Source organism: Sporosarcina ureae, from assembly GCF_029267015.1.
Lineage (GTDB): Bacteria > Bacillota > Bacilli > Bacillales_A > Planococcaceae > Sporosarcina > Sporosarcina ureae_D.
On the sequence record NZ_JARIEA010000045.1, the window covers coordinates 1 to 107,769 of the forward strand.

A 107,769-nucleotide genomic window follows, 5' to 3' on the forward strand; every position below is an offset into this window, starting at 1 on the left:
TGCTTTACCAGCTGGAATTTGCAATTTCACTACTTTAGTAACTTTTTTAGCCACGAGACACACCTCCTTAAGTCCGTGATGTGGTAATTGGGTTGCCCCTCCCACTCAAATATGTGCCTGCCGACGATGTCGGTAGAATTGGTTAATCCGTACAGACTAAGTCTGACCTTTGAAATGATATCACCATTACACAGATTTTGCAAGAGGGAAAACCACATTTCCCATCACTCCATTTTTTCTACTTGTTCGAATGAAAGTTCCATCTTCGTTTCACGACCGAACATGTCGACAGTTACGATGACTTTACCTTTATCCATTTCGATCTCTTCTACCTTACCTTCAAAGTGAGCAAACGGTCCTTCAAGTACCGTTACACTTTCACCCACACCGAAATCAATATCTACACGTTGTTCTTTAACACCCATCTGCTTGAGGATGAATTCTACTTCTTCCGGCAACAACGGAGTAGGTTTCGCTCCGCCACCTGAAGAACCGATAAATCCAGTGACACCTGGTGTATTACGAACAACATACCAAGAATCATCCGTCATGATCAATTCAACCAAGACATATCCAGGGAACGTTTTACGCATAACTGTTTTCTTTTTACCGTCTTTAATATCTGTTTCTTCTTCTTCCGGAATAACGACACGGAATATCTTATCCGACATACCCATCGTCTCGACACGTTTTTCAAGATTGGCCTTTACTTTGTTCTCATATCCTGAGTACGTATGCACAACATACCAATTTTTATCCATTTCCATGACATTGAGGACTGCGCGTCCGTCCCTCCCTTAAATTAAAGCTGAAAAAACCCGTTCAATCATCAAAACGGGATATTTTCACGCTATTCATACTTTATTTATTACAGATTAGTATACCATTTCATAACTCCAGAGATACCTATATCCACTACGAAGAAATAAACGGCCATAAAAATGACTGTAGAAATAACGACTACAGTATACTTCGTTAATTCTTTACGTTTCGGCCAGCTGACTTTCCGCATTTCCGAAACGACTTTTTTCAAAAAATCGGTAATCTTGCCCATTCTTCTCCAACCCTTCCGAATGACATAGCGCCCTTACTTGAACTCTATGTAACTGGTCAAATGGTTTGCTTATGCAATGTATGCGCATTGCAATGACTGCAAAACTTTTTTATACTCATTCTTGCCTCTTGGCTGTTGTTGCCAGCGGGTAAGGAATAGTTTCGCGAACCACATATCTCACAGCTTAAAGTTATTTTTTTTGCCATTTTGCTTCACCTAATTCAAGACAATAGTCTTGATAAAGAGTACCATCTAACCCATCACATGTCAATTTACTTTCGATATATTTAACGCACCAGATCCATCGCCATCGAGTGTTCTAGCTTACGTTTGATGCGTTGTAAGGCATTATCTATCGACTTCACTTGTCGATTCAACACCTCAGAAATCTCACGATAGGACTGGCCTTCTAAGTACAGTGTGAGCACCTCTTTTTCCAATCCACTCAGCACTTTATTCATTTCTTCTTCCATAAACGAGAAGTTCTCTTTGTGAATCATCAAGTCTTCAGGGTCGTCTAATGTAGAGCCTGATATGATATCCAATAGCGTTCGCTCCTGGTCCTCGTCATACATAGGCTTGTCCAGTGAAACGGACGTATTGAGCGGAATATGCTTTTGGCGTGTAGCAGTTTTGATTGCCGTAATAATTTGCCGCGTTATACACAGCTCAGCAAAAACTTTAAAAGAACTTAATCTATCGGGACGGAAATCACGAATCGCTTTATAGAGACCAATCATTCCCTCTTGCACGATATCTTCACGATCTCCACCAATAATGAAATATGTTCTAGCTTTCATACGGACTATCGGTTGAAACTTGGTAATCAAAAAATCCAATACATCTGAATTCCCTAGATGTATCAACTCCACCATTTCTTCATCAGAAAGCTTAGTAAATTCATTTTTACTTTTCATATTTTCCATGTTCCGCACCAACCTCTCCACCCCAGAGTACTAATTGGTTTTATAAGTCAGTATAGACGCGGTAATTTTTCACGTCAACCACTCATTTTCCGCCACGTCTCATTTTCTCGAACTCTGCTGCTACTTCATCCGTTAATGGAATCTTTGAGATAGGCCGTCGTTCTAATGAATCCTTTAATCTTAACGCAATCACGCGATCTACTTCTTTCATGGCAATTTCCAGCTCTCGTGCGGAGATGCGAAGCGCACCCTGAGCAAAGACTACCCATTGCTCCACAAGATCGGAAGTGGCTACATGGATTTGTGTTAATCGATCGGTTAATTCGGACACCAGTTTTTCAATGCGTTCATCAGCCGTTTCGTTCTCTCTCGTAAAGACCACTTCGACTCGATATTGTTTTTTACGTTTCTCGATACCCGGTACTAGGTGAGCATCAAATACTACAATAACGCGCCATCCTTTATTCGCCTGGAATTCCGCCATCCGCTCAATGAGCCGATCACGCGCTTGCGCAAAATCTTCTTGCTTCAATTGCTGTAGTTCGGGCCACGCACCGATGATGTTGTAACCATCAACGAGTAGCACGTCTTTCTTCATGACGTAGCCTGGGCGGATTGACGCTTTCGTAAAACTTCATACATCAACAATGCCGCCGCTACTGAAGCATTTAAAGACGTAACTTTACCTACCATAGGTAAACTATAGAGAAAATCACATCTTTCGCGCAATATGCGAGACATTCCTTTTCCTTCGCTACCTATAATGACTGCTAAAGGTAATGTAGCGTCCATATGGCGATAATCTGTAGAGTTGGATGCATCTGTTCCTGCAATCCATACGCCTTGTTTCTTTAGCTCGTCCACAGTTTGAGACAAGTTATTCACTCGAACAACCGGTATGTGCTCAATCGCACCTGTTGATGCTTTGGCCACTACACCTGTCAAACCAACCGCGCGTCTTTTTGGAATAATGATACCATGAACTCCAGAGGCGTCCGCTGTTCGTAAAATAGAACCTAAGTTATGTGGATCTTCTAATTCATCCAAGATGATGAAGAACGGATCCTCTTGTCTCTCTTTAGCCACGGCAAATAAATCTTCTAACTCCGCATAATCATAAGCGGCAACCGATGCAAGAATTCCTTGATGACTCAAATCCGTCATTCCATCAAGCTTCTGCTTCGGTGCCGTCTGTACAACTACCCCTGCATCTTTAGCAAGCTTCATAATTTCACCGATACTTTTCTTGTTAACGCCTTCTGCCACCCAAATTTTATTCAGTTGTCTGCCGGAACGCAGTGCTTCCACTACAGGATTTCTTCCACCAATTAGTTCAACTTCTAGCTCTGTCATACTTTTTCCTCCTCAGGATGCTCCACTAATCGAATCGCCGTCTCTAGTAGTTCAGCCAGACGCTCTTGCCGACCGAGTAAGTGGATATACCCGAGAACCGCTTCGAATGCCGAGCTATAATTATACGTAGTAACATCAGTGTTTTTAGGGACTGATCCCGCTTTGGCATTGCGACCGCGGCGCATTACTGCCAACTCTTCCTCTGTCAGAATTTGTTGGTCTCTCATCGTCAAGATAATGCGTGCTTGCGCTTTCGCAGAGACAAAGCGTGTAGCCTCCTTATGCAAAATCTGTGGTTTCACACGCCCCATACGCAGTAAATGCTCTCTGACCGCTGTTTCGTATACCGCGTCGCCCATATAAGCAAGCGCGAGTGCATTGAGTTGTTTGACGTCTATATCACGTAAATTCCCCACGCCTTTACCCTCTTTTCCAGCGAGTACCTTGCGCTGTATCTTCCAATAAAATACCTTGTTCTTTTAGTTGATCTCTAATTTCATCCGAACGTGCAAAATCACGATTTTTTCGCGCATCCAGGCGCTCCTGAATCAACGCATCCACTTCGTCATCCACTAATTCCCCCGCGTTTTCAAACGGTAAACCAAGTACATCCATTAATTTATCCAATGTATCAATAAATTGTTGAAGGACGCGACGATCTGTATTTTTCTCTAGCAAGTAGACGTTAGCTTGCTTGGATAGTTCAAAAATTGAGGCTATCGCATTGGCTGTATTGAAATCATCATCCATTGCCGTTTCAAATGCTTTGATTTGTTCATTGATTTTATTTAACCAAGGCTCAGAGTCTTCAGCCAGATCTGCCGAGATCGATAGTCGGTGTTGTAAGTTGCTATACGCTGTGCGGATACGTTCCAATCCATTCGCTGCACTCTCCACAAGTTCCTGCGCAAAGTTCACTGGATGACGATAATGCACGGACAGCATGAAGAAACGAAGTACTTTCGGATCGACTTGCTTACGGATATCATGCACCAAAATAAAGTTACCTAGTGATTTCGACATCTTTTCGTTATCGATATTAATATAACCATTGTGCATCCAATAGTTGGCGAAGGTTTTTCCTGTAGCCGCTTCGGACTGCGCAATTTCATTTTCATGATGGGGGAACGCTAAGTCTTGCCCTCCTGCATGAATATCAATCGTCTCACCAAGAAGTTGCTTGGCCATAACCGAACATTCGATATGCCAACCCGGACGACCTTTCCCCCACGGACTATCCCATGAAATCTCGCCATCTTTAGCTGATTTCCAAAGTGCAAAGTCAAGCGGATCTGTTTTGATCGTATTTTCTTCCACCCGTGCACCAACTTTTAATTCATCGATAGACTGGTGAGAAAGCTTTCCGTACCCTTCGAATTTTCGTGTATGGAAGTAGACATCGCCACGAGATTCATAAGCGAATTCTTTATCGATTAGGACTTGAATAAATTCCACAATATCATCAATATGCTCCGTTACACGTGGATGCGCTGTCGCTTCCTCACAGCCAAGAGCACTTACATCTTCATGATACGCTGCGATAAAGCGCTCGGTTAAGTCTCCAACTTCTTCATTTAATTCATTGGCTGCTTTAATGATCTTATCGTCTACATCCGTGAAGTTTGAAACGTAATTTACTTCATAGCCACGATATTCTAGGTAGCGCCGAACCGTATCAAATGCAATCACCGGACGCGCGTTTCCAATATGAATATAGTTATAGACGGTCGGTCCACAGACATACATTTTGACCTTTCCCTCTTCTATCGGAACAAATTTTTCTTTTTTCCTTGTTAATGTATTATAAAGTTGAATGCTCATGTAAATCTCCCTTTTCTTCATTCACAGTTTCCAACTGCTCAGTACGCAGTTTCAACTCCTGAATTTGCTTTTCTAATCGTTTGATTTCATCCTCAATTGGGTCTTGTGTAGAATGATCCAGCTTGTTTTTCACACGTACACCATTTGAAATAACGATTTTCCCAGGTATCCCAACTACCGTGGAATTGGGCGGTACTTCTTTCAAGATAACTGAACCCGCTCCTACTTTACTGTTCTCACCAACCGTTATGGAGCCCAGAACTTTAGCGCCCGACGCGACTAGTACGTTATCATGAAGTGTTGGATGTCGCTTTCCGCCTTCTTTTCCCGTTCCACCCAATGTAACCCCTTGATACAGCGTCACGTCATCACCAATCTCACATGTTTCCCCTATGACTACACCCATCCCATGGTCAATGAATAAACGTCTACCGATCACTGCTCCTGGATGGATCTCGATACCCGTGAAAAATCTACTGACTTGTGAAACTACACGAGCCAAAAACCGAAGATTACGCTTGTAAAATGCGTGCGCAATACGGTGCATCCAAATAGCATGCAACCCCGAATATGTTAAAACTACTTCAATTGTACTGCGGGCCGCTGGGTCTTGATCGAAAATACAGCGAATATCCTCTTTCATACGTTTGAACACTGAACTTCCCCCTTTTCTTCTTATACCTGCTCGCGCTTCCTAGTTCACAGCAATTTCTTGAGATGAAAAAAAGCGCCCCCGTCACTCATGATGACAGAGACGCATTAATTGCGTGGTTCCACTCCGCTTGAGAACACATTCGTTCCCCGCTTAATGTCTTTAACGCAGACTATACGTATGGCCTACTAACAGTTTCGGCTCATCGCTCAAAGGTGCATTTCGATAGTGAACGACTCAGGTCATTTCCAGCCTAGATGACCTTCTCTAGAGAGTATTCATTATCTACTTTCCTTCTCGACGCTTTTCATATGACGATTTCATATTAGATTCATTTTACAGAATATCACCGAAATGTCAATATTGATTATTTTGCGAACTTTCCAACACGCTGAATGATTTTTTCTTTTCCAATCAACGCAATTGCATCTGGTAATTCAGGCCCTGACGTCTCACCCGTCGCTACTACACGCACAGGCATGAACAAATTTTTGCCTTTATGTCCTGTTTCCTTTTGGACAGCCTTAATCGCTGCTTTAATCGACGGTGCATCGAAAGATTCTAGTTCTTCAAGTTGTTTCTTAAGTGACGTCATCACTTCCGGCACTTGTTCACCTGCCAAAATTTCTGATGCTGTTTCATCATATTCCAATGTGTCATGGAAGAACTGGGCAGATAGCTCAACGATTTCAGCACCGAAACTCAATTGACCTTGGTATAGCGCGATTAAATCGTGTACCCAAGCTTGTTCTTCAGTTGACATATTTTCTGAAACCAATCCTGCTGCTTGTAGATGAGGCAATGTTAATTCAATTACTTCTTCTAAAGACAGTTTTTTAATATATTGATTGTTCATCCATGTTAGCTTATCCGTATCGAACATCGATGGTGATTTGGACAAACGCGACTCATCAAATTGCTTAACTAGTTCATCATGTGAGAAGATCTCCTCTTCTCCGACAGGTGACCAACCAAGCAAAGCGAAGAAATTAAACATCGCTTCCGGCAAATAACCTAAATCTTTATATTGTGTAATGAATTGAATGATGGATTCATCACGTTTTGAAAGCTTCTTACGTTCTTCGTTGACAATTAGCGTCATATGACCGAATCGTGGGTGGTCCCAACCGAATACGTCAAATACCATTAGTTGCTTCGGTGTATTCGTCAAGTGCTCTTCTCCACGGAATACATGTGAGATTTTCATCAAATGATCGTCTACTACTACCGCAAAGTTATACGTAGGAATACCATTCGTCTTCACCATCACCCAGTCACCGATGTCTTTTGATTCAAACGTGACTTCACCACGCACAAGGTCATCAATTGTATACGTAACGTCTGCAGGAACACGCATACGGATGTTGTAAGACTTTCCTGCCTCTTCATTTTCTGCAACTTGTTCCGCTGTCAAATGACGGCAAGTTCCATCATACATAGGCGCTGCGATTCCCGCTTCTTTCTGTGCGTCACGCTTTGCTTCTAGCTCTTCAGGAGTACAGAAACATTTATAAGCATGGCCGTTTTCAAGCATTTCATCTGCATACTTCTTATATAAATCCAGACGTTCCATTTGACGATACGGTCCGTATTCTCCGCCAATATCAATTGATTCGTCATGATGGATGCCGAGCCACGTTAGGTTTTCAAGTTGTGATAGTTCACCACTTTCAATATTTCGTGCCGTATCCGTATCTTCAATACGAACAATGAATTTCCCGTCATAGTGACGAGCGAATAAATAGTTGAATAACGCGGTCCGCGCTCCACCTATATGTAGTTGGCCTGTTGGACTCGGTGCATAACGCACACGTACTTCTTGTGTCATAATATTTACCTCTCCGTTTCGAATTGATTACGTTCTTATATAATTTCCTATCTATTTTAACACTCTAGAAGATGTTTTGAAAGTTACTGGTTTTTCATCAGTAAAATCGTTGCCATCGCTGCGATTCCTTCTTCACGTCCAGGGAAGCCTAGACGTTCCGTAGTTGTAGCTTTCACATTCACTTGCGATAGATCTGCTTCAAGCAGTTCTGCTACGCGCTCACGAATGTCTCCAATATAAGGTGCCATTTTCGGACGTTGCGCAATAATCGTACAATCAATATTACCTAAACGATAACCTTCTTCTTTTACCATCGCCCATACTTTCTCTAATAAAATAGCAGAGTCAGCGTCTTTGAACGCATCATCCGTATCCGGGAAATGTGTGCCAATATCCACTTTACCAATTGCACCAAGTGCAGCGTCTGTTACTGTGTGTAATAACACATCCGCATCAGAGTGGCCGATTAATCCTTTTGTGTGCGGAATGGTGATACCTCCGATAATGAGTGGTCTACCTTCTTCAAATGCATGTACATCAAAACCTTGTCCAATTCGAAACATGGGGTTATTCCTCCTACTTTCTTCTTGCCAGTAAGATTTCGCCTATCGCGAGATCTTCCTGGGTTGTCATCTTTACATTATCATATGAACTCTCTACCACTTGCACCTCGTGACCCATCCGTTCCACTAGCATGGATTCATCAGTACCAAGAAAGCCATCTCGAATAGCCGAGTCAGATGCTTCCTTCAACAATTGATATCGGAATGCCTGTGGTGTTTGTACAAGCCATAATTTTTCACGATCTAATGTTTCTTTCACTGCTCCGTTTTCCGCGTACTTAATCGTGTCTTTTGCTTTGACTGCTGCGATCGCAGCACCTTTTTCATTCGCAGTGTTCACGAGTTCCGTAATGACGGATGATTTAAGGAAAGGTCTTGCCGCGTCATGGACGAGAACAACACCATTCCCTTGATACGCTGCAATACAAGCCGCAACACTGTTTTGTCGCTCACCGCCACCTTCTACAAATGTGATAGACTTCGCATGCGCGTGCTGTCCAAGTATCTTTTGAATAGCGGCTTGTTCTTCCGGTTTCACGGCCATAATGACCTCTTCACAATTAGGGTCTTCTTGAAACACACTCACTGTGTGATACAAAATTGGATGCTCGCCTATTTTGAGAAAAAGCTTATTTTGTCCGGCACCCATTCGTTTGCCGCTTCCCGCAGCAGGGATCATCACTGTATATTTCACGTTTGTCACTCTGCTTTCTATGCTAGTTATCAGCCCTTGGGTTTAGCAAAAATCATTCGACCCGCCGATGTTTGCAATACACTTGTTACTACTACATCGATAGCATCTCCTATATGGGAACGACCATCCTCAATTACAATCATCGTGCCGTCATCCAAGTACGCGACACCTTGATTATGTTCTTTACCATCTTTTATAACGACCACATGCATTTCTTCTCCCGGAATTACTACAGGCTTCACTGCATTGGCAAGATCATTGATATTCAAAACTGCAACACCATGCAAATCAGATACTTTGTTTAAGTTGAAATCATTCGTTACAACCAGTCCATCCATCTTCTTCGCCAGTTTCACCAGCTTTAAGTCTACTTCCGCCACATTCGGAATATCTTCATCCGTAATCAGCACTTGAGGTCCATCATCATTTTGTAATCGCTTTAGAATATCTAGGCCACGTCTACCTTTTGTTCGTTTCAATGTATCAGATGAATCCGCTATATGTTGTAATTCTGTCAACACAAACTGAGGCACGACTAAAATCCCCTGTAAAAATCCTGTTGCTACGATATCTGCAATACGTCCATCAATAATGACACTAGTATCCAATAATTTATATACATCTTTTTGTGGTGGAGTGACAACTGGTTCTGCTGATTCTTTCTTTTTTGCTGTTGTCATGCGTAAATTAGAAAATGCATTAATGAACTCTTCCCACTTTTTAAAACCTACTTGGAAACCTAAATAACCTAGAAGAATAGATAATAAAACAGGCACAACTGAAGACACTACCGGAAAACCAATTGCACTTAGTCCGAAACTGAATAAAAATGCAACGATTAGTCCTACGACTAATCCGATTGTACCGAATAATAAATCCATGATCGGTGCTTTCAAGAGTCTTTCTTCAATCCATTTGATGAAATTCACAATCGGCTCGGTTAAAAATAAGCTTAATAAAAATAGAATGATAGCTCCTATGATTGCCTCCACATAAGGGTTTTCAATGATGGGGCGTGATGTAAACTCAAACATAGCGAATAAGTACGGTAAAAATAAAACACCGAGAGTTCCTCCGATTAATAAGAATGAAACTTGGACTACTCTTTTCAACATATTCTTCCACCTCCTTTTCCTTCCTAATAGTATACAACGAATTGTAGTTAGCCGCTTAGGTTAAGTGAGGAATTTCTGAAAATTCCTCACCCCTCCTACTAGGACTATCTAAACAACGGGAATGTTCCTTACATTTTTACGCGTGTCGCTATGTATACGACTCTTATCTGAATGCAATTCCTAATGCTTCCATTACCGTCTCCACACCGACCACTTCAATTCCTGACGGGACATCCCAGCCACCTAGATTAGAGGATGGAATGATAATACGATCAAAACCAAGTTTTGCCGCTTCCGTCACACGTTGTTCTATTCTAGATACCCTTCTAACCTCACCTGTTAACCCTACTTCGCCAACAAAACAATCTCGCGCACCGACAGCAGTGTCTTTAAAGCTCGACACGATACTTAATAAAACCGCCAAATCAATGGCTGGTTCATCTAGTTTAACGCCGCCTGCAACCTTAATATACGCATCTTGTGTCTGCAATAGCATTCCCGCACGTTTTTCCAATACTGCCATCAATAGCTGCACGCGGTTTTGATCCAATCCGGTTGCCATGCGCTTCGGATAATTAAAACTGGATGCCGTCAACAATGCCTGGATTTCAACAAGTATAGGTCGTGTGCCCTCCATAGACGCAACAATGGTAGAGCCCGCTCCACCTTGCGATCGCTCGCGCAAAAACATTTCCGAAGGATTTAAGACTTCCTTTAACCCCGCTTGCAACATTTCAAAAATAGCAATTTCATTAGTGGAACCGAAACGATTTTTGACACTTCGTAAAATACGGTATGTGTGGTGACGTTCTCCTTCAAAATACAGCACCGTATCTACCATATGCTCAAGCAGTCGCGGACCTGCAATTTGTCCTTCTTTTGTCACGTGACCTACGAGGAATATGGCAATGTTTTGCGTCTTTGCTATACGCATTAATTCCGCAGTACATTCACGTACTTGCGATACGCTTCCTGGTGCTGATGATACTTCAGGATGATGTACAGTCTGAATCGAATCCACAATTACAAATCTCGGCTTCACTTCATCTACAGTTTCATTGATCATCGCTAAATCTGTTTCGGCATAAATATATAACTCATCTGACCTCACACCTAAACGTTCTGCACGTAACTTAGTTTGCTTAATCGATTCCTCTCCTGATATATACAGTACGCGCTGTTGTTGATTTGCAAGCAATGACGAGACTTGAAGCAATAGAGTAGATTTCCCAATACCCGGATCACCACCGATTAATATGAGCGAGCCTGGAACAATCCCACCTCCAAGTACGCGGTTTAATTCTTCTAATTCCGTTTTGACACGCGGCTCTTCAGCCATTTCCACCTGACTGATTGGCAAAGCTTTCTGCTTCACTCTTTCACCATGCTGAAATGCAGCACGCGGGCCTTTTTGTACAATCTCTACTTCTTCGTCCATCGTATTCCATTCTCCACAACCAGGACAGCGCCCCATCCATTTAGCGGACTCATATCCGCAAGAACGGCACATGAACTTCGATTTACGCTTAGCCATACACTCTCTCCTTATTTAAAAATACGAAAAGGACAGCTCGCTGCGCTTTTTAAAAACTAAGCGAGCGAGCTATCCGGAATATCATATTATTATTTTTCTGCTGCTACTACTGTTTGTTTCTCCGTGCGTACGATGAACTTGTCATCTTCTACGTCAACGATCACTTTTTCACCCATCAGAACTTTACCTTCAAGTAACTCTTCAGATAAACGATCTTCTACATGTTTTTGCAATGCGCGACGTAATGGACGAGCTCCGTACTCCGGATCATATCCTTCTTCCGTGATTTTATCTTTAGCGGACTCAGTCAACACCAATTCGATGTCTTGTTCAGTCAAACGCTTAGAAAGTTCATCACTCATCAAGCTGACAATTTCACGCAAATGCTCTTTCTCCAATGAATGGAAGACAATCATGTCATCCACACGGTTCAAGAACTCCGGTCGGAATGTTTTCTTCAATTCTGCAAGCATTTTTTCTTTCATGTCATCGTAGTCGGATTCTCCGTCTTGAATATTAAAGCCGACGTAGCGGTTTTTCTTCAATTCAGTTGCTCCAACGTTCGAAGTCATGATGATTACTGTGTTGCGAAAATCAACTGTACGGCCTTTAGAATCTGTTAAGCGTCCGTCTTCCAATACTTGTAATAATATATTGAAGACATCTGGGTGCGCCTTTTCAATTTCATCTAGCAATACAACTGAGTACGGCTTACGGCGAACCTTCTCCGTTAATTGACCGCCTTCATCATACCCTACATATCCTGGAGGTGATCCGACCAAACGAGATGTAGAATGCTTCTCCATGTATTCGGACATATCGATACGAATCATTGCATCTTCATCGCCGAACATCACTTCTGCCAACGCACGGCCCAGTTCAGTTTTACCTACGCCAGTTGGTCCTAGGAAAATGAATGAACCAATCGGACGCTTCGGATCTTTCAATCCTGCACGTGCTCGACGGATAGCTTTCGAAATAGATAACACGGCTTCTTTTTGGCCAATGACACGCTGATGCAAAATCTCTTCCATGTTCAGTAATTTAGCTGACTCTGTCTCTGCAATCTTGTCAACAGGAATTCCTGTCCACATCGCCACAACAGACGCGATATCATTTACTGTCACTTCGGATTCAGTCTGTCCTTGTTTTTCCTTCCAAGCAGCTTTCGTTGTTTCTAATTCCTCTTTCATCTTCTGCTCTTTATCACGGTAAGAAGCGGCTTTTTCAAATTCTTGGCTTTGAACAGCTGCATTCTTCTCGGAACGAATTGCTTCAAGTTTTACTTCAAGCTCCTTCAAGTTAGGAGGAGTAGTATACGAGCGCAAGCGCACTTTTGATCCAGCTTCGTCAATCAAGTCGATCGCTTTGTCTGGTAAGAAACGGTCTGAAATGTAGCGGTCGGACATTTTTGCTGCCGCTTCGACTGCTTCATCTGTAATCTTCACACGGTGATGCGCTTCATAACGATCGCGCAAGCCTTTGATAATTTGGATCGTTTCATCTACTGAAGGCTCATCAACTTGGATCGGTTGGAAACGACGCTCAAGTGCTGCATCCTTTTCAATGTATTTACGATATTCATCAAGTGTTGTAGCACCGATACATTGTAGTTCGCCGCGTGCAAGAGATGGTTTCAAGATGTTGGATGCATCAATAGCACCTTCTGCTCCACCTGCACCGATCAACGTGTGTAATTCATCGATGAATAAGATAATATTGCCCGCTTGACGGATCTCTTCCATTACCTTCTTCATTCTATCTTCAAATTCACCGCGGTATTTCGTACCCGCAACGACTGTCCCCATATCAAGCGTCATAACGCGCTTATCACGTAAGATTTCCGGCACTTCGTTACTTACTACTTGCTGTGCCAAGCCTTCCGCAATTGCTGTTTTACCAACGCCTGGTTCCCCAATTAATACGGGGTTGTTTTTCGTGCGGCGCGCTAAGACTTCAATAACGCGTGTAATTTCTTTGCTACGACCAATTACCGGATCTAATGTACCTTCACGTGCAATTTCAGTTAAATCACGTGCTAAGCTATCCAGTGTCGGTGTTGCTGCTGATGCAGAATTTGCTGGATTATTAACTGAACTCTCATCATTACCAAGTAACTGCAGTACTTGTTGGCGTGCTTTATTTAAACTAACACCCGCATTATTTAGAACGCGTGCAGCAACGCCTTCTCCTTCTCGAATCAAAGCCAATAAAATATGCTCAGTACCGATATAGGAATGTCCCAGTTTGCGTGACTCATCTACAGATAACTCAATAACTCGTTTTGCACGAGGAGTATAATGAACGATCGGACCTACGTCTTTAGAGCCCACACCTACCAAAACTTCTACTTCACGTTCAATAGTATCTGCATTCACATTAATTGCTTCAAGAGCTTTCGCTGCGATGCCGCCACCTTCTCGAATCAAACCAAGTAAAATATGCTCAGTACCAATAGATTCATGTTTTAAACGTATTGCCTCTTCTTGGGCCAGTTGTAAAACCTTTTGTGCGCGTTGTGTAAATCGATTAAACATCATATTCATTCCCCTCTTTCCTTCATTCAGTGGACTATACTCTATGTTATGCAAAATAACGCATCGTTGCTTTGTTTCCTATCACTTATATATATTCAAGTCAGTTCGCGATACAACCAAATCCGCATATTGACTTTGACTATCTTTGATTAATTATAAATCTTCTTTATCCTACTTGCAAAAACTTTGCTCAAGATGGATCAGTATCTTGCTCTGGTACAGAAGATTTCCCTACACCCAGCCGATTACGGAATAATTGTGCACGAAGGATATCACGCTCATCTGATGTTAATTCCGTACCCGCATATTGCTGAAGGAAACCCGGCTGCATGAAAATCATTAATTCATTCAAAATAGACATATCGATATTTTCGAATATACCTAAATCAATACCCAATCGGACGTCAGACAAACATTTTGCCGCTTCTGCCGACGGTAAAATCCGTGAATGCGTCAGCGTCCCAAGCGCTCTGAATAATCTATTCTCCAAGTGGACTTCCGATTTGGCCAATAATAGTTCGCGTGATTTCTTTTCATGCGCTATCAGACGTTTCGCAATACTTTCCAAGTCTTTCAGGATTTCTTCTTCTGATTTGCCCAGTGTAATTTGATTGGAAATCTGATAAATATTTCCGAGCGCTTCGCTGCCTTCTCCATAGCTTCCTCTTACGACCATTCCAAGCCTTGATATCGCTGGAATAATGCGTTCGATTTGTTTAGTAATCGTCAGTGCAGGTAAATGCATCATGACAGATGCGCGCATTCCTGTACCTGTGTTGGATGGACAACTAGTCAAATAGCCAAACGTCTCATCAAATGCGTAATCCAAATTCTTTTCTAACTCGCTGTCTACTTGATCAGCATGTTCATACGCCTGATCAATTTGAAAACCTGGATAAATGCATTGAATGCGAATATGATCTTCTTCATTCACCATAATACTAATTGTTTCATCTTCCGACAGTAGAACAGATCCGTACTTTTTAGGGTCAATCAACTGCGGACTGACTAAGTGCTTCTCGACTAAAATTTGTCTTTCAAGTGGTGTCAAATCCTTCATAGTAGTTCCAGTAAAGTGATGATTCTCCATCGTCTCGACCGCATGATTCAATGCTTCACTGACATCATTTGCATCTTCTTGCGACGCGCTTATTGGAAATAGGTGTTTTTGGAGGTTGCGGGCCAGTCTAATTCTTGTGGATAGGACGATGTCGGCGTGTTCACCTTCTGCTACCATCCAACCCGTCAGTTCCTGTTTGATGAATTTTTCAAATGACATGTTGATCGTCACCTCCATCTTCCAGTTGCTGTTTCAGCTGATTCGCCTCATCTCGCAAAGATGCGGCTTCTTCAAACCGTTCATCTTCTACGGCCTCTCGCATTTTCGTACGGATATCTTCAAGTTTTTTCTTTAAAGCAAAACGTTCATTAAGTGAAACGGGTATTTTCCCTCGGTGTTGCGCGTGACCGTTGTGTAACTTTGCAAACACCCTTGGCAACTGTCCACGAAATGCATCGTAACATGTAGCACAGCCAAACTTTCCACTGTCGAGAAAACGATGGAAGGTTAAACCGCAGTTCGGACATTTTGGACCATCCGGCAGCGTTTCACCGGTTTTCTGTTCTGGAAATATTTCAGAACCTCCTAACCAGTGTGCCAAGAATTGTTGAATCGACAAAGGTTCTTGATCAGGACTGAAAGAAAATGTTTGCGAATAAAACGCACATTTATCACATAAATGGCGCTCTGTTATACCATTTGGTGTCTCTTGTTTAAACACGACAGTAGCGGGTCGTTCTTTACAGTTTTCACAAAGCATCGGGACTCACCTCATTCTATCTCTTCATATATTAATGTAACTAACATGGCGCGAAGGATACGCGATCGCAGTGCATCACGCTCAGGCAACATATAACGCAGTGTTGTACGTCCCACTGCCGCGAGCATCAGCTTCGCTTCACGCTCTGTAATGACTTGTTCTTCAATTAAACGAATAATTACATCTTCCGCCATAGTGGAGGACGCTTCACTTTCTAAAACTCCCAGTGCTTGTTCAAGTAGGTCTTTTCGGGAGTTAGTACGCACGCGATAAATCCGGATGTAGCCCCCACCTCCGCGTTTAGACTCTACAGCGTAGCCACGCTCAACTGTAAATCGCGTTTTGATCACGTAGTTAATCTGTGATGGAACGCATTGAAATTTCTCAGCAATCTCATTTCGTTTTATTTCAATAGAAGCACTATCTTCCTCTTCGATAATCGACTTCAAATATCCTTCTATAATGTCAGAAATATTACGCATCTCGTCACCTCGTTTCGCTCAACGTTCTAGTTGACTTTGACTATCTTTGACTTGATTGTATCGCAAAAATCGGACATGATGCAATTCATTTGTTTATATGTATACCTGTTTGGATTGAAAGGAAACCTGTTGCTAGGTTGTCACATTAGGCTATTTATTATTCAATTAGTTACCAGACAAAAACATAGTGAGTTAGTAAATACCGCTGACTACGCTCCAAACAGATGCATTCCACTTACGATTACTTATAATCATCTTCCTAAAAGAATACCTATTGAAAAATAAAAGACTGAAGAACAGATCCTCATAACGGATTGTCTTCAGTCATATACTGTACATTTTTTTACTTTTTTCTCTTTATATAGTGATGGGTTCTTTACGCATTGGTTCTAGGTCGACTTCGAAGCCCATATCTTCAAGCATCTTTAGATCTTGGTCATTTTCTTGACCGGCTGTTGTGAGGTAATCGCCGATGAAGATAGAGTTTGCTACGTAAAGACCTAGAGGTTGTAGACTTCTTAGATTGACTTCACGTCCACCCGAAATACGGATTTCTTTGCTAGGGTTAATGTAGCGGAACAAACACAAGACTTTTAAACAGTAGCGCGGGTCCAGTTCTGACGTTCCTTCCAACGGTGTTCCATCAACTGCATGCAGGAAGTTTACAGGTATGGAGTCTGCGTCCAGTTCGCGCAGGCTACGTGCCATTGAGATAATGTCTTGCTTTGTTTCGCGCATGCCGACGATGACGCCTGAACACGGAGAAATGCCTGCTTCTTTGGCCAACCCTACAGTGTTTACACGATCTTCGTATGTGTGCGACGTCGTTATACTTTCGTGATGCTCTGCGGATGTGTTCAAGTTGTGGTTGTAGCGATCTACTCCTGCCTCTTTTAAACGAGTCGCTTGTCCTGGCTTCAAAATTCCTAGGCAAGCACACACCGTCATTCCTTTATGCTTTTCTTTAATTTGCTTAACGGAGTCAATGACTATGTCTAGTTCACTGTCACGTGGTCCCCGTCCACTGGCAACGATGCAATAAGTGCCTGCTTTATTGGCTGCCGCACGCTCCGCACCTTCAAGTATCTCTTCTGATTTCATCATTGCATACTTTTCGACAGGTGCTTTTGAAACGATGGACTGGGCGCAATAACCACAGTTCTCCGGACATAATCCTGATTTCGTATTGATGATCATATTCAACTTTACTTTATTTCCGAAATAATGTGATCGAATCGAGTACGTTGCGTGCAGCAATAATAGTAAATCTTCATCTGGACTATTTAATATCGCAAGCGATTCTTCGTCGGTTAACACATGTCCTCCAAGTACTCTAGTAGCGAGTTGTTGGTAATTCATTATAATGTACGCCTCACTTTCAAGTGTTTTGATATTCTGAACGCAAACATGCCTGACAACACAGCTAGAATTAGATCTTTTGGCAGTGGAGGCATCATCCATAGCCATGCGATCTTATAAGAAAACACGTCGGGCGCAGCAGCCCATATCTTATACGCAAAATACATCCAACTTGTACCTAATATGTAGTTGATTGCGGTAGCGACTAGCGCTGCGGTAATAAAAGCAGGCAAGGTCTGATTTCGCTCGACAATCTTTCCCGCTACATAAGCAATTAGAATGAAAGTGACAATAAAACCAAACGTCGGACTTAATATCTGACCGAAGCCGCCTGAAAATCTTGCAAAAACCGGTGCACCCGCTAGCCCTATTAACATATACACGGTCATAGATAATGCACCTAGACGGCTACCGAGTAATAGTCCCGATAAGATTGCGAAAAACGTTTGCAATGTAATAGGCACTCCACCAACTACTAAAAACGGCACGAAGGATGTGATATTTGCTCCGATCATCATTAACGATGCGAACATCCCACTGTATACAATGGTTAGTGCATTGAATCTACTAACCGGTCGCCTCTCTGTTGCAGTTGCCATCATGTCACCTCTTTTTATATTAGTTACCATAAAAATAATAGTGGTTAACTCAATTTATGTCAACATTATTTAGTTTTAAGTTAACGATAAAAATTAAATAAAAAAAGACTGCAGCATCATGCTGACAGCCTACTTCTTCTTATCAATCTGCTCTTCCTTTTCTTTACGGAACAGAACGCTTGAAATTAAACCACTGAATATTGCAGCTGCAATCGTAATGTACACGCGCATATCGTAAGTAACTTCTTCGTAACTGTTACCTATCATGATCCAAGCAAGAGTACCTACAAGAACAGCGATTGGAAATGAGTATTTAAAAAACCGCATAATTCCTCACCTTTTCAATTTACTCCTTTAACTTTATCATAAATATTGCAATTTCTCTATGTTACCAATCCAGACTATGAACTTCACTGAATGTTCACTTGACGAAGAACAACAAAGCCGCTATGATGTGGTTAGAATAATCAAAATAATTGAATAAGAATCGTATCTTATCAAGAGAAGCTGAGGGACTGGCCCGTCGACGCTTCAGCAACCAGCCGTTTAGGCAAGGTGCTACTTCCAGCAGTCTGTCAAGTTGACACACTGAAAAGATGAGAGGGAACTAGTCATTGAGATTACAAAGCCTTCTAATATACTTGAAGGCTTTTTTTGATTAGAAAAGCAAAGGGGAGATGGGAACATGTCATTGCTAGAGAAGCTACAAACAAATGTCCTAACAGCAGATGGGGCAATGGGGACGATTTTATATTCTTACGGAATTGATTATTGTTATGAAGAACTAAACATAGAAAAGCCTGAAATTATAGAGCAAATTCACCAAGACTACATCGCAGCAGGTGCAGATATCATTCAAACGAACACATACAGCGCTAACGCGATTAAACTGGCTCGCTATGGTTTGGAAAGTCATGTGACGGAATTCAATAAAGCAGCCATCCAAATCGCTAAGCGCGCGGCAGCTCCAGGCGGACAATTCGTTCTCGGCACAATCGGTGGTCTACGTGGCATTCGTAAAAGTGATGCTACATTGGATGAAATAGAAAAAGTCGTATTAGAACAAGCAAACGCATTATTAACAGGTGATCCCGACGGCCTTTTGTTGGAGACCTATTATGACTTTGAAGAATTAGCATCTGTTGTTAGCACATTAAAGAAAGTTACGGACGTGCCATTAATTGCACAAGTTTCTATGCATGACCCCGGTGTACTTCAAAACGGACTTTCATTAAACGATGCTCTTCACCAACTCGAGTCTCTCGGTGCAGACGTTGTAGGCGTCAACTGTCGCTTAGGGCCTTACCATACGATTCAAGCATTCGATAATGTTACGTTACCGAAAAAAGCATTTTTATCAGCTTATCCAAACGCCAGCCTATTAGACGTAGAAGATGGACGAATAGTCTATGAATCAGAGGCAGAGTATTTCGGTCGCGCTGCCGTACTACTTCGCGATCAAGGGGTTCGGTTAATCGGTGGATGTTGCGGTACAACACCTAAACATATTAAAGCAGCCAAAACGCAGTTAGCTAGACTTTCGCCTATTACAGAAAAAGTCGTACAGCCATCAAAACCTATCGTTATTCAAGAAGCGAGTCCTGTACAACACCAGCCTCTTCACATAAAAGCTAAAACGGAGCGTACGGTGATTGTTGAGTTGGATACACCGCGCCATTTAGAGACAGAAGATTATGTCAAAGGTGCGAACGCATTATACGATGCAGGTGTTGACGCGATTACAATGGCGGACAACTCACTTGCCTCCCCTCGTATTAGCAATATGGCGATGGGCTCAATCATTAAAATGCAACACAATATCCGTCCGCTCGTTCATTTGACCTGTCGCGATCACAATCTTATTGGCTTGCAGTCACATTTGATGGGTCTGGATGCACTAGGTATCACAGATGTGTTGGCAGTAACAGGTGACCCGACGAAAGTGGGAGATTTCCCTGGGGCTACGAGCGTTTATGACGTGAACAGTATGGAGTTAATACAATTAATCAAAAAGTTGAATGAAGGTATTTCCTTCTCCGGAAAGCCATTGCGCAAAAAAGCCAACTTCTCTATTTCAGCGGCATTCAATCCGAACGTACGCGTAGTGGAGCGTGCCGTACAACGGCTAGATAAGAAAATCGAAGCGGGCGCAGACTACTTTATCACTCAACCTGTTTATACAAAAGAAAAAATCATAGAAGTCTATGAAGCAACGAAACATTTGGATACACCGATTTTCATTGGGATTATGCCGTTGACGAATATTCGAAACGCAGAGTTCTTGCATCACGAAGTACCCGGCATTAAGCTTTCCGATGAGGTATTGGAAAGAATGCGCCAGTGCAGTGATGATCGAGATCAATCGACAGAAGTTGGCCTTGAAATTGCAAAAGAACTTCTCGATACAGCAGCGAAATACTTTAAAGGTATCTATCTAATTACACCATTCCTTCGTTACGATATGACGTTAGAGTTGTATGAGTATATTAAGGAATTAGACGAGCAGAAGGAGAGGGAATTACTACATGCAGAGACATCCTATTGAAGAACAACTAGATAAACGAATCCTGATCATTGACGGTGCGATGGGGACGATGCTACAAGCGGAAGACTTCTCGACAGAGGACTTCGGCGGAGAAGAATACGATGGATGTAACGAATACATGAGTGTGTTACGCCCCGATGTTTTAGAAAGGATTCACGATGAGTACCTAGAAGCCGGCGCTGATATCATTTGCACGAATACGTTTGGTGGTACGCCACTTGTGTTGAATGAATTTTCACTAGGTCACCGCGCAAATGAAATTAATGCAAAATCAGTTGAAATTGCAAAAAAGAGTGCGGCGAAGTTCTCCACTCCGGACTGGCCACGTTTTGTCGCAGGTGCAATCGGACCAACGACGAAGACACTTTCCGTTACAGGTGGAATTACGTTTGATGAACTATCTCATGATTTCTACATTCAAGCAAAGGCACTTGTCGAAGCAGGCAGTGACTTGATTCTGATGGAAACGAGTCAGGATATGCTGAATGTAAAGGCTGGGACGATTGGTATTAAAAAGGCATTTGAAGAACTCGGACGCGAAATACCCATTATGATTTCAGGTACAATCGAGCCTATGGGTACAACTCTCGCAGGCCAAAGTATCGAATCTTTCTATATTTCCATTGAACACGTTCACCCCCTCTCGGTCGGGTTGAACTGCGCAACCGGTCCTGAATTCATGACTGATCACTTGCGTTCATTATCAGAGTTAGCGACAAGCTATGTTACATGCTATCCAAATGCCGGATTGCCCGACGCAGAAGGACATTACCATGAATCACCTGAGTCCCTATCAAAAAAGCTTGTAGGCTTTGCTGAAAAAGGTTGGCTAAATATGGTTGGCGGTTGCTGCGGTACGACGCCTGACCACATTCGTGCAATTAGAGAAGCAGTAAAAGACTTAAAGCCTCGTCAAATAGCAGAACCTCATGGCCACGCAGTTTCAGGTATTGAACCATTACTATATGACGATACTATGCGTCCTCTATTGATTGGTGAACGTACAAACGTGATCGGTTCACGTAAATTTAAGCAACTTATCGTAGAAGAGAAATTTGAAGAGGCTTCTGAAATCGCACGCGCACAAGTAAAACGTGGAGCGCACGTATTAGATATTTGTCTTGCCAATCCCGACCGTGATGAGTTGCATGATATGACTCGCTTCATGCAAGAAGTAGTGAAGAAAGTTAAAGTCCCTCTAGTCATTGACTCGACAGATGAAAACGTCATTGCAGAAGCGCTAAAATTCTCTCAAGGTAAAGCGATCATCAACTCCATTAACCTAGAAGATGGTGAAGAACGCTTTGACGCAGTACTTCCTTTAGTTAAAAAGTATGGAGCAGCTGTTGTAGTTGGAACGATTGATGAAATCGGAATGGCTGTAACGAGAGAGCGCAAACTTGAAGTTGCGTTACGTTCATATGATTTACTCGTCAATAAATGGCAGATCCCGCCTGAAGATATTATTTTCGATCCTCTCGTCTTCCCCGTCGGCACAGGCGATGAGCAATATATTGGCTCTGCTGTTGAAACGATTGAAGGAATTCGATTAATCAAAGAAAAACTTCCACGTACTCTAACCACTTTAGGTGTCAGTAACGTATCATTCGGACTACCGTCTGTTGGTCGTGAAGTTCTAAATGCCGTTTACTTGTATCACTGTACACAAGCAGGTCTTGATTATGCGATTATAAACACAGAAAAACTTGAACGTTATGCTTCGATTCCAAAAGCCGAAGTAAAGCTGGCAGATGATCTACTGTTTTCCACAACGGATGACACACTGGCAGCATTCGCAGACTTTTATCGTGGTAAGAAAAAAGAGAAAACAGAAGATGATCTACCGAAAACTGTGGCTGAACGTCTTGCATACTATATAGTTGAAGGAACAAAAGAAGGTTTAATTCCTGACTTGGATTCCGCTTTAAAAACATATGATGAACCACTTGATATCATCAATGGTCCGCTTATGACAGGGATGGCTGAAGTTGGCCGTCTATTCAATGATAATCAGCTGATCGTAGCAGAAGTTCTACAAAGTGCTGGAGTCATGAAAGCTTCGGTTTCCTATCTTGAGCAGTTCATGGAGAAAAAAGAAGACGATTCGGGGAAAGGTAAAATTATATTAGCTACAGTTAAAGGCGACGTACATGATATCGGGAAAAACTTAGTAGAAATCATATTAAGTAATAATGGATTTAAAGTAATCGATATCGGCATCAAAGTAACCCCTGCCGCATTGATTGAAGTAATCCGTAAAGAAAAGCCAGACATTGTAGGTCTGTCAGGATTACTCGTTAAGTCTGCACAGCAAATGGTCTTGACTGCCCAAGACTTCAAGGCCGCGGGTATTGATACGCCTATTATGGTTGGCGGAGCAGCGTTGACAAGACGCTTCACCGAAACTAAAATCGCTTCTGAATACGATGGTCCAGTGATTTTCGCTAAAGATGCGATGCAAGGACTTGATTTGGCAAACCGTCTACAAAGTGAAGGCAAAGAAGAGCTACTTGAAGAATTAGTGCAAAGTATCGAAAAACGTGAAGCCAATGATGCCATAAAAGCAAGTCGCGGAGCTGTAGCAGTTGCGGTTAAGCCGCGTCCAGTGAAAACGGTGCGCACCGACGTTCCGGTATTCGTACCGACAGATTTGCGCAGACGTGTCGTGAAAGATTATTCTGTTGCCCACTTACATCCTTATGTAAATATGCGCACACTGATCGGTCACCACTTAGGCCTGCGTGGAAACGTCGATAAAATGCTTGAACGAAAAGATGAACGCGCAGTTCAACTTCACGACATGGTCACCGAGTTCTTAAAGTCCGATAAAATGAAAGCTTCCGGTGTTTATCAATTCTTCCCTGCTCAAGCAGATGGCGATGACGTGATCATTTACGATCCGGAAGATTCAAAAACCGAAATCGAACGCTTCACGTTCCCACGTCAAGAAAAGGAACCATTCCTATGCTTGGCCGACTACTTGAAAACAGTAGAAAGCGGTGAAATGGATTACGTCGCATTCATGCAAGTAACTGCCGGCAAAGGCGTTCGTGATTATGCAAACAAATTGAAAGCGGAAGGAAAGTTCTTAGAAAGCCACGCATTCCAGTCAACTGCTCTGGAACTCGCGGAAGGATTCGCTGAACGGATTCACCAAGAAATCCGTGACCAGTGGGGATTCCCTGACCCAACTGACTTCACTATGCTCGAACGTTTCGCAGCCAAATACCAAGGCCAGAGATTCTCATTCGGCTATCCAGCTTGTCCAAACCTAGAAGACCAAGCCAAACTCTTCCGCCTCATCAGACCTGAAGAGCATGGAGTTATTCTTACCGAAGAATTCATGATGGAACCCGAAGCATCCGTATCCGCAATGGTCTTCGCACACCCCGACGCGAGATACTTTAATGCATAACATTAAATGCTAAAAGCGCCGTACAGACTCGACAGGCGTTGGAGGAACTACCACAAAGGCGCTCTTTGCCTTTTTGGTAGTTTCGAAACGTCCCGAGAGTCTGGCGCTTGAAGCTGGATAACATTAAATGCTGAAAGCGCCCGATAGACTCGACAGGCATTGGAACAACTAAAACAATCCGCTATCTCTGAATTACTAGAGATAGCGGATTGTTTAAATTATAAAACGATTAGCGGCATCTTCTACGGCGATGGCAACCTTCGCCACCCCACATACCTCCAGATCCTGGTCCAAATCCTGGTCCCATTCCCGGTCCTCTTCCTGGCATAATAGTAGAGCCCATAACGTTTTCAGTAGTTTCTGTATAGTAGTGCTGTGGCACACCGACCACGTGGTGTCGATTCACATTCACGATCGGATGAATAAATGGCATTTCCTGTTTAGTGAAGCAATCATTAAAGCGATACTGCGGTGGGCAAACTACGGGTTGGAAACCTTGCTGTCCACCTTGCATACCATGCATACCATGCCCTGGCTGATACTGTTGGTGCCCCCATCCTTGCTGGTGATGTCCACCTGACATTCCACAATGTCCTTGATTCATTTCTCCACCTCCTTATACCCTATTACATGCGAGTTAATAAGTTTGTTACGGGCTACCGCCATAGAATAGTAAAAAATAAAAAGCAATATCCTTGATTACTAGGAATAAAGGACACTGCTACATTATTAACAGATTGTTTATCCTTCACAGTTTGTAGTCGTAAAAAATTGGAGTCACGACGCAACTCCAGCTCAGCCAGATAGAGTAATGATCTAATAAAACAACCTACTCTGTTTAAAGCGCATGAGTGAAATTTACGTTATGTGGGTATAGTACGATATCATCTATTTTTTGAAGGAGAGAACTTATATGAAACGAAATAGAATTATACTATTTGACGGTGAATGTAACTTCTGTGACGCGAGCGTGCAATTTATTATTAAACGTGACCCATACAAACATTTTTCATTCGCTTCTTTACAAGACGATGTAGGTAGAAAACTTCGTAAAGACTACCAAATTCCTGATAATGTAGATAGCTTAGTATTGATTGAAAATGGTAAAGCTTATACGAAATCAGGTGCAGCTTTACGTATCGCGAAAAAATTGGATGGTCTTTGGCACTTAGCATTTCTATTCATCGTCATTCCACCAGCAATCCGCGATATCGCCTATGACTATATTGCAACAAACCGATATAAATGGTTCGGCAAAAAGGAATTGTCCTGCATGTTGCCTTCACCTGAAGAACGTCAACGTTTTATCTCGTAAAGGTTTTAACTATCTATCCAAATACGATAAAAAGGACTGAAAACAAGCTCCGATATTCACGGAGTTGCTTTCAGTCCCAGCCTTCCTATTTTACGGAAGGCTTTTTTCATGAAGTTAGCTTCTTATATTCTTCGTCGGAAAAAGCCCGTGATCTAGTCAGGAAACGTTTCCCTTCCACTCCTTCGAGCGAAAACATTCCACCACGTCCATCGACTACGTCAATAATTAGCTGTGTATGCTTCCAATACTCAAATTGACTTTTCATCATATAGAATGGCATGCCGCCGATGTGCCCTAGCAATACGTCTTGGTCACCGACAATTAAGTCTCCATCTTCGTAACACATCGGGGAAGATCCATCACAGCAACCGCCGGACTGATGAAACATCAGAGGACCGTGCTTATCTTTTAACAACTCTATAAGAGCCAACGCTTCTTCTGTTGCGACTACTCGATCTGGCATAGGAATTCCTCCATTCACTGCGGATCCTCCAGACAGATTCGATCAAAAGAATCCTTGTTTGCTTTCATCGTAGCTAACTAGCATATTCTTTGTCTGCTGATAATGAGCTAGCATCTGTAAGTGGTTTTCACGGCCGATACCCGAAGCTTTGTAGCCACCGAAAGCAGAGTGTGCTGGATATGCATGATAGCAGTTCGTCCATACGCGTCCTGCTTGAATCCCGCGACCAAAGCGGTACGCTGTATTCATATCGCGCGTCCACACACCTGAACCTAGTCCATACAATGTATCATTCGCAATTTCTAGCGCTTCTTCTTTATCTTTAAACGTTGTTACTGCAACTACAGGACCGAAGATTTCTTCTTGGAAGATCCTCATCTTATTATGTCCTTTAAATACAGTCGGCTTCACATAATAACCTTCTGCAAGATCACCTTCGAGTTTATTTTGCTCTCCACCCGTCAGACATTCTGCACCTTCTTGTTTTCCGATATCTAGGTAAGAAAGAATCTTCTCTAGTTGTTCAGTCGATGCCTGGGCACCCATCATGACCGTTGGATCCAATGGATTTCCTGTCTTGATCGCTTTAACACGCTCAAGTGCACGTTCCATGAACTTATCGTAAATGGACTCCTGAATTAACGCACGAGACGGACATGTACAGACCTCTCCTTGGTTTAATGCGAACATTACGAAACCTTCAACTGCTTTATCAAGGAATGCATCATCTTCCGCCATTACATCTTCAAAGAAAATGTTCGGGGATTTTCCGCCCAATTCCAATGTAACCGGAATCAAGTTTTGAGAAGCATACTGCATGATCAGACGGCCTGTTGTCGTCTCGCCTGTGAAGGCAATCTTATTGATCCGCGGATTGGATGCTAATGGTTTTCCTGCTTCTAGTCCGAAACCGTTGACTACGTTCAGAACACCTGCCGGCAGTAAGTCTTCGATTAATTCAACTAATACCAAAATAGACGCAGGTGTTTGCTCAGCAGGCTTTAGCACGACACAATTTCCTGCCGCTAATGCCGGAGCAAGCTTCCATACTGCCATTAGAATAGGGAAGTTCCAAGGAATGATCTGACCTACGACTCCTAGTGGCTCATGGAAGTGATAAGCTACTGTGTCGTTATCGATTTGACTGACTCCGCCTTCTTGCGCGCGAATTGCAGAAGCAAAGTATCTGAAATGGTCAACTGCTAGCGGAAGATCAGCATTCAATGTTTCACGAACAGCTTTTCCGTTATCCCATGTTTCAGCTACAGCAAGCATTTCTAAGTTCTCTTCAATACGATCTGCAATTTTCAGCAAAATATTTGAACGTTCAGTGACTGATGTTTTTCCCCACGCATCTTTTGCTGCATGAGCTGCATCCAAAGCTAGTTCAATATCTTCTTCAGTAGATCGCGCTACCTGAGTGAACACCTTACCTGTAACTGGTGTTGAATTATCGAAATACTGACCTTTTACTGGTGCCGTCCACTTGCCGCCGATGAAATTATCATAGCGTTCTTTGAACTGAACCTTTGAACCTTTTGTATTTGGATTTGCGTAAACTAGATTTTCTGAAGCTTGTACCATACTGCGTCACACTCCCTATTCTCATTAATTTGCTTGTATCTCAGCGCAACTGTTATGCACGCAAAGCTATTATACGAAACATAGTTTCACTTTATTCCTGATGTGTACGCTTTCATAAGCTATCTTTTATTCTAAACTATTTGGAAAGCGCTTTCAATCAAATAGTTTTATAGATTACACAAATTCTTGAGTGTTATAGAACCGCTCTATTTTAATCCGCTTAGAAAGATTATAAAACTGTACATTTTAGGCAATGCTAAAGAAAACTACTTTAGCTAAGAAGGGATTCCTATGAATCAAAAAGGCTCTATCGCTGTTTTGCATGTAGTGTTTTTATCTATGACGGTTATTGGACTGAAAAACCATGTGACCATTATTCCTTCATTGCTGGAGGATGCACGTAGAGACGGATGGATATCAGTCATAATTGCGTTTCTTGCTATCTTTCCATTTGTCTTTCTTTTTATCTATATCCATAAAAAGTCCGAACGGAAACATTTGATGAAGTGGCTAACTGATAATGTTGGCAAGGTGCCATCAGCTGTCATCCGATATATGGTTGCAATTTTTCTGCTGATTTTGTCTACTTTTACAATGGTCGAGATGTTGGAGTGGATTACCGCCACCTTTTTACCGAAAACTCCCCTATTTTTATTATTGCTAACATTTAGCGTCTTATGCGTTCTACTTGCGATGGCCAATTTACAATCAATAGTCACCGTCAATGCAATCGTGTTGTTTGGTGTAGTCATTTTTGGATTTTTCGTAGCGTTTACTAACTTGCAAGTGAAAGATTACAACATGTTAAAGCCTTTTTTAGAACACGGCGTACAACCTGTCCTCAAGTCCGCTATCTATCCTGCGTCGGGATTTATAGAGCTGTCATTGCTTCTCTTCATTCAGCATCGCGTGAAAAATCCGTTTCGCTGGTACCATTTCACGGTCATGATGCTCATCTTGCTCGGGCTGACGATAGGTCCACTCGTCGGAGCTATTACGGAGTTCGGACCAGAAGAAGCTACGAAGCAACTGTATCCTGCTTATGAGGAATGGGGACTTGTCTCGATTGGTCGCTTTTTTGAACACTTAGACTTCCTTTCCATTTATCAGTGGCTAACCGGCGCCTTTATTCGCATTGGTTTGCTACTCTTCATTGCAATTGACCTGTTAGGGATGACCAATGATAAGAAAAGGATTTCACAGATCATCTTGCCGGCCCTCTTCTTCATGAGCGTATCCTTACTTTTAGTGAGTGACCATGTATTTCTTAAAATCAAAGGTGATTATGTTTTAACCGGCACATTTGTATTCTTGTTTCTTCTAACACTCTTTCTCGTCTTCGCTGCACAACGGTCGGGAAGGAAGTCAAGAAAACAGCCGAACTAATCTATTAGGAAATGGTGATATAGTATGAGAGCTCCTTATATGAGCATTGATCTGGATTCACTACAGCAACTTTTTCTACATTCTGGTGATATACAGTTCCACCCCTATACTTTTCAATCACATACAGTCTATTTCATTACATGCGATTCAATGTTCGATGCACAGTTATTGAATGAAGTCGTGATTCCAAATGTACGTGAATTATATGCTGATAATAAAGAAAGCATAAGTGAGCAAGTTCTTTGCTCTTCTTTGTATATACCAAAACTCCAGATTCCCAAAACAGAAAAGGAACTAATTATGCTGGTGTATACGGGGCATGTACTCGTGTATTTTGAAGAGCTCCAATTAGTTGTGGCCGGTAATATTGAAAGTAAACCAAATCGGTCACCTGAAGAAACACGTTTAGAAGTTCCGGTTAAAGGACCTCGTGATAACTTCATTGAAGATATTTCAGTTAATATTGCACTCATTAGAAAACGCCTTCCAACCGATTCTTTATGCGTGGAAAAGTTCGAATTAGGCGCTCGGTCAAAAACTACTGTAGCACTTATGTACTTCGATGATATTGCCAGTGAAGATACGTTAAACCAATTGCGTACACAGCTGGGCAAAGTGAATACGGATATTGTGTTCAGTGGTGATGAATTGATGGAGTTAGTGAACAAAAAAGCCTTGCTCTTTCCTCGATCTGACTATACAGGACGACCCGACAATGCAATCCAGTCATTGGCGAGAGGTCGCTTTATTATTCTAGTGGACGGTGTAGCCTACGCCGTCATTACTCCAATCAGTTTGTTTTTATTAATGAAAACATCCGAGGATTTTGAATTTCCAAGTCTCCAAAGTTCAATCCAGCGACTGCTTCGTCTCAGTAGTTTATTAATCGGTTTACTGCTGCCCGCTTTCTGGCTTGCACTCACCGTCTTTCATCAAGATCAATTGCCTATTCAATTATTAGCTACCGTCGTACAGGCAAACTTAGGTCTACCTTTTCCTTCTATGTTTGAAATGTTATTGATGCTTAGCTTATTTGAGTTATTTCGAGAAGCAGGTTTACGTCTTCCTTCTGTAATTGGAAGTACGATTGGGGTTGTAGGTGGATTGATTATTGGAGATGCGGCAATACGCGCAGGTTTAACAAGTCCCGCTATGATTGTCGTGATCGCCACTTCTACAATTGCGGCCTATACTTTGGTTAATCAATCACTCGTTACAGCAGTCAGTGCGTTACGCGTGTTTTTTATTTTACTTACAGGATTGATGGGTTTATTTGGTTTTTATGTATCTTTATTTGCTACCCTTTTATATTTATCAACAATCCATACATTCGGGGTCCCTTATTTGAGTATTGCAACAGACATCAAGTGGAAAAATATTAAAAAGACATTGTTCCGCCTACCTACTGAACAATACAATGAGCGACCCGACGTATTGCATCCAAAGGATAAAACTCGCCAGAAAGGAACCGAAGAATGAAAAAAACTGTGTTATTTGCGACACTTTGTCTGACGTTATTCTTGGCGGGTTGCTGGGATATGAGAGAACCCGAGCGAATGCTGTATGTCAACGGCTTGGGTGTTGATTATATAGACAATCAATTTCACATATATGTACAGATTATCGACTTTGCTAACACAGCAAAATCCGAACAACCCGTAACTGACATTCCCCAAGCGGAAGTAGGATTCGCAAAGGCCGATACAATTGATGATGCCATTGCCCTGCTCTACCACTCTGTTGATCAGCAAGTGTTCTGGGGACATTTCTCTTATATCGTTTTATCGGAAAAAGTGCTGGAACACGGCAAATGGAATGCGGTTATTGACAGTTTTATACGGTATCGTGAGACGCGCTATCAAATTTGGTTATACGCAACACGTGACCCGGTGCAGGATGTACTTCTGGTCAGACCTGTTATCAATAAAGCCCTTACCCTATCAAAATTGGGTGATCCAGACAATTCCTACGAACAAGAATCGTTTGTCTATCCTACGAATATACGCGAGCTGATTATCGGTTTGGACGAGCCGGGTCACGAAGCGGCAATCCCTCTTATCAATGTAAAGGATAACTGGGAGTCTTCAAAAGAGTCCGTTGCAGCACCTGTTTTATCAGGTATAGCGTCCATTTCACGCCACAATTTCAAAGGATTTATTTCGGGTTCTAGCGCAAGAGGATTGCAGTGGATGACGAAGAAAACTAAACGTGGTCGAATTTCTTTCAAAACAGAAAGAGATGATCATGTATCCATAATAGTCGATAAAGTAAAACCGATCATTACACCCGTCAATAAAAACGGTGTGAAATTTAATGTGGAAGTAGATGTCGAAGCATCACTGAGTACAAAGGAAGGTTCTATTTCGATAAAAGAAATCCAGAAAAGATTAGAGGAAGAGATATCTAAACAAATTTTAGAGACATACAAAGAGGCTGTAGAAAAAAACATTGATGTCTATCGATTTTCTGAACATTTATACAGAAAGGACTTGAAGACGTGGAAGAAATACGAGCAAGACGGAGGTATTGAACTAACAGAGGAATCAATCGGGAAATTGAACGTACGAGTCACAAAGCTTAATTCAGACCGAAAGAGTTTTCAAGAAACGATCAAATAGAACGGCATAGTCAAATAAACCGCCGCAATCCACTATGGACTGCAGCGGTTTATTGTTAATTACATGTCACGTAACGCCAATAATTATCTCCCAGCACACCTGTCAAATACGCTAAGCCTTCACTTTCAGTACGATGCAATGAGCGCCAATCCTCGTCATCAAGCGCCAAATACACTTCATGATGTGGTGCATCGTTATGATAGCCAACTAAGTCTAGGTTCCCTTGCTGATCTAAATGTGCTTTTACTTCATAATGAATAGGCGGTGAAGCGGTTAGTGGATTGCCCACGTCATGGTTGATGGCAAAATGAACTTCTGTCGATTTCCCTTCTAATCGCTCGATTTCTATACCATCTACAGACGCATGGTCGTGGCGCTTATATCGTTTCATATAATTCATACCAATTGAAGGTCCAGTTGCTTTCGTAAATTGAAGTGTGCTATCGCCTCCGATAAACTCTCCTTCTATGTCCACACGGGTACGGAAGCTTTTTCCTTCTGGGTTAAAATCTCGATCATCACCTGTGAAATATGGAATCGGTGAAAAGAGATTGGGGTTTTTTATGATGTCTTCTTTTAAAAACGTCGCATAACGGAACTTCCATTGCTTCAATTCATTTAATTTCTTTCTGTCAGCAATCGGTATAAGTAATTGATCCCGTTGCTTTACACATACAGAAAAAGTATAGACTTCTTCGGTTGGTTTATTATTCGGATTCGGTGGCATAACCACTTCATACACTTTGGATGCAATCGATTTACTGACATTCATTTTCTGATTGCTGTTAATCAACGGACGCGTTGCCGAGACACTGTATACTACTGCCTCCGAAGGACTTATCTCACGATCAATAAAACGATTATCTGTTATTGTTTCGAGATATTGACCGTTGCGGTAAATATCGAACTTCTCCACATCTTTGATCCACTCCCATGACAGGGCAATTTGTGATGAAGCGGCAATCGTTGTGATGACTAATCGCTGTAAAGGATGTTCATCTTCCTGTACTTCAGTTAGGGCAGATGTCTGGATAACAATTACATCTTGAACCCGTCCTTCCTCTACTCGTTCCACTGTGTATTGGAAAGGATGTGACGGATCTAACTCCCCATCCGAAAACTTCGGAGCGGTTCCTTCATATACTTGCCGGTCATTTTTATAGACACGGTAATAACCACCTATGTCACTCCACGTAAACGATATATCATCCAATGAATGGTCCATTTGTTGAATTTCAAATAATTTCTCCATTTGCGATCTACTCCTTTATATCCATTTCATCTGAAAAAGATAAGACTTCTTCAGATAATTATGTAACGTTTAGCATACGGTTATACTTGACCACCTAAGCGCAAACACTCATTTTCATACTTGTCAATCTGTTTATTGCAGGATCATTTTATCCTAACCTATCTATATGATATAATTAGCTTGTCTGATACATAGTCACCACTAGGGGTGCCAACATTTGGCTGAGATGCAATTATGCAAACCCTTTGAACCTGATCTAGTACAACCTAGCGGAGGGAAGTGGGTAGTTTTTATACCCAACCGCCCATCCTAGTATGGGCTTTTTGTATATATACCTTTATAGGGAGGAAAAGAAACATGCAGCTTATTCAACAACTGCGACAAGAGCAACCACTTATCCACTGCATCACGAATTTCGTAGTGGCCAACTTCCAAGCTAACGGGTTACTTGCAATAGGTGCATCTCCTGTAATGGCCGATGCGGTGGAAGAGGCGGAAGATATCGCAAAAATCGCCGCTTGTAGCGTTCTAAATATTGGAACGTTAAAGCAACAAACGGTAGATGCAATGATTTTATCGGGGAAAAGTGCACGTGCAGCCGGCAAACCTGTTGTCTTGGATCCAGTTGGGGCAGGTGCAACGCCTTTTCGTAAAGCAAGTGTTCTCAAAGTTTTAGACGAAGTAGACGTCACATTAGTTCGTTGTAATGCAGGGGAGCTGGCGGCAATTGCAGATATTCCATGGAATGCCAAAGGTGTAGATGCGGGCGAAGGACAAGCAGACATTGAAGATGTTGCCAAACAGACAGCACGCAAGCATAACTGTCTAGTAGCAGTTTCAGGCGAAGTGGATATCGTTACTGATGGACACACGACAGTATCTATTACAGGCGGACATCCAATGATGACAACGATTACGGGAACAGGTTGTTTACTTAGTTCAGTCGTCGGTGCTTTTCTAGCGGTGGGAATAGAGAGCCCTATGGAAGCAGCGGCAGATGCACTTTCATTTTATAAGCGTGCTGGAGAACAAACAGCGCAGATTTCTAAAGGTCCTGGAGACTTTGCGATGAACTTCTTAAACATCTTATATTCTTTAGATCGCGAAACAAAAACATACTTTGTGTAAAAGATAGGAGGTTTTTTAATGACAATTCAAGTAGCTATGACTATTGCAGGATCAGACAGTGGTGGTGGCGCGGGAATCCAAGCTGATTTGAAGACTTTTCAAGAGCTCGGTGTATTTGGTACTTCTGCTATTACGGCAGTAACTGCACAAAACACATTAGGTGTACAAGATGTGTATCCGGTACAAGCTGACGGGGTAATCGCACAAATGAAAGCTGTACTTGACGACTTTGACGTGAAAGCCTGTAAAACCGGTATGCTATTTTCGGCCGAAATCATTACAGCCGTCGCCTCTTTATTAAAAGAATATCCACCTATTCCATTAGTGATTGATCCTGTGATGATTGCTAAAGGCGGACACTCTTTACTACAACAGCAAGCGATTGAGGCGCTGAAGGAACAGTTAATACCTCTAGCAACCGTTATAACACCAAATATTCCTGAAGCAGAAGTACTGACAGACATGAAGATCTGTACTGATGAAGAGATTCAACTAGCAGCAGAAAAACTTATCCAGCTCGGCGCAAATGCTGTGGTCATAAAAGGTGGTCATCGCAGTGACGTGCTCGATGCGAAAGACTATTATGCAGATGTGGACGGACAATCATTCACAGTCACTACCCCTTGGATCCAAACGAAAGACACACATGGAACGGGTTGCACGTTTGCAGCTGCTTTGACAGCGTTTCTTGCAAGAGGTTATTCTCTACCCGATTCAGTAGCCGAGGCAAAGCAATTCATTCAAGCAGCAATTGAAAATGGCTTACAACTCGGCTCAGGTCATGGTCCTACGAATCATTGGGCATATGGCCAGTTAAAAAGGGAGTTGCTCTGATGCGACAAGTAGAAGTGAAGAAAGCATTGGGCTTATACTTTGTCATGGGTACGCCAAACGTAAAAAACCATGAACCCTTAGCTGTATTGGAAGCAGCACTTCGTGGCGGCGTTACGTGTTTTCAGTTGCGCGAAAAAGGTGATAGTGCATTAACGGGTGACGCTTTACTTGGATTCGCAAGAAAATGTCAGGCATTATGCAGATTATATCGTGTTCCGTTTATAATTAATGACGATGTAGATTTAGCATTGGCACTTAATGCGGATGGTGTACACGTTGGGCAAGATGACGAACAGGCAGACAGTGTTCGCAAACGGATTGGTCCTGATAAATGGCTTGGTGTCTCGACACATAATGCAACTGAAGTTCAACTGGCACAATCGATTGGTGCAGATTACATAGGACTTGGCCCAATTTATCCGACGACAACTAAACTGGATGCTTCAGAAGTCGTCGGAACAAACCTAGTGGAAAAAATCCACACTGCATTTCCCGACATGCCAATGGTAGCAATTGGCGGAATTACGCTAGCTACTACTGAGTCTATTATACGGGCGGGTGCAGATGGCGTGGCGGTAGTATCTGCCATTGCCTCTGCAGCCGACCCACAAAAAGCCGCAAAATCTATTTCAAAAACGATCCATTCTACTCTAAAGTAAACGAGGTTGCTATGAATACACGTAAAATGATTTTTATGACGATGTTCGTCGCGATTGCAGTCGCAGGCTCTGCATTTGTTTCATTTCCAGCCGGCATTGCTAGGGCCTATCCTATTCAACATGCGGTGAATGTGATTGTCGCTATTGTGATGGGGCCAGCCGCGGCTGTTACCGTTGCTTTCGTGACAGGATTGGTCCGCATATTGACAGGAACGGGTTCATTGCTCGCATTTCCAGGCGGTATGATTGGTGCCTTTTTGGCGGGTGTTCTGTATAAGCGTTTTAAAAAGAATTGGAGTGCAGGCGTTGGTGAAATTATCGGTACTGGTTTGATTGCGCCTTTGTTTGCTGTTCCGTACGCAAAAATTCTGATGGGCACTACGGTGACCGCATTTTTCTTCTTGCCACCGTTCCTCGTATCAACAGTTAGCGGTACCATTATCGGTCTGTTACTAGCTCCTAGACTTTTAAAGTTAAATTTATTTAAAGACTTACAGTGAACTAAAACAAAAGATCCGCAGAGACTCTTCTCTGCGGATCTTTTGTCGATTTCCCGGGAAATACCGTGCATTATGTATTCACTTGATTATAATAGCGCTGCATTTCTTCCTTCGGTACCATGTTTCCACCCGTTCCCCACACTAGATGTGTAGCATTTATAGAATTGGCTAAAGGGAGTTTAGATGTTATTACGTGTAGAGGACCTGTCATACCAGCAAGTGCGGAAGGTTCTAACCAAATGTTTTCACTATCCGCGAGCATTCTCAAAAGTTTGAACAATGTTTGATCCGCTACCGTATAGCACCCCGTCAAGAAAGGTTCCATCGTTTTTCCGACAAAAGCTGATGCTGTACCAACCGCTAATCCGTCGGCTGCTGTTTGATTATCCAATCCAAAGTCTGCTACGGATACTTGATCATGCATTCCCGTCATCATACCAATCATCATGCACGGTGAATGGGTAGGCTCGGCAAACAGGCAATGAACATGATCGCCTAATGCTAGCTTGAGTCCGAATGCCACGCCGCCTGGACCTCCCCCCACTCCGCAAGGTAAGTAGACAAATAAGGGATGATCTTTATCCACAACGATATGCTGTGATTTTATTTGTGACGCAACTCGTTCTCCTGCTACTGCATAGCCCAGGAATAAATCCGTAGAATTTTCATCATCGACAAAGTGACACATTGGATCTGCGTCTGCTTGACGTCGACCTTCTTCCACCGCTTTACTGTAATCATCAGCATATTCCACTACATGGACGCCTTTTGAACGCAATAACTCTTTCTTCCACTGCTTAGCATCTGCCGACATATGCACAGTGACATCAAAGCCAAGTTTTGCACTCATGATTCCAATACTAAGTCCTAAATTGCCCGTCGAACCTACAGCAATCTTATATTTCCCGAACAACTCACTGAATGCAGGCTTATTAAATTGACTATAGTCTTTCGTAGAATCGAGCAACTGATGATCAATAGCCAATGTTTCAGCATGTTTTAGTATTTCATAAATACCTCCACGCGCTTTTATTGAACCTGAAATCGGAAGCGCATTATCTTGTTTTAACAACAGTCTACCCGGAATATCTATCTTATACATTGATTCAAGCGCATGCTTCATTTGCTTAACTTCTGTCAAAGGAGACTCAATTATGCCATCCTGAGTATCCGGAAAAACTTTTGCCAAATAAGGGGCGAAACGCTCTAACCTTTGACTAGCATCCTTTATATCGTCTTCCGAAACGCGTGTTTTCGTTAGACCGCTAGCTACGGATTCTAGTAAAGGATTACACCATAACACCTCTTGCTTTTCCATCACCGTTTGCAACAAAGGTTGTTTCTTAAGCCATTCATTTCGCATAAGATCATTCATGCAGTGTCGCCCCCTTATAATAAATTCAGCCCCAGTATAACATAGCGACTTTGCCATATTTATAGAGATCTTGCAGGATTCATCTGTCATTATTCGCCGAACTCATAAATTGATTTTAACTAAACCAACCTTTTTCATTGAAGAGCGTAATCGCTTCTATGCGATTGCGTACACCGAGCTTATCCAAGATGGTCGATACATAATTTCGAACGGTTCCAGGTGATAAAAATAACTCCGCGGCAATTTGCTTCGTAGTTTTCCCTTCTGACACAAGCTTCAGTACTTGCACTTCCCGCTCGGTCAACGGATTTTTCTCTTCTTCCTTCATATCAAACGCCAAATCGATTAACTCCGGTGCATAAATACGACGCCCTTCAATAATAGAATGAATAGATTTTACAAGCTCTTCAATCGGATTATCTTTTAGTAAATATCCACGGACTCCGGCATTACGTGCCCGTTCGAAATACCCTGCCCGCGCAAATGTCGTCAAAATAATAATCTGACAATCTAATTCTTGGAGTTCTTCTGCAGCGTCAAGTCCTGTTTTAATAGGCATCTCTATATCCATAATACAAACATCTGGTTGAAGGCTTTTAACTAAATCTATAGCTTCCTGACCATTCTTAGCCATACCCACTACTTCCATATCTTCTTCCAGATCCAATAACGACCCCAGCGCACCGAGCAGCATTCCTTGATCTTCTGCAATTACAATGCGGATCATATATCATCCCTCCTTTATTTGTTTCAGGACAGCAGGCACGGAAATTTTAAGTTGCGTCCATTCGTCACTCGTAACTGATAATTTACCGTTAACGAATTCCAATCGTTCTTTCATACCATCCAGTCCGTTACCTGGTAAATTTGCCCCGTCTTTCGCTATACCAATTCCGTTATCTTTCACTTTAATTACGAATGATTTTTCTGTGTGTTCAAATTGGATGTAGCATCGCTCTGCATAGCTATGTCTCACTACATTATTGATCGCTTCTTTCAAACACATAACCAATACGTTTTCTACAATAGGAGACATGTCAGGGAAATTTGGATTGCCTTCTAACTCCACTTCAATTTCAGCTGCTTTTAGCAATTGTTGAACTCGAACCAGTTCATCTTTAATCTTCACTCGCCGCATACCACTGACGAGTACACGTACTTCTTTTAAAGCAGTACTAGATATTTGACGTATGTCTTGAATCTCCGCTTTTGCGGAATCGATATCTCGATCCATTAATTTAGAAGCTAGGTCACTTTTCAAACCAATCATCGATAGTTTTTGTCCTAACGTATCATGGAGATCCCGTGCAATCCGCTCGCGTTCTTGAATAATCATTAGCTCGGATATCCGTTCTCTGGCAATCTCTAACTGATCTTGCAGTAAGTCTCGCTTTTGTCGATTGTATAGATTGAAAGGCAATAATACTACGCCAATAACTGTAATAATAACAAAGTGGATCTGCGGTAAAAACAACTCAATTTCAAGAAAGAATCCTGCAACAATTGCTGCAATTAAAATCGCAATATGTAATCCGTAAATAATGAAAAACCCTGCTGGCCTTCTAATATTGCCAATGGAAAACGCAATGAACAAAGATAAATAGACATAACCAAATAATAATGTCATCGCGACCGTAATCACAATTTCAAAACTGATCCACATATACATAAGACCACTTTTGGATTTGGCGGAGAAATAGTATGACAGGAAAAATAACACTAATAATATAACGCCAATCGTTAAATTAAATGGAGATGCGCTTCGCAAAATAAAAAAGAAAGGCAATATACAAAATACAACCCAAGCATAAATACTGAGCCATGGACTTTTTGGAAATATACTATACCAACTATACATCAGTTCTGATCGCCGTCCTTTTCATTCCATTGTAACAAATATTTACTCGTCTAGCTCTCTCAGGATATTTACGCAAAATAAAAAGGCGGAGAAGGATTACTCCTTCTCCCGCCATTTTATGATAAGCGTGTACGTTTCGGTTTTAAATCAATTGATAACTTTTCTTTTGGTACATATTGTTTTGCTTCTTTAAATGTGATGAATTTTTTATTAGCTGGATCATATAAGCGATAACGCAATGATTCAAAGCTAGTCTTCAATGTAATCGTTGTTGCTTTGTGTAGTGGCGGCGTTAACTCATGCGCCATTTCCAAGTTATAGTTTGGTACACGTGGTGCTAAGTGATGTACGTGGTGGAATCCAATATTACCTGTTGCCCACTGAAGAGCACGTGGCAATTGATAGTATGAACTTCCTTCAACTGCTGCTTTAACATAATCCCATTCTGATTCCTCTTCGAAATAAGAATCTTCGAAAGTATGTTGGATGTAGAACAACCAAATACCAAGAGCACCAGCCGTGAACATCATCGTACCTTGAATCAACAAGAATGCTTTCCAGCCGATCGCTACGATTAACACTGTATAGACTGCAACTAAAATGATGTTGATTAGATATGTGTTCATGCGCTCTTTCTTACGAGCGTCTTTACGGTTAAAACGACCTGCGATTAGTACCAAATATAAAGGTCCAAATCCGAATAACACAATAGGGTTACGGTAAACACGGTAGCTGAAACGTTCGAACTTAGAAGCATTTTCGTATTCTTCAACGGTCATGACCCAGATATCTCCAACACCGCGTTTGTCTAAGTTTGAACTAGATGCGTGGTGAATCGAGTGTTCTCTTTTCCATTTTTCATACGGGAATAATGTCAAGACGCCAGTGATTGTTCCTACAATATTATTCGCTTTCTTATTGCGGAAGAATGAACCGTGCGTGCAGTCATGGAAGATGATGAATGTGCGAACTACAAAGAACGCCGCAACGATTGCTAACACTACTGTTAGTGTTACAGATACGCTCAGGCTCTGGTAAGCCAAGAACCATAGAATAAATACTGGTGGAATCGTGTTGATTATTTGAACAATGCTCTTTTTCAGATCGGACTTCGCGAAAGGCGCGACGTCTTTATGCAGTTGCTTTGTTTGCTCTTTACTCATGTTTGAATTTCCCTCCTATTGGGTTTGCTAGTACATTAAGAATACCTTTTATATGGTGGGAGGGGTAGGCATAGATGTCATGACTTTGAGATGACAAATGTCATGTGTTTTAGGTGGAGGTGGATATGACAATGTTTTGGTTGGGGCGTGACTTCAGATAGATCGGGGCGTGATTAGGTCGTTGCTCGATTAGTTGTTGAGGATTGAAGGTAGTGAGTGCCTGCTTTCTGGACTCGCGCAGGCACGTGGGGGATTGCCTCCAGCCATGAGCCAACTAGCGGTGGAGCTGCTAGCTGTCTCACGGCCACGGCCGACCCCGCAGTTGTGCCTGCGCTACTGAGTACTTACCAAGTTTGGTTGTGGTTTATAGTAGATAAAACCAGTGACTGGGTGGGACAATTCTAATGTCTTAGCAAAGTCATTAGGAGATAGATCAGATCGTTGCTCGACGTTGACTTGTGCAGGGAAATTAGTAAAGGTTCTGCTTTTTGAACTCGCGCAGGCACGTGGGGGATTGCCTCCAGCCATGAGCCAGCTGGCGGTGTAGCTGCCAGTTGTCTCATGGCCACGGCCTACCCCGCAGTTGTGCCTGCGCTACTGAGTACTTACCAAGTTAGATTGTGGTTTAGAAAAGATGAAGATCAGTGAATCGTGATACCTTTCTTCGGTGTTGTAAAAGTACGTAACAGATAGATTGGGGCGTTGCTCGAACTTGGCTTGGTTATTGAATGTAGTGAGGGTCATGCTTTGGACTCGCGCAGGCACGTGGGGGATTGCCTCCAGCCATGAGCCAACTAGCGGTGGAGCTGCTAGCTGGCTCACGGCCACGGCCGACCCCGCAGTTGTGCCTGCGCTACTGAACACTTACCAAGTTTGGTTGTGGTTTATAGTAGATAAAACCAGTGACTGGGTTGTACTAGTTCCTATCCTTGCAAAAGAAGAATCCGAACTGCCCTACACATAATCTAACGTAGGCGGCTGCCAGTGGTAGGCGGAGTAATGAGACAGCCAGGTGCTCTTCCTGTCTGGCTCATTGCGGAAGCCATCCACCACCGCCGAAGTGGGGCCAATGACCGCCCCACTTACACTGCCAGTCAAACTACTACCCTTGCACACAACAAGGAAGAGTAAGGGGTTCGCAAAAACAGCTACCCAACATCGTATCCTACTTACTTATGCGAATATATTATCACTACACTCGAAAAACAAGAATCCGAACTGCCCTACACATAATCTAACGTAGGCGGCTGCACGTGGTAGGCGGAGTAATGAGACAGCCAGGTGCTCTTCCTGTCTGGCTCATTGCGGAAGCCAGCCACCGCCGCCGAAGTGGGGCCAATGTCCACTCCACTTACATTGCCAGCCAAAACTCCATCATCCAACCCATTTCCCCCTACATTTCGCTGTACTTTCTTTTTATAATCATTCAGAATATAAAACTATAGAAAGGAATGTATGCAGTGCGTGAACTATCACTTCGTTTAATATCCGTTTGGCTTATTTGTATTTTATTCACCGGCTTTTTCGCCTATATCGCCCGATCCATTCATCTACATACGATCTCGAGCTTTGATGAACCTATTATAGATATCATACAAGGCACACAAACTTCGGGTTTGACGTCTGTTATGAAGACATTTACTACAATCGGCTCTACTACTGCAGTCGCATTGCTCGCTCTACTTACACTTGCCGTTCTTCTATGGAAGAAACATAAAGCACAAGCCGTATTATTCGTTGCGGCAATCGGCGGGACAGGCATTCTCAATCAAGTCCTTAAATTCATCTTCAAACGTGAACGTCCTGACTTCGATCGCTTAATAGATATTGGTGGATACAGCTTCCCAAGTGGGCACACGATGATGGCATTCAGTCTCTACACAATTCTAGCTTATATCATTTGGCGGAACTTGCGTAATGTGTGGGCACGTACAGGTATTACTATTCTTGCTATTTTTATGATCGTAATGATCGCGGTTAGTAGGATTTACCTGGGTGTCCATTTCCCAAGTGATATAGTCGGTGGCATATTAGCTAGTTCAGTCTGGTTGTTCGCATCCATTGCATTATATCAGCGTTTACAACACTCACAATTGGGTAAATTACAGACGTAGTAAAATATTACAAAAACTATAAAAGGAGGTTATGTGTATGTGGAAGGATTTTAAGGAGTTTGCGTTTAAAGGGAATATTTTTGATTTGGCAATCGGTGTCGTAATTGGTGCCGCTTTCGGAACAATTGTTTCTTCTTTAGTTGAAAATATTATGACACCACTTATCGGAATTTTATTAGGCGGTCTAGACTTCTCTTCATTAAGTTATACAATCGGTGATGCTGCAATCAAATACGGCCTATTCATTCAATCTATCATTGATTTCTTGATTGTTGCAGGTTCGATCTTCGTCTTTTTACGAGTACTTATGAAGTTGAAAATGAAGCCAGCTGAAATAGTTGAAGAAGAAGAGGAAGAAAAACCACTAGATATAAAAGAAGAACTGCTTACTGAAATTCGTGATTTATTAAAAAGCGAACGTTAAAATAACGATCACTCACTCATTTGAATATACGACTGCCACAGTTGTCTCACAAAGTCCATTGCAACGCGCCTGTCGAGGTGTTACAATGATAGGCAGGATACTGATCAAAGGAGAGGATATTCATGTGGTTCGTCTATATCATGTATGCATTGTTCGCATTTATTCTTGGTGGAACAGTACTTGGACTAGTCCGTACGTTCAGCAGCAATAACTAATACAAACAAACAGCAGTGAATGAGCGGGTTTAAAGCCTTTTCATCCACTGCTTTTTATATGTCTAAAACTACTGCCGAAACAATGAAATAAGCCATGTAGTAGCATCCATTCCGTATATTTCACGGATTTCATCTACTTCTTTATGGGCAAGTACTTGCCCTTCTTTCATCACGATCATCTCATCCAATAATGGTTCTACTTCTTTGATTTCATGTGTAGAGAGGAGAACAGTTTGCCACTCAGTATCGGTAAAGCGGATGAGCCCCCTTGCTATATCTTCCCGTACCATTGGATCTAATCCCGAAAATGGCTCATCAAGCAAATAATAGGAAGCATTTCTTCCAAGTGTTGCAGCAATTTTCACTCGGCCCCGGTTACCTTTTGACAGCGTGCTGATCTTGGCATCCAGTGGGATACTAAGAAACTCTGCGATTTCTTTTGCTTTCTTCCTGTTGAAATCCTTAAACTGCGAACTATAGAAATCAAATAATTGTTTTACATTAAATTCTGAAAAAAACACATCGCCATCAGGCATATAAGCAACTGAAGAAGCGACTCTCCTCGTGATTTTATTGTTATCAGACACTGCAAGCCCAGTAGTAGGTGTCAATAACCCAGCTACTATTTTAAGCAATGTCGTTTTCCCACTGCCGTTTTCACCTACCAGTCCAATGATTCTTCCTTCGGGCAACGTAAGTGACACTCCATTCAATGCTCGCTTAGTGCCATAACGTTTCGTAACAATCTGTAATTCAATCATCACTTCCACCCCGTTTCTGTAAGTAGTGGACCATTTCGTTCGTTGTGAAGCCTAGCGCTTGAACATTTTGAATGAATGACTCGACAAGTTGTTCTTTCATCTCTTCACGGAGTTCTTGAATCCTTGCATGATTTTCTGTCACAAATGATCCCTGCCCCCTTCTTGTTTCCGTAATCCTTAGATTCTCAAGTTCCCTATAGACCCTTTGCATGGTGTTAGCATTTACGCCGACCAAAACAGCATAATCCCTTACGGATGGTAACTTCTCTCCTACTGTAAGCGTGCCTCGAATGATTTCCCCCATAATGTGATCGACGAGTTGTTGGTAAATTGGTTTATCTGGTAGGAATTCCATACTCATCGTTACACCCTCACTTTCTTCTCAAAGAACATAGATCCTATCATTAGTAATACAAAGCTGATGATTAGGTAAAAAGCTAAATTGCCTACCGAAAAGGCAATGCCATCCGGTACAAACCCCATGAAAAAGTAACTCGTCTGTTCATTGTAGAATGACTCATCCGTCAGCCGTACTGCCACAATCGTACGAAGCCAATCAAAGAACCCATTAATTCGTAGTTGTTCCCAAACGATTAATGCACTCACAATGAACAGCAAGATGAAGGGCATCGAAAAGAAGCGCAGTCTTGACTTAACCACTTTATATACACTCCAGAAGAACCAGCCAGTAGCTGTCATAAAGATCAATTTTATGGATAGCGCCAGTACTACACTGACTAACGCCAACACTTCTTTTCCTTCCACTCCCATCATCCCGTCTTTTATTACATAGAGGACGATCCCACCGAGAAAACCGCTAAAGAATAAGCTGCCTAATGCCATTAAAACGGCAAATGTTAATTTAGCACCGACGAGTTGAACCATGGATGTTGGAGAATGTAACCACATATCCAATGTCCTCAACTCTCTTTTCAAACTTTCGAATAAGATAAAAACACCAGCAAATATATGAAAAACGAGCAAAACACCAACAATGATATGCGTATTATCATACAGTGTATCTAGTCTTCCAGCGAAGCTCGTTACTAAAGGTGGCGCTACCGTAATGACTACTATATCAAGCAGAAAAATCCAAAATATCAACCTCTTTAACATAATCCATTCTTTCTGTATTAGACCGCCAAATACTGTCTTCATCTTTAAAACACTCCTTCCATTCTAGTGTATTAGTTATATAATACACTAGAACTCAAATGTTGACTAGGCATTTCTAAAATAAAAACACAAGGCCGAAACGGATGCCCGTTTCGGCCTTGTGTTTTGATCAATGCTTCATCAATCTTCGTTGCTTACGAAGTTCACGTCGTGCAGGTGCAGTTTCGAAAAGACGTTTTTCCAATTCCGTTTCGGGATACACTTCCGCCACGGGTATCGGACAGTTCGCGTCATCTACCGCAACCATCGTACAGAAGGATTCCGTCGTCAACCTCACTTCACCTGTCACCAGATTTTTGGAATGTACAGAAATGAATACTTCCATCGAAGTACGGCCAACAGAAGTAACTATCGCTTCGAGTTCAATAACATCTCCTAGCAAAGCAGGAGAAACGAAATCGACAGAATCGATCGAAGCGGTGACCGCAGCTCGTGTGCCCGCATGTTTCATAGCAGAAATCGCTGCAATTTCATCGATATAGGAAAGTACTTTACCACCGAAAATGGATTGTATATGATTTGTATCCGGTGGTAAGACTAGCTTACTCTGGATCGTTCTTGATTCACTCATTGGTTTTTGTTCAGACATGAAGACAGCTCCCTTTTATATACTCTTTTCAGTATACATAAAAGAAGGCAGTCTTCGCTAATACTTGCTGTTTATAGTGTTCGTACAATTAGATAATTCTGCGCACTCTACAGACATTTTCGGCATATACAGACTTACTCAGCTCTATCTGTTCAATTAATTTCCCGGTTGAAGGTGCGTGAAGAATTTTTCCGTTGCCCACGTACATCGCTACATGATGAATACACTGTTCTTCATTCTCGAAAAATATTAAATCACCTTTTTGCCAATCTGCAGAGTCAAGCGAGATCGGTCTGCCGGCTTCTGCCTGATCCACGGCATCACGCGGTAGACCAATTCCACATGCTTCCCAAATAGCACAAATAAACCCCGAGCAATCAAAGCCCCATGCAGACATCCCCCCCCACAAATAGGGCAAGCCGAGGAAACGTCTTCCCATTGTAAGCGTGCGATGAATCGATTCTTCTCCCACCGTCTCCACATCTGATACATTCAATAACTTCCAGCCGTGCGGTGTCCACACACGTAGTTTCTTCCCCCTCCGTTCACCGGAAGGAAAAATGGTGTTGAACGATACACGTAAAAAGAATGTACCTGATTCATTAAACAGTGCGGCTTTTGGATTCGCAACCCGAACAAACTCTTCTGCCCTTATTCGTTCCCGCATAGAAAGTTGAACGAGTGGCACCCAGCCAGGATAGCCGCGTGGATCTTTGCGTGTCTGCTGGGAAATGGCAACTATACGTGCCCAATCCCCAACAACATCCTCAACAATCACAGGCTCGCCGTATAATAGCTGTGTTTGAATTTGATTCTTCTCACTTAATGCTAGACGTTCCTCATAAGATAGATGGGATAGCCATCTATCCATTTGCACAGGATGATCTAAGGCAGGTAAATCCGCCACACGTGGAGAATCAGGATCCGTCCACACCGTCGCAACGCTTACTGCGCACATCCATTTTTCATTCATATGCATGTGGTTTCACCTACTATATCAATAGTTTCAACGCCAGACCGCTTACTGAATTCCTTTTGTGAACGGGTATACATTACACCACTAGCAGTAGACTCTATACCATTTACTTTAGCCAATCTATGGATTTTCAAGGCTTCAAGGATTCCCCCAAACTTCATCAATTTGATATTCAGTACATACACCGCGCGCATCTCAAGAGTTCTTGGCATTATTAGATAGAAATACCGTTTCATCTGTCATAATCAACGTGCTTGTCTGTCTTATAATCACTCTCAACTCTTCTATATACTATGCGGCAAGTAGCTGTTCTATTAATTTCAAATTCACTCCATCATCTTTCCAGTAGTAAATGAAGCATACCGAAGTGCACGGCAATATGTTCTGCAGTCTCCTAAGCATAGTGTATGACATAATGAAAACCCTCAACGCTTGTTTAACAAGCGTTGAGGGTTTGTTTGACGATCACCAATTACACAGTATAAACCGTGTGAATTTGAATTTATTCCACTCCCGGTAGGATCGTCAATGTCTTATTATGTGCATCCAAACGCCCTTTCACGCCAAATGGAATGGCAATATTCGGCTCACAATGACCGATACGGAATCCTTTCACGACAGGTTGATTCAGATTGCCGAAATAATGGTCGAACACTTCATTCATTGCGAGTGAAGCATCTGGCTTCGTTGGTGCCGATTTCGCGAAATCACCAATCACGATGCCTGCCGCCTCGCGAAGCTTGCCCGCGAGACGTAATTGGTTGAGCAAACGATCTACTTTATAAGGCTCTTCCCCTACATCCTCAAGTACGAGCAAACGATTGTTCGTCTTGATCTCAAATTCACTGCCTAAACTATTGACTAGTTGCGTTAAATTACCGCCGATCACTTCACCTTCTACTACCCCGCCAACAAGCGTTTCTAGTGGTGAGATTGCTTCCGAGTAATGAACTTCTACAGGAGAAAACAATTGCCCGAACATTTTACCGGACATCTCATGGAACTCATCCTGTGCAACACAGGATGCAAGCATCGGTCCATGGAATGTCACGAGGCCTGCACCTTGACGAATCACGGTATGTAGATAGGTAATATCACTGAACCCCCAAAACACTTTTGGGTTATCGTGAATCAAATCGAGATCCAGTTGCTCGGCATAGCGCGCAGAACCGTATCCTCCACCCGCGCAGAAAATACCCTTCACTTCAGGATCTTTGAACATGTCATGCAAATCAGCAAGTCTCTCTTCATCAGTCCCCGCCAAATAACCATTTTTCTTATACACGGACTGTCCTACTTTATAGCGAAGACCTAATTGCTCCAAAAATTGAAATGAACGCTCTACTACCTCACGTTCTACAGGACTGGCAGGCGCCACAATCCCAATCACATCACCTTGTACTAAATGTGCTGGACGAATCATTCTACTCATCACCCTTTCTACGTCCTACTTTATCATATTCATGAAACTCCATCGTCATCACGAGCTTTCTACTACATATGAAATGGATTGTGGGTAATCGTCAAGTTATCCCCCCTTATGAACAGTTAATCCCCTGTTATTGTGCATACTTTATATAAACTTACTTAAATAACAGAAAAAGTTATTCACAATTCTTCTTTTGTGGATAGTTTTATGGAGAATAAAAAAAACGAACAACTGATATATGTCAGTTGTCCGGTAAACGGTTAGCTATTTGTTAATTGATTTTTAGATGCGTTGATTAACGTACGAACCGTTTCGTGATCTCCTTTATGAAGGGCCGTGACGATCGCACTTCCTACAATTACCCCGTCAGCCAAGGATCCAAGTGACCTCACTTGCTCAGGAGTTGATATCCCAAATCCAGCCAGTACTGGAACAGAACTAGCCGCTTTAAGTCGCTCCAAGTGACCTTCAAGTCCTTCTGTAAATGATGAACGGACACCCGTGATACCATTTACTGTCACGGCATAAATGAAACCTTCTGCTGCTTTCGCGATGGCTTCGATTCGCTCAGTGGGACTTGTGAGCGAAACCAGTTGGATCAGCGCCACATCGCTATTCTTTAATGCATCTTTCAACATTCCGCTTTCTTCAAGCGGAAGATCCGGAATGATCAAACCATAGACTCCACTCGCTTCGCAATCTGCTGCAATGGCTGTCAGACCGTAGCTAAGCACAGGATTCAAATACGTCATGATGACTAGCGGAACCGTTACTTCTTCCTTGAACGACGCCAGTTCTTTCATTACTTTACGAAGTGTAATCCCTTCAGCAAGAGCACGTTCACCCGCTTGTTGAATCACTTCACCATCCGCCACTGGATCGGAAAATGGAATGCCTACTTCAATTGCTGTCGCACCTGCTTCTTGCAGGAAGAGGATGGTCTTTTTCAACGTCTGCAATCCGCCGTCCCCTGCCATAATATACGGAACAAATGCTTTATTACCTTTCTCATTACATTGTAAAATCGCTTGCATTACTTGTTGTTTTGTCATTTCGTTTGCCCTCCTAGCGCATCACGGACTGTTTGCATATCTTTGTCACCGCGGCCCGACAGACAGATGACGAGTGTCTCTTCTGATTTCATTTCTTTCGCTAGTTGAACTGCATAATAGACAGCATGCGCACTTTCTAAAGCAGGAATAATTCCCTCTACGCGAGATAGTAGTTGCACTCCTTCTAGTGCTTGCTGGTCCGTGACAGAGTCATATTTCACACGCTTTATATCAGAAAGATGGCAATGTTCCGGTCCTACTGCAGGGTAATCAAGACCTGCTGAAATCGAATGTGCTTCTTGGATGAAGCCATCGTCATCTTGTAGTACGTACATATACGCGCCGTGCAAAACCCCTTCTTGTTTACCTGCAATGGCTGCCGCGTGTTTGCCTGTTGAAATACCGCTACCTGCTGCTTCTACACCGTACAACTTCACGTCTTGATCATCGATGAAAGGATGGAACATACCAATCGCATTACTACCGCCACCAATACAAGCTACAACTGCATCAGGCAAACGACCTTCATGTTCCACGATTTGCTTACGTGTTTCATCTCCAATGACACGCTGGAAATCACGAACAATTTGTGGGAATGGATGTGGGCCTAGCGCCGATCCAAGAATATAGTGTGTGTCTTCTACATTTGAAACCCAGTAGCGCAATGCTTCATTCACTGCGTCCTTCAACGTTCCTGAACCTTTATCAACAGAAACTACCTTCGTACCGAGAAGTTCCATACGGAAAACGTTTAATTCTTGACGACGGATATCTTCTTTTCCCATGAATACCACGCATTCTAGGCCAAGTAATGCACAAGCAGTAGCTGTTGCTACACCATGTTGGCCGGCGCCTGTCTCTGCCACGATTTTCTTTTTGCCCATACGAATCGCAAGCAATGCCTGGCCAAGAGAGTTGTTGATTTTATGAGCGCCTGTATGGTTCAAATCTTCACGTTTTAAATAGATTTTTGCGCCACCTGCATGCTTCGTCAAACGCTCTGCAAAAAACAAAGGGGTTTCACGACCAACAAATTCTTTTAAATAGTAATCCAGTTCCTTTGAAAACGCAGGATCTTGCTGCGCTTCTTCGTAAGCCAATTCTAATTCCTGTAGTGCAGTCATCAATGTCTCCGGAACGAATTGTCCCCCAAATTTCCCGTAGCGTCCTTTAGTTTCTGTTGTCATGACAATCTCTCCTACCCTTCGCTGTATGAATAAACGTCTGAATGCGTCCCGTGTCTTTTTGCTTCTCTATTTCCACTCCACTAGAGACATCTACCATGTATGGATTCACTTGTCCTAGCGCTTCTTGGACATTTCCTGCATGCAATCCACCGGCTAAAATAATCTGCTCTTTTGACACGCCTGCATTTTCAAGTAATGACCAGTCGAACGTCTTACCGCTACCACCATTGTATTCGACACCTGGTGTATCAAATAAATAATAATCCACGTCATAGGTAGTAGCGAGCTTCACGTCGTCTTCAGTTTCTATAGCAAGTGCTTTAATGGAAGGTAATCCTACTTGTTGAATAAAAGCTGGCGTCTCTTCTCCGTGGTACTGAATATAATCAAGCGGCACTTCTTTAAAAGTCTTTTGCAGTTGCTCTATCGTTTCATCAACGAAGACACCAATTTTCAACACGGTCGGCGGGATAAGCATTGCCAATTCACGCGCCTGCTCTATCGTCACTTCCCTGCGACTAGGTGCGAAGACAAAACCTATTGCATCCGCACCTGCATCTACAGCCGCTTTCACATGTTCAGGTTTCATCAATCCGCAAATCTTTACTTTTGTCATGGTCGAATCACGTGTTTTTCTACTTGTAATGCTTGTAAGGCTTCCTTCACTGAATCACTGCGCATCAACGATTCTCCGACAAGCACTGCACTTGCTCCCGCTTTCGATGCACGTTCTGCATCCTCACGTCCCCAGATTCCACTTTCGCTGACAAACACACGCTCTTCATCAAACGGGAAGTGTGACGCGATCAGTTCCGTATGTGCTAAATCTACTTCGAATGTATGCAGATCACGATTATTGACACCGATGATTCTTGCATCAATCGCCAATGCTCGCTGTAGTTCTTCGATATTATGGACCTCGACAAGTACATCCAGACCTTCTTCATTGGCATACGTATACAGACTTCCGAGCGTTTCATCATCAAGCGCAGCCACAATCAATAAAATAACGGAGGCACCTGCACTTTTTGCTTGGTCGATCTGAATTTTATGGATGATAAAGTCTTTGCATAATAATGCGATCGGTACCGCGTCCGCTACTGCAGATAAATCTTCAAATGACCCTTTGAAAAATTCCTGATCCGTCAGTACGGATATGCACGCAGCGCCTGCTTCATAATAGGCTATTGCTTGCTTTACTGGATTTGCACCTTCTGCGATGATTCCTTTGGAAGGTGAGGCACGCTTCATTTCAGAAATGACTTGGACGTGTTTAGCTTTTCTTAATGTCTGATAAAGTGATGGACGTATGATCTCTCGCTCCGGAAATATCGTGTTACTTTTTAACAGACGTTCTACCTCTATCTTCTTCTGTGCAATAATTTTATCTAAAATCGTCGTCATTGGATAACCGCCTTTTGCCGGATCAATTCGCTGAATGCGACAACGGCCTCTAATTTTTCTAACGCTTTGCCCGAAAGTATACTTTCTGTGGCAACTTTTACACCTTCTTGAATAGTAGACACTTTGCCATTTGCAAACAAACCGATTCCTGCATTCAATACGACTGTATCGAACTTCGGTCCACGTTCACCACTTAAGATCGATCGCGTTGTTGCAGCATTTTCTACTGCATTTCCACCTTTAATCGCTGACAATGGTGCATATTCAAGTCCCACGTCATCTGCAGTCAACGAAAACGGAATTAAATCGCCATGATCGAGTAAGACAAATTCATTCTGACCTGCTAAAGACGCTTCATCCATCCCACCTGCTCCACTTACGACAATTGCTCGCTCCCGTCCTAGCATTCTCAGTACGGAAGCATACTCCATAATGAAATCAGGACGGTTAATACCCGTGAATTGTGTCTCCAGTGATACAGGATTCGTTAAGGGTCCTACTAAATTGAAGATCGTTGTCTTACCGATTTTATTTCGTATAGCACCAATTCGTTTCATTTTCGGATGAATAGCTGGCGCGAATAAAAATGCGATTCCTTGTTGTTCTAATAAATTCTGCATATCTGTTATCTGGAAGTCTGGATGAATGCCAAGTGCATCCAAGACGTCTTGGCTCCCTGACGCGCTCGATATTTTACGGTTACCATGTTTCGCAACCTGTACACCCGCACCTGCCAAAACAAAGGCAGCTGTCGTACTAATATTAAATGTATTGACGCCATCTCCGCCCGTTCCACAGTTATCCAAATAACGTGCATCTGTTGGTGTTAGTTCGTTTGCATAGGATTTCATCACAGCGGCTAGTGCGGCTACTTCATGTGAGGTTTCGCCTTTCTTTGATAACGCGATCAAGAATTGTGCAATTTGTTCTTCATCTGTCTCATCGCGAAACATTAGCTCGGCTGCTTCTCTCATTTCTTCATACATTAAGTGACGTTGCTTCTCTACTATGGTTAAAAATTTCTCCATACTCGTCTCTCCCCTTCTCGTCTCAGCGTTGTCGCTATCCTTCGGTAAGGCTTGAGCCTTAGTAATTACTTTGCCGTTTCCGTTGCTTCAAGCAAGGAACGGGCTTTATTGGATGTTTCTTTATACTCTAGTGATGGAACAGAAGCTTCCACTATTCCAGCGCCTGCTTGAACATAAGCTTTACCGTCTTTGACAAGCATCGTGCGAATTGTGAGTGCGAAGTCGATATTACCATTCAAACCGATATAACCAATCGCCCCACCGTAAATTCCGCGATGCTGGTCTTCTAATTCATCAATCATATCCATAGCAGCCGTTTTTGGAGAGCCTGTTACAGTACCAGCAGGCATCGTGGCTTTTAATGCATCCAGTGCATGTAAGCCTGGAGCAAGGTCACCTATTACTTCAGAAACTAAGTGCATGACGTGTTCATAGCGAACTGTCTCCAAATAATTCGCCACTTCAATTGTTTCTGGACGACAGATTTGCTGTAGTTCTTTCTTGCTCACTTCAACTAACATATCGTGTTCGGATAGCTCTTTCGGATCATTGCGCAACTCCACTTCAAGTGCTTGATCTTCCGTTTGATCTCGACCTCTTCTGCGAGTTCCTGCAATAGGATTCGTTAATACTTGCTCTCCCGTAACACGCACTAGACTTTCAGGGGATGTTCCGATGACGGTATGATCTTCAAACTCCATGTAATACATATACGGAGATGGATTACGTCGGCGTAGTTTACGATACAATGCGAATGGATCACCCGTAATATCCGCTTCCAAACGTCGTGACAAAACTACTTGTTCCGCCTGCCCTTCTTTAATTGCATCAATCACAGTCTGGACACGTCGTTCAAACTCTTCTTTTGATATGGCACAACGATAATCGGAAAGTGAAACACTATCTTCTTTATCGACTGATCCATTAACGATCATATCTTCAATAGCGTCCAGGTCAGGGGATTCATACACGGGATTTATTTCTGTATGCAGTAATGTAACCTCATGTAATTCATGATCATAGATGACAACTGTATCGTAAATATTGAAATAGACATCCGGAATCTGGAGATCATCTACTCCACGCTGTTCACCATTTCTTGCGGCTCCGTATCCTACATAACCGACCGCACCACCCGTGAACGGGAATCCTGCATCTTCGGTAATACGCGGCATCAGTCGCTTCAGTAATGTATATAAATCTCCTTCATGCGTATACGTTTTATTCGTCGAGTAGACGATTTCTTCTACTACACCATCCCGACCCCGATAGGCTTTTTGAGGATTCAGTCCAATGAATGAATAACGCCCTGATCCACCTGCTTGCGAAGAACTTTCCAGCAAGAACTTATGATTCCCTTTTAATCTTCTAAAAATCAATATCGGTGTTAAAGAATCTCCTTCAATCTTTCGTGTCGTTACTCGCAAGTTCTTCTGTTCTGTCATCATGTTCATTCTCCTCTTCTCTATGGACTGCTGTGTAATTTGTGTAATTAAATAGAAAAAGCCCTCTGCAAACAGAGCCAGTTAGCCTGTTGCAGAGGACGATTACGTAACCGCGTTGCCACCTCAAATTGAAGCACCGAAGCACTCCCACTTTATGTGTTTTCACACTGCTCTTAACGCGAGCAAACGTCTGTTTTTTGTCAAAACAGCTGCCATAAGTCCATTCACGAACGCTGTGTATCAGTTTCCACCAGCCACTGACTCTCTAGGAAGCACATGCACTCGCTACTCTTCTTATTCATATCTTTTCACTATTCTCTTCTCTACTAACTGATCTCATCTGCCGAGGACGATTCCGCTACCGAAACCTTCTGTCCCTTAGTTATTACATTTATCTTAATATGCTGAATCTTTAATGTCAACAATTTCTTATAGGAAAAATGCTATAATTAGCTTATTGTGACAAGTGTGGGGAGGAGAGTCTTTATGCGAATCAATAAATTTCTTAGCGGTGCAGGTATTGTATCTAGACGCGGGGCAGATCAATGGATTGCTGACGGTCGCGTTAAAATCAATGGTCAGCTCGCAGAACTCGGAAGTAAAGTTGAAGCAAGTGACCAAGTGGTTGTAGATGGCAAACTGGTTCAACAAGAAGAACAACTAGTGTATATTGCACTCAATAAACCAGTAGGTATTACTAGTACGACAGAGCGCCATATTAAAGGAAATGTTGTAGACTTCATTAACCATCCACTGCGAATTTTTCATATCGGTCGATTGGATAAAGATTCAGATGGCTTACTGCTATTAACGAATGACGGTGATATCGTCAATGAAATCCTGCGTGAAGAACATGGACACGACAAAGAATATATCGTTACAGTCGATAGTCCAATTACCGCTTCTTTTATCTCACAAATGGAAAGCGGTGTGAAGATTCTCGACACCGTAACGAAACCTTGTACGGTGAAGAAACTAGGACCCAAAACTTTTTCCATTATCTTAACGCAAGGTCTAAATCGTCAAATCCGCAGAATGTGTGCAGCGCTTGGTTATCATATTCATCGCTTGCAACGGGTACGAATATTAAATATTGAACTGGGTGATCTACCTATTGGTGAATGGCGAGAACTGACTGATACAGAACGCAAGGAATTATTTAAGACCCTTCAGTATGAACCAAAAAGATAGAAAGACTATGGAGGCTTCACGAAGCTTCCGTAGTCTTTTTTGCTACGTTAAATATCACACAACTTATGACACTTCCAATAACCTATATATATTTCTCTTAATAACTAGTTCAAAACTCTCTCATTCATGTTATAATCGGACAGATAAAGTGTATACTTCCGCCTATTAGGTATTTCTATATAACTTCACGACTCTCACACTAACAAGACACAGGACTATTCTATTTCCTATAACTACATTAAATGAAAGGATGTGCCTTTATGCCGTTACATACTCCTAGTATTTCTCCATATCTGTCTACACTGCTTGATGAGAAATTCTGTATATCCCTTATCGACTTAAGTGGTCGTCTAACCTATGTAAACCAAAACTTTTGTGAGTTGACGGGTTATGACGAAGACGAATTAATCGGCAGAACATGGGGAAAGTTGAATAGGGGAATCTCTACTGAAGATACGCTTTATATGCTTGCAGAACACTTTATGCATGATACCGTCTATCAAGAAGCGATTCAGATTTTTTCCAAGTCCGGTACAGTGCACTGGTTGGATATCACCATTGTTCCTATTTATGATACCGCTGGAAACTTAACAAATTATCTTTCACTTGATATTGACGTGACTGGATCCAAGCTCGTATCTAACGAGTACGCTAAAACACGTACCGACTTGCAAAATTTCAAATACGCACTGGACGAATCGGCAGTAGTCGTCATCACCAATCCACAAGGCGTTATTACTTACGTCAATAACCGCTTCTGCACACTTTCGGAGTATTCACGTAAGGAATTGATCGGCAAGACACATCGGGTAGTTAATTCAGGTACACATCCTAAATGTTTCTTTGCGAATATGTGGGAAACGATTCAGTCCGGTCAAGTATGGAGGGGGATCATCCGCAATAAATCAAAGTCCGGAAATTTGTATTGGGTTCACACGACGATCGTTCCGTTCATCGGCTCAGATGGCAAGCCTTTTCAATACATTTCCATACGCCAAGATGTAACATTACAGATGGAAGCGGAAAAATCACTAGAATTGGCATTAAAAAATGATTTTAGTTTGACTGTGAAAAATCTTCAAAATGCTATTTTTAAATACTGTTTTAATGAAAATAATCAAATTACTATAACTTTACTAGAAGGAAAAGTAATTGAACAGTTAGGAATTACTGCGGATACTCTAAACCAATTCGTATTGGATAAGAAATTTAATTTTTCTACATTTAAGCGACAACTTTTAGGCGCTCTACTCGGCCGCGTTGCACAGTTTGAAATTGACTATCAATCTAGAACCTTCCTCGTTTACCTGTCCCCTATTTTCGAAGGGGAAAATGTAATCGAAGTTGTAGGTACCGCTAGCGATATTACAGACCGCAAAGAAGCTGAACGTTTAGTAGAACATATGGCATTTCACGATCATCTAACCGGCTTGCCAAATAGACGATTATTAAAACAAACTGTCGAAGACCTCATCGAGACCCGATTACACAACCGAGAATCGTTCGCTTTGCTTTATATGGATTTAGATCGATTTAAGAATATCAATGATTCTATGGGACATTATATTGGAGATCAATTGCTTAAAGCAGTTGGAACAAGATTGCAAACGCTCGTCAGACAAAATGATTTAGTCGGACGACTTAGTGGTGATGAGTTTCTTATACTATGTTCTTCCACGACAAAACAAGGAGCACAAATGGTTGCCCAGCGAATTGTCAATGAAGTATCGAAGTCTTTCCTCATCGAAAACTTGGAGATATTTATCGCACCAAGTATCGGGATCAGTATGTTTCCTGAGGACGGCGCACAATATGATACGCTGCTCCGAAATGCAGACTCCGCTATGTATTTAGCAAAGCAATCAGGTAAGAGTACCTATCAGTTTTTCACAGAAGAATTATATAAAGATCTAATGGAACGAACATTGATTGAGATGGAATTACGTCAAGTTCTTCACAAAAAGGAATTGTCGCTACATTATCAACCACAATTTGAATTTGATACTGGAAATATGATTGGCGTAGAGGCTTTGGTCCGTTGGCAGCATCCTTCGCGCGGAACAATATCACCAGGACAATTCATTCCGATAGCAGAAGAAACTGGAATGATTCTTCCTATTGGTTTATGGGTGCTTGAAACGGCTTGTAAACAAGCTAAAGAATGGCAAGACCTCGGTTACACTTCTCTTTTAATGAGTGTCAACGTTTCATTACGTCAGTTTAAGAGTATTAGTTTTGTGGCGGATGTCAAAGATACTCTTCATAAAACCGGTCTGCAAGCCCGTTATTTAAATATCGAAATAACGGAAAGTATGACTTCTGACGTGGATTATTGCCAAAACATATTACAAGAGCTGCGAGATATCGGTATTAAGATTAGTATCGATGATTTCGGCACAGGCTATTCTTCATTAAGTTATTTGTCCAGGTTCCCTTTAACGCATCTGAAGATTGACCAATCGTTTGTACGGGAGCTGAGTACCAATTCGTTGATCGTAAAAGCTATTATCGACTTAGCTAAGAACTTACACTTACGGGTGATTGCTGAAGGGGTAGAAACTTACGAACAAGCTGAATTTCTCAAGACACTCAACTGTGATGAAGCGCAAGGTTTCTTATATTCTAGACCTGTGCCTCCTGACGAACTATTACTGTTATTACAAGATATACAAACCTAGCATGAGCCGGCTGACTTTCATCTGCCGGCTCTTTTTATTATGAAAAATGATATCTGAACTCTTTTTCTTCAGGTAATTGCAAGAATTATTATTCTTTATATTCGTTTCATGCTATAGTTTTCTTTATATTTTAATTTTTCATCATACATAGACAAGTCTTTACAGGGAGAGATGTGAATGAGCACTAATCAAATGCGGCACTCCATTACCGCATTGGCAGGATTTCAATGGTTGTTCTTTATGTTCGCTAATACAGTTGTAATTCCGATCTCAGTTGGTACTGCTTTTGAGCTTGAGCAGATTGAAATCGTTTCGGCAATACAACGTTCCTTTATTTTTACAGGATTTGCTTGTTTACTGCAAGGAGCATTTGGACACCGCTTGGCGTTGTTAGAAGGTCAATCAGGCTTATGGTGGGGTGTCGTGCTCAGCTTGGCAGGGACTGCGAGCGCTATGGGTTTAAGTTTAACGACTGTTGGAGGTAGTATTGCAGTCGGCGCCATGATTTCTGGTGTATTGGTAGCTATTCTTGGGACGCTCGGCATGGGAGAAATTCTCAAAAAGTGGTTCACGCCCACTGTGATGTTCGTATTTCTATTGCTGCTTGCCAATCAATTGATCACGATCTTCCTAAAAGGAATGATTGGTCTAAATGATGGAAATTTCATCAGCCTGTCAACGACTCTATTTTCATTTGCTCTAGCAGGTCTGACGATTCTAGTTCATGTGAAAGGAAAAGGAATCATCAGCAGCTTGAATTTACTTATTGGTATGACAGTCGGATGGATCGGTGCCACACTGTTTTTCCCACAAGAAGCCACTGAAACGATCAAAGCCACTCCATTTATTCAATGGTTTCCTTGGGGTGAGCCTACACTGGAAATCGGCATCGTTATCACGGTGGTCATTACGGGCTTGTTGAACACGACCAATACCATTGCCACACTAAAAGGTGCGGAAGATATATATGAAAAAGAAACTACTAAGAGACAGTATAAAACTTCCTTCTTCATCACGGGAGTATTGAATATTGGAGCCGGAGCATTAGGTCTCGTACCATATGCGCCTTACGCTTCATCAATCGGCTTTCTACAATCTACTGGAATAAAAGACAGAGCTCCATTTTTCATCGGCTCTATACTGTTCATTGTCCTTGGACTGGTACCGCCACTCAGTGCATTTTTCTCTACTATCCCACAAAGTGTAGGAAACACCGTGTTATTTGTGGCATATTTGCAGCTATTCCGTTCGGCTTTGCGTAATGTGGAAGGTTTGACGTTTGAACCTAAAAACATTTATCGCGTCGCATTGCCTGCGCTTCTCGGGTTGTCGATCATGACATTACCAGCCGCAGTGTTCTCTTCTCTTCCAGAACTCTTACAACCACTTCTTTCTAGTGGCTTACTAGTAGGTATCTTGGCAGCACTCGTGATGGAGTTAATCTTCTGGACTGGTCAACGATTCAGCCATGTTATATGAATATGCAAACAGCCCTCATCTCATAGATTAGGGCTGTTTGTATGTATACACTAAGAAGCGCTCTGCTTTATCATGGAGTTGCAAATGTGTAATAGGTATCTCTGCTATTTTCTCGAATGACTGATGGCGATGAAGGAAATAGACATACTCATCAGTCGGATAATATAAAATGATTTCTATGGCACGTGGTGAGTATTCTGCTGATTTTAGAATTCGCTGAACTACAGACCGAAATATATCAAGAGAGAATGGATTAAAGAAGTAGAACGTTACAGCTTCTGCCGGAATGATATAGTTCTCCGCTATACAGCATTCAAATGTAATGGAACCAGGTCTCTTAGGAAACGCTTGTCGGTACTCCATTAAGTTGGTCATGGCATCTCGGTGTAACACACTATTCATTTCAATACCTATCGTGTCTAAGCAAAAAAGATGATTCACGTAAAATGGGACTCTTCCTTTTCCGCATCCAAAGTCGATCAAGCTCCCGTCTTTCAGCAAATCATGGTGGGTAAATAAATAATCTAGCATCTCGTAAGGCGTCGCTTCATAACGATTATAATGTGATGATTGATGAATCCACTCACGAACGCCAAGTGTTTTGATGTGCAAGCGTTTATCCATAGACTGCTCTAGCATTTCTCTATCCCCTTTCCTTAGGTACACATTCAAGAAAACCTCGGCATATTACTCATGCCGAGGTTCATCGGGAACGACGATGGTCTTATTGCGTCCTGTACGTTTGGCATCATACAGACTTTGATCCGCCAACTCGATTAGACGCGCTGGATGATTTGCATGCAGTGGATAAGCAGCGACACCAGCTGATATCGTGATCACTTCACCACAAGGACTGATAGTGTCCTCCAGTTTTTCACGAAGCCGTTCCGCTGTCAAATAGGCCGTGACCTTGTCTGCTTTCGGTAAAAGAATGACGAATTCTTCTCCACCGAAACGACAACAAATATCTCGATCGCGAACCGTTCGTTGCATGAAGTCAGCTAAATAGATCAATACTTCGTCACCAACTGAATGACCATAACGATCATTGACACGCTTAAACTTGTCTATATCGAAAATAATGAAAGCGAATGGTATGTCATCAGCAACCCATTGTGACATGAGGTTATTCATGGTTCGACGATTGGTTAACTTCGTCAGTGGATCTGTTGTTGATTCATGTATAAAATAGTTTATCTCTTTTTTAAAGTAATCTAAACTATTCAACACGGCTCCTTTTAACTGCCTTGCTTCATAGTACCAATCTGAGACACTTTCCATTTTTTCTTTTTGATCTGATTCTATACTGCTTTCCGTATAATATGCTAACCTTTGAAGCGGTAAGGCAATCTTTCTTGAAAAATACCTAACAAGAATTAATGACAGGAGTAGTAACGGCAATGATTTCCATACCATCTCTATCACCATGTCCTTGGCTGGTGCAACGGAAGTATCTAGTCGTCTCTGAGATACGATTCCCCAATCAGCAATTGGTAGATATGCGTATCCTGCCAACATCGGTATTCCTTTCGTGTTAACCAGTTCCAAAGAACCACTATTTCCACTACTTACCTTTTGAACAACGACATTACTAGACACATTATCTTTTAAACGTTCTTCAAGCTGATGGTAAATCAATTTGCCTTCCGTATCCACCACATATACATAGGAGCCATCATCATAAAAATGATCTCCCAGAATTCGTTCCAACACGTTCGGCTTATGGAGATAGATAGCACCACCTAAAAATCCTTTATACTCCTGATCCACTATTAATGGGACACTGATAAAAACGATTAGTTCACCAGTGATTCCTACGTAAGGTGGCGATATAGTAGGCTTTTTCTCTTTAATAGCTTGTTGCGCACCGAATGATGTTAACTTTTTCCCAAGTAGGTCTAGACTTGGTGGAGATACACCTAGTACAACACCTTCTTCAGAAGAAACAGCAACCGAATTGAATGTACTTGTCTGCTGCCTGACACGCTCTGCTATTTGATTTAACTGCGGTTGTGCTTTTGAATCGTCTAGAAGAGGCAGTACTTCTATCGCATTAGTTTCAAGTGTTTTTAACGTATCACGCAAAAAGGCATCAGTAGTAGATGACAACTTCTTGGCATATGCGTAGTTCGTTTCCAAGGTCGAGTCTATCAAGGTTTGCTTGTTTACACGATAGCCAACAGTAGTACTAGTTAGAAACGTTACAACGATAGCCAAGGTTGCTACGACTTGAATTAAACTTTTCAAGGACCATCTCATCTATCTTCTAATCCCCTTTCCTCTATGCTACTATTATATCATAAAGGAAGGAAAAGGTAATGAGGTGTTTTAATTCAAAACGTCCAAAGCGTTAAGTAATTTGAACATAATATACTATATGAAAACGTTAATATGAGATACCGACTCTATATCCTATATCTTCTCCCTTACATAATTCATCATAAGCAAATGCAGCCGTATCTCCAGTAGAGATCTTCGCTCCATCTATCGGCAAGTAATTTCTTTCTGTTCGGTAATCCCCAACCGCCTCTCCATCAGGTAAATAAGTAGGACAAACTATTGTCCAATCCAAGCCCGAATTTTGCAACATAGTAAATACTTTATGGTGTTCTTCTGCTGCAAATGTCAATTTGCGATGAGATTCATTCGATTGATAGCGTAACTTCGACGGTTCTGTTCTACTTTCTAATATACCCGCCGTACCGATCGTGACAATTCTTAGGATTTGATGTTCTTGCATTCCTTCTATAATAGCTGGTATCGCTTCTGTAAGTGTTGTGGTTTTATCAGTGCCAAGAGCACTCACGACTGCTTCAGCACCTACCAACGCATTTTTCACTGCAGTCGAATCACGTACGTCACCTTTAATAATGGTTAGGTTTTCTTGCGCTTCACACTTCTCTGGTGACCGAACAAATACCGTTACCAAATGACCGTCAGCTAATGCGTGACGGACTATTTCGCTACCCGTACGTCCTGTTGCTCCAAAAACGACTATTTTCATTTGTTATTCCTCCCGTTACTTTCAAGAACTCGTTTTATTTACGCTATTATATGATTTGCTATCACATACTACTTAATACGTTGTCAGCTTAACCCAACGCTGCAATGCATAAATTCCGCGTTGGAAAAACGTCAGGCTGTTTTGATATTCTTCTACATCAAGAGTATATAATGCATCTTCGTTATTCCATATCCGATCGAAATATTCATTAATTTCTTCGGTCAACTCGCTATCAGTAGGCGCTATAATGCGGAGATTTGCTTCTAAGTTATAATCTCTTAGCGTGCGCTCTGTTATATTGGAAGATCCGTTTGTAATGTATGTCTTGTCCGCGGTCTGTACAGTTACCAACTTCGTATGGTATTGACCAATTACGGTATTGTACCAACGCACTTTAATTTTATCATCTGTATTTTCCCTGATTTCCTGTACTACTGGGCGATTAGGTAATCCTGACTTTTTACTGCCAAATGAATTTTCATTCGGATCCAGGACGATTTCTACATGTACACCGCGATTGGCTGCTTCTTCTAACGGTCTAATCACTTCTTGCTCGGAAAGATAAAACATACCCATCCGAATCAAATCTCCTTTTTCCGCCTTTTCGATATCATTAACTAAAGCATCCAGTACTTTACTTTCCGTTACATACTGGACTTGATAAGGTCCTTTTTGTTCTTCCACTTCGATTCGCGGTAATTTTCCGCCTGACGAATACTGAAGCACGGCTTCCTCAGATTCCAATATATCATTCTGCACTGGACCCTTTACTTTAAATGCCACATTGCCATGGCGACCGCTTGCTGCGTGTGGATTAGATGAAGTCACCAATGCAGCTTGTTCAGTCACTAGTGTTTTACGATGATTCGCTTTTACGTTTAGCAATTTCAGGTAAGAAGAAAACTTTACATCTGGTGCATCACTGGCTAAGAAATTAGGGAAATGATTGCCTCCCTTAAAATCAAACCATTGAAAGAAGATACGATATACACCCGAGTATAAAGGCATAGAATCACGTAACGGTTCCAAATCTGTGTACACTACTTGAACCCCTGCTTCTTCAAGCGCTTTAAACCACTCGGATTCATACGATTCATAGCCGGTATTTACCGGATCCGTTATGTAAACAATGGGCATGTCGGGGAACTCTTCCTTCTTCTTCACGAGAACATCTGTTAGTTGATCAGCTATTTGAGGAAAGTCTTCTTTCTCATCATAGTAGTCATCCATTAAAAAGAAATCGAGGACAACAAACTCTTGCGCATCTTTAATCATTTGAAATACTTCATTGAAAATACGGAGTTCTGATTTATAATGATCTTTCTCTTTCGTTTTTGAATATGTCAAATCATAAATGAACTCTACCTCTTCTACTTCATGCAAATCCCCTTTGTAGGAGATACCAGGTGGTAATGGTTTATATGTTTGCCATAGCATGACGCCTGCGTATAATAATGCAAAAAATAAAAGTACATAAGACGCTATACGTTTCTTTGTCCACTTGCGTTTCACTTTCTTCATAAAAGCCCACCCCCTTTTTACTTACTATGTACTCTACGATTCAAGCTCGTTACTCTTACTTAATATCCCCTCTCCTTTTTGCTATAAACAACATACGGATTTATTATTTTATCGATAGATAGGGTCTTTCAGCGCGCCACTCGATCGTTACAGGAACTTGATACGTCTCTGATAGGAGTTCATCTGTCAAAACTTCTTTTTTAGGACCGCTTGCAACGATCTTTCCTTCTTTTACTAATAGAGCATGAGTAATTTCAGGAACGAGTTCTTCAATATGATGCGTGACATAAACGAGATGCACATTATTCTTCGTGGCAATTTTAAGCGCTTTAAGAAATTGTTCTCTAGCTAAGATGTCTAGGCCGGAACACGGCTCATCTAAAATTAATAAATCAGGCTCTCCCATTAATGCACGAGCGATTAACACTCGACGCTTTTCCCCTTCAGATAGCAGTCTGAATTTCTGTCCTTTTACATGTTGCAATCTAAACTCCTGTACTAAGTAACTCGCTCGTACCCAGTCTTCATCCATGATTTTATCGTAAATACCGAAGCTTGCGAATTTACCACTGATCACAATCCGCTCAATTGATTCATTCCAGAAAAAGTCTGAGAACTTCTCCAGGGAACTACTGACGAAGCCAATCTTTTTACGTAATTCAGGTAAATAGGCTTTACCAAATTGCTTACCTAGTACTTCCACTTCACCACTAGACGGAATTTCATATGTAGAAATAATAGATAATAACGACGTCTTACCGGAACCATTTAGCCCAAGCATCCCCCACTGCTGTCCTTGTTCTATTTCCCAACTTACGTCTTGCAGTATTTGGTTATCCCCTCTTATAAACTGAACATCTTCTACTTTTACAATGGCCATATACATTTTCCTCCCTATGATAAAAGACCGGTTCGTGCACAGGCAACGAACCGGTCCGTTCTATTATTCATTCTTTTCTTTCTCAACTTCAAGATACTTCTTTTTTTCAAGCTCTTGATATTTTCTATCGTTCTTTTCTTTTATCTTTTTTGCTCTTTCAGCTTCCTTGCGCGCTTTCTTCTCTTTTTCACTTTCTTTGCGTTTACGTCTCTTTTTGACTTCGCCTTCTACGTGCTCAAATTGACGAATATCTGTCGGTCTGACAGTAATCGGTTCTTTGGTCAGTAGTTTTGCTAGTGAGAAGATTAGTAATAATAGAAGTAAGGTAAACGGCAAGGCGGATACAAGTGATGCGGATTGCAAAGCTTCTAATCCACCTGCTGATAACAATACAGCTGCAATGGCAGTCATAAGGAATCCCCAGACGAATTTAACAACCAATGGAGGGAACAAACTTCCACGCGTTGTCATACTAGCTAGAATATACGTAGCTGAGTCAGCAGACGTGATCAGGAATGTAAAGATCAATACGATAGCGAGGAACGATACAAGACCGGTCATCGGTAAGTGTTGAAGTGTCGCAAAAATTGCAGACGTAACATCTTTGTCTACTTCTTCTGCAATCTGTGTACCATTGCGTAAGTCACTGTATAAGGCGGTCCCCCCAAGTGTTGCAATCCACATACAAGAAAATGCTGGCGGAATAACCATGACACCCATGATGAATTCACGGATTGTCCGGCCTTTGGAGACGCGCGCAACAAATGCACCTACGAACGGAGACCATGCAATTGTCCAAGCCCAGTAGAATATCGTCCAGTCCTTCACCCATGTACCGCCTTGATACGGTTGCAGACGCAAGCTGTACGTAATGAAGTTATTAATATAATCCCCTATAGCTAACGTAAAGGTTTCTAGTATAAATACTTTCGGTCCTACTATAAAGAAAAATAGCAATAATGCAATCGCCATACCTAAGTTGAAGTTTCCGAGGTACGCAATTCCTTTACTTAAGCCCGATGAAGCAGAGGTCATATAGGCAACGAATACTACTGCAATAATGATTAGTTGAATGGTGAATGTACTCTTAATATTAAATACATACTCCATTCCCCCACTCATTTGTAGGACACCCATACCTAGTGAAGTAGCAATACCCATGACAGTTGCTACTACCGCAAATGAATCAATACCTGTCTTCACGTGCCGGTTACTTCCTATTAAGGGCTCGAGTGCGGTGGAAATCAAACCGTCCCTTTTCTTTCGGAACTGTAGGAAGCCAATGACCAAACCTACAATACCAAAAATAGCCCATTGTGAAATGCCCCAGTGGAAGAAGGAATACCCCATTGCTATACGAGCAGCTTCTTCTGTCTGCGCTTCAACGCCTGCCATAGGAGACTTGAAGTAGTGACTCATTGGTTCTGCCACACCCCAGAATACCAATCCTACACCGAACCCAGCAGAGAACAGCATGCCAATCCACGTGAAGAATGGATACTCTGGACGTTCCGTGTCGCCACCCAAGCGGATTGCGCCAAATTTACTGATTGCCAATCCTACCAAAAACACGATAATGATAAATACTGTTAGTAAGTAAAACCAACCAAAATTATCTGTTGTGAAATGATAAAGTTTTTCAGATGCTATTCCGAATGATTCAGGTATAACTGTTCCTAATACAACAAGTACAAAAATAAATATGGCGGAAATTGAGAACACGGGATTTCTCCAGAATTTTTTATCCACTACTATCGACTCCTAGTGTTCATTTGGTAACTCTCTTACTACACTCCATACCCTAATTTCATAAGATATAACGTATTTCCGCTTATACATAGTGCAGAAAAGAAAGTTTCTGAACAGATTATAACTGTATATACTACACATCAAAAAAGGCATCTTCAAGAGAAAATGCCTTTTCTTATGTATTCAACTCAATTCTTCCTCTATTCCATGCGACCAGCGCATAGCTTGAAGATAGATCTCGCTTAACACTTTCTTCGGAATCGACAGCTCAGCAGATAACCGTTCTACCGTTTCCCAGTCAAAACATTCTACAGCTTTGACCAATTGTAGATAAGAAGACATTTCAGTCTCTTTTCCATTCAACGTGTCAATAATGACGTCCGATAGTGAAAGCAATGGTAATACATCTTCCCATTTTCGGCGCATCACCGCATCGATCAATGAAAACATGCCTGTGAGAAAGTATTCATCTTTATTTGACTTTCTTTTATACTTCGCCAACTGTTCACATGCTCTTGCACGACGAAGTGATAATTCAACAAGCACTTTCACACGACCATCCTGTTGCTCTACACCTAGATCATGCAACATCAGAACCTGCAACCACTTCTTTGTACCGTTTAAGCCTATCAACATGATCGCTTGCTTGATTGAACTGATTTGCCGTGGAATATCAAAGGCTAGTGAATTAATAAAACGCAATAATTTATAGGAGATCGAAACGTCACGCATAATCAGATCGCAGAGTTGATCAATGGATTGAGTATCCTTACGAAAATAATCAATAATCTGTAAATGCACTAGCGTATTAGATGGGATATCTGCACTTTTAATAATTTCTGGTTTCGCAAAGAAATAACCTTGAAACAAATGATATCCACTTCTTAATGCAAGTTGATAATCCGCTTCCGTCTCTACTTTTTCTGCTAGTAAAATAAGCTTTGGATATTTCCGTAAAAATGTTGCAATACGATTTTTCTGAACTACATTCGTCAACATGAAATCTACTTTGACAATATCTACGAGCTCAAATAACTGGGAATACATCAAGTACTGGTCTTGTAAAATAAAATCATCAAGAGCTAACGTGAAACCTGCTTCTTTAAACATGCGTAAACGATGTAACAAAGCAGGAGTAATTTCTACGTCTTCTAGAATCTCGATGACGACTTGATTGGGATCTAAACTCATAAATAAATCCTGTGCCAATAGCTCACCTGAGAAGTTAATGAATGAACGAACACCACTCGTTACTTGATCAATTCCTACAGAGAGGAATGTATTGACTAACAAACTAATTGTAGCCTGTTCAGGATTAATATCAGGAAAGAAGTTTTCTTCGCTATTTCGATACAATAATTCGTATGCGTATATATTACCTGGTCGATCAAATATCGGTTGCCTACCGATAAAGATGGAGTAATCATCCATTTAATTCATCTCCACGTTTCATTTAAATATCTCACTTCATTTGTATTCATTCAACAGCACTAGGCATTTTAAGTAATTTACTAGTCATTTTAGCCATCTAATTCTTTACTCCCTCCATTGTACTAGATTTCAATGTATTTATAAATGTATTAATTACATATAACTATTTTATTACATGAGTTTCCGACTACTACTGTTTATTTATTGCACAGTTTCTAAGAGAAAGAGAAAACGTCCATTCACTGCGTTTCCGTGAAGCGGTCGAAGGCTTGAAGGATGAACGTGACGGGAAAAAACCTTCTACTATAGAAGGGGCTCCTATTCTCTATTCAACAGAGAGGACGGAGACCTTTTTAGTGTTTAATTATACGAGTTCAATGGTATCTTTTGTAGAGAGGGTAGATACGGAGGTGTTCTTTTTGTTAAAACGAAGAATGAAAAATGCACAACGTTCACAAGAAATCATCAATGTCTTTTTAAGAAATGGATTTAGTCATATCTTATTTCGTCTTGGACTGACAGATCGTAAATTCGCTTCTGTGGACGAACAAGTTGATTTGAATTTGTATCATGTCGGTAAAAAATTACGAACTGCATTAGAACAACTTGGACCAACTTTCGTTAAGCTTGGACAAATCGCCAGCGGCCGTCGGGATTTAGTGCCTGAGGAAATTGCTTCAGAGCTTGAGAAACTACAAGACCATGTAGAATCTTTTCCATTTGAAGTTGTGAGGGAAATCATTGAGCATCAATTAGGTGGAACAATTGAAGAGCTCTTTTTGGAATTCAATGAAAAACCACTCGCTTCAGCTTCTATAGGTCAAGTGCATACCGCTCGTTTGCCTAGCGGTGAACACGTAGCTGTGAAAGTCCAGCGACCTAATATCCAACAACAAATAAATACTGACCTAGCCATATTGCACGACTTGGCAGGGTTTCTTGAGAAGAATATGGACTGGGCGAAAGCGTATCATATAAAAGATTTAATCTATGAGTTCTCTCATTCACTACGGGAGGAACTGGATTACCAACTGGAAGGCCGTAACGCTGAACGGATCTCGCAGCAATTTGTGAAAGATCCTACTATTCAAGTCCCAGTAGTCTACGATGAATACACTACGCGTGTTGTCTTAACAGCGGGTTTGGTTACAGGTATTAAAGTGAGCAATGTCGGACAACTAGATAGCGAAGGATATGATCGTAAGGTGATTGCAAAAAGAATTGCGGATTCCATGCTCTCACAAGTAATGGAAAACGGCTTTTTCCACGGCGATCCCCATCCCGGTAATATCTTCATTGCACCTGGAAACGTTATTCATTATTTGGATTTCGGTATGGTCGGGCAACTCAGCAAGGAAATGACGTATCACTTTATTTCTTTACTCATTGCTTTACAAAAAGGAAATATCGCTCGATTAATCGATGTATTCGAAGCTATGAATATCTTGCATGAAAACACTAACACCGATGCATTGTATCGTGACTTGCAAATTATTCAACGGAAATATTATGAAACATCCCTTACCGACTTAAGATTAGGCGATGTATTTATGGAGATTTTCTCAATTGCTTATCGACACCGCATACGTCTGCCGAATGAAATCGCCATTCTTGTAAAAGTAATTCTTACACTTGAAGGTGTACTAGGAAAGTTGGATCCTTCTTTTAGTATTATGAAAGCCATCGAACCGTATGGTAAAAAGATGGTATTCAAACAATTCGACCCACGCTACTTACTAGAAAACGGCTGGCATACCTTTGTAAAGAATGCAGAAATTTTATCCGAGTTACCAAACGATATGAAAAAAGCTATCAAAACTATAGAAAAAGGTAAAGTGGAATTAGACGTCGGCTTGAAGCAAACGAACATTATATTCCGCCGGCTTGATAAGATTGCCAATCGCTTATCCTTAAGTATTGTGTTGTTGGCATTTAGCATTCTCATGGTTGGTCTCATTATCGGTTCTGCCATCGCTGGACAAACTGCTCTCTTCTTAAAGTTACCTCTAATAGAAGTCGGCGCGGTCATCGCGGCTTTAATGTTTTCGTACTTATTATTTTCCATCGTACGTTCCGGTAGAATATAGTCTTCAGTTTATCCTCTCGTAATTGGGGAATAAGAAAGGCAGACTACTATTTTACGATAGGAGGATTTTTTGTGAAGAATGATCACCAAGTAAATGAAGAGAGTAAAAATAAACAACTAGAGACGTTCCGCGCATATGATGGCGAACACGCTATGACAACGAATCAAGGTTTGAAGATTTCAGAAGATGAGCACTCCCTAAAAGCAGGGACGCGTGGTCCGACGTTGATGGAGGATTTCCATTTCCGAGAGAAAATGACGCACTTTGACCATGAACGGATTCCGGAGCGGGTAGTTCACGCACGTGGATTTGCAGCGCACGGGGAATTCGAAGTGTACGAGTCCATGAAGAAGTATACGAAAGCAGGATTCTTACAGGAGCCAGGTATCAAAACGCCTGTTTTCACTAGATTCTCTAGTGTAGCAGGGAGTAAAGGTTCCGCTGAAACCGTACGTGACGCGCGAGGTTTTGCTGTGAAGTTCTATACGCAAGAAGGAAACTACGATCTAGTCGGAAATAATATACCGGTATTCTTTATTCAAGACGCTATTAAATTTCCTGACTTAGTACATGCTGTGAAGCCCGAGCCTCATAACGAAATGCCGCAAGCCGCCTCAGCACATGATACATTTTGGGATTTTGTTGCAAACAACCAGGAATCTGCACATATGGTCATGTGGCAAATGTCCGACCGTGCCATTCCTCGGAGTTTCCGAATGATGGAAGGTTTTGGTGTTCACACGTATCGCTTTGTAAACGATCAAGGCGAAGCGCACTTTGTGAAATTCCATTGGAAACCAAAACTCGGTGCCCACTCATTTGTTTGGGATGAAGCGCAGAAGATTAACGGAAAAGATCCTGATTTCCATCGTCGAGATTTATGGGAATCAATTGAAAATGGAAACTTCGTGGAGTTTGAACTTGGCGTACAATTGCTAGAAGAAAAAGATGAATTCAAATTTGATTTTGACATTCTAGATCCTACCAAGCTATGGCCAGAAGAAGACATTCCGGTAAAGATCATTGGGAAAATGACTTTAAACCGTAACGTAGACAATGTATTTGCTGAAATGGAGCAAGTAGCATTCCACCCAGGCAGCGTAGTACCTGGAATTGACTTCTCGAATGATCCATTGTTACAAGGTAGACTATTCTCTTATACAGATACGCAGTTGATCCGTCTAGGCGGACCTAACTTCCATGAGTTACCTATCAACCGACCGGTCTGTCCATTCCACAATAACCAGCGTGATGGATTTGGCAGACAAACGATCAACGTCGGACAGACTCACTATCATAACAATTCATTATCCAATAATAAACCAGACACGAGTTCCGAGGAAGATGGCGGTTATGTACATTACCAAGAGAAGGTAGAAGGTCGCAAAATACAAGCCCGAAGTGATTCGTTTAAGGATCATTTCTCACAGGCCCGTCTATTCTGGAATAGTATGTCCGACGCGGAAAAAGAGCATATCATCGCAGCGTTCAGCTTTGAAATTGGAAAAGTGAATGATATGAATGTGAGAAAACAAGCGGTAGATATGTTTGCTAATGTTGATATGGATATGGCGACTCAAGTTGCAGACGCAGTCGGTGTCGATGCACCAACAGATGTTACGCAGTCCACCGAATCCAAGTCATCCCCTGCCCTTAGTCAGGAAAACACGGCGAAAGTGCCTAATACGCGTACAGTAGCCGTATTAATCGCAGACCAATTTGACGATGAAGCGCTTGAGCCGTTTTTGAAGGCTTCATTGGACGCAGGTATGACGGTTGATATTGTGAGCGAGAAGTTCGGCAAGCTGACCGGACAGAACGGAGCGACAGTCGATGTCGACGAAACGCTACTGACGGTACATTCGGTTCTATACGATGCGTTGTATGTCGTGGGCGGTAAAGCGAAGCAACAACAGAAGTTCGATGCAGATGTCGCTGATTTCGTTAATGAAGCGTATATGCATTTCAAGCCAATCGGTTCTGCTCCAGCAGCTAAAGAGTTGATGGAGAAGTCGAAGGCAAAACCAGGTCCCGGTATTTTAATGGACTTGACGGTTTCAGGCGAAGGCGAGCAATGGGTAGAGGCTGTTGCACACCACCGTTTCTGGGATCGTAATATTTACGCATAATCAAACACAGGCTGTCACAAGAAGATCCCCTTCTTGCGACAGCCTTTTATGTATGGAGTTAAGTTCAGAGTCACAAGGCACTTAAGTTCAAGGTCAATTACTTAAAAGTGGCGAGTGAGTTTGTGAGTGGTTCGGGATGGAAGCTCCAGTTGGGGGACGCTTTCCCATTGGCCCGCGGTGAGCCAACTAGTCACTGCGTTCCTTTAGTTGTCTCACCTGATCGGGCTGATCCATCGGGAGTCGCCCCCAACTTTCACTTCCATCCTACGTTGATAGTACAGTTACTTAAATCACTCATTGAACGTAGTATTTGAATTATTATTTTGTCCTAACTTTTTAAATTCAAGTACTGAAGTTAAAAATTTATTACAACACGTATTTTAATGCAGAACAAAAAGTATCCCCCACTTACATTGCGAGGGATTGGAGCGTAGGAGGGGCGACTCTGGGAGGATCAGCGGGACAGGTGAAACACCCTGCGAGCGAAGCGAAGGGGTGTGGTTCACCGCCCGCCCTCCAGAACGCGTCCCCTCCGAAGCGCAAATCCCAATCCCAACACCCTGCCATCCTATCTAATTCTTCCCCAATATCCCAATAAACTTCGAAGCGGCTGGTGATAATGACACTCCCTTTAGGTAGCAAACGCCGATGCTACGCTTAGGAATGGGCTCCAAAAAATCTACTTCCTGTAGCGTACCGTGTTCTAGATACTCCGCTGAAAACTCCCTTACGACGCAAGCAATCCCTAAATTAATCTGCGCGAACTCTAGCAATAGCTCATGCGAACCTAACTCGAACTCGGGATAGATCTTGACGCCCTGCTTCAATAAAAAGTCCTCCACATACTGACGCGAATTGGACTTCGGCTCTAGTAAAATCAATGGTAATCTTGAAAGCTCCTGCAACGGTACAGGCTTCATGAACAACTTTTTAAACCTCTCGCCATAAACAAAGATATCCTGCACATCGAAACAAGCGCGTTTTTCCAAAGAATCATCTTCAATTGGAAAATTACAAATCACAATGTCCACTTCACCAGACTTCAGCGCAGCAATCAATTCCAATGTCGTGCCATTAATAATCTTGAAGCGAATACTAGGAAAGTTTGTATGAAAAGCTTCTAGGTAAGGAAGCAGATAATAACGAGAAATCGTGTCCCCTACCCCAATCTTTAATTCGCCCGAAGAAAGGTTCTTCAATTCCTTTAACTTTTCATTGCCTGCCTCGATTAAATTAAGGGCCGAATTGACATACTCATATAGTAACGATCCCTCATCTGTCAGCGTGACACCTTTGGAAGTCCTATTAAACAGACGTGTATCCAATGCTCGCTCCAACTGTGAAATAATCTGGCTGACTGCGGGTTGTGTCATGAAAAGACTTCTTGCCGCTTTTGAAAAACTTTCATTTTGAACGACTGTACGGAATACCTTATACCACTCCAAATTGATAGACATATAACCCCACCTTATATCCCCTATTAAGTATATTAATTTTACTTATACCATGAAAGCACGCTATAATACAAAGAAGAGTGATCAAATAAGTTTCACTAAGGAGCGATTGTTTTGGGAAGAGTTGTAGGAACGGTTGTTAGAGGATTGCGTTGTCCAATCATTAACGAAGGCGACAATATTGAACAGATCGTAGTGGACAGTGTTATAGAAGCATCTGAAAAAGAAAACATTACATTTCAAGATAAAGATATCGTATCTATCACAGAGTCGATTGTAGCGCGTGCACAAGGAAACTATGCAACGATCAGCGATATCGCTAAGGATATTGAAGCGAAATTCGGCGATGATACGATTGGCGTCATTTTCCCTATTCTTAGCCGTAACCGTTTTGGAAACTGCCTACGCGGTATCGCAAAAGGTGCAAAGAAAATCGTCTTGATGCTTAGTTACCCTTCCGATGAAGTCGGTAATCACTTGGTTGAGTTAGATCGTTTAGATGAAAAGGGAGTTAATCCTTGGACTGATGTATTGACTGAAGCAGAGTTCAGAGAGCATTTCGGTGATAACAAACACCCATTCACGGGCGTTGACTATATCGAATACTATAAATCATTGATGGACGAGTTCGGTGTAGAACACGAAGTCATTTTCTCCAATAATGCGAGAACGATTTTAGACTATACAAAAACAGTCCTGACATGCGATATTCATACACGTTTTAGAACAAAGCGTATTTTAGAAGCAAACGGTGCCGAAAAGATTTACAGCCTAGATGACATCTTGGCAACTTCCATTGACGGCAGCGGCTACAATGAAGAGTTCGGTTTACTCGGTGCAAACAAAGCTCAGGAAGACAGTATCAAACTATTTCCACATAGCTGTCAGCCTATAGTAGACAACATCCAAGAAATGCTTAAAGATCGAACTGGAAAACACATTGAAGTAATGGTGTATGGAGACGGTGCATTTAAAGACCCGGTAGGTAAGATTTGGGAACTGGCTGATCCAGTCGTATCACCTGCTTATACGGAAGGCCTTGACGGTATTCCAAATGAAGTGAAACTAAAATACTTGGCTGATAATGATTTCTCTGATTTACGTGGAGAAGAGCTAAAGCAAGCTGTTACTGATTTCATTGAAAAGAAAGATACTAACTTAATGGGATCCATGGCTTCACAAGGAACAACTCCTCGTAAGCTGACAGATTTAATCGGTTCATTATCTGACCTAACTTCAGGTAGCGGCGACAAAGGAACACCTATTGTCTTTATCCAAGGATACTTCGACAACTACACAAATTAAGAAAAAATACCTGTGAGAATACTCACAGGTATTTTTTAGTTTCTTATCTAAATATTATAGTACATTCTATATTCTATGCTACAATGGTAATAATTTGAGTGGTTGCCATCAGAAGGGATTTGGGTGCATGTTAATAGATATCAAGAAAAGAAACGCAGTACATATAACAGGTTCAGGAGAACAAACTATCATGTTTGCACACGGCTTTGGTTGTGATCAGACGGTGTGGAATCAAGTCATACCTGCTTTTGAAGAACATTATCAAGTTGTGACATTTGACTATGTCGGCTCTGGCAAAAGTGATAAAACGGCTTATTCAGCAGAACGCTATGAAACATTGCCTGGCTATGCTTTAGATGTAATAGAAGTGTGTGACGCACTAAAACTAAAAAACATTATCTATGTTGGTCATTCAGTAAGTGGAATGATTGGTGTACTGGCCTCAATCCAAAGACCTGATCTGATGGAGAAACTAATCATGATTGGTCCTTCACCTCACTATTTGAATGAACCTGATTACATTGGTGGTTTTGAACGTGAGGATATTGATGAATTGCTTGATATGATGGAAATGAACTATAAAGAATTCACTAAGTATCTAGCGCCGATTGCGATGAAAAATGAGGACCGTCCACATCTATCTGAAGAATTTGAGTGCATGCTCGATACAAATGATCCGGCTATTGCACGTCGCTTTGCGGAAGCAACATTCATGTCAGACGTTCGTGGGGAATTGTCTAAGGTTACGACAAAAGCGCTTATTTTACAGCCAACCGAAGACTCTATCGTGCCGATTGAAGTAGGTCACTATATCAAAAACCGCATTTCGGGGAGCGAGTTGGTAATCATGAAAGCAAAAGGGCATAATCCACATATCAGTCATCCTGAAGAGACAATTATGGAAATTACACGTTTTATTGAAAAGGACAGGAGCGTATAAATCATGGATGAGCGGTTGAACTTATTGCCTTGCGGATATTTCGTCTTAACAAGTGATTGGGAATTTGTTGAAATGAATAAGACGATGCAAGATATATTGCGCTTGAATAAAATGCCGCGCCATATGCATGATGTGTTAACAGTTCCATCCAGAATATATTTTCAGACCTATTTTGTACCTTCTATTTCTGTACATCACGAAGTACGGGAAATGTATTTAAACTTCAAAGTAGATAAACGAACAGTTCCTGTATTAATGAATGTCAGTGAACGCGATGGACTGTACGAAGGAGTGATCGTGCAGATTAAAGTTCGAGATGAATACGAGAATCAGTTGTTAAAGTCTAAGAAAGAAGCAGAGCGAATTCAGCAACGTACAGATGAAGCTTACAATAAACTACTTGGATTGCTCGAAGAAGTAGAGTACAAGCAACAACAACTTTTGGAGTTAAATGGAGAATTGCAAGAGTTGGCTACTCGCGATGAATTGACTGGACTGTATAATCGTCGCGTGTTTCAAAGAAGTCTCGATGCCGCGATTGATCGTGCAGAACACTACGAGGCGCGCTCATTTTCTTTATTGCTATTTGATATTGACCATTTCAAAACTGTCAACGACACTCATGGCCATCAGGTAGGCGATGATGTATTGAAGGAGCTGGCTTGTAAGCTGGAGAACAGAATTGATTCTCCAGACTTAGTAGCGCGTATTGGTGGAGAAGAGTTTGCCGTACTATTTGACGATCCTAATCATCAAAATAACTGTACAAAGGCAGAAGGTCTTCGCCGCTATATACAGGATTCAGAATGGGTCAATATAGCGATCACTGTCAGTATGGGCATCACAAGTTATCAAGATGGTGATCAATCTAGTCATATTTACGTTAGAGCCGACGATGCTCAGTATACTTCTAAACGTAATGGACGAAATTGCCTAACTTGTTTATGAAAAGACACTACAAAACGAATATTGTAGTGTCTTTTTTATATAATGTATTACCCTTGTCCCACAACAGGACGTCTGCGGGTCCGACTGAATAACATGAAGAACGCTAACGCAATAATGACAACAAGCATGAGTACTAAGTATAGTTCTTGGTAGCCGATGATCGGTACAACTAATCCAAGTATATACGGGCCAAATCCAAAGCCGAAATCGAGAAAGATAAAGAATGTCGATGTAGCCACACCTAAACGCTCAGGCTTCACACCTTGTAAAGCAATCGCTTGTGCACATGATTGGAAGTTACCAAAGCCAAGTCCAATAATGCCCCCTGCAAGAAGTAACATCCACCCTGCACTTGTGGCGCTTAGCAACAGCAATCCTCCAGCAAATAATATGAGTGAAGGATAGACAACGAAATTATTACCCTTTAGATCCAACAGTTTGCCTGTGTACGGTCTTGAGAACAGTACAGCAATGGCATAGACTAAAAAGAAGAAGCTAGCTGTACTTACCAAGTTAATTTCTTCTGCATAAAACGAAATGAATGATAACACACCCGAATATGCTACAGCTGCTAATAACGTAACGAATGCAATAGGTAATGCACGCATCTCCAATAAACCCCGAACGCCAAGTTTCTTCACAGCTTCTGGTAAATCCTTTTTAGGCATAACCGCTGGTGTCTTCTTAACGAAAAAGAACATCGCTCCACAGCAGACACTAACAGCTAAACAAAACATAAAGAGCACATTGAACTCATAATGTTGGCTAAGGAAGATACCGAAGAACGGTCCAATGGCCGTTGCCAGCACTGTGCTTAAACTAAAGTATCCAATCCCTTCACCTCTTCGTGATGGCGGAAGCATTTGAGCCACCATAGTACCTGTTGCGGTAGAAGAAATACCAAGACCTATTCCATGGAAGAACCTGTTGGCCATCAATAACGGTAAGCTCCCAGCACCAAAGTAAAAAGCAGAGGCTAGTATAGTTACAGATAATCCAATCAATAAGATATTTCGACTACCCATCCTTTCTATCAATCCGCCTACTGCCAAACGTGCAATGAGTGTTCCGATGATGAAAATACCTGATACAAGTCCTGCAACACTAGTCGATACACCATATTCTTTTACTGAAAAAGGTGCGATGGTGACAATAAGTAAATACATCACCAGCATCAAAAAGAAATTAATAATAGATATTACGATAAAGTCCTTTGTCCAAATTTTCCTATTCTCCATTCGATCACTCTCTTATTTATGTATATTTTGGTTAGCTAACTTCATAATACGGATGCCTGCTTCTATATCTTCTTGTGTAGCGTCTTCAAGTAAATCCTCGTAAAACACTTCCAAGTCGGCCATCACCTTGATAACCGTAGCTTCCCCTTTTGGCGTTAATACAATCCATTTTTCTCTTCGATCTGTTCCAGGTCGGATCGTTACCATTTCCATTTCCAATAAACGTTGAATGATTTTAGTTACACTCGGCTTCTCCACTTGTTTGCGTACTGCTATTTCCGCGGAAGTCATTTCTCCTTCAAACCACAGTAACTTTAGTATGCCCCACTGCGAATGAAATAGTTGATAGGGAGCCAGTAATGTATTTAAACGATTCAACACAGGACGATAAAACTGAATATATTCAGTGAAAAACTGTTGGGATTTTTTCATATGTTCTTCTCCTTAATTTGTTAGTTAGGTTGACTAACTATTAATTATATTCTAATCTTACTGCTATAAAAAGTAAAGTAATCGAGAGTTAATGAAGATAACTTTCTTACATTTATATGATATGATGAAATAGCATTCTTAGATCAGAAAGTGATCTAATTGAGTAATAAGGATACGAACGGGAGAGTGAACCCTATTTGGAATAAATATAAGAACACGCCTTTTGTGGTTAAAATCACGATTGGATTTATCGCCGGTACATTACTCGGCATCTTTTTTAATGAATATACTACTTTCCTCGAGCCATTTGGGACATTGCTACTAAATTTACTTAGCCTGATTGCGATCCCCGTCATTTTTCTTACAGTCGTCATGGCTGTCAATCAAATGAACTTAGCTCAGCTAGGTAAAATGGGTGGGAAACTTATTCTATACTATGCAGCAACAACTGCCGCAGCGGTATTGATCGGATTAACATTGGCTATGTGGATTAAACCGGGAAATAATTTAACCCTACCTACTGATGCAGTTGTAGAACCTCCAGTTACCCCGGGATTCTCGGAAGTTCTATTGCAAATCGTACCAAAAAACATTTTTGCAGCCTTTACAGCTGGTGATTTGATGGCAATTTTATTTGTTGCAGTCATTATTGGCATGGCCATGTCTTCAATGAAGTTTTCTAAAGATACGAAGCTTGTTGAGATGGGTGATTTGCTTGATCGTTTCTTTAGTGCACTAAATACAATGTTCTATAAAATACTTGATGGCGTCTTACTATACGCACCTATTGGTATTTTTGCTATCAGTGCCACGGCCTTCGGTCAACAAGGCCTGGAAACATTCCTTGGATTACTTTCATTCGTGGGCGTCTTCTATCTAGGCGTATTGATTCTCTGGCTCTTTGTATACAGCGGATTCCTGAAACTGTTTGGAAATCCTGTATTACCGTTTTATCGCAATACGAAGGATGCCTACACAACTGCATTTTTCACTTCAAGTAGTATTGCATCATTACCGATCGCTATTGAATCCGCAAAGAAAGCGGGTGTCTCCGAGAATACAGCGAACTTCGCTCTACCACTTGGTGCAGTATTCAATTCTGACGGCGGTGCATTACGGATGGGTATTTCCATCGTCTTCGCAGCAAATATTACGAATCTGAACTTATCTGTTGGAGACTTGATCACTGTTATTGCAATCGGAACGCTGCTTTCCATCGGGACTGCAGGTGTTCCTGCTGCGGGATTGGTCACGCTATCCGCTGTACTGACCATGTTCGGTCTCCCACTTGAAATCGTGGCATTAATAGCCGGAGTGGATGCATTAATTGGTATGGCGGGTACTGCTTCCAACGTCATGGGAGATATTGTAGGGGCTGCTGTAGTGGATAAGAAAACACCCCGCAAGAAGTTTGCCTAATCAGTACCATTAATTGATGTTCAATTCGTATAGTGTTCTTAAATTAAACAAAGCCAACAGACAAACCTCATTACTAAGGTTTGTCTTTTGGCTTTTTACATTACTACTGTTTATTGTGCAATAGCTTCCATTGAATGAACAATCATCTTCGCAGCATGTGCACGCGTCGTAGGATCATTTGGCATGAACTTGCCATTGTCCCCTGTTGCGATATTCATCTGGTAAAGACCTGCAATGGCCCATTGTGTATCCTTCGAAAACTTTTTGATATCTGTAAATGGTGCAGCAACTGTTGGCGTAAACGGCTTGCCAGTTGCTACTTCATACGCCCGGCTTAGTACTAGTGCTAACTGCGCGCGAGTGATGGGCTGATTTGGCATGAAGTGGCCATTTACTCCACTGACTAAACCATGGTCGTAGGCGGCTTGAATATCCTTCTTTGTGCTGTCAGCATAGTCTGCTAAGTCATTAAATGCCCATTTTGTGCTCTTCGGCTTAAGATTCAATGCACGGACCAAGATAGATGTAGCTTGCGCACGCGTCAACGATTTGTCAGGACGGAATGTATGATCCGCATAACCACTGACAATACCTTTCATCGCGGCCATTTCAATAACATCTTTTGCCCAGTGATTTGTAATATCCGTAAACATCACTGTTGGTTCCACTGGCTCTTTGTCTAGTGTGTATTTAGCGTTCAAGTGTTGCATGCTCTTTTTACCGTTTTGATCAACGGCTTGAACAGAGAAATGATACTCTTTATTTGGCTGTAGATCCGTGATTTCATACGTTACTATAGGTGACATCACTTCACCTACCATTTTGTCGCCATTAAAAATCTGATACGTTGAAATCATTCCCGTATCAATGACCGGTACCCAGTTTAACTCTACTGTCGTCGCATCTTTTGCTGTTACTGTAAATGCGTCTTTAGCAAACCATGAATAGTTCTCCATCAACGATTTGTGGAAAGCTTCCATCACTACTTTGTAGCCTGCTTGACTCAAATGAATATTTTCAGGATTAGGCAAGTACGTATAAGGATCTTCAGCGATCTGCTTTGCCGTCTCTACAAACTGTGCTGTAGTTCCTGTCAGTCCACTTTTTATCGCACTATTCATTGCCATGACCAACTGATCGACCATTGGTTGGTTTTGTGGACTTAAGTAAGGGAATGGGTTGTAATAGCCCATCACATATACTTGTGCGTCAGGATTCAAAGCATATATCTTTGCGAGGATCTGTTGTGTGTTCGAGCCGACCTTCATCATGGCAGCTGTCAGTTCATCTGAATTAAACACCGGTGTCCCCTTATCATCGAACTTGATATTCGGCAATACATCGTTTGCTCCAATAGTTAATGTGATGAGGTTAGTTTCTTTCACCGATTGATGAAGAGTAGCTGTTTGATCGGAGTGTCCCATACCGACAATCGGCTTCGTGACGTCCATCTCAAAATCTCTCAAGACATCGGCCGTTTTATAGCCTGGATATGAAAACCCTTTATTGCTTGCTAGTAATACTTCCTGTTTAGCCAATTTTTCCGCCAAAAGATCCGTATACCCTATACCCAGTTCGTTCGTTGGTGTGACACCCGCTGCCAATGAATCCCCTAGTGCTAAATAATTGATAGGAGAAATCCACGTAGGAGCTTTTTCAGGATCTGCAGCAGACGCTTGTAACGGCATAATAGCAATTTGCAAAACTAGTGCGAATGCCATCACTACATAGCTAATCGACTTCTTCGTCATTATACATACCACCTTTCAACTTTCAGATTATTGTAAATTTAATAATAGTCGCTAGCTTGCCAGTCTGTCAAATTTTAGTCCGTACGTCCCATAGCTCTGGAAAGAATCGGTGATCGAGTACAGATCTCAGATAATGAACACCAGAAGATCCACCCGTCCCTTGCTTGAAGCCAATAATACGCTCTACTGTTTTCATATGTCTAAAGCGCCATTGTTGGTGGCTGTCTTCGATATCGACTAGCTTTTCCGCTAATTGATACAAGTCCCAATAACGATCTACATCGCGATATACTTCAAGCCATGCAGCGGCAACACTTGGGTCTCCTTCATACGTAACAGAAAAATCACGAGTGAGTAATGCAGGATTGATAGCAAAGCCCGCACGTGCGAGTGCTTGAATCGCTACGTCATAAATCCCAGGAGCTTCATACGCTTTCGCTAATCGCTCGGATAGCTCTGAATCTTTTTCATAGATTTTAATAATTTGTGGTTGCCTATAACCTAATGCAAATTCAATCAAACGGTTTTGATAGGATTGGAAGCCTGATGCCTTTCCTAAACTGTCACGGAACTCCATGTACTCGGCGGGTGTCAATGTAGCCAACACATCCCATGCTTGAATAATTTGGGTTTGTACCTTTGAAACACGCGCAAGCATTTTGAACGCTTCAGGCAATTCATCTTGCTGAATCGATTCAATCGCCGTTTCAAGCTCATGTAAAATTAACTTCATCCACAGTTCATTCACCTGATGAATAATGATGAACAACATTTCGTCATGATGACCCGACAGACGCTCCTGACTCGACAGCACTTTGTCCAAATGCAAATACTCACCATACGTCATCGATTCCCTAAAATCCGTATGAATGCCCTTCTCCTTCATGACTCCAACCTCCTGACAACTGCACGGACAGGACTTCCGTCCGCCTCTTCCAATGCTAATGGTAATGCGATCAATTCGTAATGACCTACTTCCAATGAATGCAATACTAGATTCTCGATGATGATGACATTATTACGGTATAACGAATGGTGGCCTAATAATTCTTTACTAGTTTCCGAATCAACGGAAGGTGTATCCACACCAATCAAGCGAATACCACGCTCTTTCAATAATGGTCCGACGTCTTCACCGATCACTGTAAAACCCTGGGGAAACTTCGTTGGTGTCGGATGACTTCCCGTTTTCAATAAAAGACGTTCAGCACCGCCAAAGTTCAGTGGCTCGAGATCAGCGCGCGTTACGCAACTAACGCCTGTCACGTCTACTAGACAAGCCTTACCGATATATAAGTCCACGGGCAACTCCAAAATTCTTAACCCATCATTGTCATAATGAAAAGGAGCATCCGTATGTGTGCCAATATGCGTGCTCATCGTTAATTTTCCAATGTTGACGGAACCGGATTGTTCTTTCGATACCGCTACTTCATAAGAAAAAGGCGTATCTCCTGGCCACTCTGCGATATGCTGATTCAATGGTTGTGTAATATCAATCCACTGATTTGTCATGCAACCACCCCACGTTCATTCGGAAATTCTTTGTATAACTCTTCTTTCATAATCGTTTTAAGGATTTGTACAGCTTTCCACACATCTTCAAATGAATTGTACAATGCAACCGGTGCTAATCGAATACCATCAGGTGCTCTGAAGTCAGGAACTACGCCTTGCGCTTTCAATGCTTGGCAAATTCTTGCGGCCTCGTTATGCTGTAATAATAAATGTCCGCCACGAGAATCATCTAGTGGATTGCCGATACCAAATGAATACTCTTGCAGTTCATTGTCTATACAATCCAGCATAAAACGTGTCAGTGCCAATGACTTCTCGCGGATTTTATCCATTCCAAGTTCCTCAAACATTTCAAGCGAGCCAAGTAAAGGAGCTAGACTCAATACATGCGGAGTGCCGATTTGGTATGCCCCTGCATCTGGTGCTGCGGTCATCGTGTGATCCATATCGAATTGCTTTGTTTTATCTGAGCCGAACCATCCAGCAAGACCTGCCTCTTTGCCGAAATGACGTTCATTGATGAATAGCCCACCTACTGCTCCGGGACCGCCGTTTAAGTGTTTATATGTACACCAAAAAGCGAAATCTACATTCCAGTTATGCAGTTCATGAGTCACCGCACCGATTGAATGGGACAAATCAAATCCGATTACAATTCCTTTTTTCTTCGCTGCCTGCGTAAGCGTTTTCATATCCAACACTTGACCGCTGCGATAGAGGACAGATGGAAGCACAATCAATGCGATGTCATCTGTCATTGCATCCATAATTCGATTTTCATCAAGCGTGAGCCCGTCTTCACTTTTCACACGAACTAGATGCTCTTCCGGATCGAGACCGTGTACTCGAATCTGACTTTGCAGTGCATAAATATCAGATGGGAAGTTTAATTCATCCGCCAATATTTTCGTGCGCTTTCCTGTAGGTCGATAAAAAGTAGAAACCATTTGATGCAAATTCGTCGTAGTAGATCCTGTCGCAATCACTTCCGACTTTTTCCCTCCAACTAACGGCGCCATTCTATCCCCTAGTTGTTCCGCCATGAAATACCATGGATGCTTTCCTTCGGTCCAACCATCAATCCCTAAAGTCTTCCAGGATTCTAGCAATTCAAAAAGTTTTTTCTCTGCACGTGTGGACAGCAAGCCAAGTGAATTTCCGTCCATGTAAATTTTATCTTGCAACAAATAAAATTCCTCCCGGTACGGCGCTAATGAATCTTGTTGATCTAGTGTTTTTGCATATTCAAGTGTATTGGAGCTCATATACATTCTCCTTTCTGTCTGTACATAAATAATACCATAATGCCATTCGATGTCATCTGAATGATGATATGACCTTCACTAAGTTCTATGCTAAACTTTAGTAAAAAGGAGGTTTTCATAGTTATGGAAGCTTTTACTGAACAGGCCGTAGCGATTATTAAAGCGATTCCGCCAGGCCATGTCATGACGTATGGTCAAGTAGCCTCAGAAGCAGGTAATCCTCGTGGCGCAAGACAAATCTCACGTATTTTACATTCCATGAGCGCTAAATATGATCTTCCGTGGCACCGCATCATTAATGCTCAAGGAGGAATTTCCACTCCAGATCATGCAGAAGATAAAGGAAACACACAGCGAGAGCGATTAATTTCGGAAGGCGTTCAATTCAACGAAAACGGACGGATCTCACTTGACAAGCATCGCTGGCATCCTGAATAAAAGCTTTATGAGCGCTCGTAGCTGTTCTATGATCGGTTTCGCGATGTGATAGAGCGACTACGGGCTTTGATAGAGCGGTCACCACGCGTAATAGAGCGCTCGCGGGGAATCTATGATCACTTACGCCATATCTATGAGCATGCACTCAAATTACGCCATCACATATTCTACGAACCAAAAAACGCTTGACTCCCCTTTAGGAGCCAAGCGTTTTCTCTAGTTATACTTGTAATAAACTCAAAAACTTCTTCGTTCGTTGATGTTGCGGATTCGTGAAGATTTCAGCTGGCGCACCACGTTCTACAATGATACCGTCATCAATAAATATCACTTCATCTGCAACCTCTTTAGCGAACCTCATTTCATGTGTGACCACAGCCATCGTCATGCCTTCATGGGCCAAATCCTTCATGACACGAAGTACTTCTCCAACGAGCTCGGGGTCAAGAGCAGAAGTTGGTTCATCGAACAACATAACTTTTGGGTCCATCGCAAGTGCGCGGGCAATGGCCACACGCTGTTGCTGACCGCCAGAGAGTTGGAAGGGATATTTCTTTTTATGATCAGCCAGTCCAACTTTATCTAGCAACGATTCTGCCTTCATAACGGCTTCTTTGTGTGACAACCCTTTAACTGTAGTAAGTCCTTCCGTCACATTGCCCGTTGCCGTCAGATGAGGGAATAGATTATAACTTTGAAATACCATTCCCGTTAGCTGACGAAATGTACTGATCGACTTTTTAGAAACAGAGGAGTTGAAGTCCAATTTTTGACCGTCTATCGAAAGTGTTCCGCCGTTTGGTGTTTCAAGTACATTTAAACAACGTAGCAACGTGGACTTACCAGAGCCAGATGGTCCAATAATAACGACCACTTTCCCCTGTTCTATCTCCAAGTCCACGTTTTTAATAACCTCTAAATTTCCAAATGACTTTTTCAGTCCTTGTATCGAAATCATGATAACCCTCCTGACTTACCGACAACGCGATCCAAACGTTTTTCAATTCTCCCTTGGAATATAGACAGAATGAAACAAATCACCCAGTAGACAAGTGCAGCCATAATATAAACGAATAGGAATTCATAATTCATGGATGCGATTTCCTGGGCTCTTCTGAATGTCTCGGCTACTAAAATCGTCGCGGCAAGTGAAGTATCTTTTACTAATCCTATAAAGGAGTTAGAAAGTGGTGGAACCGATACACGAGCTGCTTGAGGTAAGACAATCTTACGCAAAGCTTGAGAATAATTCATTCCAATCGAATAGGCCGCTTCCCATTGTCCTTTTGGGATAGATAAAATAGCCGCACGAATAATTTCCGATGCATACGCACCGACGTTCAATGAAAATCCTATGACAGCTGATGGGAATGGATCAATTGTGATACCAATCGTCGGCAAACCATAAAAGATAATGAACAACTGTACAAGCAAAGGGGTTCCACGGATAATCGATACATACACCCGCGCTATTGCTTCTAAGAGTTTGTTAGAAGAGATCCTCGCCAAGGCGGTAAAGATGGCGAGGATCAGTCCAATACTAAATGCGATGATTGCCAAAGGAATTGTATACTTAATAGCCCCTTCAATCAAAGGCCCGATGGAAGTTGATGCGATTTCTTGGAATCTCTGTATCCGTTCGGGACTTAGTGCAATCGTGTTAAGATACATCTTCGCCGAACCATTTTTCGGAGATCGTCTTCAATGTACCGTCTTCACGCATCGCATCCAACGCTTTGTTGATTTCTTCTATTAAATCTTCGTTTCCTTGTCTAAATACAAAAGCACTTTCCGATTGATTGTCTTCAGATATTTCTTCTTCCTCAACAATTTTAATTGGAGCATCCGGTTTTTGCTTTAAATAATCGAGTGCAGATAGTTTATCGTTATATGTGCCGTCCACACGTTTGGAGATTACCAAGTCGACGCCTTGATTAAACCCATCGATTTTGATGATTTCTGCGCCATTTGCTTTCGCTAATTGCCCATAGTTACTAGTCAGTGTCTGAGCAGCTTTCTTACCTTCCATACCGTCAAACGCAATATCATCGTCTGCACGCACAACCAATACAGAGTTGGAACGTGTATATGCTTGGGAAAACTCGTACTTCGCTTTGCGCTCTTCATTGATACCGACTTGGTTGGCAATCATATCAAATCGCTTCGCATCCAATCCTGCAAAAACAGCATCCCATTGTGTTTCAAAAAACTTTGCTTCCACGCCTAATCGTTTTGCGATTTCTTGTGTCACTTCCACATCATATCCTGTTAACTTTCCCGATTCATCGTGAAAAGAAAAAGGTGCATAAGTTCCTTCTGTTCCTACATTGAGTACACCGTTTGCGAGAACTTCTTCTAGCAGACCGTCTTGCCCTTCCGATTTTTCAGCGGAGTCATTGGGCTTACTTTCTTCTTTACCACCACAAGCAACTAAAACAGCAGCCAATAAAACGAGCATAAATGGTAAAAGTACTTTTTTCATTTATAAAACCCCACTATTCTTATAAGTATTTGTTGTTTAGAATCATAAAATATTTGATAGACTCTGTCAACATGTAGAGCTTGTAACACTTACTATTACACTATACAGAATTAACTAATAAAACTAAATAATCCGCCTATATGATATTGATATAACAATATCGATTGAACACGTTTTGAATCAATACAGAAAGGGCATACAATCGCTATACTATTAATTAGGGGTTGGATCACATGGATCAAGGATCTGAGAATGCACGAAGGAAATTAAATAAAACATTGAAGCCATCATGGGTGTTTGCCATTGCACTCGGCTCGTCAGTTGGTTGGGGAGCGTTTATCCTACCAGGAGATTGGATTCGGTCTTCAGGACCAATGGGAGCGGTCATCGGGTTAGGAATTGGCGCACTCGTGATGATGATCATCGCTTCAAGTTATGGTGTGATGATTAAAAAGTTTCCGGTTTCCGGAGGCGGATTTACATATGCTTTTATAGCGGCAGGAAAAGTGTGGGCATTTATCTGTGGTTGGTTCTTGTCACTCGGATATATATCTATCGTCGCCTTGAATGCTTCTGCACTTACTTTATTACTTAAGTTTTTAGCACCAGGTTTTATGAAACAAGGATTTCTCTATAGCGTCGCTGGATGGGACGTATACATACCTGAAATCATTATTGCCAGTTTACTCATTCTAGCTTTCGCCTTCATCAACACAACTGGAACAAGTATTTCAGGACAAATTCAATTTTATTTCAGCGTCTTGCTCGTTGCCGGTGTCGTAGTACTCGGTATCTTCACATTCGCTGGGGCCGATCAACCACTTGAGAATTTGCAACCATTGTTTAAAGGTAACCAGTCGATTATCACTTCTATACTTGTAGTATTAGCCATTGCGCCTTGGGCATACGTCGGATTTGATAATGTGCCGCAAGCAGCGGAAGAATTCAATTTCTCACCTCGCAAAGCAACTATGCTAATTATTGCTTCTCTGTTCACTTCATTTTTGATTTATGCAATCATGATTGGTTTGACTAGCTGGACATTCCCTGCATCAGCGAATATAGGAAGCGGTGATTTATGGGCAACAGGAGAAGTTGTTCGTTCTGCACTCGGTATTGGAGGATTAGGTGTTATGGCAGTAGCGATTGTCATGGGAATCTTTACAGGTTTGAATGGATTCTTCATGTCATCAAGCCGCCTATTGTTTTCTATGGCGCGTGCACGTGCATTGCCTAACTTCTTTCGTGAGATGACTAAAAACCAAACACCGAAATGGGGTATTTGGTTCGTGGCTTTAATCACATTGCCGACTCCATGGTTTGGTCGTCAAGCATTGACATGGATCGTAGATATGTCATCAACGGGTGTATCTGTAGCCTACTTCTTCACTTGTCTCGCAGCGTTTAAAGTCTTGGCGTGGGGTAAAGAAGAAATGGGACGCGAGATCGAACCTTTGAAAAAGTTTTTAGCATTACTAGGTATGGTTGCAAGTGCAGCGTTCTTGGCATTGCTACTTGTGCCAACTTCACCTGCAGCACTTACAACACCTTCTTATTTACTATTACTCGCTTGGTCAATTGTCGGTGTGATCTTCTATGTGGTCATCCGCAAGCGCTATAACAGTTTGACACAAGAAGAAACCGAGTATTATGTGTTAGGTAAGTCCATCGAGTCTGAAGTAATGGAAGCCGCAACTGTAGAACCCGATACAGATTTGCCTATTCCAGCACCTACTCGTTCATAGAAGTGTTGTACGTAATAGAACAACCGCCACAGGGCTTTGTCCTGTGGCGGTTGTTTTTGTAAGGGAAGGATTGTGTTGGACGCTAGGCTGCGTTTCATCTACGTAAAAAAGCAGAGACATACTCAGTCTCTGCTTTCATTATGCCTAGTCTTATAAAAGTCCAATCCACTGCCAGTAAGTCGCACTGAGTAACAAGATGAGCAAGTACCCAATGATCGTAAGCGGAACGCCTGTCTTTAGGAAATCCTTTACTGAGAAAGCCCCTGTCCCATATGCCAACATGTTCTGTGGCGCACTGACTGGAAGCAAGAACCCGAAACTGATGACGAACTGTTGAATCAAAACGAATCCGACTTGATTGACATCTAGGGAAATCGTTGTTGCCAATGCAATAAATATCGGGATCAGTGCCGAGGACAAGCTCGTCGCACTGGCAAACCCGAGGTGAATCAAAATATTAAACAGTGATAGCAAAGCAATCGTTGCGAGTAATGGCATAGTATCTAAGCCCATCGCGCCGAACACTTTATCAGACAACCACTGCGCACCTGTTGTATCTAATAATAATGTACCCATTGAAATACCTACTGCGAAAACGACAATCGTTCCCCACGGAATCATTTGCTGAACGGTTTTCCAGTCGAATACACCGATCTTCGGTGTCAGTAATATCGCAATGGCGACAATGGTGACAGTCGTTGTGTCAAATGGATGCAGTTTTTCTTCTGTAGCCCATAAGAAAAGTAAAGCAACTGCAACGACAATTAAGCGTAGTTCGGAAGCTTTGATTTTGCCCAATTCTTTTAATTGGCCCTCAATCAATTCTTTACCACCTTCTACTACTTGTGTTTCTGGCTTAATAACCAATTTCATGATGAAGAATAAAGCAATCGACATCAGAATAGACCATGGAGCTGCATACAAGAACCAAGAACTCCACGCGACCGATACACCAAATTCTTTCTCAATAAATCCGAGTGCCACCATATTCTGTGCAGCACCGGTTTTAATACCGACGTTCCAGATTGAAACGGATTGAACAGCCGTGATGACGAGCAATGCTCCCAATCGACTGTTTGTTGGCAGTCCGAATGCTGCGACCATCCCAAGTAAAATGGGCACGACAGCACCTGCACGTGCCGTTGCACTTGGTACGAAGAACGCCAAGACGATCGATACGACGATGGAACCAAAGATAATAGCACCCGTCTTAACGCCAACTTTCGATAGAATGAAAAGTGCTAATCTTTTATGCAAGTTGGTCGTCTGCATGGCGGTTGCGAGGAACAATGCGGCCGCGACTAATGCGACAGCAGGGCTCGAGAATCCGGCCAATGCCATTCTCAAGGCGTTTTTCGTACCAAGCAGTTCCTCGGGGTTTTCCATATTTGGTGCGAGGCCGAGAAGTACTGCAGCTAAGCCGAGTATCATAGCTGCACTAACAGGATACGGTACGGCTTCCGTCACCCATAAGATTACTGCGAAAGCTAGGATAGCTAGTGCTCTTTGTCCAACAACAGGTAGATCTGCCGGGTTAGGAAGTAAAACGATGGTTATGAGTGCGGCGAATGCCAAGAGTATCCATAATCCCTTTAGATTACGTTTCTGCTTCTCTGGCTGAGGAGCAACTTCTTGTGCAGTTGTCAAAAATACTCATTCCTTTCTATATGTAGTTATTATTTATTATTACCCTAAATATTTCACAACTAACTGCGTTCGCGAAATATGTTGATAAAGGATATGAACATAAAACGACAGGTTACTGTCGCACAGCTCTCTAGTCTAACACAGTGTGCGAACTTCACGCTACATATGCCTTATCCCTACGACTTTTCATCCTTTCACATACGCGTACTCGCTATCCCTAAAACATGTGGTTTGGTTCGGAATACAAGTTTTATACACTAAAAAGACTATTAATAGAAGTTGATCACTTCTCACGACAGCTGAATACTTATAATGCTTTCTATTGCTTTACATTTTCCAGCATGGAGATAATCGGTCTATCCCTCTATTGACTTATTTTTCTGACGTGATAAAATTCAAAACGGTAACTATCTATATATGTAAAGAGCAATCTATTATATAATGAATCCATATCTTCCATGTTTTATTCGCAACAACAAAGAGACAGAGCGGAGTACTCCTTCGTCCTTTAAGAGGATGACAGGAGTTTTTCTACATTTACAGGGGGTCATGAGTATGTTTCCAATTAAGGCGATTCATTCGCCAACCGTTAAAGCGTCGGTCATCCTGACTGTGCTAATCGTGGCGATGATCAGTGCTAGCATCATAGTATTTGATTCTGTACCACATGTTCCTATTTTATTTGCTATTCTTTTATTATTTGGCTACGGATTATGGAAAAAGATTTCTTACAAAGAGTTGGAACGTGGTTTAGTAGAAGGGGCCAGTTCTGGAATGAGCGCGGTGTTCTTGTTCTTCTTCATCGGAGTTCTCGTGAGTAGCTGGATGATGGGTGGTACGATTCCAACCCTGATCTATGCTGGACTCCAAATCATTACGCCAACGTTTTTCTATGCCATCGTGTTCATTGTCACGGCCATTATTGGCTTATCTGTCGGTAGTTCATTGACAACTGTCGCTACGATTGGTGTAGCATTTATCAGTATGGCGCATATTTTAGAGCTTTCTTTACCTATTGCGGCAGGTGCGATTGTCTCGGGCGCATTTTTCGGGGATAAGATGTCACCGTTGTCTGATACGACCAACTTGGCCTCTTCAATTGTCGGTGTAGACTTATTTGAACATATACGCAATATGGGATGGACAACAATTCCCGCGTTCTTCATCTCACTTATTCTATTTGGTGTGTTATCGCCTAATGTAACATCAAGTGATTTTTCTACAATCGAGAAATACAGTGATGCACTAATTGGCACTAACTTAATACATTGGTATACGTTGATTCCTGTAGCCGTGCTGATCATTTTGACATTCGTCAAAGTACCAGCAATTTTGACGCTGGCTGTCAGTGCATTATCTGCTATTATCGTTGCCTATATCCACACATTTTATGGTGCATCTGAAGTATTGAGTATTTTATTTAGTGGCTATGAAGGATCCACAGGCGTCGCAGTCGTGGATGAATTACTGTCTCGCAGTGACGGAATGGAAGGCATGATGTTCACGATATCGCTTGTGTTGCTCGCACTTAGTATGGGCGGCATGCTGTTCACATTAGGAATTGTACAGTGCTTACTTGCGAAAATCGAAAGTGCATTACGTAAAGTGTCGTCAGTTATTTTGACGTCTGCACTTACTGCAATCGGCATCAACGTTTTAATCGGTGAGCAGTATTTATCTATCTTATTAACTGGTCAGGCCTTCCAATCCAGTTATGAGAAGGTCGGATTGGCGAATAAAAACTTGAGCCGTGTAATGGAAGATGCAGGAACGGTCATCAATCCTCTTGTGCCATGGAGCGTAGCAGGGATTTTCATCACAACCGTACTCGATGTGCCAACAATTGCGTACTTACCGTTTGCGTTCTTCTGTTTATTGAGTCCAGTACTGACTGTATTATTCGGCTACTTGGGCAAGACACTGACACGTATTTAACGATTACGACATGATAATATCATCCTGTTGTTGATCAAGCCGCCTTATTTCCTCTTCAGAAGCTGCACGCTTTCTTGTTAGTTGGTCCTGTAGACGCCGGACATCTTGCAGGACTGCATGCAGCTTCTTTTTTGCATCCGTAATACGTGTATGAACCATCCAATCAGAGAAGATGTTATCAAAAAACACATCTGTAAATGTAAAGATGTCATTTTGATTCACTTGGAATGAATCGGTCGCCGCATCTTGAACATCCATAAGCTCCGTTTCGTAATGACGTAGTGCGCGCTGAGCTTGTTGTACCAAATCATCAGAGCTATTGATTTCAGAGTACTTGAGTGCGGAGACGAATATTCCTCCGCCTAAAAAAGTATCCCACATCGATATACCTTCTGCTGAATCTAATTTTTTCATCGCACCATCCAGTGCGCGTTTTGCTTTTTCTCCAGCTTCTAGTGCTTCGTCAATTTCACGCACCATCGCGAATACTCGCACCCGATCGTCCGCTATTTTCTGTAGTGTTTGATTGGCCACTGAATCATTCATACGGATCCACGCCTCTTTTTCTCTCAGTAAATCCTCCCAGTCTTCCACAATGTACATGAAGTCAGGATGTTCTAGCTTCTTTCGTAAGTCTTGCTCTTCTTCTGCCAAGTCTATGACGTTCTTTTCCGCTTCGTTAAACTTCAATTCTGCTTGAGCAGCTTCTTCAATTTCTTTTTTCATTTTTTCATCCCACGTACCTGTCCATTCACTAATTTTATTGGCGAATGAAAATTTACCCAACTTCATAACATCTTGTTGCTCTTTTGTCAGCTGTCGGTGAAGTTGATCACGTGTTTTCTTCATAGCAAGTAGTTTTTCACTTGTCTGTTCCAAACGTTTGATCAGTCGTCTATGATTCATTCTTTTTTCTTGTAAAGTATATTGTCTTTCGTGAATATCTTGTCTCATATTCATCACTCCTTTATTGTTATACGGAGATACATTGAATAAGGATTCACAATCTTCACACATACTCTGTAGAGATTTTCTCATACTAAAGAAAACTTCCGAGAAGGTGTGTGTATAATGGATTTCGATTCAACTTGGAAAGCGGTACTCATTATCGTGACGGGAATAGTCCTTTTGCATATTTCCGGACGCAAGTCGATATCGCAAATGACGATTGGTCAAACCGTATTGATGATTGCGGTTGGTACATTATTAATTCAACCCGTAGCGAGTAAAAATTTATGGCAAACTCTTTTGCTTTCATTTATTTTAGTACTGACACTTTTTTCATTTGAACTATTGGCATTGAAGTGGAATTTTTTCGAAGGGATTTTACGGGGAAGATCAAAAGTCGTAATTGAAAATGGAATTCTTAAAGTATCTACCATGAAAAAACTCCGCTTAACTGTGGATGAATTAGAAATGCATTTACGGCAAAATAGTATCGAAAGAATTGACGATGTAAAATGGGCGACGATCGAAATGAGTGGACAGCTCGGCTATGTTTTAATCAACCGCAAGCAATACGCAACAAAAGAAGATATTGCAAGACTTCAGCTGACGTTAGAAGAAATGAGCAGACAACTGAATCTCGATCACCCCATTTCCCTAGAGACCAAGCCGATCATTGAGAGTTCCAATCTATTTACAGAAATAGAACACCCCACTTCCGTGCCAAAATTCCTTGAATAAAAGTTTAATGAGCGAGTTAACGGGGGAAGTTACTTATAACAACTCCAAAACCGAGAGGAAGAAAAGCATATGATTAGAGTAATTAAAAAGTTAGTAAAATGGGGAATGGTGTTATATCCTGTAGTAAAAACAGTAATGAACGAAAAGAAAAAGAAAGAGGCTTATTCAGGCGCTAAAGGGCGTAGATAAAGCACAAACCTACCAGAAGGAAGATCTAAATCTTTCATCTGGTTTTTTTATTATAATAAAAAAGTTAAATTTATTTATAAAAAACGGTTTATTTTCTCCCGTAAAAGAGTATACTAAGATAAGAGGATTTTTTTCTGACCACTTTTTTCCTCACTATTGTTTGAACCCCAAACAAAAAGCTCCTGGTACACTAGATTACCTACGGAGGAGAATTTAACACATGCATTGGTACAACAAATTAAAAGAGTATTTTCCGATTGAAGAGATGAAGTCACAGGAACATATGGAGACATTACTGAATGACAAGGGCAATGTCTACTATAAAGAGGAAGGTCCGAAGCACGTATTAATGTACGTCGAGACAGAAGACTTCGTTTTCGTTGACTATCTTTTCGTATCTTCAGCCGCACGTGGTGAAGGGTTAGGAAAAAAACTATTGGATTCGTTGAAAACCAAGAACAAACCTATTTTACTGGAAGTTGAACCAGTAGACGAATCAGAACCAGATACTGAGAAACGACTGAAGTTCTATGCACGTGAAGACTTCACGCACGCACGGAATATTGGTTATAACCGTCGTTCATTGGCAACTGGTGAACAAACAATCCTCGAAATTCTATACTGGGCACCCCCGCAGTCTTCAAAAGCGGATGAACAAGAAGTATTCAGCGCGATGAAAACAACCTACGAAGAAATTCACACCTACAAAGACCAAGATTTCTATGGAGATTCATACGATCCGACTGACAAGGTTCTTCAATATCAAGCAAAACCAAAAAAGAATATTTTAGAAGCTTTCACAACAGTGAGCGTGTGATGAGAAGCCGGTCTTTCATAGACCGGCTTTTTTGTATAATTTTTTGTTCAACTTTCCTTGTTAAAATTACTGCCTTAAAACAATAAAAAGTAAGTGACATCAGAATATTCTCAGATGTCACTTGCTTATATAAACTTATTCTATTTTCGTTAATAGAATCAAACTGTACATTCTACGCACAAAAGCTGTAAAACTGTAGTAACTAGAGCTTTCATATAGATTAGCACAACTAATAGATCAATTAACCCCATACTACTAACACTCAGTTCAAATATACTTCTTAATCTATACTTGGAAATACGTATTCCCATTACCAAGTCAGATATCAATATGACCTAATTTAGCTGCTTATATCATATTAAGTTACACTGGCACGCCTAAGAACTTTGGAATGAATAAAGTTATTTGTGGTAAAAACGTCACTAATAACAAGACTACAATCATGACTAGAATCCATGGCATAATTGCCCTGGCCAATAGATCAAACTTTATACCACTTACTTGACTAGCCATAAAGAGATTAGCACCAACAGGTGGTGTTATAAATCCAATAGCTAAGTTTAAGATCATAATTAAACCAAAATGAGTAGGATTTACACCAATAGCTGTTACAACCGGTAACAAAACTGGCACCAAAATGATAATTGCTGCGTTCGTCTCCATAAATGTACCTACAATTAAAAGCAATACATTTATAGCCAACAAAATCATAATTTCATTCGAAGTTAGATCTAAAATAAAATTAGCAATAGTCGTTGGCACTTGAGTTATCGTTAATATTTTGCCGAATCCTGATGACATTCCAATAATTATTAACACAGCCGCACATAGCATACTAGCGTTAAATGCAATAAACGGTAATTCCTTAATCTTAATCTCTTTGTAAATGAATGTACTTACTAAGATTCCATACACACAGGCAACCGCCGCTGCTTCCGTTGGTGTAAAGACTCCTCCGTATATTCCTCCTAAAATAATGACAGGAATCAATAATGCTGGAATAGCATCTAAAAATATTTTCACTACATCCATTAATGTGTATTTTACAGAATCCCCTTTATAACCATTACGATTTGAAATAAATAACGTAAATATGATCAATGCTAATCCCACTAGAAGACCGGGTCCAATTCCTGCACTAAACATACCCGTAACAGAAACACCCGCAGCTACAGCATAAATAATCATCGTGATACTAGGCGGAATTAAAGTTCCTACCGTTCCTGCTGTTGCGACCAATGCCCCTGCGAATGCTTTATCATAATTCTTCGCAACCATCGCCGGAATCATCATTGTTCCAATAGCTGCTACTGTAGCAGATCCTGTACCTGAAATTGCTGCAAAGAATAGTGATGCTACTATTGCAACGATACCTAAACCGCCGGTAAATCGTCCAAAAAACACACTGGTAAGATTCAGTAGCCTTTTGGAGATTCCTCCCCTGCCCATTATATCTCCTGCAAATGTGAATAATGGAACAGCCATCAATGGAAACGAATTCAGACCCTGAATCATTGTTTGCGTAAATGCTTCCACACTAATTGGGTTTTGTACCAATATTGTAACCAAAGCAGATAATCCCAATGAAACGGCAATCGGTAAGGAGAGTAGTAAGAATAAAATGAATGAACCGAACAGTAATAGTGTTGTCATATCTTCTCCTCCAGCTTCTCCGTCATTGCGTTAGTTAGAATGTTATTATTTTCACTGTGTATACCACCTATATTTTCGAAAATATCAATCGACGAGTTAAAGTGTTTAAACTTCCATACAAGTCCCTGAATTAATCTGATAAACATTAGTGCAAATCCAATAAGTCCAGCGCCATATACGATATTCATGGAAATGTCTATCGTTACCGCCTTATCCTTGAACAAGATAACAGATTGGCATATCTTCCATGCTGACCAGAATATGATTCCTGAAAATAGTAGAAATAATATATCCACAAAAATCATGACAATCTTTCGTGTTTTTGTTTTCAATCTATCCAGTAAAAAAGTGATTTTAATATGACTTTGCCTTCTTGTTGTGTATGAGAAGCTAAAATACATTAACCATATAAATATAAATCTCGATATTTCTTCAGCGCCTGCTATTCCCGTATTGAAAACAAATCTAAGTATCACTTGTAGGGTAACTAACCCCATCATGAGATAGAATAAGATCGTGATCAAAATAGGTTCAAAATTATTGTCAACCCATGAGATAGTCTTTTTCATATGTACAACTCCTCGCTATTAATTAAATTACGTTCCAAATAAACTTTGGGTTTAACCTTTTTATATCTTTGAATTCATTATATTCATAGGTCATATAATTAAAAATAACTATGATGACATCTATCATACTCTTTAGTCATCATAGTCATCATTTATCTATTGGCTTCGACTTCTTCCATAACCATGTCATACAAATCTTTCCCTGTCTGATCAATGATATCTTTGCTAATTGCTTCATTCATGATTTTACCCATTTTTTGTCTCTCGCCCATTGATAATTCATTCACTTCAACACCTAAACCAGGTAACTCTTCTAACATTTCTTCCTCATTCTTAGCCATTAATTCACGTTCTTTGTCAATAGCTGCCGCTACTTCACTTTCTAACAAGCTACGATCTTCATCCGAAAGCTTTCCCAAGAATTCCGTATTAATATACCAAGGATAATTCGTATAAATATGTTTTGTTAATGTATAGTATTCTTGTGCTTCATAGAACTTTTCAGTGTAAAAACTTGTAGTTGCGCTCTCTTGCCCATCAATCAAGTTTTGTTGTAGTGAAGTAAAGAGCTCAGACCAAGACAAATTCGTCAAAGAAACACCAAGAGGTTCCCAAGCCTTAATTTGAATAGGATTATATCCTCTGATTTTCAATCCTTTAAGATCCTCTACTTTCTCAACTGGTCTTTTACTATTAGAGAAATTACGGAAGCCCATCTCCATGTACCCTAATCCGGTTATCCCCATACTTTCAAGTGGTTTTAAAGTTTCTTGACCTGCTTTCCCATCAAGTACACGGCGTGCATGTTCTGCATCATCAAACAAGAAGAAACTTTCCCATATAGCTAACTCGGGTGTTGTTTGTGTGAAATGTGTAGACGCACCTAATCCCATGGTTGCATCTCCACGGCGGACTTGCTCCAACAACTCTGTCGCGTTCCCTAACTGAGACGCTGGGAACACTTGTACATCAAACTTTCCATCTGACTTTTCTTCAAGTGACTTTTCAAATTCTAATAATGCATCTTGAACAGGATGCTGCACTCCACTATCATGTCCTACGCGAATAACAATTTTATCATCGCCTGATTCACCGCAAGCTATTAATAACACACTTGCAAGTCCAATAGTTAACAAACCTTTAAGTTTTCCAAGTTTGAACATAATCTGATTCCCCCTATAGTGGATTACTACTTATGCACCACGATTCAATAGTAAACACTAAGACACTTATCCATTGAACGCGCATTATACTTCACTGTCTAGAACTGTTTGCCTCATCGCATTAGCCATAATTCCATTTAAAACGGTACACACATACAGTGAACCTTTCAAAAACGCATCTTTCGCCTGAGCTCCATTAGCAGCTACTGTTCCCATCCATATATCGCTTTCTTGTGCAATTGAGTACAAGTTATCAATTACCGATTTAACTTCTAGAGCATTTGCACCGTCATCATAATATCCCATGTTTACAGAAAGGTCTGTTGAACCAATGAATGCCATATCTACACCTTTCGTAGATATAATATCTTTGAAGTTTTTAGCAGCTTCTTCTGTTTCAATATGGACAATAACTAAAATGTTTTCATTACACTCTTCTAAGTATTTACTTCCTTTATCTATCCCATATCTTGCTGGACGAATGGAGTAAGAAACTCCGCGCTCACCAAGTGGTGGAAACTTAGCTTGTCGCACTACTGCTTCAGCTTCCTCTTTAGTGTTTACCATAGGCACTTGAATACCATGTGCGCCACGATCTAAAGCTTTCTGAATACTAGACGGATCATATGAAACGCGTACGATAGGTGTAATACCTACACCATCAGCTGTTCGTATTAACCCCTCTAATTCAGATGCACTGAATGCACCGTGTTCATCGTCAATAATGACGTAGTCGAATCCCGAATACGCAATCATCTCAATTAATGAAGGTGAGTTTATACTTAGAAATGCACCTAAAACCTTTTCTTGATTTTTTAATTTCTGTTTTAATACATTCTTCACTTTTAGCTCTCCTTTAAGTTAACAATATTAGTTGGATAGCCATTTCTTCATTAATTCATTTACTATTACTGGCTGCTCTAATGTCGGTAAGTGTGCTGCCTGATCAATCAGATGCAATTCAGAATGTGCTATTTGCTCATGAAGATATTCTGACATGGAAGGTGGACATACCGTATCCTGCTTCCCAACCACTATAATTGTCGGACACTGAATAGCCGAAAGTATAGTCGTTTGTTCTTCACGAGATTTCACAGCCTTTAATTGATTAATATAGCCATCCGTTCCAACTGAAGCTGCCATACGATAAAGAGTCTCTTGAAGTTCTGGATCATCTTGTTGTTCTATATGGAAAAGCGAAGATATCAGTTTTTCTGTCATCTTTACCGCAAAGTCTGCCGATAGATCACTTGTTAGTACCTCTTGCCATCCAGCCTGTTGTTTCTCTGTCGGTAAAAAAGGATTGGTATCTATTAAGGCTAATTTCAGAACCCTCTCCGGGGCTAGCCGCATTATTTCTAATGCAACTATGCCTCCTAGAGAAAGACCTGCTAACGCAAACTGTTTCGGAGCCTTCTCAAGAACATCTACAGCCAAGCCTTTAATCGTATCAATTTTAGATAGATCCGGTACATGACTAATTGCGAGTTCCTGCAAAGCATCTATTTGTGGTTTCCATAATTCTTCATTACACAACGTTCCTGGCAATAAAAGAAGTGGAGTTTTTTTCATTTCTTATTTTTCACCCATTTTTAATTTATCAGCAATTTCTTTTTCAAGTTCTTTAAAGTTATCAGGTTTGATCATTTTTCCAAGCTCATTTGCATAAAAACCATGTTTTGCTGCATCTTTCACAACTTTTGGAGCCCAGTAAGGATCTTTTCCTTCGAATACTTCGTGTTGCTCAAGTACTGCAAATAACCAAGATTCCTCCTCACTGATGTTTTCAAAGCCTCTCCATAAACCTGGTGGTAAAGAAATTAAATCCCACTGTTCAATAATAGTTTCTCCTTCAATCTCGTCTGGGCTATTCCCCCAATAAAAACGCCATTTCCCTGTCAACGGCAAGAATGATTCAATATAATCATGCGTATGATACGCTGGACCACTTCCTTTTGGCGCCTTCACCATACCAACTTGGAAGCCGTGTGGCTCGGTAATAGCTGGAGTGAAGTCATCATTCTCACTTGCTGTATCTCCAATTAATGTGTAATTGATTCGTTGATGTCCTGGAACGATACTATCAATAAACATTAGTGGAATACCATTTGGAATCATTTCATCAAAACGCACAATCCAATTCTTCTCCATTTCTTCGTTCGTTACATGCTTTTTCACCTTAGGTTCATTTGATTGATTTGTCATTTTGCATTCTCCTCTTTTTATATTATTTATACTAAATTAAATACTGCTAATTTTAATTCTGTCATCTCTTCAGTTGCATACTTTATACCTTCGCGACCTGTACCACTATTCTTAACACCGCCGTATGGCATTTGATCCACCCTGAACGCAGGTACTTCATTAATAATGACTCCTCCGACTTCAATTTGGTCAACTGCTTGGAATGCCTTTTCAATAGATGTAGTGTATACACCCGCTTGCAATCCGTACTGTGAGTCATTTACATTTCGAATTGCTTCATCATAATCGTCATACGTATTGATCATCACAATGGGTGCAAATGCTTCGTTGCAGCTAATAGATGCACTTGAAGGTACATTTGCAATGATTGTAGGTTCAAGAATAGAACCCGTCCTTTTCCCACCACACAAGACTTCCGCTCCCTTGTTTTGAGCTTCCTTTATCCATTCCTCTGCTCGTACCGCCTCCTTTTCTTGAATTAAAGCTGAAATATCCGTTGATTCTTCTGCTGGATCTCCAGTCTTTAAACCTTTTACGGTTTCCAACATGGCTTCCGTCAATTCTTTAAATAATTCGTTTTTGACGAATATACGTTGAACTGAAATACACACTTGACCAGCAAAAGCAAACGCCCCATCCACACATCTACGAGCAACACTTTCGATATCGTCAGTATTGTCAATGATGACTGCAGAATTGGAACCTAGCTCTAATGTTGACTTTTTCAAACCTGCCTTCGCTTTAATATCCAATCCAACTTCTAAACTACCTGTGAAAGTAATTAATTTCACATCTGGATGTGTGACTAGTACATCTCCTATATCTCCGCCCTTGCCAATTACTACGTGCAGTGCTCCTATAGGCAATCCTGCTTGTTCAAAAAACTCTGCCGTTTTAAGTGCGCTTAATGGCGTTTGGGAAGCTGGCTTCAAGACAACCGTGTTTCCAGCAGCGAATGCTGGCCCTAATTTATGTGCTACTAGGTTAAATGGAAAGTTAAATGGTGTGATTGCTCCTATTACGCCAAGCGGTTCGCGCTTAGTAAAACCAAATTTACCTTTACCACCTTTAGCTGCATCCATTGGTATCGTTTCACCCGTTAATTTTTTTGCCTCTTCAGCTGCGAATTTATATGTTTCAATCGTTCTTAAAATTTCACCACGTGCTGCTTTAAGTGGTTTCGCATTTTCTTTTGTTAGAATTAGCGCACATTCTTCAAAGTTTTCTTCAAATAGATTAGCAACCTTTTCAAGAATAGTAGACCTTTCCAATGAAGTAAGTGCTTTCATCTTCTTTTGCGCACTCTTGGCACCTTCTATTGCTTCTAAAACGTCTTCTTTCGTAGAAAATGGTAACTTAGCAACCACCTCACCACTATATGGTGATTTCAGTTCATAGGAAGTTTTTCCTTCTCTCCATTCACCGTTGATAAACATTTTTTTAGTTAGAGTCATTATAAACTAGCCCCTACCTTTCCAAGATATGCATTTTCATATATGTTCCTAATAGCTTCTTCAGATAGTTTATACGGTGTATTGGCAAGTAATCTTTCGACTTTTGAAGCACTTTCCGCTAGTTCCGCCAACGCATCTTCTTGAATACCCAAATCCTTTAAATTTGAAGGAAGATTTAATGTATCTAGTAATTCGAATAGATATTGCACTACTGCATCCAACGCTTTCGCTGGTTGAGCACTGTAATCACCTAATTGCAGAAACGATGCTACATCCACCATTTGCGGGGTGCAAGTAGTCCCTATTTTTTCAAACACATACGGCATAAGTAATGCATTAGCAACTCCATGCTCTATGTGATATTTACCGCCCAATGGATATGCTAAAGCATGTACAGCACCTACCCCAGCATTCGCTAGTGAGACTCCCGCTAATGCGCTGACCCACGCCATACCTGTCCGGGCCTCTAAGTTCGAGCCATTGTGAACCGCACGTGTTATATACTCCGGGAACAACCGCATTGCTTTTTCAGCAAAGATCATCGTTAAAGGAGTTGCACGTACAGATATATAAGACTCAATAGCATGTGTAAATGCATCAACTCCTGAAGATGCTGATACTCGCGGTGGACAAGAAATTGTTAATTCTGGATCAATGATAGCTAAGTCTGGCAAAAGAGCTGGACTAACAATACCTCTTTTTAGCTCCTGTTCCTCGTCTCCGAAGATTGCATTCATAGTAACTTCCGAACCAGTTCCGGATGTAGTTGGTAATAGGATACAAGGTGTTTTACGTGGTCCAATTTGCTGCGTACCACTTAAATAGGGTTTCATATCCTCAACTTGTAATAATGCAGCGGATGTTTTGGCCACATCTAATGCACTACCACCGCCAATTCCAATTACAAGATCACAATTTTCTTCTTTAAGTTTGTTGGTAACGCTTTCAACTAATTCAAAACTAGGTTCCCCGGAAATATCCGTGAATGTATAGATTGGAACATTTGCTGACTTCAAGACTTCTTTTAACTTGTCTACAAGACCTGCTTGGGCAACTCCTCTATCACTTACGATTGCAATTTTCTGTGGAGCATATGCCACAATTTCTTGCACTAAGTTCTTATGTGCTCCACAGCCAAACTTAAAATTACTTGGCATTCTAAAATCTGGTGCTACTGCTTGCGTATTTACAACTACCACTTTATCGACCACCTAATCTATCTTAATTTTAAAGAATACGTATTCTCTACTTGTAAAAAAATATAAATACTTACCAAACTGTCCATCCGCCATCTACCACTACGGTATGTCCTGTAACCATGTCTGATGCACCTGAGGAAAGATAAAGAATAGCCCCAAAGAGATCTTCAGATTTTGCTAACCTGCCAAGTGGGATTCTACTCATCACTTCTTCTTTGAATGCTGGATCTTGGAACATCTTTTTCGTCATCGGTGTTTCAATAAATGTAGGTGCTACAGCATTTACATTTATTTGATGTGGTGCCCATTCAATGGCCAATGCCTTCATCATTTGTGTGACACTGCCCTTACTTGCACAATATACAGATCGATCGTAGTAACCGACAAATGCCATTTGGGACGTTATATTTACTACTTTTCCAGACTCTTGTTTACACATATGCTTACCGACCTCTTTCGTTAAAAAGAAAAGACTTTTAACGTTTAAGTCGGTCACCATATCCCAGTCTTGCTCTGTAGTTTCTAGTGCTGGTTTAGGTATATTGATTCCCGCATTATTAATAAGGATATCAATACGTCCATACTTACGTATTATCTGATCAACGATGTTTGGTATAGAGGATATATCCATTAGGTCAGCAGAGACTGGCAATACTCGCCTTCCTTTTGCTTGTATTTCTTGTGAAAGTTCATCCAATTCGTTTTTGCTACGAGCAATGATTGCCAAATCTACTCCAGCCTCTGCTAATAGCAATGAAATATCGCGTCCTATTCCTTTACTTGCACCGGTTACAACTGCAACTTTTCCAGTTAAATTAAATATTGATTGAATTGAATACAACTATTTACAGCTCCCTTCATTGGATGTTTATACTACATGTATATCCTTTGTGGTAGATCGTATAATTAGTTCAGGTTCTAAAATGATTTGATAAGGATAGTCATCATCATTCTCATTAATAATATTTAATAACTTTTCCAGTGCTAGTTGACTCATCTCTCGTTTGTTTTGAGAAATAGTTGTTAAGCTAATATGAGGATTGGATGCGATATCAATATCATCAAAGCCGACAACGGAAAAATCATCTGGCACTGATAAGCCCATTTCAGTTAGTTGATCCATAACAATCATAGCTATTCGATCAGTGGCCGCATGCAAACTTGTAGGGCGATTTTTCAAGGATAAAGTCTTTTTCAAGAAGCGTCGTATCTCTTCATCATCTGCATTTCCGTTATATACGATTTGGTGGTCGATTTGAATATCGTAATCTGTAAGCGCTTTCTTATACCCTTCAAAACGTTGTTGAAATGTTGAGAAACTTAATGAGCCAGATATATAAGCGATTCTCTTATGACCTAAGTTAACCAAGTGATCAACTGCTAACCAAGAACCACGCTCGTTATCTAAGACAACATAAGGAGTTCCTTTATCATCCGTATGTCGGTTAAATAAAACAATCGGGAAACCTTTTCTTGCCAAGTCGGTAGTTACAGTATCTCGTCTATCGACAGAGGCGACCAGTATACCATCTACTCTTCTACCCACCATGTTTCGCAAAGCCGATTCTAAATTCTCCAAACGATAATCCGTATCAGAAATAATGACATCTATTTCTTGTTCTCTAGCATTTTTAATTACTACTTTAGATGTTTCAGAAAAAAACGGATTGGATATATCCCCAACAATTAATCCAATTGTTTTTGACTTTTTTGATACTAGGCTTCTAGCAACTAAATCGGGATGAAAGTCTAATTCCTTTATAGCGTCTAATACCTTAGTTCGTGTTTCTTTACTAATTGTAGGATAGTTATTCAGAACCTTCGATACAGTTGATTGTGAGACCCCTGCTTTTTTAGCAATGTCTATCACTGTTACTTTTACCATGAAATCCTCTTCCTTTAATTGCTTTACTTTATACAAAATATTGTAAGTAAAGAATACGTATTCCACGTAATATTTAGAATTCTAAATGTATTTAAACTATTTGTCAATAAAATTATTAATATATTCCAAGTGTTTAAAAAATAATTCTTGTTTATACGATATGAAACTCTATTGTTATATGCTTAAACTTGATCAATATGATCGAAGAATATGTAGTATTACAGATCTTAAATCTAAGTTTTTTAAGCAATAACTTAGTAATTCGCCGGGACGAATAGCCTCTCCCAAGATGATGATGATGATATATTTCGCATCAGTTGACTCCCCCTCTAAATAATCACCTAACAGTTGATTGAATCAACAAGTGTTTAACCTTACACTGAATAAAAGAGAAAGGTGGGAGGATATGCTGCAAATAGGCACTGTGATTCTACAACAACGAAAGCGACTTCAAATTACACAAGATACACTAGCTTAATATTGCCAAGTATCGAAAGCGTCGGTGTCGAAGTGGGAAAAAGGATTAAGCTACCCCGATATCACACTGTTGCCGAAAATCGCCTCATATTTTGAATTGACCGTTGATGAACTACTTGGCTATGAACGGCAACTTTCTAAAGAAGCCATCCAACACCACTATTATGAATTCGCATCCCGTTTTGGCAAAGAATCTTTTGAGTCAGTTTTTATTGACGTAGAAGAACAAGTTAAATTGTACTACCACGATCCTGCACTCCTGCTACAGATGAGTATATTACTGCTGAATCATCATATGTTGAGTAGTGATAGCCCCACTGTATTACAGAAAATTAATCGCTGGTTGGAACGCATTCGGAAAGTAAGTGACGATGTATGGGTCTTACGTCAAGCAAACTCCTTACAGGCAACGATTTCGCTCATGCGGTCGAATCCTGAAACTACATTGGAATTATTAGACGGAGTCATCAAACCGAGTATCGGAGACGAGATTTTGCTGGCCACTGCACATGAACAACTTGGTGATCGAGAGGAAGCGATGCGCGTCATTCAAGTCATGATGTATCAAAATGTCATTCAACTTGTCGGCAGCAGCCCACTCTATTTACGGCTTTCCGCTTCTAATCAACAAACTTTTGGTGAAACCATTCACCGAATAGAAGGATTAATTGAGCTCTATTCGATGCAGACACTCCATCCAAATGTGTGCTTGCAATTTTATTTTAGCGTAGCGCAATGTGCTGCCCTTTCATCTAACCGGCCGTTACTCTATCTATACTTGGAGAAGTATGTGGATGTATGTGTTCATAATCTATTTCCTTTTTCATTACGCGGTGATGAATACTTCGACTTGCTGGAAAGTTGGTTAAAACAATTGGATCTAGGCACAAACGCACCACGCAATACCGAAATCATTAAGCAATCCATCCTAGAGTCGATGGATGCACCATTCTTTGAGATCTTCAAACATGACGATGAAATGCAAGAGTTACGGCAACGACTACGCTTTGGACTGGAGGGACGTTCATGAATACAGATATGGCTTTACTAATAGAATACTTGCCATTTTTAATTCCACTTATTATTTTGCAACTGGGATTGGCCATTTTCTCGGCGATACATGTCATTCGCCATCCACATTACCGCTTCGGCAATCAAGTGGTGTGGTTGTTGATTGTTTTATTGTTCCAATTTATAGGGCCATTAATCTATTTCGTTTTTGGAAGAGGTGATCACAATAGTCGTACAAATTAACGGTGTCACGAAGCGTTTCGGAGATCATAAAGTACTGAAAGATATTCATCTTGATATTCCAGAGCATACAGTTTTCGGATTTGTCGGTGCAAACGGTTCTGGCAAGACGACACTGATGAAATGTATGCTCGGGTTGTTACCTCTCAATACGGGTTCTATTACGATTGCAGGCGAACCTGTGACGTTTGGGGAGACCAAGTCCAATCAATATGTCGGCTACTTGCCGGACGTTCCTGAATTCTATCCATTCTATACCGCAACGCAGTATTTAGAGTTATGTGCAGTCATTACAAATATAGCTGTAAAAGAACGTCAAGAAA

102 protein-coding genes, 1 pseudogene, 2 riboswitches and 2 other annotated features are annotated in these 107,769 nt (G+C 41.4%); of the genes and pseudogenes, 33 read left to right on the forward strand and 70 right to left on the reverse strand.

The genetic code is table 11. The features are described from left to right. Positions 1–224: 224 nt before the first annotated feature. The 21 genes from nusG to Q7P97_RS07075 form a co-directional block, all read right to left on the reverse strand. Positions 225–761, reverse strand: coding sequence for a transcription termination/antitermination protein NusG (gene nusG, locus Q7P97_RS06975; RefSeq protein WP_303968611.1), 537 nt, complete (start codon positions 759–761; stop codon positions 225–227). Between the two features lie 107 nt (positions 762–868). Then, the gene (secE, locus tag Q7P97_RS06980; RefSeq protein ID WP_085427474.1) at positions 869–1,054 is read right to left on the reverse strand and encodes a preprotein translocase subunit SecE; all 186 of its coding nucleotides are present in this window, start codon (positions 1,052–1,054) and stop codon (positions 869–871) included. 56 nt (positions 1,055–1,110) lie between these two features. Continuing rightward, a complete protein-coding gene (gene rpmG / locus Q7P97_RS06985; protein WP_085427475.1) occupies positions 1,111–1,260 on the reverse strand; it encodes a 50S ribosomal protein L33 in 150 nt (49 codons plus the stop codon). 81 nt (positions 1,261–1,341) lie between these two features. Continuing rightward, complete coding sequence (sigH, locus tag Q7P97_RS06990; protein WP_303968612.1) at positions 1,342–1,980, reverse strand: RNA polymerase sporulation sigma factor SigH; 639 nt, start codon at positions 1,978–1,980, stop codon at positions 1,342–1,344. An 82-nt stretch (positions 1,981–2,062) separates the two neighbouring features. Continuing rightward, positions 2,063–2,578, reverse strand: a complete 516-nt coding sequence (locus Q7P97_RS06995) for an NYN domain-containing protein (RefSeq protein WP_085427477.1) — start codon at positions 2,576–2,578, stop codon at positions 2,063–2,065. Next, positions 2,575–3,333, reverse strand: coding sequence for a 23S rRNA (guanosine(2251)-2'-O)-methyltransferase RlmB (rlmB, locus tag Q7P97_RS07000; RefSeq protein ID WP_303968421.1), 759 nt, complete (start codon positions 3,331–3,333; stop codon positions 2,575–2,577). The genes Q7P97_RS06995 and rlmB overlap by 4 nt, the downstream gene beginning before the upstream one ends. Beyond that, on the reverse strand, positions 3,330–3,749 hold the full coding sequence (locus Q7P97_RS07005) for a Mini-ribonuclease 3 (protein ID WP_303968423.1): 420 nt from the start codon (positions 3,747–3,749) through the stop codon (positions 3,330–3,332). The genes rlmB and Q7P97_RS07005 overlap by 4 nt, the downstream gene beginning before the upstream one ends. Positions 3,750–3,753: 4 nt before the next feature. Next, positions 3,754–5,154 carry a cysteine--tRNA ligase gene (gene cysS / locus Q7P97_RS07010; RefSeq protein ID WP_303968424.1) on the reverse strand — a complete coding sequence of 467 codons (1,401 nt, stop codon included), beginning with the start codon at positions 5,152–5,154 and terminating at the stop codon, positions 3,754–3,756. Beyond that, positions 5,135–5,809: a serine O-acetyltransferase gene (cysE, locus tag Q7P97_RS07015; RefSeq protein WP_303968426.1), complete on the reverse strand. Its 675-nt coding sequence runs from the start codon at positions 5,807–5,809 to the stop codon at positions 5,135–5,137. The genes cysS and cysE overlap by 20 nt, the downstream gene beginning before the upstream one ends. A 92-nt stretch (positions 5,810–5,901) precedes the next feature. Beyond that, positions 5,902–6,116, reverse strand: a binding site (T-box leader). Between the two features lie 57 nt (positions 6,117–6,173). Beyond that, positions 6,174–7,634: a glutamate--tRNA ligase gene (gltX, locus tag Q7P97_RS07020; RefSeq protein WP_303968428.1), complete on the reverse strand. Its 1,461-nt coding sequence runs from the start codon at positions 7,632–7,634 to the stop codon at positions 6,174–6,176. Positions 7,635–7,717: 83 nt separating this feature from the next. Further along, positions 7,718–8,197 (reverse strand): 2-C-methyl-D-erythritol 2,4-cyclodiphosphate synthase, encoded by a 480-nt coding sequence (gene ispF / locus Q7P97_RS07025; RefSeq protein WP_303968430.1) that lies wholly within the window; start codon positions 8,195–8,197, stop codon positions 7,718–7,720. Positions 8,198–8,210: 13 nt separating this feature from the next. Next, entirely contained in the window at positions 8,211–8,891 is a 681-nt protein-coding gene (gene ispD, locus Q7P97_RS07030; RefSeq protein ID WP_303968431.1) for a 2-C-methyl-D-erythritol 4-phosphate cytidylyltransferase, read from the reverse strand. A 29-nt stretch (positions 8,892–8,920) separates the two neighbouring features. Next, complete coding sequence (locus tag Q7P97_RS07035; RefSeq protein ID WP_303968433.1) at positions 8,921–10,006, reverse strand: PIN/TRAM domain-containing protein; 1,086 nt, start codon at positions 10,004–10,006, stop codon at positions 8,921–8,923. A 163-nt stretch (positions 10,007–10,169) separates the two neighbouring features. Next, positions 10,170–11,540, reverse strand: a complete 1,371-nt coding sequence (gene radA / locus Q7P97_RS07040) for a DNA repair protein RadA (protein ID WP_303968435.1) — start codon at positions 11,538–11,540, stop codon at positions 10,170–10,172. An 89-nt stretch (positions 11,541–11,629) separates the two neighbouring features. After that, on the reverse strand, positions 11,630–14,080 hold the full coding sequence (locus Q7P97_RS07045; protein ID WP_085427486.1) for an ATP-dependent Clp protease ATP-binding subunit: 2,451 nt from the start codon (positions 14,078–14,080) through the stop codon (positions 11,630–11,632). Between the two features lie 187 nt (positions 14,081–14,267). Then, positions 14,268–15,356, reverse strand: coding sequence for a protein-arginine kinase McsB (mcsB, locus tag Q7P97_RS07050; protein ID WP_303968437.1), 1,089 nt, complete (start codon positions 15,354–15,356; stop codon positions 14,268–14,270). Next, positions 15,346–15,897, reverse strand: coding sequence for a UvrB/UvrC motif-containing protein (locus Q7P97_RS07055; protein WP_085427488.1), 552 nt, complete (start codon positions 15,895–15,897; stop codon positions 15,346–15,348). Before Q7P97_RS07055 ends, mcsB begins: the two co-directional genes overlap by 11 nt. A gap of 11 nt (positions 15,898–15,908) precedes the next feature. Beyond that, the gene (locus tag Q7P97_RS07060) at positions 15,909–16,379 is read right to left on the reverse strand and encodes a CtsR family transcriptional regulator (protein WP_303968440.1); all 471 of its coding nucleotides are present in this window, start codon (positions 16,377–16,379) and stop codon (positions 15,909–15,911) included. A 357-nt stretch (positions 16,380–16,736) separates the two neighbouring features. After that, positions 16,737–17,741 carry a biotin synthase BioB gene (bioB, locus tag Q7P97_RS07065; protein ID WP_303968613.1) on the reverse strand — a complete coding sequence of 335 codons (1,005 nt, stop codon included), beginning with the start codon at positions 17,739–17,741 and terminating at the stop codon, positions 16,737–16,739. Next, complete coding sequence (locus Q7P97_RS07070; RefSeq protein WP_483315749.1) at positions 17,738–18,337, reverse strand: biotin transporter BioY; 600 nt, start codon at positions 18,335–18,337, stop codon at positions 17,738–17,740. Before Q7P97_RS07070 ends, bioB begins: the two co-directional genes overlap by 4 nt. A gap of 129 nt (positions 18,338–18,466) precedes the next feature. Next, complete coding sequence (locus Q7P97_RS07075; protein WP_085427492.1) at positions 18,467–18,664, reverse strand: hypothetical protein; 198 nt, start codon at positions 18,662–18,664, stop codon at positions 18,467–18,469. Between the two features lie 164 nt (positions 18,665–18,828). Beyond that, positions 18,829–18,940: riboswitch (SAM riboswitch) on the forward strand. An 82-nt stretch (positions 18,941–19,022) separates the two neighbouring features. Between Q7P97_RS07075 and Q7P97_RS07080 the strand changes: the two genes are divergently transcribed. Next, the gene (locus tag Q7P97_RS07080) at positions 19,023–20,882 is read left to right on the forward strand and encodes a bifunctional homocysteine S-methyltransferase/methylenetetrahydrofolate reductase (protein ID WP_303968444.1); all 1,860 of its coding nucleotides are present in this window, start codon (positions 19,023–19,025) and stop codon (positions 20,880–20,882) included. Next, the gene (gene metH, locus Q7P97_RS07085) at positions 20,863–24,297 is read left to right on the forward strand and encodes a methionine synthase (RefSeq protein ID WP_303968446.1); all 3,435 of its coding nucleotides are present in this window, start codon (positions 20,863–20,865) and stop codon (positions 24,295–24,297) included. The genes Q7P97_RS07080 and metH overlap by 20 nt, the downstream gene beginning before the upstream one ends. Before the next feature lie 229 nt (positions 24,298–24,526). On the opposite strand, the gene Q7P97_RS07090 is transcribed toward metH, so the two are convergent. Continuing rightward, on the reverse strand, positions 24,527–24,901 hold the full coding sequence (locus tag Q7P97_RS07090) for a hypothetical protein (RefSeq protein WP_303968447.1): 375 nt from the start codon (positions 24,899–24,901) through the stop codon (positions 24,527–24,529). Positions 24,902–25,210: 309 nt separating this feature from the next. On the opposite strand from Q7P97_RS07090, the gene Q7P97_RS07095 reads away from it, so the two are divergent. Next, positions 25,211–25,612, forward strand: a complete 402-nt coding sequence (locus Q7P97_RS07095) for a thiol-disulfide oxidoreductase DCC family protein (RefSeq protein WP_085427496.1) — start codon at positions 25,211–25,213, stop codon at positions 25,610–25,612. A gap of 106 nt (positions 25,613–25,718) precedes the next feature. Here Q7P97_RS07095 and Q7P97_RS07100 read toward each other — a convergent pair whose 3' ends face one another. After that, positions 25,719–26,075 (reverse strand): DUF779 domain-containing protein, encoded by a 357-nt coding sequence (locus tag Q7P97_RS07100; RefSeq protein ID WP_303968449.1) that lies wholly within the window; start codon positions 26,073–26,075, stop codon positions 25,719–25,721. Between the two features lie 42 nt (positions 26,076–26,117). Further along, positions 26,118–27,659, reverse strand: coding sequence for an aldehyde dehydrogenase (adh, locus tag Q7P97_RS07105; protein ID WP_303968451.1), 1,542 nt, complete (start codon positions 27,657–27,659; stop codon positions 26,118–26,120). A gap of 291 nt (positions 27,660–27,950) precedes the next feature. Between adh and Q7P97_RS07110 the strand changes: the two genes are divergently transcribed. Genes Q7P97_RS07110 through Q7P97_RS07120 form a run of 3 tightly spaced genes read left to right on the forward strand, consistent with a single transcriptional unit; the run spans position 27,951 to position 31,663 of the window. Next, positions 27,951–29,045 carry an endospore germination permease gene (locus Q7P97_RS07110; RefSeq protein ID WP_303968453.1) on the forward strand — a complete coding sequence of 365 codons (1,095 nt, stop codon included), beginning with the start codon at positions 27,951–27,953 and terminating at the stop codon, positions 29,043–29,045. A gap of 39 nt (positions 29,046–29,084) precedes the next feature. Continuing rightward, complete coding sequence (locus Q7P97_RS07115; protein ID WP_303968455.1) at positions 29,085–30,524, forward strand: spore germination protein; 1,440 nt, start codon at positions 29,085–29,087, stop codon at positions 30,522–30,524. After that, on the forward strand, positions 30,521–31,663 hold the full coding sequence (locus tag Q7P97_RS07120) for a Ger(x)C family spore germination protein (protein WP_303968457.1): 1,143 nt from the start codon (positions 30,521–30,523) through the stop codon (positions 31,661–31,663). Before Q7P97_RS07115 ends, Q7P97_RS07120 begins: the two co-directional genes overlap by 4 nt. 55 nt (positions 31,664–31,718) lie before the next feature. Here Q7P97_RS07120 and Q7P97_RS07125 read toward each other — a convergent pair whose 3' ends face one another. Continuing rightward, positions 31,719–32,915 carry a DUF3238 domain-containing protein gene (locus tag Q7P97_RS07125; RefSeq protein ID WP_303968459.1) on the reverse strand — a complete coding sequence of 399 codons (1,197 nt, stop codon included), beginning with the start codon at positions 32,913–32,915 and terminating at the stop codon, positions 31,719–31,721. A 193-nt stretch (positions 32,916–33,108) separates the two neighbouring features. Continuing rightward, a riboswitch (TPP riboswitch) is annotated at positions 33,109–33,210 on the forward strand. Positions 33,211–33,272: 62 nt separating this feature from the next. Between Q7P97_RS07125 and thiM the strand changes: the two genes are divergently transcribed. The 4 genes from thiM to thiW are packed head-to-tail and all read left to right on the forward strand — an operon-like array spanning position 33,273 to position 36,036. Further along, positions 33,273–34,043 (forward strand): hydroxyethylthiazole kinase, encoded by a 771-nt coding sequence (gene thiM, locus Q7P97_RS07130; protein ID WP_303968461.1) that lies wholly within the window; start codon positions 33,273–33,275, stop codon positions 34,041–34,043. Between the two features lie 18 nt (positions 34,044–34,061). After that, positions 34,062–34,877, forward strand: coding sequence for a bifunctional hydroxymethylpyrimidine kinase/phosphomethylpyrimidine kinase (thiD, locus tag Q7P97_RS07135; protein WP_303968463.1), 816 nt, complete (start codon positions 34,062–34,064; stop codon positions 34,875–34,877). Next, positions 34,877–35,536 carry a thiamine phosphate synthase gene (gene thiE, locus Q7P97_RS07140; protein ID WP_303968465.1) on the forward strand — a complete coding sequence of 220 codons (660 nt, stop codon included), beginning with the start codon at positions 34,877–34,879 and terminating at the stop codon, positions 35,534–35,536. Before thiD ends, thiE begins: the two co-directional genes overlap by 1 nt. An 11-nt stretch (positions 35,537–35,547) precedes the next feature. Beyond that, a complete protein-coding gene (gene thiW / locus Q7P97_RS07145; RefSeq protein ID WP_303968467.1) occupies positions 35,548–36,036 on the forward strand; it encodes an energy coupling factor transporter S component ThiW in 489 nt (162 codons plus the stop codon). Positions 36,037–36,106: 70 nt separating this feature from the next. On the opposite strand, the gene dsdA is transcribed toward thiW, so the two are convergent. From dsdA to desA, 4 genes are all read right to left on the reverse strand, one after another. Next, on the reverse strand, positions 36,107–37,411 hold the full coding sequence (dsdA, locus tag Q7P97_RS07150) for a D-serine ammonia-lyase (protein ID WP_303968469.1): 1,305 nt from the start codon (positions 37,409–37,411) through the stop codon (positions 36,107–36,109). A 115-nt stretch (positions 37,412–37,526) separates the two neighbouring features. Beyond that, on the reverse strand, positions 37,527–38,138 hold the full coding sequence (locus Q7P97_RS07155) for a response regulator transcription factor (RefSeq protein ID WP_303968471.1): 612 nt from the start codon (positions 38,136–38,138) through the stop codon (positions 37,527–37,529). A 3-nt stretch (positions 38,139–38,141) separates the two neighbouring features. After that, positions 38,142–39,269: a sensor histidine kinase gene (locus tag Q7P97_RS07160; protein ID WP_303968473.1), complete on the reverse strand. Its 1,128-nt coding sequence runs from the start codon at positions 39,267–39,269 to the stop codon at positions 38,142–38,144. Positions 39,270–39,385: 116 nt separating this feature from the next. Continuing rightward, a complete protein-coding gene (gene desA, locus Q7P97_RS07165; protein ID WP_303968475.1) occupies positions 39,386–40,432 on the reverse strand; it encodes a Delta(5) desaturase DesA in 1,047 nt (348 codons plus the stop codon). 216 nt (positions 40,433–40,648) lie between these two features. Here desA and Q7P97_RS07170 point away from each other — a divergent pair, with 216 nt between their 5' ends. From Q7P97_RS07170 to mscL, 6 genes are all read left to right on the forward strand, one after another. Continuing rightward, positions 40,649–40,837, forward strand: a complete 189-nt coding sequence (locus Q7P97_RS07170) for a hypothetical protein (RefSeq protein WP_303968477.1) — start codon at positions 40,649–40,651, stop codon at positions 40,835–40,837. 337 nt (positions 40,838–41,174) lie between these two features. Beyond that, on the forward strand, positions 41,175–41,396 hold the full coding sequence (locus Q7P97_RS07175; RefSeq protein WP_303968478.1) for a hypothetical protein: 222 nt from the start codon (positions 41,175–41,177) through the stop codon (positions 41,394–41,396). Positions 41,397–41,416: 20 nt separating this feature from the next. Then, the gene (locus tag Q7P97_RS07180; RefSeq protein ID WP_303968480.1) at positions 41,417–41,563 is read left to right on the forward strand and encodes a hypothetical protein; all 147 of its coding nucleotides are present in this window, start codon (positions 41,417–41,419) and stop codon (positions 41,561–41,563) included. A 122-nt stretch (positions 41,564–41,685) separates the two neighbouring features. Beyond that, positions 41,686–41,877, forward strand: coding sequence for a hypothetical protein (locus tag Q7P97_RS07185; RefSeq protein WP_303968482.1), 192 nt, complete (start codon positions 41,686–41,688; stop codon positions 41,875–41,877). A 15-nt stretch (positions 41,878–41,892) separates the two neighbouring features. Further along, positions 41,893–42,546, forward strand: coding sequence for a phosphatase PAP2 family protein (locus Q7P97_RS07190; protein ID WP_303968483.1), 654 nt, complete (start codon positions 41,893–41,895; stop codon positions 42,544–42,546). A 37-nt stretch (positions 42,547–42,583) separates the two neighbouring features. Next, complete coding sequence (gene mscL, locus Q7P97_RS07195; RefSeq protein WP_303968485.1) at positions 42,584–42,970, forward strand: large conductance mechanosensitive channel protein MscL; 387 nt, start codon at positions 42,584–42,586, stop codon at positions 42,968–42,970. Between the two features lie 283 nt (positions 42,971–43,253). Here the strand turns inward: mscL and Q7P97_RS07200 are convergent, their stop codons facing one another. From Q7P97_RS07200 to Q7P97_RS07255, 12 genes are all read right to left on the reverse strand, one after another. Beyond that, on the reverse strand, positions 43,254–43,946 hold the full coding sequence (locus tag Q7P97_RS07200) for an ABC transporter ATP-binding protein (protein ID WP_303968487.1): 693 nt from the start codon (positions 43,944–43,946) through the stop codon (positions 43,254–43,256). After that, positions 43,939–44,307 carry a GntR family transcriptional regulator gene (locus tag Q7P97_RS07205; RefSeq protein WP_303968489.1) on the reverse strand — a complete coding sequence of 123 codons (369 nt, stop codon included), beginning with the start codon at positions 44,305–44,307 and terminating at the stop codon, positions 43,939–43,941. The genes Q7P97_RS07200 and Q7P97_RS07205 overlap by 8 nt, the downstream gene beginning before the upstream one ends. Before the next feature lie 2 nt (positions 44,308–44,309). Further along, positions 44,310–45,104: a hypothetical protein gene (locus Q7P97_RS07210; RefSeq protein ID WP_303968491.1), complete on the reverse strand. Its 795-nt coding sequence runs from the start codon at positions 45,102–45,104 to the stop codon at positions 44,310–44,312. A gap of 127 nt (positions 45,105–45,231) precedes the next feature. After that, on the reverse strand, positions 45,232–45,711 hold the full coding sequence (locus Q7P97_RS07215; protein ID WP_303968493.1) for an acyl-CoA thioesterase: 480 nt from the start codon (positions 45,709–45,711) through the stop codon (positions 45,232–45,234). 88 nt (positions 45,712–45,799) lie between these two features. Beyond that, complete coding sequence (locus Q7P97_RS07220) at positions 45,800–46,690, reverse strand: C40 family peptidase (protein ID WP_303968494.1); 891 nt, start codon at positions 46,688–46,690, stop codon at positions 45,800–45,802. A 499-nt stretch (positions 46,691–47,189) separates the two neighbouring features. After that, complete coding sequence (locus tag Q7P97_RS07225) at positions 47,190–48,119, reverse strand: S66 peptidase family protein (RefSeq protein ID WP_303968496.1); 930 nt, start codon at positions 48,117–48,119, stop codon at positions 47,190–47,192. Positions 48,120–48,376: 257 nt separating this feature from the next. After that, complete coding sequence (trpA, locus tag Q7P97_RS07230) at positions 48,377–49,168, reverse strand: tryptophan synthase subunit alpha (RefSeq protein WP_303968497.1); 792 nt, start codon at positions 49,166–49,168, stop codon at positions 48,377–48,379. Further along, a complete protein-coding gene (gene trpB / locus Q7P97_RS07235) occupies positions 49,165–50,355 on the reverse strand; it encodes a tryptophan synthase subunit beta (protein ID WP_303968499.1) in 1,191 nt (396 codons plus the stop codon). Before trpB ends, trpA begins: the two co-directional genes overlap by 4 nt. Further along, positions 50,339–50,971, reverse strand: coding sequence for a phosphoribosylanthranilate isomerase (locus Q7P97_RS07240; RefSeq protein ID WP_303968500.1), 633 nt, complete (start codon positions 50,969–50,971; stop codon positions 50,339–50,341). Before Q7P97_RS07240 ends, trpB begins: the two co-directional genes overlap by 17 nt. Beyond that, positions 50,968–51,759 (reverse strand): indole-3-glycerol phosphate synthase TrpC, encoded by a 792-nt coding sequence (gene trpC / locus Q7P97_RS07245; protein WP_303968502.1) that lies wholly within the window; start codon positions 51,757–51,759, stop codon positions 50,968–50,970. The genes Q7P97_RS07240 and trpC overlap by 4 nt, the downstream gene beginning before the upstream one ends. Next, positions 51,756–52,787: an anthranilate phosphoribosyltransferase gene (gene trpD, locus Q7P97_RS07250; protein ID WP_303968505.1), complete on the reverse strand. Its 1,032-nt coding sequence runs from the start codon at positions 52,785–52,787 to the stop codon at positions 51,756–51,758. Before trpD ends, trpC begins: the two co-directional genes overlap by 4 nt. Before the next feature lie 65 nt (positions 52,788–52,852). Next, a complete protein-coding gene (locus Q7P97_RS07255; protein ID WP_303968507.1) occupies positions 52,853–54,235 on the reverse strand; it encodes an anthranilate synthase component I family protein in 1,383 nt (460 codons plus the stop codon). An 88-nt stretch (positions 54,236–54,323) separates the two neighbouring features. Then, positions 54,324–54,543, reverse strand: a binding site (T-box leader). Positions 54,544–54,718: 175 nt separating this feature from the next. Here Q7P97_RS07255 and Q7P97_RS07260 point away from each other — a divergent pair. The 3 genes from Q7P97_RS07260 to Q7P97_RS07270 all read left to right on the forward strand — a co-directional run bounded on the left by Q7P97_RS07260 (position 54,719) and on the right by Q7P97_RS07270 (position 59,580). Next, a complete protein-coding gene (locus tag Q7P97_RS07260) occupies positions 54,719–55,423 on the forward strand; it encodes a pseudouridine synthase (protein WP_303968508.1) in 705 nt (234 codons plus the stop codon). Between the two features lie 260 nt (positions 55,424–55,683). After that, positions 55,684–58,101, forward strand: coding sequence for a bifunctional diguanylate cyclase/phosphodiesterase (locus Q7P97_RS07265; RefSeq protein ID WP_303968510.1), 2,418 nt, complete (start codon positions 55,684–55,686; stop codon positions 58,099–58,101). 177 nt (positions 58,102–58,278) lie between these two features. After that, positions 58,279–59,580, forward strand: a complete 1,302-nt coding sequence (locus tag Q7P97_RS07270) for a uracil/xanthine transporter (RefSeq protein ID WP_303968512.1) — start codon at positions 58,279–58,281, stop codon at positions 59,578–59,580. Positions 59,581–59,607: 27 nt separating this feature from the next. On the opposite strand, the gene Q7P97_RS07275 is transcribed toward Q7P97_RS07270, so the two are convergent. The 7 genes from Q7P97_RS07275 to Q7P97_RS07305 all read right to left on the reverse strand — a co-directional run bounded on the left by Q7P97_RS07275 (position 59,608) and on the right by Q7P97_RS07305 (position 68,165). Further along, complete coding sequence (locus tag Q7P97_RS07275) at positions 59,608–60,219, reverse strand: class I SAM-dependent methyltransferase (RefSeq protein ID WP_303968513.1); 612 nt, start codon at positions 60,217–60,219, stop codon at positions 59,608–59,610. Positions 60,220–60,267: 48 nt separating this feature from the next. Next, positions 60,268–61,839: a sensor domain-containing diguanylate cyclase gene (locus Q7P97_RS07280; RefSeq protein WP_303968515.1), complete on the reverse strand. Its 1,572-nt coding sequence runs from the start codon at positions 61,837–61,839 to the stop codon at positions 60,268–60,270. Positions 61,840–61,966: 127 nt separating this feature from the next. Further along, the gene (locus tag Q7P97_RS07285; RefSeq protein ID WP_303968517.1) at positions 61,967–62,584 is read right to left on the reverse strand and encodes an NAD(P)-dependent oxidoreductase; all 618 of its coding nucleotides are present in this window, start codon (positions 62,582–62,584) and stop codon (positions 61,967–61,969) included. A gap of 72 nt (positions 62,585–62,656) precedes the next feature. Beyond that, complete coding sequence (locus Q7P97_RS07290; RefSeq protein WP_303968519.1) at positions 62,657–64,105, reverse strand: phospholipase D family protein; 1,449 nt, start codon at positions 64,103–64,105, stop codon at positions 62,657–62,659. 103 nt (positions 64,106–64,208) lie between these two features. Continuing rightward, complete coding sequence (locus tag Q7P97_RS07295) at positions 64,209–64,985, reverse strand: ABC transporter ATP-binding protein (protein WP_303968521.1); 777 nt, start codon at positions 64,983–64,985, stop codon at positions 64,209–64,211. A gap of 63 nt (positions 64,986–65,048) precedes the next feature. Continuing rightward, the gene (locus Q7P97_RS07300; protein ID WP_303968523.1) at positions 65,049–66,734 is read right to left on the reverse strand and encodes a BCCT family transporter; all 1,686 of its coding nucleotides are present in this window, start codon (positions 66,732–66,734) and stop codon (positions 65,049–65,051) included. Positions 66,735–66,917: 183 nt separating this feature from the next. Next, a complete protein-coding gene (locus tag Q7P97_RS07305) occupies positions 66,918–68,165 on the reverse strand; it encodes an EAL and HDOD domain-containing protein (protein WP_303968525.1) in 1,248 nt (415 codons plus the stop codon). A 410-nt stretch (positions 68,166–68,575) separates the two neighbouring features. Here Q7P97_RS07305 and Q7P97_RS07310 point away from each other — a divergent pair, with 410 nt between their 5' ends. Then, positions 68,576–70,252, forward strand: coding sequence for an ABC1 kinase family protein (locus tag Q7P97_RS07310; protein ID WP_303968614.1), 1,677 nt, complete (start codon positions 68,576–68,578; stop codon positions 70,250–70,252). Between the two features lie 71 nt (positions 70,253–70,323). Then, entirely contained in the window at positions 70,324–72,381 is a 2,058-nt protein-coding gene (locus Q7P97_RS07315; protein ID WP_303968527.1) for a catalase, read from the forward strand. 572 nt (positions 72,382–72,953) lie between these two features. Here Q7P97_RS07315 and Q7P97_RS07320 read toward each other — a convergent pair. Then, positions 72,954–73,838 carry a LysR family transcriptional regulator gene (locus Q7P97_RS07320; RefSeq protein ID WP_303968529.1) on the reverse strand — a complete coding sequence of 295 codons (885 nt, stop codon included), beginning with the start codon at positions 73,836–73,838 and terminating at the stop codon, positions 72,954–72,956. A 111-nt stretch (positions 73,839–73,949) separates the two neighbouring features. Between Q7P97_RS07320 and Q7P97_RS07325 the strand changes: the two genes are divergently transcribed. From Q7P97_RS07325 to Q7P97_RS07335, 3 genes are all read left to right on the forward strand, one after another. Further along, complete coding sequence (locus Q7P97_RS07325) at positions 73,950–75,140, forward strand: coenzyme F420-0:L-glutamate ligase (protein ID WP_303968531.1); 1,191 nt, start codon at positions 73,950–73,952, stop codon at positions 75,138–75,140. Positions 75,141–75,267: 127 nt separating this feature from the next. Next, positions 75,268–76,080, forward strand: a complete 813-nt coding sequence (locus tag Q7P97_RS07330) for an alpha/beta fold hydrolase (protein ID WP_303968533.1) — start codon at positions 75,268–75,270, stop codon at positions 76,078–76,080. Between the two features lie 3 nt (positions 76,081–76,083). Beyond that, on the forward strand, positions 76,084–77,028 hold the full coding sequence (locus Q7P97_RS07335) for a sensor domain-containing diguanylate cyclase (RefSeq protein WP_303968535.1): 945 nt from the start codon (positions 76,084–76,086) through the stop codon (positions 77,026–77,028). Positions 77,029–77,075: 47 nt separating this feature from the next. On the opposite strand, the gene Q7P97_RS07340 is transcribed toward Q7P97_RS07335, so the two are convergent. Then, the gene (locus tag Q7P97_RS07340) at positions 77,076–78,266 is read right to left on the reverse strand and encodes an MFS transporter (protein ID WP_303968537.1); all 1,191 of its coding nucleotides are present in this window, start codon (positions 78,264–78,266) and stop codon (positions 77,076–77,078) included. 12 nt (positions 78,267–78,278) lie between these two features. Beyond that, positions 78,279–78,698: a MarR family winged helix-turn-helix transcriptional regulator gene (locus Q7P97_RS07345; RefSeq protein WP_303968539.1), complete on the reverse strand. Its 420-nt coding sequence runs from the start codon at positions 78,696–78,698 to the stop codon at positions 78,279–78,281. A 159-nt stretch (positions 78,699–78,857) separates the two neighbouring features. On the opposite strand from Q7P97_RS07345, the gene Q7P97_RS07350 reads away from it, so the two are divergent. Next, positions 78,858–80,117: a dicarboxylate/amino acid:cation symporter gene (locus Q7P97_RS07350; RefSeq protein WP_303968541.1), complete on the forward strand. Its 1,260-nt coding sequence runs from the start codon at positions 78,858–78,860 to the stop codon at positions 80,115–80,117. 110 nt (positions 80,118–80,227) lie between these two features. Here the strand turns inward: Q7P97_RS07350 and Q7P97_RS07355 are convergent, their stop codons facing one another. The 4 genes from Q7P97_RS07355 to kynU all read right to left on the reverse strand — a co-directional run bounded on the left by Q7P97_RS07355 (position 80,228) and on the right by kynU (position 84,651). After that, positions 80,228–81,868 carry an S-layer homology domain-containing protein gene (locus tag Q7P97_RS07355; protein WP_303968543.1) on the reverse strand — a complete coding sequence of 547 codons (1,641 nt, stop codon included), beginning with the start codon at positions 81,866–81,868 and terminating at the stop codon, positions 80,228–80,230. A 67-nt stretch (positions 81,869–81,935) separates the two neighbouring features. Beyond that, positions 81,936–82,754 (reverse strand): tryptophan 2,3-dioxygenase, encoded by an 819-nt coding sequence (gene kynA / locus Q7P97_RS07360; RefSeq protein ID WP_303968545.1) that lies wholly within the window; start codon positions 82,752–82,754, stop codon positions 81,936–81,938. After that, on the reverse strand, positions 82,751–83,383 hold the full coding sequence (gene kynB / locus Q7P97_RS07365) for an arylformamidase (RefSeq protein WP_303968546.1): 633 nt from the start codon (positions 83,381–83,383) through the stop codon (positions 82,751–82,753). Before kynB ends, kynA begins: the two co-directional genes overlap by 4 nt. Next, complete coding sequence (gene kynU, locus Q7P97_RS07370) at positions 83,380–84,651, reverse strand: kynureninase (RefSeq protein WP_303968548.1); 1,272 nt, start codon at positions 84,649–84,651, stop codon at positions 83,380–83,382. The genes kynB and kynU overlap by 4 nt, the downstream gene beginning before the upstream one ends. 123 nt (positions 84,652–84,774) lie before the next feature. Between kynU and Q7P97_RS07375 the strand changes: the two genes are divergently transcribed. After that, positions 84,775–85,089, forward strand: coding sequence for an MGMT family protein (locus Q7P97_RS07375; RefSeq protein ID WP_303968550.1), 315 nt, complete (start codon positions 84,775–84,777; stop codon positions 85,087–85,089). 220 nt (positions 85,090–85,309) lie between these two features. On the opposite strand, the gene Q7P97_RS07380 is transcribed toward Q7P97_RS07375, so the two are convergent. From Q7P97_RS07380 to Q7P97_RS07390, 3 genes are read right to left on the reverse strand one after another with little or no spacing between them, the layout of a single operon-like run. Further along, complete coding sequence (locus tag Q7P97_RS07380; protein WP_303968552.1) at positions 85,310–86,047, reverse strand: amino acid ABC transporter ATP-binding protein; 738 nt, start codon at positions 86,045–86,047, stop codon at positions 85,310–85,312. Further along, on the reverse strand, positions 86,044–86,760 hold the full coding sequence (locus tag Q7P97_RS07385) for an amino acid ABC transporter permease (protein WP_303968554.1): 717 nt from the start codon (positions 86,758–86,760) through the stop codon (positions 86,044–86,046). The genes Q7P97_RS07380 and Q7P97_RS07385 overlap by 4 nt, the downstream gene beginning before the upstream one ends. Continuing rightward, positions 86,750–87,571, reverse strand: coding sequence for an amino acid ABC transporter substrate-binding protein (locus tag Q7P97_RS07390; protein ID WP_303968556.1), 822 nt, complete (start codon positions 87,569–87,571; stop codon positions 86,750–86,752). Before Q7P97_RS07390 ends, Q7P97_RS07385 begins: the two co-directional genes overlap by 11 nt. Before the next feature lie 233 nt (positions 87,572–87,804). Between Q7P97_RS07390 and Q7P97_RS07395 the strand changes: the two genes are divergently transcribed. After that, positions 87,805–89,316, forward strand: coding sequence for an APC family permease (locus tag Q7P97_RS07395; protein ID WP_303968558.1), 1,512 nt, complete (start codon positions 87,805–87,807; stop codon positions 89,314–89,316). A gap of 150 nt (positions 89,317–89,466) precedes the next feature. Here the strand turns inward: Q7P97_RS07395 and Q7P97_RS07400 are convergent, their stop codons facing one another. Next, complete coding sequence (locus tag Q7P97_RS07400) at positions 89,467–90,963, reverse strand: DASS family sodium-coupled anion symporter (RefSeq protein ID WP_303968560.1); 1,497 nt, start codon at positions 90,961–90,963, stop codon at positions 89,467–89,469. A 555-nt stretch (positions 90,964–91,518) separates the two neighbouring features. On the opposite strand from Q7P97_RS07400, the gene nhaC reads away from it, so the two are divergent. Further along, entirely contained in the window at positions 91,519–92,898 is a 1,380-nt protein-coding gene (gene nhaC / locus Q7P97_RS07405; RefSeq protein WP_303968562.1) for a Na+/H+ antiporter NhaC, read from the forward strand. A gap of 3 nt (positions 92,899–92,901) precedes the next feature. Here nhaC and Q7P97_RS07410 read toward each other — a convergent pair whose 3' ends face one another. Beyond that, positions 92,902–93,852, reverse strand: a complete 951-nt coding sequence (locus tag Q7P97_RS07410; protein WP_303968564.1) for a hypothetical protein — start codon at positions 93,850–93,852, stop codon at positions 92,902–92,904. Positions 93,853–93,969: 117 nt separating this feature from the next. Between Q7P97_RS07410 and Q7P97_RS07415 the strand changes: the two genes are divergently transcribed. Together Q7P97_RS07415 and Q7P97_RS07420 are read left to right on the forward strand one after the other, a co-directional pair. Next, on the forward strand, positions 93,970–94,584 hold the full coding sequence (locus tag Q7P97_RS07415) for a DUF421 domain-containing protein (protein WP_303968565.1): 615 nt from the start codon (positions 93,970–93,972) through the stop codon (positions 94,582–94,584). A 409-nt stretch (positions 94,585–94,993) separates the two neighbouring features. Next, positions 94,994–95,590, forward strand: coding sequence for an N-acetyltransferase (locus Q7P97_RS07420; protein ID WP_303968567.1), 597 nt, complete (start codon positions 94,994–94,996; stop codon positions 95,588–95,590). Positions 95,591–95,953: 363 nt separating this feature from the next. On the opposite strand, the gene Q7P97_RS07425 is transcribed toward Q7P97_RS07420, so the two are convergent. The 10 genes from Q7P97_RS07425 to Q7P97_RS07470 all read right to left on the reverse strand — a co-directional run bounded on the left by Q7P97_RS07425 (position 95,954) and on the right by Q7P97_RS07470 (position 105,718). After that, entirely contained in the window at positions 95,954–97,243 is a 1,290-nt protein-coding gene (locus Q7P97_RS07425) for a TRAP transporter large permease (RefSeq protein WP_303968570.1), read from the reverse strand. After that, on the reverse strand, positions 97,240–97,812 hold the full coding sequence (locus Q7P97_RS07430) for a TRAP transporter small permease (RefSeq protein ID WP_303968571.1): 573 nt from the start codon (positions 97,810–97,812) through the stop codon (positions 97,240–97,242). The genes Q7P97_RS07425 and Q7P97_RS07430 overlap by 4 nt, the downstream gene beginning before the upstream one ends. 152 nt (positions 97,813–97,964) lie before the next feature. Further along, positions 97,965–98,975, reverse strand: a complete 1,011-nt coding sequence (locus Q7P97_RS07435) for a TRAP transporter substrate-binding protein (protein WP_303968573.1) — start codon at positions 98,973–98,975, stop codon at positions 97,965–97,967. Positions 98,976–99,059: 84 nt separating this feature from the next. Beyond that, a complete protein-coding gene (locus Q7P97_RS07440) occupies positions 99,060–99,818 on the reverse strand; it encodes an HpcH/HpaI aldolase family protein (RefSeq protein WP_303968575.1) in 759 nt (252 codons plus the stop codon). Between the two features lie 27 nt (positions 99,819–99,845). Further along, entirely contained in the window at positions 99,846–100,547 is a 702-nt protein-coding gene (locus Q7P97_RS07445) for an alpha/beta hydrolase (RefSeq protein WP_303968577.1), read from the reverse strand. Between the two features lie 3 nt (positions 100,548–100,550). Further along, the gene (locus Q7P97_RS07450; protein ID WP_303968579.1) at positions 100,551–101,180 is read right to left on the reverse strand and encodes a cupin domain-containing protein; all 630 of its coding nucleotides are present in this window, start codon (positions 101,178–101,180) and stop codon (positions 100,551–100,553) included. 26 nt (positions 101,181–101,206) lie between these two features. Next, positions 101,207–102,634: an aldehyde dehydrogenase family protein gene (locus Q7P97_RS07455; protein ID WP_303968602.1), complete on the reverse strand. Its 1,428-nt coding sequence runs from the start codon at positions 102,632–102,634 to the stop codon at positions 101,207–101,209. Beyond that, positions 102,634–103,833 carry an iron-containing alcohol dehydrogenase gene (locus Q7P97_RS07460; protein WP_303968604.1) on the reverse strand — a complete coding sequence of 400 codons (1,200 nt, stop codon included), beginning with the start codon at positions 103,831–103,833 and terminating at the stop codon, positions 102,634–102,636. Before Q7P97_RS07460 ends, Q7P97_RS07455 begins: the two co-directional genes overlap by 1 nt. Before the next feature lie 70 nt (positions 103,834–103,903). Further along, positions 103,904–104,674 (reverse strand): SDR family NAD(P)-dependent oxidoreductase, encoded by a 771-nt coding sequence (locus Q7P97_RS07465; protein ID WP_369684306.1) that lies wholly within the window; start codon positions 104,672–104,674, stop codon positions 103,904–103,906. A gap of 27 nt (positions 104,675–104,701) precedes the next feature. After that, complete coding sequence (locus Q7P97_RS07470) at positions 104,702–105,718, reverse strand: LacI family DNA-binding transcriptional regulator (RefSeq protein ID WP_303968605.1); 1,017 nt, start codon at positions 105,716–105,718, stop codon at positions 104,702–104,704. Positions 105,719–106,214: 496 nt separating this feature from the next. Between Q7P97_RS07470 and Q7P97_RS07475 the strand changes: the two are divergent. From Q7P97_RS07475 to Q7P97_RS07485, 3 genes and pseudogenes are all read left to right on the forward strand, one after another. Then, positions 106,215–107,225, forward strand: a pseudogene (locus tag Q7P97_RS07475) (helix-turn-helix domain-containing protein); the annotation flags it as partial. After that, positions 107,222–107,449: a PLDc N-terminal domain-containing protein gene (locus Q7P97_RS07480; RefSeq protein WP_303968607.1), complete on the forward strand. Its 228-nt coding sequence runs from the start codon at positions 107,222–107,224 to the stop codon at positions 107,447–107,449. The pseudogene Q7P97_RS07475 and the gene Q7P97_RS07480, both read left to right, overlap by 4 nt. Then, positions 107,424–107,769 (forward strand): ATP-binding cassette domain-containing protein (locus Q7P97_RS07485; protein ID WP_303968609.1); only part of this gene is annotated, 346 nt, incomplete at its 3' end. The genes Q7P97_RS07480 and Q7P97_RS07485, both read left to right, overlap by 26 nt.

What these genes read in the sequence shown, in the direction of transcription:
- nusG (WP_303968611.1), bottom strand. Translation starts at nt 761, where the DNA reads ATGGATAAAAATTGGTATGTTGTGCATACGTACTCAGGATATGAGAAC.
- secE (WP_085427474.1), bottom strand. Translation starts at nt 1,054, where the DNA reads ATGGGCAAGATTACCGATTTTTTGAAAAAAGTCGTTTCGGAAATGCGG.
- rpmG (WP_085427475.1), bottom strand. Translation starts at nt 1,260, where the DNA reads ATGGCAAAAAAAATAACTTTAAGCTGTGAGATATGTGGTTCGCGAAAC.
- sigH (WP_303968612.1), bottom strand. Translation starts at nt 1,980, where the DNA reads ATGGAAAATATGAAAAGTAAAAATGAATTTACTAAGCTTTCTGATGAA.
- Q7P97_RS06995 (WP_085427477.1), bottom strand. Translation starts at nt 2,578, where the DNA reads ATGAAGAAAGACGTGCTACTCGTTGATGGTTACAACATCATCGGTGCG.
- rlmB (WP_303968421.1), bottom strand. Translation starts at nt 3,333, where the DNA reads ATGACAGAGCTAGAAGTTGAACTAATTGGTGGAAGAAATCCTGTAGTG.
- cysS (WP_303968424.1), bottom strand. Translation starts at nt 5,154, where the DNA reads ATGAGCATTCAACTTTATAATACATTAACAAGGAAAAAAGAAAAATTT.
- gltX (WP_303968428.1), bottom strand. Translation starts at nt 7,634, where the DNA reads ATGACACAAGAAGTACGTGTGCGTTATGCACCGAGTCCAACAGGCCAA.
- ispF (WP_303968430.1), bottom strand. Translation starts at nt 8,197, where the DNA reads ATGTTTCGAATTGGACAAGGTTTTGATGTACATGCATTTGAAGAAGGT.
- Q7P97_RS07035 (WP_303968433.1), bottom strand. Translation starts at nt 10,006, where the DNA reads ATGTTGAAAAGAGTAGTCCAAGTTTCATTCTTATTAATCGGAGGAACT.
- radA (WP_303968435.1), bottom strand. Translation starts at nt 11,540, where the DNA reads ATGGCTAAGCGTAAATCGAAGTTCATGTGCCGTTCTTGCGGATATGAG.
- Q7P97_RS07045 (WP_085427486.1), bottom strand. Translation starts at nt 14,080, where the DNA reads ATGATGTTTAATCGATTTACACAACGCGCACAAAAGGTTTTACAACTG.
- mcsB (WP_303968437.1), bottom strand. Translation starts at nt 15,356, where the DNA reads ATGTCATTTGAAAAATTCATCAAACAGGAACTGACGGGTTGGATGGTA.
- Q7P97_RS07055 (WP_085427488.1), bottom strand. Translation starts at nt 15,897, where the DNA reads ATGCTTTGTGAAAACTGTAAAGAACGACCCGCTACTGTCGTGTTTAAA.
- Q7P97_RS07060 (WP_303968440.1), bottom strand. Translation starts at nt 16,379, where the DNA reads ATGCGTAATATTTCTGACATTATAGAAGGATATTTGAAGTCGATTATC.
- Q7P97_RS07070 (WP_483315749.1), bottom strand. Translation starts at nt 18,337, where the DNA reads ATGGCAACTGCAACAGAGAGGCGACCGGTTAGTAGATTCAATGCACTA.
- Q7P97_RS07075 (WP_085427492.1), bottom strand. Translation starts at nt 18,664, where the DNA reads ATGCGGTTTTTTAAATACTCATTTCCAATCGCTGTTCTTGTAGGTACT.
- Q7P97_RS07080 (WP_303968444.1), top strand. Translation starts at nt 19,023, where the DNA reads ATGTCATTGCTAGAGAAGCTACAAACAAATGTCCTAACAGCAGATGGG.
- metH (WP_303968446.1), top strand. Translation starts at nt 20,863, where the DNA reads ATGCAGAGACATCCTATTGAAGAACAACTAGATAAACGAATCCTGATC.
- Q7P97_RS07090 (WP_303968447.1), bottom strand. Translation starts at nt 24,901, where the DNA reads ATGAATCAAGGACATTGTGGAATGTCAGGTGGACATCACCAGCAAGGA.
- Q7P97_RS07095 (WP_085427496.1), top strand. Translation starts at nt 25,211, where the DNA reads ATGAAACGAAATAGAATTATACTATTTGACGGTGAATGTAACTTCTGT.
- Q7P97_RS07100 (WP_303968449.1), bottom strand. Translation starts at nt 26,075, where the DNA reads ATGCCAGATCGAGTAGTCGCAACAGAAGAAGCGTTGGCTCTTATAGAG.
- adh (WP_303968451.1), bottom strand. Translation starts at nt 27,659, where the DNA reads ATGGTACAAGCTTCAGAAAATCTAGTTTACGCAAATCCAAATACAAAA.
- Q7P97_RS07110 (WP_303968453.1), top strand. Translation starts at nt 27,951, where the DNA reads ATGAATCAAAAAGGCTCTATCGCTGTTTTGCATGTAGTGTTTTTATCT.
- Q7P97_RS07115 (WP_303968455.1), top strand. Translation starts at nt 29,085, where the DNA reads ATGAGCATTGATCTGGATTCACTACAGCAACTTTTTCTACATTCTGGT.
- Q7P97_RS07120 (WP_303968457.1), top strand. Translation starts at nt 30,521, where the DNA reads ATGAAAAAAACTGTGTTATTTGCGACACTTTGTCTGACGTTATTCTTG.
- Q7P97_RS07125 (WP_303968459.1), bottom strand. Translation starts at nt 32,915, where the DNA reads ATGGAGAAATTATTTGAAATTCAACAAATGGACCATTCATTGGATGAT.
- thiM (WP_303968461.1), top strand. Translation starts at nt 33,273, where the DNA reads ATGCAGCTTATTCAACAACTGCGACAAGAGCAACCACTTATCCACTGC.
- thiD (WP_303968463.1), top strand. Translation starts at nt 34,062, where the DNA reads ATGACAATTCAAGTAGCTATGACTATTGCAGGATCAGACAGTGGTGGT.
- thiE (WP_303968465.1), top strand. Translation starts at nt 34,877, where the DNA reads ATGCGACAAGTAGAAGTGAAGAAAGCATTGGGCTTATACTTTGTCATG.
- thiW (WP_303968467.1), top strand. Translation starts at nt 35,548, where the DNA reads ATGAATACACGTAAAATGATTTTTATGACGATGTTCGTCGCGATTGCA.
- dsdA (WP_303968469.1), bottom strand. Translation starts at nt 37,411, where the DNA reads ATGAATGATCTTATGCGAAATGAATGGCTTAAGAAACAACCTTTGTTG.
- Q7P97_RS07155 (WP_303968471.1), bottom strand. Translation starts at nt 38,138, where the DNA reads ATGATCCGCATTGTAATTGCAGAAGATCAAGGAATGCTGCTCGGTGCG.
- Q7P97_RS07160 (WP_303968473.1), bottom strand. Translation starts at nt 39,269, where the DNA reads ATGTATAGTTGGTATAGTATATTTCCAAAAAGTCCATGGCTCAGTATT.
- desA (WP_303968475.1), bottom strand. Translation starts at nt 40,432, where the DNA reads ATGAGTAAAGAGCAAACAAAGCAACTGCATAAAGACGTCGCGCCTTTC.
- Q7P97_RS07175 (WP_303968478.1), top strand. Translation starts at nt 41,175, where the DNA reads ATGCTTTGGACTCGCGCAGGCACGTGGGGGATTGCCTCCAGCCATGAG.
- mscL (WP_303968485.1), top strand. Translation starts at nt 42,584, where the DNA reads ATGTGGAAGGATTTTAAGGAGTTTGCGTTTAAAGGGAATATTTTTGAT.
- Q7P97_RS07200 (WP_303968487.1), bottom strand. Translation starts at nt 43,946, where the DNA reads ATGATTGAATTACAGATTGTTACGAAACGTTATGGCACTAAGCGAGCA.
- Q7P97_RS07205 (WP_303968489.1), bottom strand. Translation starts at nt 44,307, where the DNA reads ATGAGTATGGAATTCCTACCAGATAAACCAATTTACCAACAACTCGTC.
- Q7P97_RS07210 (WP_303968491.1), bottom strand. Translation starts at nt 45,104, where the DNA reads ATGAAGACAGTATTTGGCGGTCTAATACAGAAAGAATGGATTATGTTA.
- Q7P97_RS07215 (WP_303968493.1), bottom strand. Translation starts at nt 45,711, where the DNA reads ATGTCTGAACAAAAACCAATGAGTGAATCAAGAACGATCCAGAGTAAG.
- Q7P97_RS07220 (WP_303968494.1), bottom strand. Translation starts at nt 46,690, where the DNA reads ATGCATATGAATGAAAAATGGATGTGCGCAGTAAGCGTTGCGACGGTG.
- Q7P97_RS07225 (WP_303968496.1), bottom strand. Translation starts at nt 48,119, where the DNA reads ATGAGTAGAATGATTCGTCCAGCACATTTAGTACAAGGTGATGTGATT.
- trpA (WP_303968497.1), bottom strand. Translation starts at nt 49,168, where the DNA reads ATGACAAAACAACAAGTAATGCAAGCGATTTTACAATGTAATGAGAAA.
- trpB (WP_303968499.1), bottom strand. Translation starts at nt 50,355, where the DNA reads ATGACAACAGAAACTAAAGGACGCTACGGGAAATTTGGGGGACAATTC.
- Q7P97_RS07240 (WP_303968500.1), bottom strand. Translation starts at nt 50,971, where the DNA reads ATGACAAAAGTAAAGATTTGCGGATTGATGAAACCTGAACATGTGAAA.
- trpC (WP_303968502.1), bottom strand. Translation starts at nt 51,759, where the DNA reads ATGACGACGATTTTAGATAAAATTATTGCACAGAAGAAGATAGAGGTA.
- trpD (WP_303968505.1), bottom strand. Translation starts at nt 52,787, where the DNA reads ATGGAGAAATTTTTAACCATAGTAGAGAAGCAACGTCACTTAATGTAT.
- Q7P97_RS07255 (WP_303968507.1), bottom strand. Translation starts at nt 54,235, where the DNA reads ATGATGACAGAACAGAAGAACTTGCGAGTAACGACACGAAAGATTGAA.
- Q7P97_RS07260 (WP_303968508.1), top strand. Translation starts at nt 54,719, where the DNA reads ATGCGAATCAATAAATTTCTTAGCGGTGCAGGTATTGTATCTAGACGC.
- Q7P97_RS07265 (WP_303968510.1), top strand. Translation starts at nt 55,684, where the DNA reads ATGCCGTTACATACTCCTAGTATTTCTCCATATCTGTCTACACTGCTT.
- Q7P97_RS07270 (WP_303968512.1), top strand. Translation starts at nt 58,279, where the DNA reads ATGAGCACTAATCAAATGCGGCACTCCATTACCGCATTGGCAGGATTT.
- Q7P97_RS07275 (WP_303968513.1), bottom strand. Translation starts at nt 60,219, where the DNA reads ATGCTAGAGCAGTCTATGGATAAACGCTTGCACATCAAAACACTTGGC.
- Q7P97_RS07280 (WP_303968515.1), bottom strand. Translation starts at nt 61,839, where the DNA reads ATGAGATGGTCCTTGAAAAGTTTAATTCAAGTCGTAGCAACCTTGGCT.
- Q7P97_RS07285 (WP_303968517.1), bottom strand. Translation starts at nt 62,584, where the DNA reads ATGAAAATAGTCGTTTTTGGAGCAACAGGACGTACGGGTAGCGAAATA.
- Q7P97_RS07290 (WP_303968519.1), bottom strand. Translation starts at nt 64,105, where the DNA reads ATGAAGAAAGTGAAACGCAAGTGGACAAAGAAACGTATAGCGTCTTAT.
- Q7P97_RS07295 (WP_303968521.1), bottom strand. Translation starts at nt 64,985, where the DNA reads ATGGCCATTGTAAAAGTAGAAGATGTTCAGTTTATAAGAGGGGATAAC.
- Q7P97_RS07305 (WP_303968525.1), bottom strand. Translation starts at nt 68,165, where the DNA reads ATGGATGATTACTCCATCTTTATCGGTAGGCAACCGATATTTGATCGA.
- Q7P97_RS07320 (WP_303968529.1), bottom strand. Translation starts at nt 73,838, where the DNA reads ATGTCTATCAATTTGGAGTGGTATAAGGTATTCCGTACAGTCGTTCAA.
- Q7P97_RS07330 (WP_303968533.1), top strand. Translation starts at nt 75,268, where the DNA reads ATGTTAATAGATATCAAGAAAAGAAACGCAGTACATATAACAGGTTCA.
- Q7P97_RS07335 (WP_303968535.1), top strand. Translation starts at nt 76,084, where the DNA reads ATGGATGAGCGGTTGAACTTATTGCCTTGCGGATATTTCGTCTTAACA.
- Q7P97_RS07340 (WP_303968537.1), bottom strand. Translation starts at nt 78,266, where the DNA reads ATGGAGAATAGGAAAATTTGGACAAAGGACTTTATCGTAATATCTATT.
- Q7P97_RS07345 (WP_303968539.1), bottom strand. Translation starts at nt 78,698, where the DNA reads ATGAAAAAATCCCAACAGTTTTTCACTGAATATATTCAGTTTTATCGT.
- Q7P97_RS07355 (WP_303968543.1), bottom strand. Translation starts at nt 81,868, where the DNA reads ATGACGAAGAAGTCGATTAGCTATGTAGTGATGGCATTCGCACTAGTT.
- kynA (WP_303968545.1), bottom strand. Translation starts at nt 82,754, where the DNA reads ATGAAGGAGAAGGGCATTCATACGGATTTTAGGGAATCGATGACGTAT.
- kynB (WP_303968546.1), bottom strand. Translation starts at nt 83,383, where the DNA reads ATGACAAATCAGTGGATTGATATTACACAACCATTGAATCAGCATATC.
- kynU (WP_303968548.1), bottom strand. Translation starts at nt 84,651, where the DNA reads ATGAGCTCCAATACACTTGAATATGCAAAAACACTAGATCAACAAGAT.
- Q7P97_RS07375 (WP_303968550.1), top strand. Translation starts at nt 84,775, where the DNA reads ATGGAAGCTTTTACTGAACAGGCCGTAGCGATTATTAAAGCGATTCCG.
- Q7P97_RS07380 (WP_303968552.1), bottom strand. Translation starts at nt 86,047, where the DNA reads ATGATTTCGATACAAGGACTGAAAAAGTCATTTGGAAATTTAGAGGTT.
- Q7P97_RS07385 (WP_303968554.1), bottom strand. Translation starts at nt 86,760, where the DNA reads ATGTATCTTAACACGATTGCACTAAGTCCCGAACGGATACAGAGATTC.
- Q7P97_RS07390 (WP_303968556.1), bottom strand. Translation starts at nt 87,571, where the DNA reads ATGAAAAAAGTACTTTTACCATTTATGCTCGTTTTATTGGCTGCTGTT.
- Q7P97_RS07395 (WP_303968558.1), top strand. Translation starts at nt 87,805, where the DNA reads ATGGATCAAGGATCTGAGAATGCACGAAGGAAATTAAATAAAACATTG.
- nhaC (WP_303968562.1), top strand. Translation starts at nt 91,519, where the DNA reads ATGTTTCCAATTAAGGCGATTCATTCGCCAACCGTTAAAGCGTCGGTC.
- Q7P97_RS07410 (WP_303968564.1), bottom strand. Translation starts at nt 93,852, where the DNA reads ATGAGACAAGATATTCACGAAAGACAATATACTTTACAAGAAAAAAGA.
- Q7P97_RS07415 (WP_303968565.1), top strand. Translation starts at nt 93,970, where the DNA reads ATGGATTTCGATTCAACTTGGAAAGCGGTACTCATTATCGTGACGGGA.
- Q7P97_RS07420 (WP_303968567.1), top strand. Translation starts at nt 94,994, where the DNA reads ATGCATTGGTACAACAAATTAAAAGAGTATTTTCCGATTGAAGAGATG.
- Q7P97_RS07425 (WP_303968570.1), bottom strand. Translation starts at nt 97,243, where the DNA reads ATGACAACACTATTACTGTTCGGTTCATTCATTTTATTCTTACTACTC.
- Q7P97_RS07430 (WP_303968571.1), bottom strand. Translation starts at nt 97,812, where the DNA reads ATGAAAAAGACTATCTCATGGGTTGACAATAATTTTGAACCTATTTTG.
- Q7P97_RS07435 (WP_303968573.1), bottom strand. Translation starts at nt 98,975, where the DNA reads ATGTTCAAACTTGGAAAACTTAAAGGTTTGTTAACTATTGGACTTGCA.
- Q7P97_RS07445 (WP_303968577.1), bottom strand. Translation starts at nt 100,547, where the DNA reads ATGAAAAAAACTCCACTTCTTTTATTGCCAGGAACGTTGTGTAATGAA.
- Q7P97_RS07450 (WP_303968579.1), bottom strand. Translation starts at nt 101,180, where the DNA reads ATGACAAATCAATCAAATGAACCTAAGGTGAAAAAGCATGTAACGAAC.
- Q7P97_RS07455 (WP_303968602.1), bottom strand. Translation starts at nt 102,634, where the DNA reads ATGACTCTAACTAAAAAAATGTTTATCAACGGTGAATGGAGAGAAGGA.
- Q7P97_RS07470 (WP_303968605.1), bottom strand. Translation starts at nt 105,718, where the DNA reads ATGGTAAAAGTAACAGTGATAGACATTGCTAAAAAAGCAGGGGTCTCA.
- Q7P97_RS07480 (WP_303968607.1), top strand. Translation starts at nt 107,222, where the DNA reads ATGAATACAGATATGGCTTTACTAATAGAATACTTGCCATTTTTAATT.